The organism is Sphingomonas swuensis (assembly GCF_039538045.1).
In the GTDB taxonomy this organism is placed as follows: domain Bacteria; phylum Pseudomonadota; class Alphaproteobacteria; order Sphingomonadales; family Sphingomonadaceae; genus Sphingomicrobium; species Sphingomicrobium swuense.
In genome coordinates this window covers 2,221,082-2,333,115 of sequence record NZ_BAABBQ010000001.1, presented here as the reverse complement: position 1 = coordinate 2,333,115, position 112,034 = coordinate 2,221,082, and the positions used below count along the sequence as shown (strand labels likewise).

The window sequence follows — 112,034 nt, the reverse complement described above, 5'->3', positions numbered from 1 at the left end:
ATCGGGTGGGATCGCCCGACCAGGACATCTTCCTGCACATGGAGACGGTGCGCCGAGCGGGCATCCTCGATCTCAATCCGGGCGACCGGATCGAGGCGCGGGTGGCCGAGGGGCGCAAGGGCCTGACCGCGGTCGACTTGCGACAGGACTGAAGCGGCTCGCGCTGCTGCTGGCGATCGCTCCGCTGGCGGTGAGTGCCGCCGCCTGCCAAGCGAACCAGAGCGGCGGTCCGCAGCTCGAGCGCAGCGCCGCCGGGCTCGAGCAGGTGCCGCTGACCATCCGCAGCGCGGGCGGCAAGGAGCATCGCTTCACCGTCGAGGTCGCGCGCACTCAGGACGAGCAGGCGCAGGGACTGATGAACCGCGACACGCTCGCGCCGGACCGGGGCATGATCTTCCCCCACGTGCCGCCGCGCCCGGCGAGCTTCTGGATGAAGAACACGCTGATCCCGCTCGACATGATATTCATCCGTCCCGACGGGACGATCAGCAGCATCGCCGAGAACACCGTTCCGCTGAGCCTCGAGCCGGTGACTTCGCTGGAGTCGGTCGGCGCGGTGCTCGAGCTTGCGGGCGGGCGCAGCAGCCAGCTCGGGATCAAGGCGGGCGACACGGTCAAGTGGTAGGCGGCCCGCGCTGAGCGGGGCACCGGCACAAGCGGGGCAGGGGAGCGGCGATCAGGTGTTGCTCCCCACCGCTCCGCCGCGCTAGGGGCTCGCCATGGGTTTTCTGGCCAGCATCTTCACCTGGTGGAACGGCGCCGGGTTCAGCACGCGGCTGTTCACGCGGCGGCACGGGCGCGAGGTCGGGCGCGACGCGGCCGGCAACGTCTATTTCGTGCACCGCAAGGATCCGCGCCGCCGGTGGGTGATCTACGAGGGCTCGAACGATGCCAGCCGGGCCCCGCCGCAGTGGCAGAGCTGGCTTCGTGGGCAGATCGCCGACGTCCCCGACAAGGCGATGCCGGCAGCCCGCACGTTCGAGAAGCCGGGCCTCCCCAACCTGTCGGGAACGGGCGAGACCTATCGTCCGGCGGGATCGCTCAGCCGGGGCGGGAAGCGCCCCGCGGCGACCGGCGACTACCAGGCCTGGACTCCGGACTGAGGTGAGGCAGCTCGGGCTCGCCTGCCTCGCGCTCGGCCTGACGCTGGCCGGGTGCGACCGGCTGCCGACCGGCAAGGAACCGCGCGCCGGGCAGGCGGCGGCGCCCAAGGCCAATGTGACGGCGACCCTCAACGAGCCGCTGGCGCCGGGGACGACCCCGATGGGCGAGCGGGTCGCGGTGCTCGGACTGCTCAACAAGCGCAACTCGATCTCGCGCGATCTGACGATGAAGCCGGGGCAGGCGCTGCGCGTCGACGATGACGTGATCGTCCGCCTCAAGGCCTGCGAGCGGACCCCGCCGTGGGAGTTCGACCAGCTGACCGGCGCCTTCGTCCAGGTCGACGTCCAGCAGCCAGGCGGCGGGTGGAAGCGGGTCTTCTCGGGCTGGCTCTACAAGGAAAGCCCGAGCCTCAACGTGGTCGAGCACCCGGTCTACGATGTCTGGCCCAAGAGCTGCGCGATGAACTTCCCGGCCGCGGCCGAGGATGCCGGCTCGCCCGAGGACGACAGCAGTCCGTCGAACGACTCCCAGGCGGACGGGTCGGCGGACGACCGCTCCAGCGCGACCCCTAGCAACTGAAGGTAGCGCGTCCGGGGGATCTCGACCGCTCCCAGTGAGGCGAGGTGCGGGGTCATGAACTGGCAGTCGAGCAAGGTGAAATGGCCGGTGCGAAGGCGCGCGACCAAGGCGGCGAGCGCGACCTTGGAGGCATCAGTCGCGCGGCTGAACATGCTTTCACCGAAGAAGGCGCGGCCGAGCGCCACCCCGTAGAGCCCGCCGACCAGGGCCTCGTCCTCCCAGACCTCGACCGAGTGGCCGAAGCCCTTGTCGAACAGGTCGAGCATGGCGCGCTCGATCGGGCCGTTGATCCACGTCTCCTCGCGGTCGGCGCAGCCGGCGACGACATCGGCGAAGGCGGTGTCGACGCTGACCCGGAAGCGACCCGAGCGGAGGCGCTTGGCAAGGCTTCGGCTGAGCCGGAAGCCGTCGAGGGGAAGGATCGCGCGATGCCTCGGCTCGACCCAGAAGAGGTCGTCGGTGTCACGCGAGTCGCTCATCGGGAACACGCCCGAGGCATAGCCGTGAAGCATCATCGAAGGGTCGAGCGGGCCGCTCATGGTGGGGGTCTAACGCATGGATGCGGCATGCGGTAGCGACTGCCTGTGTCCCGGCTCAGCGCAGCGCGGCGGCGACCTCGGCGGGGTCGATCGGCTTGCGCACCACGGCGAGGTGCGAGAGGTGCGGCGGGATCAGCCGGTCGCAGTCATAGCCGGTGCAGAAGATCACCCGCGCGCCCTGCTCGAGCAGCCGCTCGGCAACCGGGAAGCTGAACTCGCCGGCAAGATTGACGTCGAGCAGGGCGGCATCGGGACGCCGCTCCTCGGCAAGCGCAAGCGCCTCCGCGACCGTTGTCGCAATTCCGACCAGCCGGAAGCCGCGACGGGTCAGGATCCGCTCCATCTCCATCCCGATCAGCGCCTCGTCCTCGACGATCAGAAGCCGCTTGGGAGCGGCGGTGACCACCGGCTTTGCGGGCAGCGCTGACGCTTCCGGGATGGCGATTTCCTCTCCGCCGTCGCTGCGCGCGCGGGCGAGCTGGCCTGCGGGGAGGCGGAGGTGGACCTCGAGCCCGTCGTCGGTCCACTTGCGCTCGACTTCGCCGCCGAGCTGCCGTTCGATGCTGGCGGCGATTACCCGGCTTCCGAAGCCCGAGCGGTCGGACGGGCGGAGCGGGCCGCAGCCAAGCTCGCGCCAGTGAAGGTCGAGCCCACCGCCCTCGCTTCGCCGCCAGCTGACCATGAGGCGGCCGCTCTCGATCTTCAGCGCGCCATATTTGACGGCGTTGGTGGCCAGCTCGTGGAGGGTCAGGGCAAGGCTCTGCGCGGCGGCGGGGCGAAGCTGGAGGTCGGGTCCTTCGATGGTGACGCGCTGCTGATGGTCGAGGGCGTAGGGGGCAAGTTCCTCGACCACGAGGTCGGACAGGCTGACGGCTTCCCAGCGCCCGGCGGAAAGCAGGCTGTGCGCCCGCCCGAGCGACTGGATCCGGCCGACGACGCTCTCGCGGAAGGCGTCGGCATCCTGGGCCCGGCTGAGCTGGACGACCGACTGGACCACCGCGAGGAGGTTCTTGGCGCGATGGTCGACCTCGCGGGCGAGCAGCCGTTCGCGCTCTTCCAGGGCCTTGCGCTCGGTGATGTCGGTCGAGACCCCGACCATCCCGATGATCGCGCCGTCGGAATCGCGAAGCGGCGCCTTCAGCCCGCGCCACACGCGCGGCTCGCCGTCGCGCCCGGGCAGGGTTTCTTCGACTTCCGTCGGGCTCTCCGCGACCATCGCCGCGCGGTCGTTCTCCATCAGCGTGGCGGCAAGGTCCGCCGAGGCCCAGAAGGCGTCGGTCCGGCCGAGCAGCTCGCCGCGCACAGTGCCGGTGGCCTCGGCAACGGGCGTGTTGAGGTAGAGGTAGCGGCCGTTGAGGTCCTTGGCGAAGATCGCCATCGGGGCGCTGTCGTTGACCAGCCCGAGGATGGCTTCGAACCGAGCGAGTTCGTCGCGGGCGGAGAGCTCTCGCTCGCCCGCGGCGCGCAATTCGGCCTCGGTGTCGCGTTCGTCCACGGTGGCGGCGAGCAGCAGGGTAGTCGCCCCCGTGACCGCGAGAAATTGCTGCAGGATCAGCAGGCTGACGGCGCCGTCCGGACCCGCGACGAAGGGCCCAAAGCCGCTGTCGGTCCCGGCGATGGCGAACACGATCACCAGCAGGAGCGAGAGAAGCGCGCCGCGCGCTCGGAGCGCGAGGCTGGCCCAGCCGAGCGCCGGATAGACGGCCCAGGCGCGGGCGAGCGGCGGCCCGAAGAAGATGACGTGGGAAAGGATCGCGACCAGCAGCAGGATTGGCGGCAACCAGCGCCAGTCGAGTGGCCGCTTGCCGGTGCGCGCGCCAGCCGGCGACCAGGCCAGCAGGAGGGCGCCGATGGCGATGATCCCGACGAGATCGCCGACCAGCCACGACTGGAACACCATTGCCGTGGAGCCTGCGGCAAGGCTCCCCGCGAACTCAAGCGCTCCGACTCCCACCACGGCGGAAAGCAGGGCGGCGGCGACCGCTCCGACGAGGTAGATGAGGACGCTGCGCAGCCTGTCGAAGCGGATCGCGCCAGGGCCGCCGAAGCGGCGGACGAGGCCGGCAGCGACGACAGCCGCTGCCCCGTTGCCGATCCCGATCATCAATTGCGACCACAAGGGGTGGGTCGCACCGGTAAGCTGCGACGCGGTGACGAGGCCGAGCGCAATCGGGACCGCCATGGCGCGTCCGCCGAGACAGACCGCAGCCACTCCGACCCCGGCGGCCGGCCAGATCGGCGACGCGGCGCCGCTGACCATCGCCCATTGCAGGCCGAGGGCCGCGGTCAGCGTATAGGCAAGATAGGTGAGCAGCCCTCGCAGCAACCGGGCTGCGAAGGGGCTTCTGGAGCTAACGCCAACAGCTTGTCCCCCTGCCACCCCCAACTGCTAGCAAATGGGGGTGGGGGCGCAACCAGTCTCATGGCGCAGGTCGGAATTCCGACGTTCAGCCGGCGCGCTGTTCCTCGAGCCAGCGCTCCAGCCACTTGATCGTATAGTCGCCGCTCTTGAACGCGTCCTCCTTGAGGATGCGCTGGTGAAGCGGGATGTTGGTCTTGGGCCCGTCGACGATGAATTCCTCGAGCGCCCGGCGGAGGCGGCAGATCGCCTCGTCGCGGTCCTTGCCCCAGACGATCAGCTTGCCGATCATGCTGTCGTAATAGGGCGGCACCTTATAGCCCGAATAGAGGCCGCTATCGACGCGGGTCTGGAGACCACCCGGGGCGACGTAGTTCTTCACCAGGCCGGGGGAGGGGGCGAAGGTCTCGGCGTCCTCGGCGTTGATCCGGCACTCGATCGAATGGCCCGAGAGTCGGACCTCGTCCTGCGTGACGCTGAGCCCGCGGCCCTCGGCGATGCGGAGCTGCTCGGCGACGAGGTCGAGGCCGGTGATCATCTCAGTCACCGGATGCTCGACCTGGAGCCGGGTGTTCATCTCGATGAAGTAGAATTCGCCATTCTCGTAGAGGAACTCGATGGTGCCGGCGCCGCGATAGCCCATGTCGGCCATCGCCTTGCGGACTCGCTCGCCCATCTCGGCGCGCTGGGCGGCGGAGATGACCGGCGAGGGCGCTTCCTCGATGACCTTCTGGTGGCGGCGCTGGATCGAGCAATCGCGCTCGCCGAGGTGAACGGCCTGGCCGTCGCCGTCGCCGAACACCTGGAACTCGATGTGCCTCGGGTCGCCGAGATACTTTTCCATGTAGACGGTCGGATCGCCGAAGGCGGCGTTCGCTTCCGACGAGGCCTGCGCCATCAGAGTCTCGAGCTGGTCGGGCTCGGGCACGACCTTCATGCCGCGACCGCCGCCGCCCGAGGCAGCCTTGATCAGCACCGGATAGCCAATCTCGTCGGCGATTGCCTTGGCTTCGTCGAGGTCCGAGATCGGGCCGGGCGAACCCGGGACCAGGGGCAGGCCGAGGGCAGCGGCGGTGCGCTTGGCCTCGACCTTGTCACCCATCACCCGGATGTGCTCGGGCTTGGGCCCGACCCAGATGATGTTGTGGAGCTCGACGATCTCGGCGAACTGGGCGTTCTCGGAGAGGAAGCCGTAGCCCGGGTGGATCGCGTCGGCGTGGACGATCTCGGCGGCCGAGATGATGTTCGGGATGTTGAGGTAGCTGTCGCGCGCCTGGGGCGGTCCGATGCAGACCGCTTCGTCGGCCAGACGGACGTGCATCGCATCGGCGTCGGCGGTGGAGTGGACCGCGACGGTGCGGATCCCGAGCTCCTTGGCGGCGCGAAGAATGCGCAGCGCGATCTCGCCGCGATTGGCGATCAGCAGCTTGTTGATCTTGGCCATCTACTCGATGACCACCAGCGGCTGGTCGAACTCGACCGGCTGGGCGTTCGAGACCATCAGCTGGGCGATCCGGCCGCCGCGCGGCGCGGTGATCGGGTTCATCACCTTCATCGCCTCGACGATCAGCAGCGTGTCGCCTTCCTTGACCGTGTCGCCAACGACCGAGAAGGGCTTGGCGCCCGGCTCGGCGGCGAGATAGCAGGTGCCGACCATGGGCGAGCGGACGATCTCCCCGCTCGGCTCGGGCGCCGCGGCAGGGGCTTCACCGCCCGAGGCCCCGGCCGAGGCCTGGACGACGTTCTGGGCTGCAGTCGGCGCCGCGACAATATGCTGCACGGGCGCGGCGGCGACGGTCAGCTCGCGGCGGACGCGGATCTTGCGATCGCCGTCCTCGACTTCGATCTCGGACAGCTCGTTGGCACTGAGCAGCTCGGCAAGTTCGCGGACCAAGGCGCCATCGATGCGCATCTGCTTTTGTTCGTCGGACATGGAAGAATCCCTGTAATCTGTCGCGGCGCGCTCTGTCAGAGCCGGGCGGCGGCGTCCAGTGCAAGCAGGTAGGAACGGGCGCCGAAGCCACTGATGGAGCCGACACAAACGCCCGAAATCAGGCTCTTGTGCCGGAAGGGCTCGCGCGAGGCCGGATTGCTGAGGTGGACCTCAATCACCGGCGTCGGAACGGCGGCGATCGCGTCGCGTAGCGCGACCGAGGTGTGGGTGAGACCGCCGGCATTGAGGATCACCGCCGCCGCGTCGGTGTCGGCCGCCTCGTGGAGCCAGTCGATGAGGTGGCCCTCGTGGTTGGACTGGCGGAGGTCGATGTCGAGCCCGAGCAGAGCGGCCGCCTCGTGGAGCATGGCGGCGATGTCGTCGAGGCTGTCGCGGCCATAGACCTCGGGCTCGCGGGTGCCGAGCCGGTTGAGGTTGGGGCCGTTGAGGATAAGGACCTTGCGCATTGCGGCAGCCTCTTCCGCCACCTAGATGCCCTAGTCAAATGAGCGAAACCGAAACCCACAGCATCACCGTCAATGGCGAGCACCGGCGGGTGGCCGCGGGGACGACCGTCGCCGGGCTGGTCGGCGAGCTCGGGCTCGATCCCGCGCGGGTCGCGGTCGAGCGCAACCTTGAGATCGTGCCGCGCTCGACGCTCGCCGAGGTGCAGGTCGAGGACGGCGACGATTATGAAGTCGTGCATTTTGTCGGCGGAGGCTGATCAGACCCTGGTGCGCGGCAGGGGAATGGTGGCGCCGCGAATGCGGGCAAGCCGCTCCACCTCGTCGAACGTGGCATTGATGCGGGTTCGCGCGTCACCGACAGCCCATTCGCTTCCGGACGGAGCAAGCTCGCCCGGCTGGCGCCTGGCCGCCGCGTCAAGCGCCGCGGCATAGTCGTTCCACGCTTTGACATGCGCTTGGTAAGCGACCCAGAAGTCGCGCGGCGCGGCGCCTTGCCGGATGTCCCGCATCGCCGCGGCGATCTCCTGCGGAGACAGCGTCTCGACGTCCAGATTGTCGGCCTTGAGGATGCGCTCGACCGCGGGAACCGCGGCGGAGCGGGTGACCACCACGTCAGGCTCGGCGGCATATAGGAAGAGCAACGTTGCAAGCATCGGCCAAGCGCTCATATCAGCGCGCATGGCAAGTCTTCCAGTCACAACCTCCGCCGCGCCCACCGATTCCGACAGCTGGACCGTTGCCGGCCGGACCTTCTCTTCACGGCTGATCGTCGGGACGGGCAAGTACAAGGACCTCGAGCAGAATGCGGCGGCGGTGGCGGCGAGCGGGGCGGAGATCGTCACGGTCGCGGTGCGGCGGGTGAACCTGACCGATCCCAAGGCGCCCAAGCTGACCGACTATATCGACCCCAAGGTCACGACCTTCCTGCCCAACACCGCCGGCTGCTTCACCGCCGAGGCGGCAATCCGCACCCTGCGCCTGGCGCGCGAAGCGGGGGACTGGAAGCTCGTCAAGCTGGAAGTGCTGGCCGAGGCGAAGACGCTCTATCCCGACATGATCGAGACGGTGCGGGCGACCGAGCTCCTGACAAAGGAGGGGTTCGAGGTGATGGTCTATTGCACCGACGATCCGATCATGGCGCGGCGCTGCGAGGATGCGGGCGCGGTGGCGATCATGCCGCTCGGCGCGCCGATCGGCTCGGGCCTCGGCGTGCAGAATCCGGTGACCATCCGGCTGATCGTCGAGGGCGCCAAGGTGCCGGTGCTGGTCGACGCGGGCGTCGGCACGGCGAGCGACGCGGCCTTTGCGATGGAACTCGGCTGCGACGGCGTGCTGATGAACACCGCGATCGCCGAGGCCAAGGACCCGATCCTGATGGCGCGCGCGATGAAGGCGGCGGTCGAGTCCGGCCGGCTCGCCTATCGCGCGGGGCGGATGCCGAAGCGCATGTATGCCGATCCGAGCAGCCCGCTGGCTGGGCTGATCTAGGCGGCGAGGATCCCGCTCAAGGCTTCGTCGAACATCGCGCCGCAGGCCGTGAAGGTATCGGCGACGCTCTCCAGCTCGCCGAGCGTCCACTGGTCGCCATCGCGGAACAGGGCTTCGCTCTGGTCAGGTGCGAGGCCCGGCTTGGCGTGAACGAGATTGTTGCGAGTGCCGACGAGGAACTCGAAATCGCGCGCGGCCTTGCGCAGCGCTGCCTGGGCAGGCGACGCGGGCATGGCTCCGACGAGGTGAAGCAGAGTGTCGGCGATGCGACCGGCGGTGCGGTCGGACAGTAAGTCGAGGCTGCCCGCTTCGAGGCGCTCGCAGCAGCGGACCGCCTTCCACTCGAGGTTTGCAAAGCAATAGATCGCAAGGCCGAGGGCTTCGGCATAGTCGGGGCGCAACCCGACCTTCAGGCGATCGTCCTCCATCGCGAGCCTACCCCCTGGACTTCGCCCGCAGCGCCGAGATGGTGGTCTGGTTGGTGATCACCTCGACGTCGGTCTTGCAGTGGAGGAGGCGGATGCCCTTTCGGGTGAGGGCCTCGTCGATCGCCGGACCGAACTCTTCGGTAATTTCGACCGTCGCGGCCCAGGCGCCATAGGCGCGGGCGAGGGCGGCGAAGTCGGGGTTGGCGAGGGTGGTGGCGGACAGGCGCTCGGGATAGTCGCGCTCCTGGTGCATGCGGATGGTGCCGTAGCTGCCATTGTCGACGACGATGACGAGGAGGTCGGCGCCATATTGGGCGGCGGTGGCGAGCTCCTGCCCGTTCATCAGGAAGTCGCCGTCGCCCGCGACGCACAGCACCTGCCGGTCCTTGAAGCGCAGGCTCGCGGCGACCGCGGCGGGGAGGCCGTAGCCCATGGTGCCGCTGGTCGGCGCGAGCTGGGTCGGCATGGCCGCGTAGCGCCAGTAGCGGTGGAACCAGCCCGAGAAATTGCCCGCGCCGTTGCAGATGATCGTGTCGGCGGGAAGCTTGTCGCGGAGAAGCGCGACGCAGGGGCCGAGATCGAGCGCGACTCCGTCACGTGGCTTCGGCGTGGTCCACTCGAGATAGTCGGCGTGGGCCTCGGCGCCGGCCCCGAAGGCGACGAGGTCGGGATCGTCCCAGAAGTCGAGCGCCTGGGTGAACTCGCTCATGTCCGCGCAGATCGGAAGATCGGCATGGTAGACCCGGCCGAGCTCATTGGGGTCGGGGTGGACGTGGACGATGGTCTGGCCCGGATGGTCGGGCGTGACGAGCGTGTAGCCCTCTGTCGTCGATTCGCCGAGGCGCGCGCCGACGACCAGCAGCAGGTCGGCCTCGCGGACGCGGTCGAGCAGCTTGGGGTTGGGTCCATAGCCAAGGTTGCCGGCGTAGACCGGGCAGTCGTTGGCGACCGCGTCCTGGCGGCGGAAGGCGGCGGCGACCGGAAGGCCGACCCGGCTTGCCCAGCTGGCGAAATGGTGCGCGGCGCAGGGGCTCCAGTCGGCCCCGCCGACGATGGCGAGCGGTGCGGCGGCATCCTTGAGCAGTTCGTAGAGGGTGGCGATGGCCGACGGGTCGGGATGCTCGACCAGCGGCGGCACCGCCGGGCGGTCGAGTGCCTCGACCTCGTCCCGGAGCATGTCCTCGGGGATCGAAAGGACCACCGGGCCGGGCCGGCCGACGCAGGCGACGCGCCAGGCGCGGGCGACATATTCGGGAATTCGGCGCGCGTCGTCGATCCGCGCGGCCCATTTGGCGATGGGTGCGAAGAAGGCCGGGAAGTCGATTTCCTGGAAGCCCTCGCGGTCCTTGTCCTTGCGATCGAGGTCGCCGACGAACAGGATCATCGGGGTCGAATCCTGGAAGGCGACATGGACGCCGGGCGAGGCATTGGTCGCGCCCGGCCCGCGGGTGACGAAGGCGACCCCGGGACGACCGGTCAGCTTGCCGTCGGCCTCGGCCATGTAGGCGACCCCGCCCTCCTGCCGGCAGACCACCGTCTCGATCGCCGGCTCGTCATGGAGCGCGTCGAGCACGGCGAGGAAGCTTTCGCCGGGAACGGTGAAGATCCGGTCGCAGCCCTGGATGCGGAGCTGGTCGACGAGGATCTGGCCGCCGGTGCGGGTCGGGGCAGTGGTCATGGTCAGAGGTCCTGGGACGGGAAGGTGGATTCCACCAGCCGGATGGCTTCGGCCAGCGCCTCGGCGGCGGTCATGGCGCTGGTGTCGAGAAGCATCGCGCCCTCGGCCTGGACGAGCGGCGCTGCCGACCGGTGCGAGTCGCGCTCGTCGCGGGCGCGGATGTCGATCAGCACGTCATCAAGGTGGACGGGGAGGCCGGAGGAAGTGAGCTCGGCGAAGCGGCGGCGGGCGCGTTCCTCGGGGCTGGCAGTGACGAACAGCTTGGCGCGCGCGCCCGGCGCGATGACGGTGCCGATGTCGCGCCCGTCGAGCACCGCGCCGCCGGGTTGCGCGGCAAAGTCGCGCTGGCGCTCAAGCAGCGCCGAGCGGACCGCCGGATAGGCGCTGATGCGGCTGGCGATCCCGCCCACCGTCTCGCTCTTGAGCTCGGGGTCGTCGAGCAGCCCGGAGACCTCGTCGCAGGCGCGCAACGCGGCGAACTCGCTCTCGGGATCGCCGCCCCAGCGCAGCAGCGAGAGGGCGACCGCCCGGTAAAGCTTGCCGGTGTCGAGGTGCGGAAGCCCGAAATGCTGCCCGAGGCCGCGGGCGATGGTGCCCTTTCCGCTCGCGGCTGGGCCGTCGACGGCGATGACGAGGGTGGAGGGTTCGGCCATGGGCGCGGGCTTTGACAGCCACCCCCCGCTATGGCAAGGCGCGCCGAACGGCCGGGGCATGACTGCCGCCGGCCTCCTTTCACGTTGGAGATTTCAGCTCATGGTGAAACCCGAATGGGGCACCAAGCGCACCTGCCCCAAGTGCGCCACCCGCTTCTACGATCTCGGCAAGGACGATCCCGTCACCTGCATCGAGTGCGGCAACACCTTCGTGCCCGAGCCGGTGCTGAAGTCGAAGCAGCCGATGCCGTTCGAGCAGGTCTCGGTCGCCGCGGCGCCGCAGCAGCAGGCCGATTCGGATCTTGGTGCCGAGGATCTCGCGCTTCCGGATGAGGATGAGGAGCCCAGCGCCGACGACGAGGTCGATCTTTCGACCGGCGACGACGATCTCGGGGTCGAGACCGGCGGCGACGAGGAAGAGAACAACTAGGTCGGGCGCATCGCCGGACCATCTGGAGAAGAGCCGCTTTCGAGCGGCTCTTTTTTTGCCTGGCGTCCGGGCGGCTCCGGCGCGGATCGCGCGGGCAACAAAAAAGCCCGCGTTACCGCGGGCTTTTAGGGGATGGTGGAGCCGTGGGGGATCGAACCCCAGACCTTCGCAATGCCATCGCGACGCTCTCCCAGCTGAGCTACGGCCCCTTGTCCCGGGGGGCCTTTAGGGCGCTCTCGCGGCCCTGCCAACCCCAAAGTTCATGCATCCTGCACAAAAGAAAACGGCGCCGGATGAACCGGCGCCGTCTCTTTAACCCAAGCGCTCCTGGAGAGCGCTCCCCATTACGGGGCCGCCGGGGTCGGGGTCGGCGAAGCAGCCGGAGCAGCCGGAGTAGCCGAACCGAGCGAGCCACCCACCTTGGTGAAGGTGCTGTTGAGGTTGGTGCCGATGCTGGTCAGCGCGGTGATCGCGGCGACGGCGATGAGGGCGGCGATCAGGCCGTACTCGATCGCGGTGGCGCCATCTTCGTTGTTCAGCATCTTGATGAAATTGGTCATGTCCGGTCTCCTAGTTCCACTTATTCCCCCGGGGCTTCCCGGCACCGCCAAGCTGGTCGAGCCCGTCGGTCAAGGGTGGTTCTAGGCAGAAGGGGTTAAGAAGGTCTTTCACCCACCGGTAAATGTCGCTTCATCATTTAAGGCACCTTCAAAGCATGTCTTCGAGCAGCCGTTCGGCAGTGCGGCCGAGGTCCTCGATCAGGCTGTCGAGGCTTTCGGAACCGGGCTGTGAAGGGGAGACCGGAGCGCGGCGCGGTGCCCGGTAGCCGCTCGGCAGGCTGGTCGAGCCGCGGCCGTCGATCGCCAGCGCCGAAGTCATGAAGCTTCGCCACAGCTGGGCCGGCGCGGTGCCACCCGAGACCGACTTGCCGAGGCTCTTGTTGTCGTCGCGCCCGATCCAAACCCCGACCACCAGATCGCCGGCGAAGCCGACGAACAAGGCATCGCGATTGTCCTGGCTGGTGCCGGTCTTGCCGAAGGTCGCGGTGGACAGGGCGGCGCGCTTGCCCGTGCCCTCGTTCGCGGCGGCCCACAGGAGGTCGAGCATCGGCCGCCAGTCGCGGCCTTCGTCGAGCGCGCCGCCGCGGCCGAACATCATGTCGGCGAAGCCCAACTCCTCCTTGACCTGCGGCGGGAGGCCGGTGGCCTTGACCGGATAGCGGCCACCGGCGACCGCCGCATAGGCCGAGGTCAGCTCGAGCAGGCTGACCCCGGCGGTGCCGAGCGCCACGCTCGGGCTGTCGGGAAGCGGCGAGGAGATGCCGAGTTCGCGCGCGGTGCGCAGGACATTGGCGCGGCCGACCTGCTCGGACAGGCGGACCGTCGCGGCGTTGCTCGAGCGGGCGAACGCCTGCCGCATCGGGATCGAGCCGCGATAGACGCCGTCCGAATTGGCCGGGGTCCAGCCATCGATGGTGATCGCGCGGTCCTCGACGATGGTGTCGGGCCGGTAGCCGGCGCGAAGCGCGGCGAGATAGACGAACAGCTTGAACGCCGAGCCCGGCTGGCGGCGCGCCTGGGTCGCACGATTGAAGGACGAATCCTTGTAGGACCGCCCGCCGACCATCGCGACGACCCGTCCGTCCGGACGCATCGCGACCAGCGCCGCCTGGACGCCTGGGGAGAGCGGGGCGTTGGCGACCGCCCGGCTGGCGATTCGCTGGAGATCGGCGTCGAGCGTCGTGCGTACCCGAACCTCGCCGAAGTCGCTTTCGAACGCCGCCCCGGCCTGGGGCGCGACCCAATCGGCGAAATAGGTGCCGGTCGGGACCTTGTTGGTGCGCGCGACCGGACGCGCGGGCACGGCGGCCCTGGCGCGGGCTGCGGGGATGACGCCGGTATCGGCCATGGCGGCGAGCACCAGCCTGGCCCTTTTCTGCGCACCTGGCAGGTTGCGGGTGGGGGCGAGACGGCTCGGGGCCTGCACCAGCCCGGCGAGCATCGCCGACTGCGACAGGGTCAACTGCTCGGGCGGACGGCCGAAATAATGGCGCGAGGCGGCGCGCAGGCCGTAGACTCCGTCGCCGAAATAGACCGATGACAGGTAGCGCGAGAGAATCTCGTCCTTGGTCAGCCAGCCTTCCAGCCAGAAAGCGATGATCACCTCCTGCGCCTTGCGCTTGAGGCTCCGGTCGGAGGAGAGGAAGCTGGTCTTGGCGAGCTGCTGGGTCAGGGTCGAGCCGCCCTGGCGGACCCCGCCGGCCTGGAAGTTGGTGACCATCGCCCGGCCGATCGCGCGCGGGTCGATCCCCCAGTGGCGATAGAAGCGGCGGTCCTCGATCGCGACGAAGGCGGCGGGCGTATAGGGTTTGAGCTTGCTCGCCTCGACCGGGGCTTCCTTGATGGCGCCGCGCCGCGCGATCGGCTTGCCCTCGCTCGACACGATCAGCATCGCCGGGTCGGGCAGGGGCTCGAGCGCCCGTCCGAGCGGGGCGGTGATGATCAGCCACAGGAGGGTGACCAGCAGAAGCGCGGCCACCGCGATCATGCCCCAGCGGAGCCACGGCCGGCGGCGGCGGACTGGGGGCGCCGTGGGTCGCTCGTCGGCGGGCGGCGGCGGGGCGCCGAAGAAGTCGCGCTCGACGGGCTGCGCGGAAGGCTGCTCGGACGCGGGCCGGGGGGTGCGACTCCACCAGTGCTTGCGCCGGGTCAGCGGGGGCGCCGACCAGGGCGGCGGCGCGAACGGGTCGGGCAGTTCCTCGACGTTGCGCCCGCCACGCTGCCAGGGTGAGTCGCGATCCGCCATTCCACCGATTGTCCTACTGGGTGACCTAACGCCCTAATACAGCAGAGGTGCCGTGACTAGGGGGCGCAAGCTGAACCCTTTCTGTCGGCGGTGGCGCAGGCTAGGGCAAGGCGGATGAAAGCAAGTCGAGCAGGACGGCGAAAGGCCGGCGGAGCGGCACTGCTGCTTGCGCTCGCCCTGCTCGGCGGCTGCCGCCAGAACCCGGGTGGCGAGGTCGACGCGCTGGTCATCGGCGAGCGCCTGCCGCGGATCGCCGATCCCTCGTCCGCAAGCCTCACGCCGGGCGACCTCGTGCTGGTCGAGAATGCCGCGCAGGGGCTGGTCGGATTCGACTCGGGGGGCAACATCGTTCCCGCGCTGGCCGAGCGCTGGGCGGTCAGCGACGACGGGCTGAGCTATGTCTTCCGGCTGCGCTCGGCCGAGTGGAGCGAGGGCCGCAAGGTCCGCGCCCGTGATGTCGTCCGGCTGCTCGAGCGCCACTTCGCAAAGGCGGGCCGCAATCCGCTGCGCGATTCGGTCGGCGCGATCGACCAGGTGGTGGCGATGACCGACCGGGTGGTGGCGATCGAGCTGAGCGCGCCCCGGCCGCACCTCCTCCAGTTGCTCGCCCAGCCCGAGTTCGGACTGGTGCGCGAGCGCCGGGGCACCGGCCCGTTCGCGGTCGAGGCGAAGAACTCGACGCTGCTGCTGACTCGAACCCTCCCGGGCTTCGACGGCGATGAAGGCAGCAGGGAACAGGTCCGGCTTGGCGCCGCCGCCGCCGATGCCGCGATCGCCAACTTCGTCGCCGGCAAGGCCGAGCTGGTGCTCGGCGGAACGATCGCCGACCTGGCGCTGGCGCAGCAGGCGCGACTACCGCGCGGATCGCTCCGGATCGACCCCGTCGCGGGGCTGTTCGGGCTCGTTCCGGCGCGCAAGGACGGGCCGCTCGCCGACCCTGCGGTGCGTGCGCTGCTCGACGAGACGATCGACCGGGCCGCGCTGGTCGCCGCGCTCGGAGTGCCCGACCTTCAGCCGCGCACCAGCCTGCTCCAGCTCGGCCTCGACGGAGTGACGGCGCCGGCCGAGCCCGCCTGGACCGGCGTCCCGCTCGCCAATCGCCGCGAGGACATCATCGCCCGGGCTCGGATGCTCTTCCCCCGTGCGAGCGGCGCGCAGGAACCCCCGACGCTCGAGCCCGCGCCCGAGCTGCGAGTCGCGCTTCCGCCCGGCCGGGGAGGCGAGATCATCCTCCGCCGACTTCAGGCCGACTGGGGGCCGCTCAACCTTTCGGTGGTCGCCGCCAAGCCAGGACAGCGCGCCGATCTGCGCTGGGTCGACGAGGTCGCGCCGTCGACCTCTCCGGCCTGGTTCCTGCGAAGCTTCCGCTGCGACTTCGTGCCGGTCTGCGACCCCGATGCCGACCGGCTGCTCGACGCCGCCCGGCTCACCGGCTTCGCGCCGCAGCGCGTTGCCTTCTTCGCCGAGGCCGAGCGACGGATGCGCGAGGCCGTGCTGTTCATGCCCGTCGCAGCGCCGGTCCGCTGGTCGCTCGCCGCGCGCGGGATCAGCGGCTTCCAGGAGAACCGCTTCGCCCGTCATCCGCTAACGGGCTTGCGCGAACGCCCCGCATCACGAGATTAGGGGGATGAGCGTTCGACCCCAGCCCCTTCGCCCCGAGCTTCCCCTCGGCCGCGACCCGCAGCAAGTCCGGCAACGGATGGAAGCGCTCGAGCATCTGCTCGAACGGGCCTTCCCGATCCCGGGCACGAGCAAGCGGGTCGGTCTCGACGTGCTGCTCGACTTCGTCCCCGGAGTGGGCCCGACGGTCGCCGCCGGACTCGGCGCCTATCTGGCCTGGGAGGCTCGCAACCTTGGCCTCAGCAAGTGGCAGGTCAGCCGGATGGGAGCCAACATCGGCGTCGACTGGCTGCTCGGCCTGATCCCGTTCGTCGGCGCGATTCCCGATTATTTCTTCCGTGCCAACACCCGCAACCTGCGGATCATCAAGCGCCACCTCGACAAGCATCATCCGGCGACCCGGACCATCGACGCGGAACCGCTTCGGTGATGCTGGCGGCGGCGCTGGCAGGACTGGCGCTGACGCCGTCCGCAGTGCCACCGGGTCTCTACGACGGGACCATCGGCAGCCTGCCGGTGCGGCTGTGTATGGCTGAACGGCACGGCGCTTATTACTACCGTTCGCGGCTGGTGCCGATCATGCTCAGCCCCGTCGAAGGATCGTCTGGCCTGTTCAGCGAGGGCAATGGCAGCGAGCCAAGCCTGAGCCTGCGCGGCGCGGTCGGCGAAGCTGTGATCGGTGAATGGCGAAGTGGGAGCAGGCGACTGCCTGTCCGGCTTCGCTCGATCTCGTTCGACAAGGGCGAATTCGAGGACGATCCATGCGCGAGCAAGACGTTCCAGGCGCCAAGGCTCGAAGGCGTGCGGATCGTCCGGAGCGAAGTGGTGCAGGCAGGGCAGAGGGTGACTCTGACGACCCTCGACACGCGCGGGCACTTCCCGGATTTCTCGATCGTGTCGCTGCAACTGCCGGGGGCCGGGTCCGCAGTGGCCCAAATCAATCGCCGGTTGTTCGAGCCCTTCCGCGACAGCGAAGAGGCCGACTGGAAGGGTTGTGATCGGGGAGGCTATTGGGGTGGCGGGACGGGCGCGAGCTACGATGTCGAACTGACGCTTACCCTCGCGACGCGGCGCTGGCTGGCCGTCATGGAGCGTGGTGGCGGTTTCTGCGAAGGCGCGCATCCCGACGAGTGGTCGAACCCCCTGCTGTTCGATCGCCGAAGCGGAGCGGAAGTCGAACTGCTCGACTGGCTGTCCACGCGCGCGGTGACGAAGGAGCGGTTGGGTGAGGGGGAGGATCGCTTCTATCGCACCCTGACCCCGGCCTTCCGCGCCGTCCTGATGAAGCGCTACCGCCATGACGATGAGTGCACCGAGGCAGTCGCCGACACCGAAGGCTGGTCGGCCGAGCTTCGCCGGACCGGCATCGTCTTCCTGCCCTCGATGCCCCACGTCATGCAGGCCTGCGAGGAGGAAGTGCTGCTACCCTGGGCGTCGCTCGGACCCTGGCTGTCGGGAGAGGGCAGGAGCGAGGTGGCGGCGCTCAAGGCCGAGTGGCGCTGACAAATCGGGCGAGCGTCCCTAGATCGTCCGCCATGTACGACTTCAAGATCGATGCGGCGGACAAGCCGACGCTCTACGCCGACCTCCTGCAGGCGCTCGACGGGCTCACCGAGGGCGAGCCGGACGGGATCGCCAACATGGCCAATGCCGCCGCGCTGATCTGGGAGACGCTCCCGGGCCTCAATTGGGCGGGCTTCTACCGCAATGTCGGGGGCGAGCTGGTGTTGGGGCCGTTCCAGGGCCGCGCCGCCTGCATCCGCATCCCGTTCGGGCGGGGCGTGTGCGGGACCGCCGCCGCGACCCTCGAACCGCAGCGGGTCGACGACGTCCACGCCTTCCCGGGCCACATCGCCTGCGACGCCGCGAGCCAGAGCGAGCTGGTGGTGCCGATCGTCGGAGCCGATGGCGCACTCATCGCCGTCCTCGACCTCGACAGCCCCGACAAGTCCCGCTTCGACGCCGAGGACGAAGCCGGCTGCGTCAAGCTGTGCGCATTGCTGGCGGAGCGGCTCGCTTCCTAGCTCAGCTGCTCCAGCCGTTCGTCGCTCAGGCCGCCTGGGATGATCATCAGCGGGCAGGGGAGCTTGCCGGCGTCGGTGCCGGCGAAGGCGGCGACGAGCAGGCCGGGATCGCCCGTGGGAGCGGCGCCGAGGACCAGCGCGGCGATGTCGTCGCGGCTACCCATCAGCTCGCGGACGACCGCCACCGGCTCGCCTTGGCGGACCATGATCGCGGCTTCGGCGAGCGGCACCGCGCCGGCGAGATCGCCGAGGCTGGCCGCGACATGACCCTCGATTCGCAGGCGCTGTTCTTCCTCGATCGCGGCCTGCACCCCGCCCCACTGGACGAAGTCCTGCGGCTCGACGATCGCCAGCACCTCGAAGGCGCCACCGGTCTTGGCCGCCCGGCGCGCGGCGAAGCGCAGCGCGATCCGTGCCTCTTCGCTGTCGTCGATCACGACCAGATAGGTGCGCTTGCCCGTTGCCATCGCCGGGAAGCGTGGACCAGCGCTGCTTGACGGGCAAGGGGGCATGGTCTTTGGGAGGCCAACAGTTTCCGTTCCAGCCCCACGAAGGTCCACGATGGCGATCGAACTCAAGATGCCCGCTTTGTCCCCCACCATGGAGGAGGGCACGCTCGCCAAGTGGCTGGTCAAGGAAGGCGACACCGTGTCGAGCGGCGACATCCTGGCCGAGATCGAGACCGACAAGGCGACGATGGAATTCGAGGCGGTCGACGAGGGCGTGGTCAGCAAGATCCTCGTTCCCGAAGGCACCGACGGGGTGAAGGTTGGGACCCCGATCGCGCTGATCGGCGGCGAGGGCGAGGAAGCGGCGCCGGCGGCGGCTGCGGCTCCCGCGGCCGAAGAGAAGCCCGCTGCTCCTGCACCCAAGGCCGAGGCTCCGGCTCCGGCTGCGCCGGCTCCGGCTCCGGTCGAGACGCCCGCCGCACCGGCAAAGCCGGCCGCCGCGCCCAAGGCGGACGGCGAACGGGTCAAGGCGAGCCCGCTCGCGCGCAAGCTAGCGCAGGCGCAGGGAATCGACCTCACGACGCTGACCGGTTCGGGGCCGGGCGGGCGGATCGTTCGCGCTGACCTCGGCACCGCCGGCGGTGCGCTGTCGCAGCCTCAGGCCCAGCCCGCCGCCGCTGCTGCACCCGTCGCTGCCGCGGCTCCCGCGCAGCCGTTTTCGACCGACATCCCGCACGAGGCGGTCAAGCTCAGCAACATGCGCAAGACCATCGCCCGCCGCCTGTCCGAGGCGAAGCGCGATATCCCGCACATCTACCTGACGGTCGACGTCCGCCTCGACGCGCTGCTCAAGCTGCGGTCCGAGCTCAACGCGGGGCTTGCGGGTCGCAAGATCAAGCTCAGCGTCAACGACCTGCTGATCAAGGCGCTTGCCGTCGCGCTCGAGGCGGTGCCCGAGTGCAACGTCAGCTTCACCCCCGACCAGCTGATCATGTACAAGCGCAGCGACATCGCGGTCGCGGTGAGCATCCCGGGCGGCCTCATCACCCCAATCGTCGCCGACGCCGCGACCAAGTCGGTCAGCAAGATCAGCCAGGAGATTACCGAGCTTGCGGGCCGCGCCAAGGAAGGCAAGCTCGCCCCCCACGAATATCAGGGCGGCACCGCGAGCCTCAGCAACATGGGCATGTTCGGGATCAAGCAGTTCGACGCGGTCATCAACCCGCCCCAGGCGATGATCCTCGCGGTCGGCGCGGGCGAGAAGCGTCCGTGGGTCGAGGGCGAGGAACTGACCGTCGCCACCGTGATGAGCATCACCGGCAGCTTCGATCACCGCGCCATCGACGGCGCGGACGGCGCTCGCCTGATGAAGACGCTCAAGGAACTGATCGAAAGCCCGCTCGGCCTCGTTGCCTGACATGGCGCGCGAGGCGCTTATCCGCACCACGGCGATGCCGACGGACACCAACCCTTACGGGGGTGTGTTCGGGGGCTGGCTAATGGGGCAGATGGGGCTCGCCTGCGGGAGCTTCGCGTCGCGACATACGGGCGGCAAGGCGATCCTCGTCGGGGCGGAGAAGCTCAGGTTTCCGGGGGCGATGGCCGTGGGCGACGAGCTGTCGGTCTATGTCGAGCTGTTGAAGCAGGGCCGGACCTCGCTCCTGCTGCGCGCCGAGGGCGTGGCGCGAGAACGGGACGGCGAGACCGAGACATTGGTGGCGGAGGGCGAGTTCACCTTCGTCGCGCTGGATGACGACAACAGGCCGCGGCCGATCGCGGCGAAGGAAGAGAAGAATGGCTGATACCTACGACCTCATCGTGCTCGGCTCGGGCCCGGGCGGCTATGTCGCGGCGATCCGCGCGGCGCAGCTCGGGCTGAAGGTCGCCATCGTCGAGCGCGAGAACCTCGGCGGAATCTGCCTCAACTGGGGCTGCATCCCGACCAAGGCGCTGCTCCGCTCGGCCGAGATCCTGCATTACGCGCAGCATGCGCAGGATTATGGGCTGAAGCTCGCGGGCAAGATCGAGGCCGATCTGGCGGCGGTGGTGACGCGCAGCCGCGGGGTGGCCAAGCAGCTCAATCAGGGCGTCACGCACCTGATGAAGAAGAACAAGATCACCGTGCACATGGGCGTCGGGACGATGACCGGTCCGACCAGCATGACCGTCAAGAGCGACAAGGGCGAGGAGCAGCTCAGCGCCAAGCACGTCATCCTGGCCTTGGGCGCCCGGGCGCGCGACCTCCCGTTCGCGCCCGCCGACGGCAAGCGCATCTGGACCTACCGCCACGCGATGACCCCGGCCGAGATGCCGACCAAGCTGCTGGTCATCGGCTCAGGCGCGATCGGGATCGAGTTTGCGAGCTTCTACAACGACATGGGTGCCGAGGTGACCGTGGTCGAGATGCTCGACCGGATCGTGCCCGTCGAGGATTCCGAGGTCTCCGCCTTCCTCGAGAAGAGCCTGACCAAGCAGGGGATCAAGATCATGACCGGCGCGGGGGTCGATTCGATCGCCGCCTCGGGCTCGGGGATCAAGGCGCAGATCAAGGGCAAAGACGGCAAGGTCGGGAGCCACGACTTCAGCCACTGCATCGTCGCGGTCGGGATCGTCCCCAACACCGAGAATGTCGGGATCGACACGCTGGTCGAGATGGACCGCGGCTTCATCCAGATCGATCCCTACGGCCGGACGAAGTCCAAGGGTTTGTGGGCGATCGGCGACTGCACGCCGGGACCGTGGCTGGCGCACAAGGCGAGCCATGAGGGCGTCACCGCCGCCGAGGCGATCGCGCAGGATCTCGGCAACAAGGAGGTGCACCCGCATGTCCTCGACCGGGCGAACATTCCGGGCTGCACCTATTGCCACCCGCAGGTGGCATCCGTGGGGATGACCGAGGCCAAGGCCAAGGAAGCCGGCCACGAGGTCAAGGTCGGCAAGTTCCCCTTCATCGGCAACGGCAAGGCGATCGCGCTCGGCGAGACCGAGGGCTTCATCAAGACGGTGGTCGATTCGAAGACGGGCGAGCTGCTCGGCGCGCACATGATCGGCGCGGAGGTGACCGAGCTGATCCAGGGCTATGTGGTCGGCAAGACCGCCGAGCTCATCGACGAGGATTATGCGCGGACGATCTTCCCGCACCCGACGCTCAGCGAGATGATGCACGAGAGCATCCTCGCCGCCGACGGGCGCGTCCTCCACATGTAGCTCAGGCCAGCGCGGGCTCTGTCATCACCGCTTCGGCAAGCAGCGCGTAGGAGCGGCGGCGGGCCTGGTGGTCGTGGATCTGCGCGGTGACGATCAGCTCGTCGGCCCCGGTCCGCTCGATGAAGTCGAGGGTCTTGCGACGGACCGTCTCCGGGCTGCCAATCGCCGAGCAGGACAGCAATTGGTCGAGCATCGCCTTGGCCTGCAGCGGCAGCGTGTCGGCGAAGCCGGGCAGGGGCGGCGGGAGCTTGCCCGGCGTGCCCGTGCGAAGCGCGACGAACGCCTGCTGGATCGAGGTGGCGAGCAGCTCGGCTTCCTCGTCGCTGTCGGCGGCGATGACGTTGAAGCCGAGCATGACATAGGGCTTAGCGAGCTGCGCCGAAGGCCGGAAGGTCTCGCGATACACGGCGATCGCGTCCATCATCTGCGCCGGGGCGAAGTGCGAGGCGAAGGCGTAGGGCAGGCCGAGCATCGCCGCCAATTGCGCGCCGAAGGTGCTCGATCCGAGGATCCACAGCGGAATGTCCATGCCTTCGCCGGGCACTGCCCGCACCCGCTGCTCGCCGCCGCGAAGGTAGGACTGCAGCTCGAGCACGTCCTGCGGGAACTGGTTGGCGTCCGATGCAAGGTTGCGGCGGAGCGCATGAGCGGCGGCCTGGTCGGTGCCGGGCGCCCGGCCGAGCCCGAGGTCGATCCGTCCGGGATAGAGCGCCTCAAGCGTTCCGAACTGCTCGGCGATGGTCAGCGGTGCGTGGTTGGGGAGCATGATCCCGCCCGAACCGATGCGGATGGTCGAGGTGTTGGCGCCGACGAAGGCGAGGGCGACCGCGGTCGCCGCGCTGGCGATCCCGGGCATGCTGTGATGCTCGGCCATCCAGTAGCGCTTGAAGCCGAGCTTCTCGGCGTGGGCGGCAAGGTCGGCGCTGTTGCGCAGCGCGTCTCCGGCCTCCGAGCCTTGAGGGATCGGGGCGAGGTCCAGGACTGACAGCGGGATCATGATCAAGAGATGGGGCCGCGCCTCGGCGTTGCAACCGCGGCGGTTGCGTCGGCGCCCGCTCCCCGCCAACATCGGTCAGGGTCCAGGGGGGAAGACAGATGAAGAAGCTGCTGCTCGCGTTGCTCGGTTCGGTGATGGCGACGGCGCCGGCCTCGGCCGAGAAGGTGGTGGTGACCGCCGACCGGATGGTCGACGTGCTGACCGGCAAGGTGGTCGACTATCCCGCGGTCTTCATCGGCGACGACGGGCGGATCACTTCGATCGCCGACGCGCGCACGGTCCGCTGGTCGAGCGAGGTCCGCCACATCGACCTTGCCGGGACGACGCTGCTGCCCGGCTTCATCGACATGCACGTCCACCTCGACAGCCCGGCCGACATCGGCGGCTATCGCGGGCTCGAGTTCACCGACAGCTTCTTCGGCATGACCGCGGTCGGCAATGCGAAGGCGATGCTCGATGCGGGTTTCACCACCGTCCGCAACGTCGGCTCGCAGAACCGCAACGACATCGGGCTGAAACAGGCGATCGACGAAGGCTATGCGGTGGGCCCGCGGATCGTCCCGGCAGGCTTCGCGCTCGGTGCGACCGGCGGCCACTGCGACTCGACCTTCCTTCCTCCGAGCCTCGAGAAGGCCAACAAGGAAGAAGGTGTCGCCGACGGAGTCGAGGAGCTCCGCTACCAGGTCCGGCGGCAGCGCAAATATGGCGCCGAGGTGATCAAGGTCTGCGCCACCGGCGGGGTCTTTTCGCGCAACACCGAGCCCGGCCAGCAGCAGCTGAGCGAGACCGAGCTTCGCGCCATCGCCGACGAGGCGCACCAGTGGGGACTTCGGGTCGCCGCCCACGCGCATGGCGCGGACGGGATCAAGGCGGCGGTGCGTGCGGGGATCGACACGATCGAGCATGCCAGCCTTGCCGATGCCGAGGGGTTAAGGCTGTGCGCGCAGCGCGCACGACCCTGCTGGTTCTCGATGGATATCTACAACACCGACTACACCCAGGCCGAGGGCCGCAAGAACGGCGTGCTTGAGGACAACCTCCGCAAGGACCGCGAGATCGGCGAACTGCAGCGGCAGAACTTCCGCCGCGCGCATCAGGCGGGCGTGCGGATGGTGTTCGGCTCGGACGCCGGCGTGATGCCGCACGGCCTCGTCGGCCGGCAATTCGGGACGATGGTGCGCTACGGAATGACGCCGTTGCAGGCGATCCAGGCGGCGACCCGCAACGGAGCCGAGGCGCTCGGCCGCGAGAAGGACGTCGGTGCGATCGCGGTCGGGCGCTTCGGCGACCTCGTCGCGGTTTCGGGCAATCCGCTCGCCGACGTCGCCCCGCTCGCCAGTCCGGTCGCGGTGGTCAAGGGCGGGGTGCTGGTCCGGGGACCCAAGCCCTAAGGAACGCAGCGCCCCCTCCCTTGTTGGCGTCCTCGAACAATCCATGAGGATCCGAGGACGATGAACAAGGTACTTCTGACTGCGGTGGCGACAGGCGTCCTCGCCCTCTCTGCCTGCAAGCAATCGGGGACGACCGTCTCCAACAACCAGACGCAGGGCATGGCCGACGAGGCGCCGGTCGAGAACAGCGGGCTCGGCAATGGCATGGCAGACGGCAACATGGGCGGTGCGGCGAACGCCTCGGCGAACCAGGCTTATGTCCAGGATGCCGCGACCAGCGACATGTTCGAGATCCAGAGCAGCCAGATCGCGCTCGACAAGGCGACCTTGCCGAGCGCCAAGACCTACGCCCAGATGATGATCGACGAGCATGGCAAGTCGACCAGCGAGCTCAAGGCCGCGGCGCAGTCTGCCGGGCTGACGGTCCCGACCGCTCTCCCCGCCGACAAGCAGGCGCAGGTCGAGGCACTTCGGGCGCTGTCGGGCGCAGGCTTCGACCAGCGCTACCTTGCCGACCAGCGCGCCGGGCACCAGGAGACTCTGGCCAAGGTCAACAGCTACCTCGCGTCGGCGCCGGCCGGTCCTCTCAAGGACCATGCCGCCAAGGTCACCGGGGTAGTCCAGAAGCACCTCAACGCACTGGAGAAGATCAAGTGAGCGACACCAAGACGACCAAGCAGGGCTATTGCGCGGACATCGAGGAAGCGACGATCGCCAACAACGACTTCCGCCGCGTGCTCTACACCGGCGAGCACCTCCAGCTGGTGCTGATGAGCCTCGCTCCGGGCGAGGAGATCGGCGAGGAGACGCACGAGGACCGCGACCAGTTCTTCCGCTTCGAGGAAGGCGAGGGCGTGGTCGTGATCGACGGCAAGGAGAACCGGGTCGAGGACGACACTGCGGTGATCGTGCCCGCCGGCGCCCGCCACAATGTGAAGAACACCGGCGAGGAGCCGCTCCAGTTCTACACCCTCTACGGTCCGCCCGAGCACAAGGACAAGGTCGTCCACAAGACCAAGGCGCAGGCCGAGGCCGACCACGACAATGACGAGTGGGACGGCAAGACCAGCGAGTGAGCGGCCCGTCACCCGAGAGTTGACCGCGCGGAGCCGCTTCGGTAAGGGGCGGCTCGTTCGCGGCGGCCAAGGTCCTGCGGACAGAGCAGAACATTGCGTTGTTACTTCGCGGGACGGCCGGCGGCCTTCGGGTCGGCCGGCCTTCGCGCTTGAACAGCCAAAGTAACCGCCGGGTCTTCCGGCAATTCAAAGGTGAAGGGCTTCATGCCAACGATCAACCAGCTGATCCGCAAGGGTCGCGAGCCGCAGAAGGCCAAGAGCAAGGTCCCTGCGATGGACCAGAACCCGCAGAAGCGCGGCGTTTGCACCCGTGTCTACACCACGACCCCGAAGAAGCCGAACTCGGCGCTGCGCAAGGTGGCCAAGGTCCGCCTGACCAACCAGCGCGAAGTCATCAGCTACATCCCGGGTGAGGGCCACAATCTTCAGGAGCACTCGGTGGTCCTGATCCGTGGCGGCCGTGTGCGCGACCTTCCGGGTGTCCGCTACCACGTGCTTCGCGGCGTGCTCGACACCCAGGGTGTCAAGGACCGTCGTCAGTCGCGCTCGAAGTACGGCGCCAAGCGCCCGAAGTAAGCTGGTGTTGGCCGCGCCGCGTGAGAGTCGCAGGCGCGCCGCTCGAAAAAGGAATAATCAATGTCCCGTCGTCGTCGCCCAGAAAAGCGCGAGATCCTGCCGGACCCGAAGTTCGGTGACATCACCCTGTCGAAGTTCATGAATTCGGTCATGCTCGATGGCAAGAAGTCGGTCGCCGAGAGCATCGTCTACGGTGCCCTCGACGTGGTCGAGACCCGTCTCAAGAAGGACCCGATCGGGGTCTTCCACGACGCGCTCAACAACGTGAAGCCGGGCATCGAGGTCCGCAGCCGCCGTGTCGGTGGCGCGACCTACCAGGTCCCCGTCGAGGTCCGTGACGTCCGCGCCCAGGCGCTTGCGATCCGCTGGCTGATCACCGCCGCCCGCGCCCGCAGCGAGAAGACCATGGCCGCCCGCCTGTCGGGTGAGCTGATGGACGCCTCGCAGAACCGCGGCAACGCGGTCAAGAAGCGCGAAGACACGCACCGCATGGCCGAAGCGAACCGCGCCTTCAGCCACTACCGCTGGTAAAACAAGCACCTATATCGTGGGGGTCCGGCCCGGCCGGGCCTCCGCACATCGAAGGAAGCACCGACCATGGCCCGCAGCCATCCGCTCGAGCGTTATCGTAATATCGGCATCATGGCGCACATCGACGCCGGCAAGACGACGACCACCGAGCGAATCCTCTACTACACCGGCAAGTCCTACAAGATCGGCGAGGTCCACGAGGGCACCGCGACCATGGACTGGATGGAGCAGGAGCAGGAGCGCGGGATCACGATCACGTCGGCCGCGACCACCTGTAAGTGGAAGGCCGAGGACGGTCAGGGCGAAGAGCATCTGATCAACATCATCGACACGCCCGGCCACGTCGACTTCACCATCGAAGTCGAGCGTTCGCTGCGCGTGCTCGACGGCGCTGTCGCCTGTTTCGACGGCGTTGCCGGCGTCGAGCCGCAGTCGGAAACCGTGTGGCGCCAGGCGGACAAGTACAAGGTCCCGCGGATGTGCTTCGTCAACAAGCTCGACCGCACCGGTGCCGATTTCTATTATTGCGTCGACACCATCGTCGAGCGCCTGGGTGCGCGCCCGGCCGTGCTGTACCTGCCGATCGGCATGGAGGGCGGCTTCAAGGGTCTCGTTGACCTGGTCAACAACCGCGCGATCATCTGGCTTGAGGAGTCGCTTGGCGCGAAGTTCGAATATCAGGACATCCCCGATGACCTGAAGGAGAAGGCCGCCAAGTATCGCAGCGACCTCATCGAAATCGCCGTCGAACAGGACGACGATGCGATGGAAGCGTATCTGGAGGGCAATGAGCCCGACACCGCCACGCTCAAGAAGCTGATCCGCAAGGGCACGCTGGCGATGGACTTCGTTCCGATCGTCTGCGGCTCGGCATTCAAGAACAAGGGCGTCCAGCCGCTGCTCGACGCCGTGGTCGACTATCTGCCGAGCCCGCTCGACATTCCGCCGGTCGATGGCGTCAAGCCGGGTACCGAGGAAGCCGACACCCGTGAGGCGTCGGACGAGGCGCCCTTCTCGGCGCTGGCGTTCAAGATCATGAACGATCCGTTCGTCGGCTCGCTGACCTTCACCCGCATCTATTCGGGCACGCTGTCCAAGGGCAGCTACCTGAACTCGGTGAAGGACAAGAAGGAAAAGATCGGCCGCATGCTCCTCATGCACGCCAACTCGCGTGAGGACATCGACGAGGCGCGTGCGGGCGACATCGTCGCGATCGCGGGTCTCAAGGAGACCACCACCGGCGACACGCTGTGCGATCCGGCCAAGCCGATCGTGCTCGAGCGGATGGAGTTCCCCGAGCCCGTCATCGAGGTCGCGGTGGAGCCGAAGACCAAGGCCGACCAGGAGAAGATGGGCGTCGCCCTCAACCGCCTGGCCGCCGAGGATCCCTCGTTCCGCGTCACCTCGGACCACGAGAGCGGCCAGACCATCATCAAGGGGATGGGCGAGCTCCACCTCGAGATCCTGGTCGATCGCATGAAGCGCGAGTTCAAGGTCGAGGCCAACGTCGGCGCGCCGCAGGTCGCCTACCGCGAGTATCTCGGCAAGCCGGTCGACATCGACTACACCCACAAGAAGCAGTCGGGCGGCACCGGCCAGTTCGGCCGCGTCAAGGTCAAGCTGACCCCGGGTGAGCGCGGTTCGGGCATCGTCTTCAAGGACGAGATCAAGGGCGGCAATATTCCCAAGGAATATATCCCGGCGATCGAAAAGGGCTTCCGCGAGACGGCTGCCACGGGCTCGCTGGTCGGCTTCCCGATCATCGACTTCGAGATCAACCTCTACGACGGCGCCTACCATGACGTCGACTCGTCGGCGCTGGCGTTCGAAATCACCGGTCGCGGTGCGATGCGCGAAGCGGCCCAGAAGGCCGGCATCAAGCTGCTCGAGCCGATGATGAAGGTCGAGGTGGTGACTCCCGAGGATTACCTCGGCGACGTCATCGGCGATCTGAACAGCCGTCGCGGCCAGATCCAGGGCACCGACAGCCGGGGCAATGCCCAGGTCGTCGAGGCGATGGTCCCGCTGGCGAACATGTTCGGCTACGTGAACCAGCTGCGTTCCTTCACCCAGGGACGCGCTCAGTACTCGATGCAGTTCTCGCACTATGACGAGGTTCCGCAGAACGTGGCGGAAGAGGTCAAGGCGAAGCTGGCGTAACTCAATTTTAGACGCTAAGGGCGCGCTCGCAATCGGGCGAGCGGTCCTGATAACCCAAGAAGAGGCGTAACATGGCGAAGGCGAAATTCGAGCGGAACAAGCCGCACGTGAACATTGGCACCATCGGTCACGTCGACCATGGCAAGACGTCGCTGACCGCAGCGATCACCAAGGTGCTGGCCAAGCATGGCGGCGGCACCGCCGTCGACTTCGCCAACATCGACAAGGCGCCGGAAGAGCGCGAGCGCGGCATCACCATCTCGACCGCCCACGTCGAGTATGAGACCGCCGCCCGCCACTACGCGCACGTCGATTGCCCGGGCCACGCCGACTATGTGAAGAACATGATCACCGGCGCCGCGCAGATGGACGGCGCGATCCTGGTCGTGTCGGCTGCCGACGGCCCGATGCCGCAGACCAAGGAGCACATCCTGCTCGCGGCGCAGGTCGGCGTTCCGACCATGGTCGTCTTCCTCAACAAGGTCGACCAGGTCGACGATCCCGAGCTGCTCGAGCTGGTCGAGCTGGAAATCCGCGAGGAGCTTTCCAAGCGCGGCTTCGACGGCGACAACATTCCGATCGTCGCCGGTTCGGCGCTGGCGGTCCTGGAAGATCGTGACGAGAACATCGGCGAGGAAGCGATCCTCAAGCTGATGCAGGCCGTCGACGACTGGATCCCGCAGCCGGAGCGTCCGCTCGACAAGCCGTTCCTGATGCCGATCGAGGACGTGTTCTCGATCTCGGGCCGCGGCACCGTCGTGACCGGCCGCGTCGAGACCGGCATCGTCAAGGTTGGCGAGGAAGTCGAGATCGTCGGCATCAAGGACACCAAGAAGACCGTCGTCACCGGCGTCGAGATGTTCCGCAAGCTGCTCGACCAGGGCCAGGCCGGCGACAACATCGGTGCGCTGATCCGCGGCGTCGGCCGTGACGAAGTCGAGCGTGGCCAGGTTCTCTGCAAGCCGGGCTCGATCACTCCGCACACCGACTTCTCGGCCGAAGTGTACGTGCTGTCGAAGGACGAGGGTGGCCGTCACACGCCGTTCTTCGCCAACTATCGTCCGCAGTTCTACTTCCGCACCACCGACGTGACCGGCGAAGTGACCCTCCCCGAGGGCACCGAGATGGTCATGCCGGGCGACAACGTGACCCTCGGCGTCAAGCTGATCGCCCCGATCGCGATGGATCAGGGCCTCCGCTTCGCCATCCGCGAAGGCGGCCGCACCGTCGGCGCCGGCGTGGTGGGCACCATCACCAAGTAAGCTCCTGCCGCGCCTCTCGGCGCAAGGAACTGACGGCAAGGGCCCGGCACTCGCGAGAGTGTCGGGCCTTTCGCTGTCTGAGGCAGGTGCGATCCGGCTACGGGAACATGACCGAGCAGAGTTGCGTTCTGCCGCCGTAATGAAGTCTGCGTTTCTCCCCTTCCTGCTCACCGCCGCTGTTGTCGGCTGCGGCGATCTCCCGAGAGACAGCGAGGGTTCGCTCGAGCAGATCCGCGAGCAGAAGAGCTTCCGGGTCGGCCTCATCGCCGGCTCCGAGGACCGCGAGGGTCGAGGTCGTCGGCTGATCGAGGCGCTTGGCGTCGAGGCTGGTGCCGAGCCGCGACTGCGCGTCGGGGCCGCCGAGCATCTCCTCACCCAGCTTGAGGAGGGCGAGCTCGACCTGGTGGTCGGCACGATGGCGCGGAAGAGCCCTTGGGCGATCAAGGTCCATGCCTCCAAGCCGCTGTCGCCGGCGGCCGAGAAGGCGCCGGTGCGGCTCGTCGCAATGGCCCGCAACGGCGAGAATGCCTGGATCAGCCTTCTTCACCGCAAGGTCGAGCAGGTGAGGGGCCGGCGGTGACCGGGATTCCCCGGCCGATCCTCGCCGACTTCGCTCGCGCGCGGCGGCTCGAATGGTGGACTTTGTTCTGGGTGAGTTCGGTGGTGGTGGTGATGTTCTTCGCCACCGGCTCGAGCCAGGCGATGCGGACCGCCTGGTTCGAGGACATCCTCAGCCTCGTGCCGTCGATCGTCTTCCTGGTCGCCGCGCGGCTGGAGGTGAGGGGGCCGACAAGGGCGTTCCCGTTCGGCTTCCACCGGGTCCAGAGCCTCGCCTTCTTGATTTCGGCGACGGCGCTGTCGGCGGTCGGCGTCTTCCTGCTGTTCGAATCGGCGATGACGCTGATCAAGCAGGAGCATGTCACCATCCCGCCGGTGACGATCCTCGGCCAGACCGTCTGGTTGGGCTGGCTGATGATCGCCGCGCTGGTCTATTCGATCATCCCGCCGGTGATCCTCGGCCGGATGAAGGAGCCGGTGGCGGAGCGGCTCCAGGACAAGGTGCTGCACACCGACGCGCTGATGCAGAAGGCCGACTGGATGACCGGGCTGGCAGGGATCGGCGGGATCCTCGGGCTGGGGCTCGGCTATTGGTGGGCCGACGCCGTGGCTAGCGCCGTCATCTCCGCGAGCATCATCAAGGATGGCGTGGGCGCCCTGCGGTCGTCGACCGCCGAGCTGATCGACGGAGCGCCGCGCAAGCTCGACAGCGACGAGATCGCCGAGGAGGTGGAGGTGCTCCGCGAAGCGCTGAAGGCGCGCTATCCGGGTGCCGAGGTCCGCACCCGTGAAACCGGGCGCTACATCCTGGCGCAGGTCGGCGGGGTCGATCCGGACGCCCAGGTCGATCTCGCCGACATCTGGCCCGGCAACCCCGAGCGGAGTTGGCGGCTGGCCCAGCTGAGCTTCGTTCCACGCGGCGCGTGCGAGGAACTTTAGCGCGAGTTCGAACGTGCGCGCCCGAACGCAGGGCTTGATCTCACCCCCACGCCTCTGTAGAGGCCCCTCCACCGACGGGGATTCGTCCCTGTCACCAAGTTTCAGCGTTGGGGTCAAACCGACCCGGGAGACCGGGGGTAATCGGCTGCGGCCTCAGCTTTTCTTGGGCGGGTAACCGTCCAGCGGCTCTTTGCAATCGGTAGTGGAAGATATGGAAACCCAGAACATCCGGATTCGTCTGAAAGCCTTCGACCACCGCGTGCTCGACCAGGCGACCGGCGACATTGCCGACACCGCTCGGCGCACCGGTGCTCTCATCCGTGGTCCCATTCCGCTCCCGACCCGCATCGAGAAGTTCACCGTCAACCGCTCGCCGCACGTCGACAAGAAGTCGCGCGAGCAGTTCGAGGTGCGCACCTACAAGCGGCTGCTCGACATCGTTCAGCCGACCCCCCAGACGGTCGACGCGCTGATGAAGCTTGATCTCGCTGCCGGGGTGGACGTGGAGATCAAACTGGCCTAAGGGCTGCGGCGCGGCGGTTGAATCGCTTTCGAGCGATCCTGCTGCGCCAAAACAAAGGGATACCGCGGGAGGCCTCTCACGAGGTTGCCCGGTCTGCGTCCCCCGTCTCCTGCCTCGGCAGGAATAGCCCAGGCGGGGCGACGCACTTATTCACGGGCTGCATGCCTCTTCCGGTAACGGATTAGGCCTCTGTGAGGAGTGTTGATCATGCGCACCGGCGTGATCGCCAAGAAGGTTGGAATGACCCGCCTGTTCCAGGCGGACGGACGTCACGTTCCCGTGACGGTTCTCCAGCTCGATGGCGTACAGGTCGTTGGCCGCCGCGACGGCGAGACGGACGGTTATACCGCCGTCCAGCTCGGCGCGGGTACCGCCAAGGCCAAGAATGTGAACAAGCCGCAGCGCGGCGCCTTCGGCAAGGCCGAAGTCGAGCCCAAGGCCAAGGTGGTCGAGTTCCGGGTGGCCGAGGACGCGCTCCTCGACCTCGGGACCGAGATCTCGGCCGATCACTTCGTCGAAGGCCAGATGGTCGACATCTCGGGTGTCACCCAGGGTAAGGGTTTCGCCGGCGCCATGAAGCGCTGGGGCTTCGGTGGTCTTCGTGCCACCCACGGCGTCTCGGTCTCGCACCGTTCGCACGGTTCGACCGGCAACCGCCAGGATCCGGGTCGCGTCTTCAAGAACAAGAAGATGGCCGGCCACATGGGCGCCCGCAACCGCACCCAGCAGAACCTCGAGATCGTCCGCACCGACGCCGAGCGCGGGCTGCTGTTCGTCAAGGGCTCGGTTCCGGGCCACAAGGGCAGCTGGCTGACCGTCAAGGACAGCGTCAAGGTCGCCCGCAACGAGAATGCTCCGTATCCGGCTGGTCTCAAGACCGCCGCCGCGGCTCCGCAGAACAACGAAGCTCAGGTGACGGACAATGCTCCGGCCACCGACGAGAGCACGGAAGGCTAAGCGATGAAGGTCGAAGTCAAGACCCTCGACGCGGGCGGGAATGGCGACGTCGAGCTCAATGATGCCGTGTTCGGCGTCGAGCCCCGCGCCGACATCCTGCACCGGGTCGTCACCTGGCAGCTCGCCAACCGCCGCGGGATGGCTCGCGCCGCCCGCGAGCGTTCGGATGTTGCCCGCACCGGCAAGAAGTTCGGTCGCCAGAAGGGCGGCGGTACCGCTCGTCACGGCGATCGCCGCGCCCCGATCTTCATCGGCGGCGGCAAGGCCCATGGCCCGCGTGCCCGTCTGTTCACGCTGTCGCTGAACAAGAAGGTTCGTGCGCTGGGCCTGAAGATGGCGCTGTCGAGCAAGGCGCAGGGCGGTCAGCTGATCGTCGTCGACAACCTCGACGTGCCGGAAGGCAAGACCAAGGCGCTGGTTGAGCGGCTCGGCAAGCTCGGCTTCGGCAAGAGCGCGCTGGTGATCGACGGTGACGCGCTGAACGTCAGCTTCGCCAACGCCTCGTCCAACCTTCATGGCATCAACCTGATGCCGGCGGTCGGTGCGAACGTCTACGACATCATGCGCCATGAAACGCTGGTCCTGACCCGCGCTGCGCTCGAGAAGCTGGAGGCCCGGTTCAATGGCTAAGAAGCCAGAAGCCACGGCGATCGACAATCGCCACTATGACGTGATCCGCGGTCCGCACATCACCGAGAAGTCGACCATGCTCTCCGAGCATAATGCGGTCGTGTTCAAGGTGGCGGGCGACGCCAGCAAGCCGCAGATCAAGGCGGCTGTCGAGGCGCTGTTCAACGTCACCGTGACCGGGGTCAACACCCTGGTGACCAAGGGCAAGACCAAGAAGTGGAAGGGCAAGCCCTACCAGCGGTCGGACGCCAAGAAGGCGATCGTCACCCTCGCCGAGGGCCAGTCGATCGACATCACGAGCGGGATCTAACGAGCCATGGCACTCAAAGCATATAAGCCGACGAGCCCGGCCCGCCGTGGCCTCATCCTCGTCGACAAGAGCGCGCTCTGGAAGGGCAAGCCCGTCAAGGCGCTGACCGAGGGCAAGCACAAGACCGGTGGCCGCAACAACAAGGGCCATGTGACCAGCCGCGGCATCGCGGGCGGCCACAAGCAGAAGTACCGGATCATCGACTTCAAGCGTCGTACCTGGGACGTCTCGGCCACCGTCGAGCGGCTCGAGTATGACCCGAACCGGTCGGCGTTCATCGCGCTTGTCACCTACGAGGGCGGCGAGCAGGCCTACATCCTCGCGCCGCAGCGTCTTGCTCCGGGCGACAAGGTCATCGCCGGCAAGAAGGTCGACGTGAAGCCGGGCAACGCGATGGAAGTCGGCCAGATGCCGGTCGGGACCATCGTCCACAATGTCGAGCTCAAGCCCGGCAAGGGTGGCCAGATCGCCCGCGCCGCCGGCACCTATGTGCAGGTCGTCGGTCGCGACAAGGGCATGGTCATCGTCCGCCTCAACTCGGGCGAGCAGCGCTATGTCCGCTCGGACTGCATGGCGACCGTCGGTGCGGTGTCCAACCCGGACAACGGCAACCAGACCCTCGCCAAGGCCGGCCGTACCCGCTGGCTCGGCAAGCGCCCGCTGACCCGCGGTGTCGCCAAGAACCCGGTCGACCACCCGCACGGCGGTGGTGAAGGCCGGACCTCGGGCGGCCGTCACCCGGTTACCCCGTGGGGCAAGCCGACCAAGGGTGCCCGCACCCGTCACAACAAGGCAACGGACAAGTTCATCATCCGTAGCCGTCACGCCAAGAAGAAGGGCTAAGAGATGGCTCGTTCCGTCTGGAAGGGTCCGTTCGTCGAACTGTCGCTCCTGAAGAAGGCTGAAGCCGCTCAGGACGCGGGTGCTCGCGCGCCGATCAAGACCTGGTCGCGCCGCTCGACCATCCTCCCGCAGTTCGTCGGCCTGACCTTCAATGTCTACAACGGCCGCAAGTTCGTGCCGGTGTCGGTCAACGAGGACATGGTCGGCATGAAGCTGGGCGAGTTCGCTCCGACCCGCTTCTTCCCCGGCCACGCCGCCGACAAGAAGGGCAAGCGCTAATGGGCAAGGCAGCAGCACCCCGTCGCGTGGGCGACAAGGAAGCGCTCGCGGTCGGCAACACCATCCGTGGCTCGGCGCGCAAGCTGAACCTGGTGGCGCAGCTGATCCGCGGCCGTCGGGTTGAGGAAGCGCTGAACATCCTGAAGTTCAGCCCCAAGGGCATGAGCGAGGACGTCTACAAGGTCCTGGCTTCGGCCGTGGCCAATGCCGAGAACAACCACAACCTCGACGTCGACGCTCTCGTCGTCGCCGAGGCCAGTGTCGGCAAGTCGATCTCGATGAAGCGTTTCGCCACCCGCGCCCGCGGCCGGTCGAGCCGCATCGTCAAGCCGTTCAGCCGAATCCGCGTCGTCGTGCGCGAGCAGGAAGAAGCCTAATGGGTCAGAAGAGCAATCCGATCGGCCTCCGGCTGCAGATCAACCGCACCTGGGACAGCCGCTGGTTCGCGGAAGGTCAGGACTACGGCCGGCTGCTGCTGGAGGATCTCAAGATCCGCCAGTACATCATGAAGACGCTGCCGCAGGCCGCGATCTCCAAGGTGGTCATCGAGCGTCCGGCCAAGCTGTGCCGCGTCTCCATCTATGCCGCGCGCCCTGGCGTGATCATCGGCAAGAAGGGCACCGACATCGAGAAGCTGAAGAAGATCCTGTCCAAGATGACGGGTTCGGAAGTCAGTCTCAACATCGTCGAGATCCGCAAGCCGGAAGTCGACGCCCGCCTCGTGGCTCAGGGCATCGCCGACCAGCTGGAGCGCCGTATCGCGTTCCGCCGGGCGATGAAGCGCGCGGTCCAGTCGGCTCTCCGCCTTGGCGCGGAAGGCATCCGGATCGAGTGCGGCGGCCGTCTCGGCGGCGCCGAGATCGCCCGCTCGGAGCGCTATCGCGAAGGCCGCGTGCCGCTTCACACGCTGCGCGGCAACGTCGACTATGCCGAGGCCCAGGCCCACACCGCTTACGGTGTGTGCGGCGTCAAGGTGTGGGTGTTCAAGGGTGAGATCCTGGGTCACGACCCGCTCGCCCAGGACCGGCTGATGATGGAAGCACAGACCTCCGGCGTCCGCCCTGCGCGCGACGACGATCGTCGCCGGTAAGGACGAAGAACCATGCTGCAACCAAAGCGCACCAAGTTCCGCAAGGCCTTCAAGGGCCGCATCCATGGCAATGCCAAGGGTGGAACCGAGCTCAACTTCGGCGCCTTCGGCCTGAAGGCGATGGAGCCGGAGCGAATCACCGCCCGCCAGATCGAAGCGGCTCGCCGCGCGATCACCCGTCACATCAAGCGCCAGGGTCGCTTGTGGATCCGGATCTTCCCGGACCTGCCGGTGTCGAGCAAGCCTGCCGAAGTCCGCATGGGCTCGGGCAAGGGCTCGCCCGAGTTCTGGGTCGCCCGGGTCAAGCCCGGCCGCATCCTGTTCGAGCTCGACGGCGTTCCCGGTCCGCTCGCCAAGACGGCGTTCGAGCGGGCGGCTGAGAAGCTCCCCATCAAGGTCAAGGTGGTCGCCCGCCTTGGCGAAACCCTGATCGAGGCCGACTGACGATGGCGAACCGTGACGACCTGTCGGTGAAGTCCGACGACCAGCTGTCGAGCCAGCTCTCCGAGCTGAAGCGCGAGCAGTTCAACCTGCGCTTCCAGGCGGCGACCAACCAGCTGGAGAAGCCGAGCCGGGTTCGCGAGGTCCGCCGGACCATCGCCCGCATCAAGACCCTGCAGGGCCAGCGCTCGAAGAGCGCCTCGGCGCCGCAGGGCTGAGGAGAGAATAGATGCCAAAGCGCGTCCTCACCGGCACCGTGGTGTCCGACAAGGGTGACAAGACCGTGGTGGTCCGTGTCGAGCGGCGGGTGAAGCACCCGCTGTACGGCAAGATCATCAAGCTGTCGAAGAAGTACCATGCCCACGACGAGGCGAATGCCTTTTCGGTGGGTCAGCAGGTTCGCATTGAAGAATGCGCTCCGATTTCGAAGCTCAAGACCTGGACCGTTGCCGGACTGGTTGGCGAGGCGAAAGCCTCCGACCTGGCCGAAGCGGCCAACGTCTGAGCGGCTCTGGACAAGGATAGGATAGACCCATGATCCAGATGCAGTCCAACCTCGATGTCGCGGACAACAGCGGCGCCAAGCGCGTCATGTGCATCAAGGTGCTTGGCGGATCCAAGCGCCGCACCGCGAGCGTCGGCGACATCATCGTCGTGTCGGTCAAGGAAGCTGCTCCGAAGGGCCGTGTGAAGAAGGGTGACGTGCATCGCGCAGTCATCGTTCGCACCGCTAAGGACATCCGCCGTCCCGACGGTTCGGTGATCCGCTTCGACAGCAATGCCGCCGTGCTGGTCAACAAGAACGAGGAGCCGATCGGCACTCGTATCTTCGGGCCGGTGGTGCGCGAACTGCGCGCCAAGAAGCACATGAAGATCATCAGCCTTGCGCCGGAGGTGCTGTAATGGCCGCCGCGAAGATCAAGAAGGGCGACAAGGTCGTCGTCCTCTCGGGCAAGGACAAGGGCAAGACCGGTGAGGTCGTCCAGTCCATGCCGAAGGAACAGAAGGTCGTGGTGAGCGGCGTCAATGTCGCCGTCCGTCACAAGAAGCCGACCCAGGCAGCCCCCCAGGGCGGTCTGGAGCGCAAGGAAGCGCCGCTGCACGTCTCGAAGGTCGCGATTGCCGATCCCAAGACGGGCAAGGCCACCCGCGTCCGCTTCGAGGAGCGCGACGGCAAGAAGGTGCGCGTTGCGGCCAAGTCCGGGGAGCTGATCAATGGCTGAGGCCACTTATACTCCGCGCCTGCGGAAGGATTATGACGAGCGCATCGCCAAGGCGATGACCGAGAAGTTCGGGTACAAGAACCGCATGGAGGTTCCGCGCCTGGAGAAGATCGTCATCAACATGGGCGTCGGCGAGGCGACCCAGGACAAGAAGAAGGTCGAGGCCGCCGCGGCCGAGATGCAGGCGATCTCCGGCCAGAAGCCGGTCATCACCAAGGCCAAGAAGTCGATCGCGCAGTTCAAGCTGCGCGAGGGCATGCCGATCGGTTGCAAGGTCACCCTTCGCCGCGAGCGCATGTACGAGTTCCTCGACCGGCTCGTGACCATCGCTCTTCCCCGGGTCCGCGACTTCCGCGGCCTCAACCCGAAGAGCTTCGATGGTCGTGGCAATTACGCGATGGGTCTCAAGGAGCAGATCGTGTTCCCCGAGATCAACTATGACCAGATCGACAAGGTCCGGGGCATGGACATCATCGTCACCACCACGGCGAAGACCGACGAGGAAGCGCGCGAGCTGCTCCGCCTCTTCAACTTCCCGTTCCCCGCAGACGCGGACCAGCAGAAGGCTGCCGCGTAAGCGGTTAGGAGAACTTAAGTCATGGCGAAACTGAGTTCCATCAACAAGAACGAGCGTCGCAAGAAGCTCGTCGAGAAGCAGGCGGCCAAGTACGCCAAGCTCAAGGCAATCGCGAACGACGAGAGCCTCGACGAGACCGAGCGTCTGATCGCACGTCTGAAGATGGCGGAGCTGCCGCGTAACGGCAATCCGACCCGCATCCGCAACCGGTGCGAGCTGACGGGCCGGTCCCGCGCTTATTACCGCAAGTTCCGTCTTTCGCGCGTGATGCTTCGGGAAATGGGCAACAAGGGCCTGATCCCGGGCCTCACGAAGTCGAGCTGGTAAGGGCCACAAGAATGGCGATGACCGATCCCCTGGGTGATATGCTCACCCGCATCCGCAACGGCCAGCAGGCGAAGAAGGACAGCGTCCTTACGCCGGCTTCCAAGCTGCGCGCCCACGTCCTCGACGTGCTTCAGCGCGAAGGCTACATCCGCGGATACTCCGAGGAAGAACTGTCGGGCCAGAAGGGCCTACGGATCGAACTCAAATATTTCGAAGGCCAGCCGGCGATCCAGCATCTGGCGCGCGTCTCGAAGCCCGGTCGCCGGGTCTATTCGGGTGCTCGTGAGCTGCCGCGGGTCCGCAACGGCCTTGGCATGACCATCGTCTCGACGCCTCGCGGCGTGCTTTCCGACGCGGAAGCACGTGAGCAGAACGTCGGCGGCGAGGTTCTGGCGGAGGTGTTCTAAGATGTCCCGTATCGGCAAGAAGCCGGTCCCGGTTCCGGCCGGGGTGACGGCGACCCTCGAGGGTTCCAACCTCACCGTGAAGGGTCCCAAGGGCACCCTCTCGATGTCCGTGCTCGACGAGCTGGTCCGTACCTCGGTCGAGGATGGCCAGATCAGCGTGCAGCCCGTCAACGACAGCCAGCGTTCGCGCGCGGCCTGGGGGATGCAGCGTACCAACGTGCTGAACCTGGTTACCGGCGTGACCGAGGGCTTCACCAAGGTGCTCGAGATCACCGGCGTCGGCTATCGCGCGGCGGCCCAGGGCAAGAACCTGCGCCTGCAGCTCGGCTACAGCCACGACGTCAACTACGCGATCCCCGAGGGCATCGACGTCAAGACTCCCGACCCCAACACGGTCGAGATCAGCGGCATCGACAAGCAGAAGGTCGGTCAGGTCGCGGCTGAGATCCGTCGCTGGCGTAAGCCCGAGCCGTACAAGGGCAAGGGCATCAAGTACCGCGGCGAGTTCATCTTCCGCAAGGAAGGGAAGAAGAAGTAATGGCCAAGCTCTCCCTCTTCGACCGGCGTCGTCGCCGGGTGCGCACCACGCTTCGTTCGCGCAGTGCCGGCAAGCCGCGGCTTTCCGTGCATCGCTCGGGCCGGCACATCTATGCGCAGGTGATCGACGACGCGGCGGGCCGGACCATCGTCTCGGCTTCGACGCTCGACAAGGACCTGCGCGGCAAGACCAACGCCACCACCGATGGTGCGGCGCTGGTCGGCAAGACCCTGGCCGAGCGCGCCAAGGCGGCTGGTGTCGACCGCGTCGTGTTCGACCGTGGCGGGTTCCTTTTCCATGGTCGGGTCAAGGCCCTGGCCGACGCCGCCCGTGAAGGCGGCCTGGAGTTCTAAGTGATGGCTGACGAGATCGAAACCCAGACCCAGGCGGGCACTCCCGACGCTCCGGCGGCTGCCGAAGCCGCCGACGCCGGCCAGGCCGCTCCGCAGCAAGACTCGCGCGGTCCTCGCGGTGGTGGCGGTCGCGGCGGTCGCGGCGGTGGCCGTGACAATCGCGGTGGCGGCAATCGTGGCGGCGGACGTCGTGACGATCGCCGTGGCGGTCGCGGCGGCGACGACGATGGCGGCGAGGAGCTGATCGAGAAGCTGGTCCACATCAACCGCGTCTCGAAGACGGTGAAGGGCGGCAAGCGCTTCGGCTTCGCGGCGCTGGTCGTGGTCGGCGACGGCAAGGGTCGTGCGGGCTTCGGCCACGGCAAGGCCCGCGAAGTCCCGGAAGCCATCAGCAAGGCGACCGCGGCGGCCAAGAAGGCCATGATCCGCGTTCCGCTGCGTGACGGACGTACGCTTCACCATGACGGCAAGGGCCACTTCGGCGCCGGCAAGGTCGCGCTTCGCTCGGCTCCGGCCGGAACCGGGATCATCGCGGGTGGCCCGATGCGCGCCATCTTCGAGAGCCTCGGCGTGGCCGACGTGGTGACCAAGTCGGTCGGCACCTCGAACCCGTACAACATGATCCGCGCGACCTTCGAGGCGCTCAAGGAACAGACCAGCCCCCGCTCGGTGGCGCAGCGTCGCGGCAAGAAGATCGCCGACCTGCTCGGCCGCGGCGGAGCGAGCCAGGCGGAGGCCGAGGCCACCGCAGAAAGCATCACGGAGTAACCCCAGTGGCGACCATCAAGATCACCCAGACGGGTTCGCCGATCCGCCGTGACAAGACCCAGCGCGCAACGCTGGTCGGTCTCGGGCTCAACAAGATGCACCGCACCGTGGAAGTGGAGGAGACCCCCGAGGTCCTCGGCCAGATCCGCAAGGTGCAGCATCTGGTGAAGGTCGAAAAGTAGTTGGATCTGGGCCCCTGCCGGTGCAGGGGCTCTTTTCCATTTCAATCCAAGTGACTGGCCTCTCGTCTCGGCGGGGGGCCAGATGCGCGACAAAAGCGAAAGCGAGTGCACGACATGACGATCAAGCTGAACGAACTCCGCGACAACGATGGCGCCCGCAAGTCCCGCATGCGGGTCGGCCGGGGCATCGGCTCGGGCAAGGGCAAGACCTCCGGCCGCGGCCAGAAGGGCCAGACCAGCCGCTCGGGCGTGTCGATCTTCGGCTTCGAGGGCGGCCAGATGCCGCTCCACATGCGGATCCCGAAGCGCGGCTTCAACAACATCTTCGCCCGCGACCACGCCGAGGTGAACCTGGGCGCGATCCAGAAGCTGATCGACGCCGGCACGCTCGACGCCAACGCCACCATCGATCATGACGCGCTCAAGGCCGCGGGTGTCGGTCGCGGCGGCAAGGACGGCGTCCGCATCCTCGGCAAGGGCGATTTCTCGTCCAAGCTCAACTTCCGCGTCGCCGGCGTCAGCAAGGGCGCGCGCGAGGCGATCGAGAAGGCCGGCGGCAGCGTCGAACTGATCGAGCGCAAGGACAAGGCCGAGCTGGCCAAGGCGAAGAAGGGCAAGGCGCGCGAAGCTCGCCTGGCCGACAAGAGCGCCAAGCAGCAGGCCAAGTAACCTGTTCCCCGGCGAAGGCCGGGGCCCAGTGTTCTTTCGCCCCAAGCTGAAGAAGGCACTGGGCTCCTGCTTTCGCGGGAGAACGGCTTTCATCGTCGGATGCCGCCCCTATATGGGGCGCTCCGGGGTAGGGACGAAAAGAACACATGGCATCCGCAGCCGAACAACTGGCTTCGAACATCAACCTTGCCAATTTCGGCAAGGCGACCGAGCTGAAGAAGCGCATCTGGTTTACGCTGGGCGCGCTGATCCTGTTCCGGCTGCTCAGCCACGTGCCGATGCCCGGCATCGACCCGCGCGCCATGGCCGAGCTGTTCAACACGCAGCGTGGCGGCGTGCTGGACTTCTTCAACACCTTCTCGGGCGGCAGCCTGGAGCGGATGAGCATCATCGCGCTCGGCGTCATGCCCTACATCACCGCGTCGATCGTCGTGCAGCTCGGCGCGACCATGTACGGCCCGATGATGGCTCTCAAGAAAGAGGGTGAGGGCGGGCGCAAGAAGCTCAACCAGTACACCCGCTACCTAACGGTCGTCCTGACTACCGTGCAGGGCTACTTCATCGCGGTCGGCCTCGAGGGCCTCGGCGCCAACCAGGGCATCCCCGCCGTGGTCGAGCCCGGGCTGCTGTTCCGCGCCGCCGCCACCATCAGCCTTGTCGGCGGAACGCTGTTCCTGATGTGGATCGGCGAGCAGATCACCAGCCGCGGAATCGGCAACGGCGTGTCGCTGATCATCATGGCCGGCATCGTCGCAAGCCTTCCGCGCGGCCTCGCGCAGATGCTCGAAGGCGGCCGTTCGGGAACGATGGATCCGCTGGTCATCATGCTGATCATCGGCATGGCGGTCGGGCTGATCCTGTTCATCTGCTTCATGGAACGTGCGCAGCGCCGCGTGCTGATCCAGTATCCCAAGCGCCAGACCGCGCGCGGGATGATGGCGCAGGAGCGCTCGCACCTTCCGATCAAGATCAACACCGCCGGCGTCATTCCGCCGATCTTCGCCTCGTCGCTGCTCCTGATGCCGCTGACCGTCATCCAGATGGCCGGCGCGACACCGGGTGCCGAGGGCGGGTCGGAGTGGCTGATCACGCTGTCGACCTACCTCCAGCACGGCAGCCCGATCTTCATGACCCTCTACGGTCTCGGGATCATCTTCTTCTGCTTCTTCTACACCTCGGTGCAGTTCAATTCGGAAGAGACCGCCGAGAACCTCAAGAAGCATGGCGGGTTCGTCCCGGGCGTCCGTCCGGGCAAGGCGACCGAAGGTTATTTCGATCACCTGCTGACCCGACTGACGGTCATCGGCGCGGCCTATCTGACGCTGATCTGCCTGGTGCCGGAGATCCTGTTCACCCAGGCCGGCATTCCCTTCTATCTCGGCGGCACCAGCCTGCTCATCGTCGTCAACGTGACGATGGACACGGTCAGCCAGATCCAGGGCCACCTGATCGCGCATCAATATGGCGACCTCATCAAGAAGTCGAAGCTCAAGGGCGGAAAGCCGGCGCGGCGCTGATGCTTGACGGGCCGTGACCGGCTCGTGACAGTGACCGCCAGAACGGGGAGCGTTGACGTCTTGGATATCATCCTGTTGGGACCGCCGGGCGCCGGCAAGGGCACGCAGGCTCAGCGGCTCGTCGAGACGCGTGGCATGGTCCAGCTCTCGACCGGCGACATGCTGCGCGCCGCGGTAAAGCTCGGCACACCCGTCGGCCTCAAGGCCAAGGCGGTGATGGAAGCCGGCGAGCTAGTCAGCGACGCCATCGTCTCGGCGCTGATCGGCGAGCATCTCGACCAGTCCTCGGGCAAGGGCGCGATCTTCGACGGCTTCCCGCGCACCCAGCATCAGGCCGAGGCGCTCGACATGCTGCTCAGCGAGCGAGGCCGGAACCTCGCGCACGTCATTGAGCTCGAGGTCGACGAGGAAGCGCTGGTCGAGCGGATCACGGGGCGCTTCACCTGCGCCACCTGCAGCGCGCCTTACCATGAGCGACTGAAGCGTCCGGCGATCGACGATACCTGCGACATCTGCGGCGGGCACGAGTTCAAGCGCCGGCCCGACGACAACGAACAGACCGTTCGCACGCGCATGGCCGAATATCGCGCCAAGACCGCGCCGATCCTTCCCTATTACGAAGCTCGGGGCCTGGTCAGCAGGGTCGAGGGCATGGCCTCGGTCGAGGCGGTCGCCAGCCAGATCGACGCGATACTGGACGGCACGCGCTGATTTGCGCCATCCTCCCCGCAACAGGGAGGGGAAATGAAGGCATGCATGGTGGCAGCGGCGGCGCTGCTGGTCGCGTCGGCTCCGGCCAGGGCGACCGTTCTCGCTTCGAGCGGCAACGGCTTCGAGGTGGAGAGCCGCGTCGACACGGCGCTTCCGCCAGCGGCGCTGTTCCGGGCGTTCGGTGACCTGCCATCCTGGTGGTCTGCCGAGCATAGTTATTCGGGCAAGTCGGCCAATCTCAGCCTCGATCTCAAGCCCGGGGGCTGTTGGTGCGAGCGGCTGCCGAGCGGGGGCGGGGTCGAGCACATGCGGGTCGCCTTCGTCGATCCGCCCTCGCGCATCGTTCTGACCGGCGCGCTCGGCCCGTTGCTTGCCGAGGCGACGACCGGAGTCATGCAGGTGGTGATCGAGCCTTCCGCCACGGGATCGTCGCTGGTCATCAACTATCGCGCGGCGGGCTTCGCCAAGGGTGGCGCGGCGCGGCTCGCCCCGGCCGTCGATCAGGTCCTCGCGATCCAGGCGAAGCGGCTGGCTGCGCGCGCCGAGGAGCTCGCCAGGAAACGCTAGGCGCGTTCGAGCGTGACGAAAGCAAAGGGCGGCCGGCTATCCTCTGCCGGATGCTCTTCGCGGAAGGTCTCGCGCCAGGCGCCGCTGTCGCGAGGATCAGGCATGGTCGTGTCGCCCTCGACGTCGGCAAGCACCTCCGTGAGCTCGATCCGGTCGGCGAAATGCACCGCGAGCACGAAGATCTCGGCGCCGCCGATGATGCTGACCGGATCGGGCGCCGCCGCGGCAAGTGCGTCTGGCAGCGAGTGGACGACCTCCGCTCCCTCGGCGCGCCATTCGGGGGAGCGAGTGATGACGATGTGCCGGCGCCGCGGGAGCAGCCCCGGCAGGCTGTCGAAGGTCTTGCGGCCCATCACCATCGCGCTGCCGAGCGTCAGCGCCTTGAACCGCTTGAGGTCGGCAGGAAGATGCCACGGCAGCTTGCCGTCGCGGCCGATGACGCCGTTCCTCGCGCGGGCGACCACCAGCTGGATCATGCCGGCACCGCCGCGGTCATGTAGTAGCGCCGCTCGCCCGCGGCGAAGCGCTGGAACTTGAGGCTGCCCTCGACCGCCGCATAGTTGGCGAGCTCGTTCTTGAGGAACAGGCGGGCGGCCAACGGGGCGCGGCTCCGGATCACCTCGCGCCGGCGCGGGCTGTCCTGGCGGCAGGCGTCGACCACGTTGGCGGTGATCTCCCTGAGCTCGAAGCGGAAGCCGGCCTGGGTCAGCTCGTTTGCCATCCGGCCGGCATGCTTCGCCTTCTCGGTGTCGGCGTAGAGGAACACGCCGCCGGGCTTGAGGACCCGGCGCACCTCGGCGAAAAAGCGGCGACGGTCGGGGTAGTCGTTCGAGGCCTCGACGTTGAGCAGCACGTCGACGCTGGCGTCGGCGAAGGGCAGGTCCATCGCGCTGCCCTCGACAAAGGTCAGCCCTTCGCGGTCCGCATATGAGCGCTGGCAATAAGAAATCGCGCTCGCGGCGACGTCGAGCCCGGTTGCGTCGAAGGCGTCGGGTCCGGCCGCGTCGAGGAAGGCGTTGAGGCCGCCGCCGCGGCCGCAGCTGACTTCGAGCAGGCGGGCACCGGGCGGGAAGGGGCGGTCGCCGAGCAGCTTGAAAATCTCGCGGTACATCTGGCGCTGGAAACGATCGGGCGCAGGGTCACTCCCGTCGACCGGCGCGAAGCCGTAATTGTTGGTCGCCGTGCTGCCCCAGTCGAGCGCGTAGAAGCGGTTCCAGAGGGTCGGGCGAAGCGCGTGATCGTCGCGCAGCCGGCGCAGTCGCCGCTGCACCAGCCGGCCAGCGGCGACGATCGCACCGGTCGCGACCATCAGCAGCAACAGGGCCCACAGCAATCCGCTCACCTTCGCACCACTCCCCCCGTTGAAGCCGGTCTTCTGGACCGCATGGGCTCGCCTGCCAAGCGCGTCTTGCGCTACGAGGTAGCGATGCCGGTCGATGCCTTCCTCGCCGATCTTTCCGCCGTCCTGCCCGAGCGCGCCCTGGTGCGCGAACAGGAGCGGGTCGCGCCCTGGCTGACCGACTGGCGCGGGCGCTGGACCGGCGCCAGCAAGGCGCTGCTCGAGCCGGGCACGACCGAAGAGGTGGCGATCATCGTCCGCCTCAGCGGCGAGCATCGCGTCGGGCTGGTGCCGCAGGGTGGCAACACGTCGATGGTCGGCGGCGCGACCCCGCCGGCGGACGGCGACGCCGTGCTCCTTTCGTTGCGCCGGATGACGAGGGTCAGGGCCCTTGAAGCTGGATCCGCAATCGTCGAGGCGGGCGTGATCCTTGCAGACCTCCATGCCGCCGCAGCGGCGAGCGGGCAGCGCTTCCCGCTCACCCTGGGTGCCCGCGGCAGCGCCACGGTCGGCGGGCTGATCGCGACCAATGCCGGGGGAACGCAGGTCCTTCGTTTCGGAACGATGCGCGCGCAGGTGCTCGGGCTCGAGGCGGTGATCGCGGGCGGGCTGGTCCACGACGGCCTCGGCGGCCTCAAGAAGGACAATCGCGGGACGAGCCTCGATCAATTGCTGATCGGAAGCGAAGGGACGCTGGGTATCGTCACCGCGGCTCGCCTTCGGCTAATTCCGGCGATCGCCGAGCGCGGCGTCGCATGGGTCGGGCTCGACAGCGCCGAGGCAGCCTGGTCGCTGCTTGGCCAACTTGAGGAGGCGAGCGAGCGGGTCGAGGGGTTCGAACTCGTTCCGGCCGAGTGCCTCGCGTCGGTGCTCGACCATGTGCCGGGCACGCGCTCACCGCTCGAACAAACCCACCGCTGGAACGCGCTGATCGAAGTGACGGCAGGGAGGGGCGAGCCCGAGCCGCCAACGGCCACGCTCGAGCGGCTGCTTGCCCCCGCCCTCGAAAGCGGGCGGGTCGCGGACGCGGTGATCGCCGGAAGCGAGGCGCAGGCTGAAGCGCTGTGGAAGCTTCGCGACAGCATATCCGAGGCCGAGCGGAAGCGCGGACCGGCGGCGCAACACGACATCTCCGTCCCGCCCGCCGTCATGGCGCGCTTCATGACCGATGCCGCAACCCGAGTGGAGCACGCTTTTCCGGGTACTCGCGCCTTCGGCTATGGTCACCTTGGCGACGGCAACGTCCATTTCCACGTCCGCGCGCCCGCGGCTTCGTCGCGGGACTGGGCCGAGAGCGGCGAGGGCAAGGCGGTCAGCCGGCTGGTCCACGATCTCGTCACCGACAGCGGCGGCTCGATCTCGGCGGAGCATGGCATCGGGCAGATGAAGAAGGACGAGCTTGCACGGCTGGCCTCGCCGGCGCGGCTCCAGGCACTGCGGGCGATCAAGCAGGCGATGGACCCGCGGGGCATCTTTAATCCCGGCAAGCTGGTCGACTGAGCGGAACGCCCGTGGTGGCGGTCCGTTCGGGGGGGCATGGCGAGGGGCGACGACAAGCAGCAGGACGTGAAACTGGAAACCGGCGAGGTGGCGGCGGCGCTTCTCGCGAGCGAGGGCGGCTCGGTGCTGTTCCTCGCCCGTGACGAGGTCCGGGCGGCCGCGATCGCCCGCATGGCCTGCGAAGGCGCGGGCCCCGCCGACGACGGACTGCTGGTGCTCCATCTGCCTGCCAGCGACTCGCTCCCCGGCGACTCGGCGCCGGCGTCGCCCGGCGTCGCGGGACAGCGGACGAGCTGCCTGAGGCAGTTGCGCGAGGGTGTCGACCGGGGACGCAGGATCCTCCTCGTGACCTCGGGTGAGGCGGCCGGACGGCTGCTGCCATCGATCGAGGCCTTCAGGGGCAAGCCCCCTTTGCTCGAAGTCGGCAGCGACATCGATCTCGAGCAGTTCCGCGAAGCCGCGGTCGGGCTCGGCTACATCGAGGATGACCGGGTCGACGAACCCGGCGAGGTGGCCATTCGCGGCGGGGTGATCGACATCTTTCCCGGCGACGTCGTCGAGCCGTTCCGGATCGAGGTGGTCGACGGGCGCATCGCCGGCATCCGCAGCTACGACCCGCTGACCCAGCGCACCCATGGCGACATCGACTGTCTCGAGGTCGGGACCGTATCCGAGCCTTCGGCCGCCGGAGGCGTTCCGCTGGCCGACCATCTTCCCGACTCGGCGCTGGCCTATGACGCGGGCGCCGACCAGCGGCGGCATCGCTTCCTCGCCCTTGCCGCCGACGCCGCGCGGCGGTTGCCCAAGCGGGCGCTCGCCGATATCTGCAGCGACGAGCGCTGGGAAGACGCGATCGCCGGGCATGCTCGGCTCGACCTTGCCGTCGGTCGCGAGGAAGCGCCGCCGCGCTTCATCGAGCATCGCAATCCGGAGCGCGACTTCAAGCGCTTCGCCAAGGGATTGCTGGCGGAGGAGCGGACGCTGGTCCTGCTCGGCTCGCCGCGCGACCTGCGCTTCCTCGTGCCGCGGATGGCCAAAGGGCTGAAGCAGTCGGTCGAGAGCGTCGAGAGCTGGTCCGACCTTGCCGCAGCCAAGCCGGGCAGCCTGCTTGCCTTGCCGATGGCAGTGCCGCGTGGCCTCGCCCGCAAGGGCCTGGTCGCGGTCGCCGCCGCCGACCTCATCGGCAGCCGCGCAGAGCAGGAAGGCAGCGCCACAGGAAACGCCGTGCAGGCCTTTGCGGCGAGCGAGATCCGGCCCGGAGACGTCGTCGTCCATGAGGATCACGGCCTCGCGGTGGTGGCCGGCATCACCGCGCTTCCCGAAGATGGCGGCGACGCCATCGTCCTGCGCTTCGCCGCCGAGGCCCGGCGGCTGGTTCCCGTCGCCGAGGCGGGCAAGCTGTGGCGCTACGGGTCCGAGGAGGAAGCGGTCACGCTCGACAAGCTCGATGGCTCGTCGTGGGAGAAGCGCCGGGGCGAAGTCCTCGCCGCGGTTGCCGAGACCGCCCGCGGCCTCGTCGTGCTCGCCGATGAGCGGATGCAGGCGACGGCTCCCGCGCTGGAGCCGGACGCCGCGCGCTACGAGCAACTGTCCGCAAGCTTCCCGCACAGCGAGACCGCCGACCAGCTGAAGGCCATTCAGGCGATCCGGGACGATCTCGCCTCGGGGCGGCCGATGAACCGGCTGGTGATCGGGGACGTCGGCTTCGGCAAGACCGAAGTCGCGCTGCGCGCGGCGGCGATGGCCGTGTTCGCCGGCAGGCAGGTCGCGCTCACCGCGCCGACCACCGTGCTGGCGCGCCAGCATCTCGAGACCTTCCGCGAGCGATTTGCCGAGCTCGGCATCGAGGTCGCCATGCTGTCGCGGCTGGTGACGGGCGCGGAGAAGAAGAAGGTGCTCGCCGGGATTGCCGACGGCAGCATCGCGATGGTCGTCGGTACCGGCGCGGTGGCGGGCAAGGGCGTGGTCTACAAGGACCTGGGACTCGTCATCATCGACGAGGAGCAGCGCTTCGGCACCAAGGACAAGGACAAGCTTCGCGACCTCGGCGCGCCGCACAGCCTGAGCCTGACGGCAACTCCGATCCCGCGCACCCTCCAGTCGGCGCTGATCGGCCTCCAGCCGATGAGCGTGCTCGCCACGCCCCCGGCCCGGCGCCAGCCGATCCGGACCGAAGTCGGCTCGTTCGATCCACAGCAGATGCGGACGGCACTGCTTCGTGAGCGGTCGCGAGGCGGGCAGAGCTTCGTCGTCGTGCCGCGGATCGAGGACATGGCACCGCTCCGCAAGGAGCTCGAGAAGCTCGTTCCCGAACTGTCGGTGGCCGAGGCGCACGGCAAGATGGCCGCTGCCGACATCGACGAATCGATGGTCGGCTTCGCCGCCGGAGACGGCGACATCCTGCTTGCGACCAACATCATCGAGGCCGGGCTCGACGTGCCGCGCGCCAACACGATGATCGTGGTCCATGCCGACCGCTTCGGCTTGGCCCAGCTCCACCAATTGCGCGGACGGGTCGGACGCGGCGCGCGCCGCGGACACATCCTGCTGATGACCGGCAAGGAAGGCGAGATCGCGCCGCGCACGCTCGCCAGGCTGAACACGCTGGCCGCGTTCGACCGCCTGGGTGCGGGCTTCGCGATCAGTGCCCGCGATCTCGACCTGCGCGGGGCGGGCGACCTCCTCGGCGAGGAGCAGTCCGGTCATCTCAAGCTGATCGGGATCGACCTCTACCAGCATCTCCTCGGAGCGGCGCTGCGCCGCGCGCGGGGCGAGGATGCCGACCCCGTCATTCCCGAGCTTCACCTTGGGGCCACCGGGCACCTGCCGGAGGAGTGGATCCCCGAGGAGGAAGTCCGCCTGTCGATCTACATGCGGCTTGCCCGGCTGGAGGAGAATGGCGCGCTCGACAGCTTCGAGGCCGAACTTGCCGATCGCTTCGGCAAGCTTCCGCCCGAGGTCGAGGCGCTGCTGTCGCAGGCCCGGATCCGGATGCTGGCGCAGGCCGCGGGGATCGCGAGGATCGATGCGGGTCCGGCGGCGGTCGCGCTGACCCCGACCGACAGGAAGGCCGAGGCACCCGCGTCGCTTGAGGAGAAGAACGGCCGCTGGCTGCTCCGCACCTCCGACGAGGAGCCGATGGACGCGCTGTCGGATGTCCTCGCCGAGCTTGCCGCCTAGTCCTCGATGACCGGATGCTGGTCGGGCGCGGCGGCGTCGCCCTCGCGCTTGGCCCATTCCTTGTTGATGGCCAGCGCGCCGAGCGTGCACAAGACGCCGGACAGGAGATAGAGGCCGACCGACCACAGCCCGAGGTTGGCGGCCAGCCACAGTGCCACCAGCGGGGCGAAGCCCGCCCCGATGAACCAGGCCGAGTTGGAGACGATCGCCGCCCCTGTGTAGCGATACTGTTGCGCGAAGCTGCTGTTCACCGCTCCCGCCGACTGGCCGAAGCTGAGGCCTAGCAGGACGAACCCGCCGAGCAGATAGAGCGCCTCGCCGATCTGGCCGGCGCCGAGCAGCTGGGGCGCGAAGCCGCTGTAGGCCCCGATCAGCGCCGCCGACACGCCGAGCACCGCGCGGCGTCCGACCCTGTCGGCAAGCAGTCCCGCGGCGAGGATCGCGCCGACGCAGATCAGCGCGCCGACACCCTCGATGACGAGGAAGCGTACCGGCTCGGTCTGGGTGAACAGCTGGTTGTAGGACAGCGGGAACACCGTCACCAAGTGGAAGAGCGCGAAGCTGGCGAGCGGCGCAAAGGCGCCCAGCAGGATCGTCCGCCACTCGGCGAACAGGGTCTCGAAGGGCGGCGAGGGCTGCAGCTCGCGGCTGTCGAACAGGCGCTTGAACTCGGGCGTCGCGACGATCCGGAGGCGGGCGAACAGCGCGACGATGTTGAGCGCCAACGCGACGAAGAAGGGATAGCGCCAGCCCCAGCGGAGGAAGTCCGCCTGCTCGAGCAAAGCGAGGAAGTAGGCGAACAGCGCACAGGCGAGCGCGAGGCCGAGCGGAGCCCCGAGCTGCGGGATCATCGAATACCAGCCGCGCTTCTCCTTGGGCGAGTTGAGCGCGAGGAGCGAGGGCAGGCCGTCCCAGGCGCCGCCGAGGGCCACGCCCTGAAGCAGCCGGAACAGGCCGAGCAGCCAGGCACTGGTCGCCCCGACCTGTGCGTGGCTCGGAAGCAGGGCGATCGCCATGGTCGATCCGCCGAGCAGGAAGAGGGCGATGGTGAGCTTCACCCCGCGCCCGTGATGCTGGTCGATGTAGGTGAAGAGGAAAGTGCCGAGCGGCCGGCCGAAGAAGGCAAGGCTGAAGAGCGCGAAGCTGTAGAGCGTGCCCGTTAGCGGATCGACGTAGGGGAAGACGTAGCTGGGGAACACCAGCACCGAGGCAATCGCGTAGACGAAGAAGTCAAAGAATTCGGTGGTGCGGCCAATGATCACCCCGACCGCGATCTCGCCCGGGCGAACCTCGGCGTGGCGCGAGTTGACCAGCCGGGCGTCGCGCTCGAGCGCGTCGGAACTGGCAGCGTTGGACGGGGCGGTCATCAGGCTCGTCTACTCCAATCGGCGATGGCGCGCTGTGCGCACGCGGAACCATCGTCATCGCTTCCTTGCCCCAGCGACCGCGACTTGGGGATTGGACATTTTGTCCAATGTCGCGCCCGCCGCTTCGACCGTAGGGAGGCATCATGCCGCAGCAGTCTACCGGTCGATTCCCCAAGGGTCTTGCGCTCGCCGCCTTGTCGCTGATCCTGGCGGGCTGCAGCCATGCGGTGCTCGATCCCGCGGGGTCGATCGCCCGGCAGCAGCGCGACCTCATCTACATTTCGACCGGGCTGATGCTGCTGATCATCGTGCCCGTCATGGTGCTGATCGTGATCTTCGCGTGGCGCTACCGCAAGGGCAAGGGCGGCACCTACGATCCGAATTTCGACCATTCGACCAGCCTCGAGCTAGTGATCTGGTCGGCCCCGCTGCTGATCATCATCGCGCTTGGCGCGCTGACCTGGTCGAGCACCCACCTGCTCGATCCCTTCAGGCCGCTCGACCGCAAGGCGACCGCGCTCGAGGGGCGGGCGGAGAACAGTCAGGCGCTCCGGGTGCAGGTCGTCAGCCTCGATTGGAAGTGGCTGTTCATTTATCCCGACCTCGGCATCGCGACGGTCAACGACCTGGTGCTTCCGGTCGACCGGGAGGTGCGGTTCGACATCACCTCGTCCAACATGATGAACACCTTCTACGCGCCGACCATGGCGGGAATGATTTACGCCATGCCGGGGATGCAGAGCACGCTCCACGCGGTGCTCGACCGGCCGGTCGACAGCAAGGGCTATTCGGGCAACTACAGCGGAGCCGGTTTCTCCGACATGCGCTTCCGGATCCGCGGGGTCAGCGAGCAGCAGTTCGCCGGCTGGGTCGCGGGAGCCAAGGCGAGCGGACGGACGCTCGACATGCCGACCTACCGCGAGCTCGCCAAGCCGAGCGAGAAGGTCCCGGCGATGCTGTTCGCCGCGGCGCCGGCCGACCTCTACCGCCGGATCCTCGAGCGCTGCGTCGAACCGGGGCAGCCCTGCATGAGCGAAGTCATGGCCAGGGACATGGGCCATGGCGGCGGTCACCCGCAGGCGGTTCGGCCCGGTGCCGGAATGCCGCCGGGCCGCGGGTCGATGCCGGCCGGCGGCAAGCCCGAGGGGGCGCTGTTCAAGTCGCCCGACGAGAAGGGCTCCGGCCCCAATGTGACCAAGCCGGCGGATCCCAGCGCCGCTCCGGGCGCGACCAAGCCCGGCGACACCGCCAACCGCAACATGACCTGAGCCCAAGCGCCCAAGAAAGCACCCGCACCCGTGTTCGATCCCAAGATCATCTTCGGCCGCCTCACCCTCGAGAGCTTCCCGATCCACGAGCCGATCCTGCTCGTCACCTTTGCGGTGGTCGTGCTCGGCGGCCTCGGCGTGGTCGGCGCGATCACCAGGTACAAGCTGTGGGGCTACCTCTGGAAGGAGTGGTTCACCACCGTCGACCACAAGAAGATCGGGATCATGTACATGATCCTCGGCGTGGTCATGCTGCTCCGCGGCTTCGCCGACGCGATCATGATGCGCCTCCAGCAGGCGATGGCGTTCGGCGGAAGCGAGGGATACCTCAACGCCCACCATTATGATCAGGTGTTCACCGCCCACGGGACCATCATGATCTTCTTCGTGGCGATCCCATTGGTTTCGGGCGTCATCAACTTCGTCATGCCGCTGCAGATCGGTGCGCGCGACGTTGCCTTTCCTTATCTCAATTCGCTGAGCTTCTGGCTGACGGCGGCGGGCGCTGGGCTGGTCATGGTCTCGCTGTTCGTCGGCGAGTTCTCGACCGCGGGCTGGCTCAACTACGTGCCCGTTTCCAACCTCCAGAACTCGCCCGGGACCGGGCCCGACTATTATCTTTGGGCATTGCAGATTGCCGGGGTGGGCACGACGCTATCCGCGATCAACATGGTCACGACCATCATCAAGATGCGTGCGCCCGGCATGACCATGATGAAGATGCCGGTGTTCTGCTGGACCGCGCTGTGCAGCCAGGTGCTGGCGGTGGCGATCTTCCCGATCCTCACCGGCGCCTTCGCGATGCTGATGCTCGACCGCTACCTCGGGATGAACTTCTTCACCAACGACCTTGGTGGAAACCCGATGATGTACTGGAACCTGGTGTGGATCTGGGGTCACCCCGAGGTCTACGTCCTGATCCTGCCATTGTTCGGGGTCTATTCGGAGATCACCTCGACCTTCACCGGCAAGCGGCTCTTCGGATATTCGTCGATGGTCTATGCGACGGTGGTCATCACGATCCTCAGCTACCTCGTCTGGCTCCACCACTTCTTCACCATGGGCTCGGGCGCGAGCGTCAACAGCTTCTTCGGCATTGCGACGATGGTCATCGCCATCCCGACGGGCGCGAAGATATTCAACTGGCTGTTCACCATGTATCGGGGCGAGATCCGCTTCGAGCTGCCGATGATGTGGGTCGTCGCCTTCATGCTTACCTTCGTGGTCGGCGGGATGACGGGCGTGCTCCTCGCGGTGCCTCCGGCCGACTTCGTGCTCCACAACAGCCTGTTCCTGGTCGCCCACTTCCACAACGTCATCATCGGCGGGGTCGTGTTCGGCCTGTTCGCCGGGATCGACTACTGGTTCCCCAAGGCGTTCGGCTTCACCCTCAACAAGTTCTGGGGGAAGGTACACTTCTGGGGCTGGGTGATCGGTTACTGGGTGGCCTGGACGCCGATCTACATCGTCGGCCTGATGGGCACGACGCGCCGCGTCCGCCTGTTCGAGGACCCGACGCTGCAGCCTTACTTCATCGTCGCGCTGATTGGCGTGTGCATCATCGCGATCGGCATCCTCGGCTTCCTCATGTGCCTCTATGTCAGCGTTCGCGACCGGGCGCAGAACCGGGTCGGGTCGGATCCGTGGGACGGACGGACGCTCGAGTGGGCGACCGCCTCGCCGCCGCCCGCCTACAACTTCGCCTTCACCCCGGTCGTCCACGACCTCGATGCCTGGTACGACATGAAGTGCCGCGGCTATGCGCATCCGAGTGACGGCTACCGGCCGATCCACATGCCCCGGAACACCGGCGTCAGCGTGATCCAGGCCGGCCTGTGCGCCGCGCTCGGCTTCGGAATGGTCTGGTACATGTGGTGGCTGGCCGCGCTCGCCTTCGTCGGCCTGATCGTGGTCACGGTCGTGCACAGCTTCGATGAGGACCGCGACTACTACATCCCCGCCGAAGAGGTTGCGCGCGCCGAGCGGGAGGGCATCTCCTTCCTCGAGGTCGGGCATGTGCCCGCGCCCGCCCGCAAGGCATTGAACGCGCTCGACCCGGCAACGGCGGGAGCCTGAGGACCATGGCCGACATCGCTCCCACCGCGGGCTTCGACCGCGACACCTTCCACCTGATCGAGAAGGACGGCCACGACGGCGGTCATTCGAGCCCCGTGCTGCTCGGCTTCTGGATCTACCTGATGAGCGACGCGCTCATCTTCGCCTCGCTGTTCGCGACCTATGGCGTGCTATCGACCAGCTTCGCCGGCGGTCCGACCCCGCGCGAGCTGTTCCACCTCGAGCTGGTCGCGCTCAACACCGCGATCCTGCTCTTCTCCTCGATCACCTACGGCTTCGGCATGCTGGCGATGGAGGAGGGGCGGCAGCGCTCGGTGCAGCTGTGGCTCGCGGTCACCGCACTGCTCGGCATCGCCTTCGTGGGAATCGAGCTCTACGAGTTCGGCGTGCTCGCGAGCGAAGGCGCGACCCCGCAGCGGTCCGGCTACTGGAGCGGCTTCTACACGCTGGTCGCCACCCATGGTCTCCACGTCACGACCGGCATCCTGTGGATCGGGCTGATGATGGTGCAGGTCGCCAAGCGCGGCCTGACCCTCGTCAACAAGCGCCGGCTGCTGTGCCTCAGCATGTTCTGGCACTTCCTCGACGTCGTCTGGATCGGCGTATTCACCTTTGTCTACCTGCTGGGAATGCTGCGATGAGCGCCTCCACCGACCACGCCGACGGCGAGCTCCACGCGCATAGCGGTGGTGAGCTCCACGCTCACGGCGAGGAGCACGGCCATGGCAGCAAGAAGAGCTACCTCGTCGGCTTCGCGCTGTCGGCCGTGCTCACCGCCATTCCCTTCTGGCTGGTGATGGCCGCGCCGCTTGCCAATCCCGGGCTGACCGCGGTGCTGGTGATCCTGCTCGCGATCGCCCAGATCCTCGTCCACACCATCTGCTTCCTGCACGTGAACACCAGCGGGGAGGGCGGCTGGACGCTGCTCGCCTATGTCTTCACCGGGGTGCTGCTGCTGATCACCATCTGCGGCTCGCTGTGGATCATGTACCATCTCAACACCAACATGATGCCGGGGATGATGTCGGCGCAGGTCGGCGCCGCCCCGTGAGCCGGCGGGCGCCCAAGCGCCTGCTTCTGCTGGCCCTGTGCGCCTTCTTCGCGCTGCTCTTCGCCGGGCTCGGGATCTGGCAGGTCGAGCGGCTGCGCTGGAAGCTCGACCTCATCGCCCGGGTCGAGCAGCGCGTCTCCGCCGCCGCGGTCGCGCCCCCCGGCTCAGCATCATGGTCGTCGCTCGAACCCGAAGCGATCGAATATCGTCGCGTCTCGCTTCGCGGCACTTTCGACCATCCGCGCGAGACGCTGGTCGAGGCGCTGACGGAGCAGGGACCAGGCTATTGGGTCGTCACCCCATTCCGGACAGATGCCGGCACCTACCTCGTCAATCGCGGATTCGTCCCGCCGGACCGGCGCTGGCCAGGGAGCCGTGCGGCGGGGCAGGTCGCGGGCCCCGTGACCATCGTAGGACTGGTCCGCCTGAGCGAACCCGAAGGCCGGTTCCTGCGCACCAACCAGCCCGAGGCCGACCGCTGGTTCTCCCGCGACGTCGCGGCGATCGCCACCCGGCGCGGCCTGGGTCCGGTCGCACCCTTTTTCATCGATGCCGACCGGACCGCCAATCCCGGCGGCTTCCCGATCGGCGGACTTACCGTGGTGTCCTTCCGCAACGCCCATCTCATCTATGCCCTGACCTGGTTCGCGCTCGCCCTGCTCAGCCTGTTCGGGCTGGCGCTGACCGCCAGATCGACGCACAACCGGGGCTGATGGACGTGCCACTGCTCGCCCTGACGCGCCAACCCGCGCGCTTGCCCGGCCGCTCCCCCCAGGAGGCCGTGGTCGAGAACATGCGGCTGCTCATCCAGCTGCGCTGGATCGCGGTCGGCGGACAGGTGCTGGCGATCCTCGTCGCGCAGTTCCTCCTGGGCGTGGCGCTGCCGTTCGAGCCAATGCTCAGCGTTGCCGGGCTGCTCGCGCTCGGCAACCTCCTCTTCATGCTGACGCTCCGCCAGGCGTGGGTCGTCCCTGGCGAGCTGTTCCTCGCGCTTCTCCTCGACATGTCCGCGCTGACCGCGCAGCTCTATCTGAGCGGCGGGGTCGAGAACCCGTTCGTGTCGCTCTACCTGCTTCAGATCGTGCTCGGCGCGATTCTGCTCCCCTCGGGCCGCGCTTGGCTGCTGGTCGCTGGATCCATCATCGCCTTCGTCCTGCTCACCATCGACCATCGTCCGCTCAACATTCCGCCATTCTCCGCAGGCGAGATCGACCTGCGGCTGGTCGGCGCGGAAATCGCCTTCGTCATGGTGGCGATCCTGCTTGTGCTGTTCATGACGAGGATCAGCCGCAACCTGCGTGCCCGCGACGCCTATGTCGCCGAACTCCGCCAGCGCGCCGCAGAGGAGGACTCGATCGTACGGATGGGCCTTTTCGCGAGCGGCGCGGCGCATGAGCTCGGCACGCCGCTGTCATCGCTCTCGGTGCTGGTCGGCGACTGGCAGCGCCATCCCAAACTGGCCGCCGACCCGCAACTGCAGGAAGAGCTGGCCGATGCCCGCCTGGCAGTCGAACGCTGCCGCGAGATCGTCAGCGACATCCTCGACACCAGCGGCCTTCCGCGCGGCGAGGCGATGGGGTCGGAGACCGCCAACAGCCTGCTCGCCGGGCTGGTGGCGGACTGGTCGTCGATGCATTTCGACATTCCCCTCGACGCGTCGTTCGAGACCATCGGCAATGCCCGCATCCCTGCCGAGCCGGCGCTTCGGCAAGCCCTCTGGAGCCTGCTCGAGAATGCCGGGGAGGCGTCGCCCGCGGGAGTTCTGCTGCGAGGAACGGTCGAGAAGGACCAGTTGGTCGTCGAGGTGGAAGACCAAGGGGCCGGCTTCTCGCCCGAACAGATCGAGCATCTCGGCCAGGTCGGCCGATCGCGGAAGGGCGCCGGCCATGGCGTCGGCCTGTTCCTCGCCGCCAACGTCGCCCGCAGGCTCGGCGGCAGCCTGACCGCCGCCAACCGTCCGGACGGCGGTGCGGTCGTTCGGGTCGCCCTTCCGCTGGTCGGGACCCGGGAGAGCAGCTTGTGAGCGAACCGGGTCGGCTGGTGATCGTGGAAGACGACGAGCAGTTCGCCCGGACGCTGGCGCGCTCGTTCGAGCGCCGCGGTTATGCCGTCGCGACCGCCGCATCGCCGATGGAGCTCGACCGGCTGCTCGGCGGCCAAGGGTTCGACTATGCCGTCGTCGACCTCAAGCTCGGGCCGCACAGCGGGCTGCCCTGCGTCGACGCGCTGCACCGAGCCGATCCGAAGACGCGGATCGTTGTTCTGACCGGCTTCGCAAGCATCGCCACGGCGGTCGAGGCGATAAAGCTCGGCGCCGCTCATTATCTTCCCAAGCCGAGCAACAGTGACGACATCGAGGCTGCCTTCGGCCGCGTCGCGGGGGACTCGCAGGTGCCGCTCGAAGGCCGCGCGACCTCGATCAAGACGCTCGAATGGGAAAAGATCAATGAGACCCTGATCGCGACCGGTTTCAACATTTCCGAGACGGCGCGGCGCCTCGGCATGCATCGCCGGACGCTTGCCCGAAAGCTCGAGAAGCGGCCGGTGCGCTAGGGCAGATCAGAAAGGCAGGGGCTCGCCCGAAGCGCCGATCAGGAAGTGGCCGGCGGTAAGGGCCTGGAGGAAGCCGTTGCGATAGGTCTGCATGACGTTGCTCCGGTCCCAGCCGCCCGTCGGCCACGCCTCCCACAATTTGCGCAGCCGGACAGTGTCGATGACCTCGCCCGCGACCGGGCTTGCGACGATCGCCTCGACCAGCGCCTGGAGCCGGTCGCGGTCGGCGCTGAGCGTGAGGTGCCAGTCGGAACCCTGGTAGCCCTTCCTCGGTGCCCGCAGCACGTCCTGCGGCAGGCGATCGCCGAGCGCTGCAAGGGCGAGCGGGCGACGCCCGCTTGGTCCCATGACCATCTCGACCGGAAGAGACAGAGCGAAGGCGATGAGGCGGGGGTCCGCGGTCGGATCGCGCTCCTCGACCTCGGAGGAGGCCTTTGTCCCCGCGCGATACTCGCCAAAGTCCATGGCGGCGAAGGCATGGCGCGCATCGTCCCGCCAGCTGCGCGCGGTGGCGTCATGCTCGGGAGCGAAGGCGGGGGTAAGCAGGGGCGATGGCGAGGGCTGCAACCGCTCGCGAACCCAGGGCGAGAGGAAGGTCGAGGCGAGGATACCCTGCCAGCGCGCGCCGTGAACGGTGCGGAGCGAATGCGCGGCTGCGAGCCATCCGCCCATGCCGCGTTCCTGCCACAGGCTGCGCATGGCGGCGATCGGCCCGGCGCTGATCGTCCAATTGCCGATCTCGCCGGTGAGGATCACCTTGGCCCCGTTCGCCACGGCTTCGCGCCGGATGTGCGAAAGCCACCCATGGTTGCAGAGATTGAACTTCGGCCGCTCATGAAGGCGAAGACCGTCGGCAAGCTGGTCGAGCGGCGAGGACCCATCCGGCTCAACCAGTCGGTGACGGATGGAGGAGTGGAGGCTTGCCGTCCGTGCCGCGAGGGGGCCCTCGTCGGCGAGCAAGGCGCCCGCCTGCACACGTGCGAGTGCGCTGGGCACGGCTGTGAAGGCGAACAGCGGACCGTCATGCAGGCGCGCGGCGGTCGCGCTCACCGCGCCACTGTCGAGGCCGCCGCTGAGATGGGTGGCTAGCGGCGCACTCCGGGGCGGCAAGCGGGTGGCGACCGCATCGTCGAGCTTGCGGCGATAGGCCTCGACATATTCTTCGAAAGATCGGCAACCGTCGTCCCGCTCCTCGGGCTTCCAAAAGGCGCGCTCCTCCACGCCGTTGGGGGTCACGATGACGTAGTGACCGGGCGAGACGCGCTGGACCTGATCGAAGAAGCTGTGGGCGCGGGGGTGCTGGCCATTGGCCATGAAGCCGGCAACCGAGGCGAGGTCCGGTGCTCGCGCTACCTCGCCCGACGCGTGGAGGCCGCGCGGCATCGAGGCGAAGGTGAGACGCTGGCCCCGGCGGCTCCAGAACAGCGGCCTCTGACCGAGCGGGTCTCGAGCCAGCACCAAGGTGCGCGATCGCGGGCGGTACCAGGCGAGGGCAAAGTCGCCCTCGATCCGGGCGAGCGCGTCGGTTCCCCACCGCTCGAGGGCGAGGTGCACGAGTGCGGCATCGGTGAGCTCCGTCGGCGGCGAGCCGAGTGCGCGCGTCAGGTCCGGGCGGTAGTCGAGCCGCAGGTCGGCCACGACCAAGGAGGGCTCGGGCGAGGACGACACATGGCCGTCGCCGACGGCTCCGCAGGCGAAGTCCAGCTCTTCAAACAGGAGCGGGGATGAGAGTTGGCGCGGCGAAAGCGCGTCTAGCGCGGCACGGCAGGCATCGGCAGGGCGCCCACGTCCGGGTCCGGAGATGCCGGCAATCATCGGAAAAGGTCAGCTCCCGGCATCACTGCCGGGAGCTTGTAGTGCATCGATATCGAAAGCGGCAGGGCTGACTTAGCTGCCCTGGAACCCGCCGCCGCCGTCGGCGACGTTGCCGCGCTGGCTCTCAGCCGAACCGGCGACCATGCGGGTCAGGACCGGCTTCGACCACGGCTTCTTGGCGGTCGGGACACCCTTGGCGTCGCTCTTCTCTCGGTTGTTGATCATGGACATCTTCCTTCGTTGAATTCTTAAATCAGTCTTTGACTGACCCGGCTAACCGGTGGAGGTTCCGGTCAGCGCCCGGAGGCTCTGACCAACGGTGCAACAAACAGGCCAAGCACCTTCCATCCGCCATTGTTCTGCTCGAACAGCAGGTCGAACCCGATCGCGACCGGTCGCAGCGGATACACGCCCTTCGCGCGCAACACGCCGCCGGTCACCGTCGGGGCACCCTCGTAGATCGGTGAGATGATCAGGGTGTTCGACAAATCGACCTGATTTGCCCGTAGGTTACGGAAGGTTGCGGCAAGCTGTACCTCGGAGTTGGTCCGCTGAAAGCTTTCCGATCCGAGCGCCCGAAGAACGCTGTAATTGCCAGTGCGATTGGCCTGATCGATGGCGATCAGGGTCGACCAGACGAGCTTGTCGGCAACCAGACGATCCATCAGCTCGCCCGGGCGTTGCGCGGGCTGTTGCTGGGCCGTCGCTTGTTGTGTCGCCGCCTGCGCCCCGTGCACCGGTGCGAGCAGGACCAGAAGTCCTGCCCACACCGATGAGGATCGGCCGACGTTGGTCAGACGAGCACGGGTGATCGTAGCGACCCCTTGCTTACCAGGCGTGCTGGAAGCCGGCACGAGCACCGATCTTGCCGGAGTCGAAGCCGATGCCGATGCCGCCGGTCAGCGCCGAACGCTGGCCGACACGCGCCGCGAAGGAGGCGGTGCCGCCGACGCGGTTGCCGAAGTAGCCGAGGCCACCGGCAACGCCGAAGCGGGCATCGCTCGGGAGAACCGGGCTTTCCATCGCGAGCGCCATGGCGACACCCTCGTTGGCGCGGCGGATGTCGCGGCGATTGACGTTGGCAAGGTCGAACAGGGTGGTCTGGTTGGTCTGCAGCGTTCCGACCTGGCCCTGAAGGGTGGTGACATTGTTGACCAGCGTGGTGTTGGTCGAGACGATGCCGTTGGCATCGGTCTGCAGGATGCCCGCGCCGTAGCCGCCGAGGCGGACGGTCGAACCGGCGGCGCCGATCGAAACCTGATTGGCGGCGGTGGTGGCAGCGCCGGCACCGATCGCGGTCGAGCCCGCGAAGGCAGCGGTCGCACCGGAGCCGACGGCGGTGGCGTTGGCGGCGCTGACCACCGTGCCCTGGCCGAGCGCGGTGCCGTTGGTGCCGGCCGCGGTCACGTTGGCGTTACGGCCGATCGCGGTGGAGTTGGCCGCGAGCGCGCTCGCGACGTCGCCGACGGCGGTCGACTGGAGGCCGGTCGCGGCGGCGAAGTCGCCGAGCGCGGTCGAGAAGTTGCCCGAGGCAACGGCGCGATCGCCGAGCGCGGTGGCCGAGGTGCCGGTCGCCTGAGCGAGATTGCCGACGGCGGTGCCGTTGACTCCGGTGACGGCCGTGTTGGCGCCGAGAGCGGTACCGTTGGTCGCAGCCGCGCTGACGTTGGCATTGCGGCCGAACGAGCTGGCGTTGGTCGACAGGGCGCTGGCAGCGTCACCCACGGCAGTGGCCTGAAGGCCCTGCGCCGCGGAGAAGTCGCCGATCGCGGTCGAGAAGTTGCCCGACGCGAACGCGCGGTCGCCATAGGCCGACGACGACGTGCCGGTCGCAGTGGCGAGATTGCCGGTCGCGGTGGCGTTGGCGCCGGTCGCGTTCGAGTTGGCGTTGCAGTTCACCTGCCCGGCCACACCCGTTACGCATTGGGCAGCGGCTGGAGTCGCTGTGGTGAAAGCCAGCGCCGCAACACTGACGCTGAGAGAAACTGCGAAACGCTTCATATTTGATCCCCTTCTGCTCGGCTCATGCGAGCCCGACCGCCACAAGCCGTGGCGTCCGCGTGGGGTTGAATGGATTTTGAACGCCTTTGTTTCCTCCGATGTGGTGCTTATCGGAAGGTGTTGCTTAAAGGCATCAGTGCTTGATGGTAGCTCGCAAGGGAGAGCCTCGCCGGAAAGGCGTCCGGCAAACGAGATCGCTACCGCAATGGGCAGATTATCTCGCGGTTCAGAGATGCCCTTGCGCGAGGCGCATCAGGACGACTGCTCCGAAGCTTCCACCTTCGACGAGCCGATAAGCTCCCCGATGGTCCTGGCCAATTTCTCGAGCGTAAAGGGCTTGGTGATGAGCGACATGCCCGGCCCGAGGAAGTCGGCCAGGGTGGTCTCATGTCCGGCATAGCCAGTGATGAACAGGATCGGCAGGTCGGGGCGGGTACGACGCGCTTCGTCCGCAAGCTCGCGACCGTTTATCCCCGGCATTCCAATGTCCGAGATCATCAGGTCGATGTGCTCGCCAGAGGCAAGGCAGGGGAGGGCCTTGGCCGGATCGGCGATCTCGATCGCCTCGTAGTCGAGCTCCTCGAGCACTTCGCGCACAAGCATCCGCACGGCGTCCTCGTCCTCGACCACCAGCACCCGCTCGCCCGCTCCCTTGCGGGCCGCGGGCTGCACTCCACTTTGCGGCACCGGCGCCGACCGAGTGGTCGGAAGGGTGAGCGCGATCGTGGTGCCCGCGCCCGGCTGACTGTCGATCCGGACGGTTCCGCCGCTCTGCTGGGCAAAGCCGTAGACCATCGAGAGGCCAAGGCCGGTGCCTTGTCCGATCGGCTTGGTCGTGAAGAAGGGCTCGAACACCTTCTCGAGCACCTCGGGCGGCATCCCCTGTCCGGTATCGGCGACCGAAATCAGCAGAAACTCACCGGCGATCACGCCCTCCAGGGGGACGGCGCGGGCCGCCGATATCACCAGATCTCCCCCGTCGGGCATTGCGTCGCGCGCATTCACCGCGAGGTTGAGGATGGCGTTCTCGAGCTGGTTGGAATCCGCCAGCACCAGCGGAAGTCCGTCGGGAATGTCGAGCCGCAGCCGGACATTTTCTGGCAGCGCGTGGCTGACGAGCTGCGCCACCGATTGGAGGATGGCGGCGACATCGAGCGGCTGCGGGTCGAGCGGCTGGCGGCGCGCGAAGGCGAGCAGGCGGTGGGTCAGCGCCGCCGCCCGCTCGGCCGAGCCAAGCGCCGTGTCGAGGTAGCGGTCGATCCCGTCCATCCGGCCATCGGCGATGCGCCGGCGCATCATGTCGAGCGAACCGATGATCCCCGTCAGCATATTGTTGAAGTCGTGGGCGATCCCGCCGGTGAGTTGGCCGACCGCCTCCATCTTCTGGCTTTGCCGGAGCGAGGCTTCGGCCCGCTCGCGCTCGGCGACTTCTTCCTTGAGCCGGCGCATCGCTAGTTCGAGTTCGGCGGTCCGCTGGCGCACTTGCACCTCGAGCTGGTCGGCGGCATCGGCCAGCGCCAACCGCTGCTGGTGCAGGTCGACGAAGACGCCGACCTTGCTGCGCAGGACGTCGGGCTCGATCGGCTTCTGGATGAAGTCGACGGCACCCGCCTCATAGCCGCGGAAGCGCCGGTGCGTGTCTCCGCTCCCGGCGGTCACGAAGATAATCGGAACCCGCCGCGAGCGTTCGTTGCCGCGCATGAACTCGGCCAGTTCGAACCCGTCCATGCCCGGCATCTGAACGTCGAGCAGCGCCAACGCGACGTCGTGCTTGAGCAGCAGCTCGAGCGCCTCCTCGCCCGAGCGCGCACGAAGGAAGGTGAGGTGATCGGTCCTCAGCAGCGCCTCGAGCGCAAGCAGGTTCTCCGGGAGATCGTCGACGATCAGAAGCGGGACGGGCCTCGCGGCAGTCATCGGCTGCCCACGCTCAGCAGGTGCTCGGCAATGGCGTCGAGCGATAGGGCCCTCGCGGCGGAGCAACGGGCAAGGGCGGCGGACGGCATCGCGGCGGCATAGGCGGTCGAAGGCTCCTCGACCAGCACCCGTCCTCCGGCCTGCTCGATCGCGCGTGCGCCGCGCGACCCATCCTCATTGGCTCCGGTGAGGACGATCGCGAGCACGCCCGCCCCAAGGCTGTCCGCTGCACTTTCGAACAAGACGTCGATCGACGGCCTCGAGAAGAGGACCGGCTCGTCGGCGGAGAGCGCGACGGTAAGGCCATGCTCCACCAGCAGATGGTAGCCGGGCGGCGCGAAGTAGACCGTCCCGGGCGCGATCGCCTCCTTGTCGTCCGGCTCGACCACGGCCACCGCGCACTTGGCCGAGAAGAGGGTGGTCAGCCCCGACGGGGCGGCCGGGACGTGCACGACGATCAGGATCGGAAGCGGATAGTCGGCGGGCAGTCGCGGGAGAAGGTCCGACAGCGCCTGCACGGCCCCCGCCGAGGCACCGATCACGATCGCGGTCGGCGGCGCGGCGCTCACCTCTCGCTCCGCTGGTAGATCTTCTCTTCGCGGACGAAGTCGGTGAACGCCTCGACATGGCTCGAGAAGCGCAGCGTCTCCTTGGAGCCGAGCCCGAGGAAACCGCGTCTGGTGAGAGAGTCCCGGAACAGTCCGACAGCGCGGTCCTGCAGCGGACGGTCGAAGTAGATCATCACGTTGCGGCAGGACACCAGCTGGCACTCGGTGAAGACTTCGTCGCTGACCAGGCTGTGGTCGGAGAAGACGACCTGCGCGCGCAGCTTCTTGTCGAAAACCGCGCGCCCGTAGGCGGTGGTATAATAGTCGGCGAGCGAGGTCTTGCCGCCGGCCTGCTGGTGATTGCGGGTGAAGAGCGCGATGCGGTCGAGCGGATAGACCCCGCTTCGGGCGATCTCGAGCGCCTCGGGGTTGATGTCGGTGGCATAGATGAGGGTGCGGTCGAGCAGCCCCTCCTCAAGCAGCATGATGGCGAAGGAATAGACTTCCTCGCCATGGCTGCAGCCGGCGATCCAGATCTTGAGGCTGGGGTAGGTGCGAAGGTGCGGCAGCACCTTCTCGCGCAGGGCCCGAAAGTAGCTTGGGTCGCGGAACATCTCGCTGACTTGGACGGTCAGATAATCGAGCAGGCGCCCGACCATCTCGTCGCTGTGGAGCAGTTGTTCCTGCATCGCCGAGAAGGTGTCGAAACCCAGCTGGTCACGGGCCTGGCGGAGCCGGCGCTTGATCGAGGCCCGAGCATAATGGCGGAAGTCGTAATGGTAGCGAAGGTAGAGGGCTTCCAGCAGAAGCTGGATCTCGATGTCCTCGACCGGCTCGGCGGGCGCTTCGTTCACCGCGGCATCCACACCCGGACCAGCGACAGCAGTTTGTCGACGTCGAGCGGCTTGGCCATGTAATCGCTTGCTCCCGCCGCCAGGCACTTCTCCTGGTCGTCGGGCATCGCCTTGGCGGTCAGCATGATGATCGGAAGCTTGCCCCAGCGATGGTCGTCGCGGATCCGCCGGGTTGCCTCGAGACCGTCCATCACCGGCATCATCACGTCCATCAGGACGAGGTCGATCGGCGCCTCGCCGTTCTTGTTCCCGAGCGCGTCGAGCGCTTCCTGCCCGTTGCGGGCGATCCTGACCTTGGCTCCGCGCGGTTCGAGGATGTTGGTCAGGGAGTAGACGTTGCGGACGTCGTCCTCGACCACAAGGATCGTTCGGCCCTCTAGCAAGGCGTCCCGGTGACGAGCCTGCTGGATCATCTTCTGCTGCTCGGGCGGAAGCTCCGAGACGACCTGGTGGAGGAAGAGGGTGACCTCGTCGAGCAGCCGCTCGGGCGACTTGGCGCCCTTGATGATGATCGAGTTCGAATAACGGCGGAGGCGCTGCTCGTCGGCCTGGCTGAGATCGTGCCCGGTATAGACGATCACCGGCGGGAAGCTGTGGTCGCCGTCCTTGCTCAGCGTCTCGAGCAGCGAGAAGCCCGAGGTGTCTGGCAGCGACAGGTCGAGAACCATGCAGTCGAAGGTCTCTTCGCTCAACAGCTTGAGGCATTCGGCCGCGGTGCCGGCGCCGACGGTCTCGATCTCCGGTCCGGCGAGCAGCTTGGCGACCGCGTCGCGCTGCCGTTCGTCATCCTCGACGATCAGAACGCGCCGCATCGTGCGGGTCAGCTGGGCTTCGAGCGTCTCCAGCGCATGGGCGAGCTCCTCGCGCTTCACCGGCTTGACCAGATAGCCCATCGCGCCGAGCGAGAAAGCCGTCTGGGTCTGGTCGCTGGCCGAGATGACGTGGATCGGAATGTGACGCGTCGCGTCCTCGCGCTTCAGCCGGTCGAGGACGGCGAGACCCGACTGGTCCGGAAGCCCGAGATCGAGGACGATCCCGCTCGGCTTGTGCTCGCGCGCCAGTTCGAGCGCCTCTTCGGCGGTCCCGGCGACGAGGGTCTGGAACGCGGCCTCGCGGGCGATGTCGCGGACGATTCCGGCGAAGGTGCGGTCATCCTCGACGATCAGCAGCACTCGGCGGCCGCCGCCGAGATGGTCGCGGTCGTCTTCGAGCGGAGCCGAACGGACCGCCTGCTTGCGCTTGGGCATGGCCGGCTGCGGCGAGGCGGCGAGCGGCGCGGACTTCGCGGGGGCAGCGGCGGGCTCGGGCCGGGCCGCGACCAGCGCCGGATCATAGTCGACCGGGATGGTGACGGTGAAGCGGCTTCCGCGGCCCGGCTCGCTCTCGAGCGCGATGCTTCCGCCGAGCAGTCGGGCAAGCTCGCGCGAGATGGACAGCCCGAGGCCGGTCCCGCCGAACTTGCGGTTGATCGATCCGTCGGCCTGGCGGAACGCCTCGAAGATGGCTTGCTGCTGTTCGGGCGCGATGCCGATCCCGGTATCGGACACGGTCAGGGCGAGGCGGTCGCCTTCCGCCTTCGCGATGCCCAGCGTGACCGTACCCTTTTCGGTGAACTTGAACGCGTTGGCGAGGAGGTTCTTCAGGATCTGCTCGAGGCGCTGGCGATCCGAAACGATGTCGGCGGGCGCGCCATCGCCGATGTCGATCGCGAAGGTCAGGCCGCGCTCGGAAGCGATCGGATCGAAGGTCCGCTGCAGGTCCCTGACCATCCGCGAGATCGCCATTTCTTCCGGCCGGACCTCGACGTGGCCGGCCTCGATCTTGGACAGGTCGAGAATGTCGTTGATGAGGTTGAGGAGGTCATTGCCCGACGCCTGGATGGTGCGGGCATATTGCGCCTGCTCGTCGGTCAGATTGCCGTTCGGATTGTCGCCGAGCAGCTTGGAAAGGATGAGCAGCGAGTTGAGCGGGGTGCGCAGCTCATGGCTCATGTTGGCGAGGAAGTCCGACTTGTACTGGCTGGCCTGCTCAAGCTCGCGAGCCTTCAGTTCGACCGCCGCGCTCGACCGAGCGATGTCGTCGCGCTGGTGCTCGAGCAGCTGCGCCTGCTCCTCGAGCTGCGAGTTTGTCTGTTCGAGCTCGACCTGCTGCTGCTCGAGCCGCACCGCCGATTCCTTGAGCGCGCGGCCCTGCTCTTCCAGTTCCTCGTTGGAGACCTTGAGCTCCTCGCTCTGGACCTGCAGCTCCTCGGTCTGGCGCTGCGTCTCCTCGAGGAGCATCTGGAGCTCGGTCCGGTACTTGGCCGAGCGAAGCGCGGTGCCGGCGGGCTGGGCGACATGCTCCAGCAGCTCGAGCACTCGGTCATCGACCGCCTTGAGGAAGCCCAGCTCGACCACTGCGTTGACCAGCCCATCGGCGCGGAGCGGCGCGATCACCAGGTGACGCGGCACATCGCTTCCAAGCGCCGAGCCGATGGTGAGATAGCCCTCGGGCACGTCGTCGATGATCATCGGCGCGCCCTCGGCCGCGACCCGCCCGAGCAGGCCTTCGCGAAGGGCGAAGCGCTGCGGCACCTTGGCTTCCGACGGGACCCCGAGCGTCGCCATCTGCTGGAAGACGCCATGCTCGCCCTTGAACAGGACGGCAGCCTGGGCGCCGGTGTAGCTCGTCAGGTAATCGACGATGTCGCCGCTGAGCCCGCGAACGTCCTTGTCGCCGAGCATGGCCTGGCTCAGCCCGACCTCTCCCGAGCGCAGCCACAGCTGGCGGCGCCGGAGCTGCATGGCGCGGTGGTTGAGGAAGCCGATGGCAAGCGTCAGCCCCATGCCGAGCAGGGCTGCGAGGATGGTGCTGAGGATCGCTGACTGGAAGGCCGCGTCGCGCTGATCCAGCCGCGAAAGGCGGGTTCGCCGCTCCTCGGCGCGCAGCTGGGCGATCCGCGCCCTGACCGCGTCCATTTCGGCCTTGTCGCGATCGGCATCGATCGTCGTCAGCGTGCCTTGCAGCCCCTGCGTGCGCCTGACCTCGATCGAGCGGGCAAGGCCGGCGAACTTGGCATCCACCTGCGGCCGAAGCGCGCGCAGATTGGCCTGCTGCGCCGGATCGTCATGGGTCAGCCGGTCGAGGCTCTGGAGGCTTGCCACGCTTCGCGACTGCGCATCGCGATAAGGCTGGAGAAAGGCAGGGTCGCCGGTCAGCAGATAGCCGCGCTGTCCGGTCTCGGCGTCCTGCATCGCGGACAGGAGGTCGCCGAGCCCGGTGATGACCTCATGGGTGGTCGCGACCCGGTCGGTCTCGGTGCGGACCGACTGAATGTTGAGGTAGGTGACGATCCCCGTGGCGAGGAAGAAGAGGAGGGCGGCGGCGATACCGGCCAGCGTGCCCAGGTTCGAGCGCATGCCAAGGGCATCCTCTTGGTTCTTCTTCATGGGCGCGGCAAATCCGGAATGAACATCGATTGCAGCGCGTTTCCATGACCCACGCGATTGCGCAACCGTCAATCGCCTTCAGGCGCGGATCGAGCCGGCCTCGAACATGGCCTCAATCTGCCGGCGAGCGCTCGTTGAGCCGGTAGCCCACGGCGGGTTCATTGATGATCATCCTCGGCGAAGCGGGGTCCTGCTCCAGCTTGAGGCGCAGCCCGCGCGCGGCGACGCGAAGGTATTCGAGGTCGCGCTCGTGCGCCGGACCCCAGATCGTTCGCAGCAGATGGGCATGGGTGAGGACCTTGCCAGGCTGGCGGGCAAGTTCGGACAGCAAGGCATATTCCTTGGGGCGCAGGTGCACGTCCTCGCCAGCCCGTGTCACCCGCCGCTTGTCGAGGTCGATCGCGACGTCGCCGATGGTAAGCAGTGGATCGCCGCTGGCCGAGACCGTCCGGCGGAGCGCGGTCCGCACCCGCGCCAGCACTTCTTCGGTGTCGAACGGCTTGGTGACATAGTCGTCGGCCCCGAGGTCGAGCGCGGCGACCTTCTCGGCGGTGGCCTCGCGCGCGCTGACCACCAGCACCGCGACCGCGCGCGCCTTGAACAGCGGGATTAGCTCGAGTCCGTCGCGGTCGGGCAGGCCGAGATCGAGCAGAACGAGCGCCGGTTTGTCGATCTCGAGGGCACCGAGCGCCTCGCGTCCCGACTCCGCCTCGACTACCGCATGCCCCGACCGCTCCAGCGCCCCGCGCAGGAGGCGCCTGATGGCGGGCTCGTCGTCGACGATGAGGATCGGGGCCGCGCTCAGCATTGCTGGGTTTCCCGGAGCAGGCTGGCTTCGGGGAAGGTGATGGTGAAGACCGCTCCCGTGCGATCGGTGCGATTGGCCGCGGTCGCGGTAAGGTTCATGCCACCGGCGAAGCCACGCACGATGGCAAGTCCGAGCCCGGTGCCGCCGACCCGGTCCGATCCCTCGAGGCGGGCAAAGGTCTCGAAGATGCGATCCTCGCTGCCGGGCGGAAGGCCCGGTCCTTCGTCGATGATCTGGAGCTCGATCGCGCTCGCCGTGCGCCGCCCGGCGACGATGATCGGACTTCCGCCCGGGCTGAATTTGGCGGCGTTCTCGATCAGGTTGACGAGGCACTGGTGGAGCAGCCGCTCGTCGGCGCGGACGAGGGGCAGGTTGGGTGGCACCTGAAGCTCGAGCGGATGGTCGGCGAGCGCGGAGCGGAGATCGTGGACCGCGCTCGCCACCGCTTCGGTGAGGTCGACCGCGGTCAGCCTGAGGTCGAGCGCACCGCTTTCCACCCGTACCATCTCGAGCAGGTTGGCGACGAAGCGGTTGAGCCGCTGGGCTTCGCGCTCGATGATCGCGGTCTCGGACGAGGCCTGTCGGCGGCGGAGTTCCTCAACGGCGGCGAGGATCGACGTCAACGGGGTCCTGAGGTCGTGGCTGACCGAGGAGAGCAGCGCCGCCTTGAGCCGGTCGCGCTCCTGGAGCTTGGCGACGTCCGCCATCTCCTCCTCGAGCGCGACCCTGCGGAGCGCCAGCGAGGCCTGATCGAGGACACTGACCAGCAACTGATGCTGGTCCGAGCGGAGGACATCGCCCTGGCTCGTCCCGCCGAGGCCGAGGACCGCGAGCACCCGCCGGTCGGTCGCGATCGGGTGGAACTGCCAGTCGGACGAGGTCAGGGTTCCCGATCCACGGCCGGTCGCCTCATTCTTCTCGAACGCCCATTCGGCCGCTGCGAGGTCGAGGGTGTCGAGGCGCGGAAGGGCGGGCGCGCCGGCCGTGAGCCGGACCGAGCCGTCCACGTCCCGTGAAAGGAAGATGGCGTCCAGCTGAAGCAATTGGGCGGCCTCGCGGGCAAGCACCTCGCCCAGGGAAATGCGGTCGGTGACCCCGGTCAGATTGCGTGCGATCCCGGCCAGCGCGCTGTTCTGCGCGGCGCTCTTGCGGGCGATGGTCGCCTGCGCCTGCACCCGCGCCGCAAGCTGGCTGACGACGATCGCGACCCCGAGAAGGACGAGGAAGGCGACGACATTCTCGGGATCACCGATGGTGAAGGTGTAGAGCGGCGGGATGAAGAAGAAGTTGTAGCACAGGCTCGAAATGACACCCGTTGCAATGCCCGTCCGGAGGCCGAAGCGCATCGCCGCGATCAGGACCGGCACGAGGAACAGCATGCCAATGTTGCTGACGATCCCGATGCTTCCGGCCAGGTGTCCGATCCCGGTCACCGCCGCGACCGCGAGCGCGGACCAGAAGTAGCCGGCGGGAGAGCCCCAGCGGCCCGGCCGGCGCTCCTGCGGCACGGGAGCGGCCCCTTTCACCAGCGGCAGCACATGCACGGCGATGTCGGGCGTCTCGCGCACCAGCCGGTCGACCACCGAGCCGTGCCGAAGCTCGAACCAGCGCGAGCGGGCCGACTTGCCGACCACGATCTGGGTGGTGCGGGCGTCGGCGGCGTAGCGCTTGATGCCCTCGAGCACCGTCTCCGCCGGTGCCGAGACGACCTCGCCCCCGAGCCGCGAGGCGAGCTGCATCGTCGCCGCGAGCCGCTGTCGCTCGACATCGCCGAAGGTCGCCGTCCGCGCGGTCTCGACGTGGAGGGCGACCCACGGCGCACGCAGGGCATCGGCCAGCCGCTTGGTCGCGCGGACAAGGCTGTCGGCACCGGGAAGCTCGCTGACGGCGACGAGGACGCGCTCGCCGGCAGCCCATTTGCCGGCCAATCCGCCCGCCGCCGTGTCGACGAGGATGTCGCGGTCCACTCGCTGCGCGGCCTGGCGCAGGGCGAGCTCGCGCAGCGCCGACAGGTTGGAGCGGGAGAAGAAGTGGCCGAGCGCGCGCGAGGCCTCGTCCGGCACATAGACCTTGCCGTCCTTCAGGCGCTGGATGAGTTCGTCGGGCGGAAGGTCCACGACCTCGAGCTCGGCCTGCTCGATGATGCTGTCGGGCACGGTCTCGCGAACCCGTACCCTGGTGAAGGAGGCGACGAGGTCGTTGAGGCTCTCGACATGCTGGATGTTGACCGTCGTGTGGACGTCGATCCCCGCCGCGAGCAGCTCCTCGACATCCTGATAGCGCTTGGGATGGCGGCTTCCGGGCGCATTGGTGTGCGCGAGCTCGTCGACCAGCGCCAAGGCCGGACGCCGGGCAAGCAGCGCGTCGAGGTCCATCTCCTCGAGCTGGCGGCCCTGATAGGCCAGTGTCTGGCGGGGGAGGATCTCGAAACCGGCGGTCAGCGCCGTCGTCTCGGCCCGGCCGTGGGTCTCGACCACGCCGATCACCACGTCGACCCCGGCGCGACTCAGACCGGCCGCGTCCGCCAGCATCTCGTAGGTCTTGCCGACCCCCGGCGAGGCACCGAGGTAGACCTTGAGGCGCCCGCGCTCGTCCCGCCGCACCTGCCGCAGCAGCGCGTCGGGGGAGGGTCGAGGGGCATCGCCGGCGTTCACCGCCCGGCTTGTGCCGCCGCCCGGTCGAGTTGTCGATTGAGGAGCAGGACATTGACCCGCGGCTCGCCGAGCAGCGGCCGCTCGACCGAGCCCGCTACCATGGCGCTGAGCGCCTCGACGCCCATGCCGCGCGCCGCCGCGACCCGCGCGACCTGCGCCATCGCATTGGCCGGGGAAATGTCGGGATCGAGCCCGGAGCCGCTTGCCGTCACCATATCCGCGGGCACCGGTCCGGACACGCCCTCGGTCCGGGCGGCCGCGATCCGCTCGGCGATGGCATTCTTGAGGTCGGCGCTGGTCGGGCCGAGGTTCGAACCCGAGGATGCCGCGGCATCATAGCCGTCGCCGGCGGCCGACGGGCGACCGTGGAAATAGCGGGGGCTGGCGAAGGTCTGGCCGATCAGGCTCGAGCCGATGATCCGGTCGCCCTCGCGCAGAAGGCTGCCGTTCGCCTGGGTCGGCAGGGCGACCTGCGCCACGCCGGTCACGGCGATCGGGTAGACGAGGCCCAGCAGCAGCGTGAATGCCAGAAGCAGGACGAGGGCGGGGCGGATGGCGGACGAAAGGTCGCGAAGCATATGTAAGCCTCCTCAGGCGAGGTGCAGGCCGACGACGGCCATATCGATGAGCTTGATTCCGACGAATGGGGCGACGAGGCCGCCGAGCCCGTAGACGGCGAGGTTGCGGCGAAGGATGTCGCCGGCCGGCGCGGGCCGGTAGCGCACTCCCTTGAGCGCCAATGGCACCAGCAGGGGGATGATCAGCGCGTTGAAGATGATCGCGCTGAGGATCGCGCTTTCGCTGCTCCCGAGCCGCATCACGTTGAGCATGCCGAGCGTCGGATAGAGCGCGACGAAGATCGCCGGGATGATCGCGAAATATTTGGCGACGTCGTTGGCGACCGAGAAGGTGGTGAGCGCGCCGCGGGTCATCAGCAACTGCTTGCCGAGCCCGACCACCTCGATGAGCTTGGTTGGGTCGCTGTCGAGGTCGACCATGTTGCCCGCCTCGCGCGCGGCCTGGGTGCCGGTGTTCATCGCGATCCCGACGTCGGACTGGGCGAGTGCGGGCGCGTCGTTGGTCCCATCGCCGCACATCGCCACCAGCCGCCCGCCGGTCTGCTCCTTTCGGATGAGCTCAAGCTTGTCCTCTGGAGTGGCCTCGGCGAGGAAGTCGTCAACCCCGGCCTCGGCCGCGATCGAGGCGGCGGTGAGGGGATTGTCGCCGGTGATCATCACCGTCCGGATCCCCATCGCACGAAGCTGGGTGAAGCGTTCGCGCATCCCGGCCTTGATGATGTCCTTGAGGTGCAGCGCGCCGAGCAGGCGGCCGTTCTCCGCCACGGCCAGCGGGGTGCCACCGCTGCGGGCGATCTCGTCGGTGATCCGCTTGAGTTCGGTCGCGGCCGGGCTGTCCGCGCCGCCGGCGGCCTTGAGGATCGAGTCGACCGCGCCCTTTTCGAGCCGCCGGCCATCGATGCGAAGCCCGCTTAGGCGGGTCTGCGAGGTGAAGGGGATGACTTCGGCGCCGGCCGGCATCGCGCGCGGAGCCACTCCGTAGCGCTCCTGCGCCAGCGCGACGACCGAGCGGCCCTCGGGCGTCTCGTCGGCGAGGCTGGCGAGATAGGCCGCTTCGGCAAGCTGGGCATCGCTGACCCCGGCAAGCGGGCGGAACTCGGTGGCGTGGCGGTCGCCGAGCGTGATCGTTCCGGTCTTGTCGAGGAGCAGGACATCGATGTCGCCAGCGGCCTCGACCGCGCGACCCGACTTGGCGAGCACGTTGAATCGCACCAGCCGGTCCATCCCGGCGATCCCGATGGCCGAGAGAAGGGCTGCGATCGTGGTCGGGATGAGCGTGATCAGAAGCGCCGCCAGCAGCGGCACGCCGATTGTCCCGCCCGAATAGGCCGCGAGGCCGGGAATGGTCGCGACCGCGATGAGGAAGATGATGGTCAGCCCGACGAGCAGGATGGTGAGCGCGACCTCGTTCGGGGTCTTCTGTCGCGACGCCCCTTCGACCAGCGCGATCATCCGGTCGAGGAAGCCTTCGCCCGGCTCCTGCGTCACCCGCACCTTGATCCAGTCGGAGATGACCCTTGTCCCGGCGGTCACCGCCGACCGGTCGCCGCCGGCCTCGCGGATGACGGGGGCAGATTCGCCGGTGATTGCCGCCTCGTTGACCGACGCGACGCCCGCCACGACCTCGCCGTCGGCCGGGATGAGGTCGCCGGTCTCGACCAGCACGATCTCGTCCACCATCAGCTGGGTGGCGGGGATCTTGCCGTAGGTGTCGCCGACGCCGAGCAGGCGCTTGGCCCACAGTTGCGACTTGGTGTCGCGGAGCGAAGCGGCCTGCGCCTTGCCACGGCCCTCGGCCAGCGCCTCGGCGAAATTGCCGAACAGGACGGTCAGCCACAGCCAGGCGACGAGCTGAACCTGGAAGGCGATGCTCCCGGTGCCGTGGCCAGTGACGAGCAGAGCGGTGAGGAGCAGCGCGACCACGCCCGTGGTGAACATCACGGGGTTGCGGACGAGCTGGCGAGGATCGAGCTTGCGGATGCTCTCGACGAGCGCCGGCAGGACGAGCGCGGCGCTGAACATCGAGGTCGGTTCCGAGACGGTGCGGGACATGGGGAGTGCGTCCTTCAGAAGGTTTGGCCGCTGATCATCGCGAGATGATCGGCGACGGGGCCAAGCGCGAGGCTCGGGAGGAAGGTCAGGCCGCCGAACACCAGCACCAGCCCGGCGAGGAGCCCGATCCACAGCGGACCGGTGGTCGGGAAGGAGCCGGCGCCCTCGGGCACGTGGCGCTTGGCGGCGAGACTTCCGGCGATCGCCAGCACCGGCACGATGATGGCGAAGCGCCCGACGAACATTCCAAGCGCCAGCGTGTAGGCCCACCAGCCGTTGCTCGCGGTCAAGCCTCCGAAGGCCGACCCGTTGTTCGCGACCGCAGAAGTGTAGGCATAGAGTGCCTCGCTGAGCCCGTGCGGGCCGCTTTCCTGGAGCCCCTCGAGCCCGGCTGGAAGGACGAGCGCGAGCGCCGTCAGTCCGAGGATGAACAGCGGCAAGACCGCAATGGCGAGCACCGCCAGCTTGACCTCGCGCGCCTCGATCTTCTTGCCGGCATATTCGGGGCTTCGGCCGACCATGAGCCCGGCAATGAAGATGCCAAGGATGACATAGAGGAGCATCCCGTAGAGGCCCGCGCCGACGCCTCCGACGATCACTTCGCCGAGTTGCATGTTGAACATCGGCACCAGCCCGCCGAGCGCGGTGAAGCTGTCGTGCATCGCGTTGACCGCGCCGCACGAGGCCGCCGTGGTGACGGTCGCGAAGAGCGCCGAGGCGGCGATCCCGAAGCGGGTCTCCTTGCCTTCCATGTTGCCTGCAGCCGGATCGATCCCGGCAGCCTGGTGGATCGGATTGCCCGACGCTTCGGCGATGTAGGTCACGCTGGCGCCGGCGGTGAACAGCAGCATCATCGCGGTGAGGATGGCCCAGCCCTGGCGGGTGTTGCCGATCGCCTTGCCGAAGCACCAGGTGAGGCCGGCGCCGAGTGCGAAGATCGACAGCATCTGCAGCAGGTTGCTGAGCGCGCCGGGGTTCTCGAAAGGATGGGCGCTGTTGGCGTTGAAGAAGCCGCCCCCGTTGGTGCCGAGCATCTTGATCGCTTCCTGGCTTGCGACGGGGCCGAGCGCGATTGTCTGGCGGGCGCCCTCCAGCGTGTCGGCGACGGCGGAGCCGGCGAACGTCTGCGGCACGCCGAGCGCGACCAGCACCAGCGCGTAGGCGAGCGCCATGGGAAGCAGGAGGTAGAGGGTCGAGCGGACGAGGTCGGCCCAGAAATTGCCGAGCGAGCCGCTCTCCCGCCGGGCGAAGCCGCGGATGAGCGCGAAGGCGACCGCCATGCCGGTCGCGGCCGAAAGGAAGTTCTGGACCGTCAGACCGACCATCTGCGTCAGGTGCGACATGGTCGTCTCGCCGCCGTAGCTCTGCCAGTTGGTATTGGTGACGAAGCTCACCGCCGTGTTGAAGGCGACCGGGAAGGGCACCGCCGCCATGCCGGTCGGGTTGAGCGGCAGGCTGCCCTGCACAAGCTGGAGCAGCAGCAGGAAGGCGATGCCCAGCAGATTGAAGACGAGCAGGTGCGCGGCATAGGCGCGCCAGCTCTGCTCGGCGCGGGTCACCGGGCCGCCGAGCGCAAGCAGTCCGCGTTCGACCGGCGCCAGCCAGCCGAGCAGGCGCGGCGCATGCCCCTCGTAGATGCGGTGAAGCCAGGGTCCGAACAGACGCGCCATGGCAAAGGTCAGCGCGATGAAACCGGCGATGAGCGTCCAGCCGGCAAGGGTCGTGTGGTGCATGGGAAAGGGCCTCAGAAGCGCTCGGGCCGCGCGAGCACGGCGAGCAGGTAGAGGAGGAGGGCTGCGGCCGTCAGCGCGCCGAGCCAAAGGTCGAGGGTCATGTCCGCACCGCCCCTTAGAAACTGGCGCCGAGCGACAGCACGACCGCGCCGTCGACGATGGTCTTCGTGGCGCCGGCGCGGCGAGCGTCTGCAGCGCCGATGTCCGTATCGACATAGGCAATGCCTGCGGTGAGATTCCGCCAGCTCGCGGCCGCGCCGAGCGACCAGTCGAGGTAGCTTCCGCCCGGAGTCAGCGTGGTGTCGCCCTTCGACCAACCGACGTGGCCGGTCAGGCTGACCGGGGTGCCCGCGATCGGCAGGCTGGTGTCGTTGAAGAGGTAGAGGTTGCTGTTGCCACCAATCGCCTTCTGCGCAGGCGCGAAGGCCGCGCCGACCTTGGTGGTCGCGGGTCCGACCGGAAAGCTGACGTTGGCGTAGGGCTCGAAGAACTCGAACGTGCCGCCCTTGCTGCCGGGGTAAGCGTAATAGAGCAGGCCCGCGTCGAGCGTCGCCTTGCCGACCGGAAGCTTGTAGCCGCCGTAGAGGTCGAGCTCGAGATTGGACCCGCCAAGCTCGCCGAAGCCGTCGAGCGACGACGCCCAAGCACCGGCATAGGCGCCGCTCCGATGGGTGAGGTTGATCGTGCCCTGGACGGCGGCTTTCTCGTCCGAAAGCGAAATGCCGCGGAACCGATATTGCGACACGAGGCTGGTGCCGCCGGTCACGCTCAGCGGAGGCTTTGTGGGCTCCCCGGGGGTTTGGGCCGCGGCCCGCAGGGGAAAGGCTGCGGCAAGGATCGCAGCCGTGGTCAGGTGATCGAAAACACGCATCGTGGACTCCGGGGGCCGGGTGGCCGACGGAAGGTCAGATGGCGAATGGTGCCGTTACAATGCCATGTGGCGAAACGCCGGAACCGTAAAACTTTCGTGCAAGAGCCAGGCGGGCATGCCGCCCAGCGTGAGTGGCCTCTCTTACGCGGCTGCCGGGCAATATTGCGCCAGATACTCGCCGTGGCCGGGCATGCGCTCGACGACGTAGCGCACCGACTTCTCGATCTCGTCGAACTCACCCCGAAGCTTGCCCTGGGGGATGCGCGCGGCCATCGGGTTATGCCCTTCCATCCCGATTCCCTGGCCCATCATCACCGCTGCCCAGCTGGTCTCGGTGAACAATTCGTCCTCCTCGCGGAAGATCTGGCCGTTCATCCGGAACAGCTCGACCTTCTCGGTCAGCGTGTCGGGCACGTCCATCGTCCGAACGTGATTCCAGAAGTCGGAATCGGTGCGCGCGGTCGCATTGTAATGGAGCACCAGGAAGTCGCGGATACGCAGATATTCCTTGGTCGTGAGGCGGTTGAACGCTTCTTCCTGGACCGGCGTGATGCCCTTCAGCGAAAGCAGGGAGATGAGCTTGTTCACGCCGGTGTTGATGAGGTGGATCGAGGTCGATTCGAGCGGCTCCATGAAGCCGGCGGCAAGGCCCAAAGCGACGACGTTGCCGTTCCAGAATTTCTTACGCCGGCCGGTGGTGAAGCGAAGGAAGTTGGGGTCGGCCTGAGGCTTGCCCGCGAGGTTTCCGGTGAGCGTCTCGAGCGCCGCGTCGTCGGACAGATACTCGCTGCAATAGACATGGCCGTTGCCGTTGCGCTGCTGGAGCGGGACGCACCATTGCCATCCCGCCGAATGGGCGGTCGCGCGGGTGAACGGAGCGGGCGGCGAGCCGTCCTCGCGAAGGCAGGGCAGGGCGACCGCGCGGTCGCAGGGTAGATAGTGGCGCCAGTCCTCGTATCCGGTCTTGAGCGCCTGCTCGATCAGCAGTCCGCGAAAGCCCGAGCAATCGACGAACAGGTCGCCGGAGACCACCGTCCCGTCCTGCATCGTCACCGAATCGACGAACCCGCTCTCGCCGTCGAGCGCAGTGTCCGAGACCCGTCCTTCGCGGCGGACAACTCCGCGCTTCTCGGCGAATCCGCGAAGGAAGCGGGCGTAGCGCGACGCGTCGATGTGGTAGGCATAATTGACCGGCGGCAGATCGTCGCGACGATAGTCCTCGGTGCGCGCGAACCTTCCGAAATAGGCCGCCATCGTCTCGAGGTTGAAGACCTGGATCGGACGCGGGTCGCCGAGTGTGCGGGCGCGATGCCAATGCTGCTGGAAGCCGACTCCGTCGATCGGATAGCCGTAGGCGCCGAATGGGTGGATGTAGCTGTCGCCCTGCTTGCCCCAGTTGACGAACTGGATGCCCAGCTTGAAGGTCGCCTGGGTCGCCGCCATCATCTCGCGCTCGTCGATCCCGAGCAGCTGGTTGAACTCGACGAACGGCGGGATGGTCGCCTCGCCGACCCCGACCGTGCCGATCTCCTCGGATTCAATTAGGGTGATCGAAAGGTCGTTGCCCTCGAGCAGGCGCGACAGGGCGGCGGCTGCCATCCACCCGGCGGTGCCGCCGCCAACGATGACGATCTGTCGAATAGGCTTCACGACCACTCCTCCCACCCAATCCGCTAGGCTTCGCCGAAGGGTAGGCGGGAGGCAAGATGTGAACGTTCATTATTTAGTTGAGAACGTTCACGCGTCGAGTTATCCAGTAAGTTGCTACGGGGGTGTGTGCTCCCCGTAACGTGCCTTATGGCAAGGGGGAGGTTCACTTGGTTCGTCGTCATCGGATCGGCTTTGGTGCAAGCCGTCTTTGCGCTCTCACCAGTGCTTCGGCTCTGGCGTTGATGGCGGCGCAGCCCGCCTTCGCCCAGCAGAAGGCGCCGGCCAAGACTCCTCCGACCGAGGAAGAGAAGGAAGCAACGACTCCGCCTCCGGAAAAAGACGCGAACGGCGAAGAAATCGTCGTCACCGGCTTCCGCGCCGCGCTCGGCAGCGCGCAGTCGCGCAAGCAGCGCGCCGACACCGTGGTCGACGTCATCACCGCCGAGGACATCGGCGCACTTCCGGACCGCTCGGTCGCCGAAGCGCTGCAGCGCGTTCCCGGAATCAACATCGGCCGTTTCGAAAAGACGAGCGATCCCGACCGCTTCTCGGTCGAGGGCACGGGCGTCATCCTGCGCGGCCTTCCGTTCGTCCGCTCCGAACTCAACGGCCGCGACATCTTCTCCGCCACCGGCGGGCGAGAGCTGAGCTTCAACGACGTCTCGCCCGAGCTGCTTGGCCGGGTCGAAGTCTTCAAGAACGTCACTGCCGACATGATCGACGGCGGCATCTCGGGGACGGTGAACCTCGTCACCCGCAAGCCGCTCGACAAGGGTGGCTTCCATATCGCCGGCACGGTCGAGGCCAATTACGGCGACATGGCGCGGAAGTGGACGCCGGGTGTTTCCTTCCTCGCCTCCAACACCTTCGACACCAAGATCGGCACCTTCGGGCTGCAGATCGGCTTTGCCGACTCCGAGCTCATTTCGCGCACCGATGCGTCGCAGCTGACCGATCCCTGCTATCGTGCGCAGACGCTCGACGGGCCGTGCTTGCGCGTTCAGTCGGCCACGTCGGGTGGGCTCGGCGACACCCCCAACTTTACCGAGGCGAATTTCCCGCCGCCCGGCACCGTGGTCGCCCCCAAGGGCGCCGGTGTCCGCACCACCGAACTCGACCGCAAGCGCCGCGCCTACAATGCGACGGTGCAGTGGGAATCGCCGGACGGCAGGTTCATCGCGACCGGCGAGTGGCTGCGTTCCAAGACCAGCTTCTTCACCGATGAATATGCGCTGCTCGCGCTGGTCAACGACGATGCCCTGTTCCCGGTCCCGCGCGCCGGAAGCACCTGGCAGTTCGACAGCAACGGGGTCTTCCAGAGCGGGATCCTGACCCAGCGCCCGGGCGATGCCTACGCCAACCCGTTCGGGCGGGGCGGAATCCCTCTTGAGAGCCTGCGCTTCCAGCGCGACGCCAAGGGCACGACCGAGGACTTCTCGTTCGACGCCAAGTGGAACGTCACCGATCGGCTTCGGCTCAACTTCGAGGCGCAGCGGGTCAAGTCGGATCTTAGCCGCAACTCGGTGATCGGTGCGATGAGCACTTGGGCCGACGTCGCGATCGATGCGACCGGCAAGACCCCGGAGATCAGCTTCCTCGCGCCGCAGGGTTCGCCCGCAGACTATTTCTCGAGCGGTTTCTACACCTATTACTGGTTCCTTCTCGACAGCATCGAGAAGAACGACGCCAAGATGAACACCCTGCGTGTCGATGGCGACTATGAGCTCAGCGAGACGGGCTTCCTCAAGAACGTCCGCTTCGGCGCGCGCTGGGCCGACCGCGATCGCACCACCCGCAACACCAACTTCAGCACCTGGGGCAACCTGTCCGCGCCGTGGGCCGGCCGCGCCGGCTGCGCTCCGTGGAATGCCGGGCCCAACTGCCCGTTCGTCCCGGGCCGCTTCTACACCGGCCTTCCGGGGCAGGAGTTCGCGATCGCCGGCGGCGCATTCGTGGACGATTTCCCGACCTATTCGCAGACCCGCAGCCCGTTCGGCGACCGCTTTCAGCGCGGCAACGTGCCGATCCCGATCCCGGGCGGCTCGGCCTTCTTCTTCGGCGGCGACGATTTCCTCGGCGAGTATCTCGCCGGCATCTCGAAGCAGCAGGCGGGGGCGATCAACACCTTCTCGCAGACCCCCAACCCGTTCTTCGGCGTGCAGGGGCGTTCCTACACCCAGATCGACGGCACCACGGTCGCCTGCACGCCCTTCTGCCCGCCGGAAATCTCCGAGGTGGGCGAAGTCACCAAGGCGGCTTACGGCCGGGTCGACTATGGCGGGGACCTCGGCGGCGGCATCAAGGTCGATGGCAACTTCGGCGTCCGCTACGTCCAGACCCGGGTCAAGACGACCGGCCTGATCGGCTTCCCCAACGGCTTCTCGTTCGACAACGGGCCGGGCGGCAACCAGAACGGCAAGGTCGAGGTCGCCGAGATCCTCGCTTCCTGCAACCAGACGCCCCCGGGGCAGTCGCTGCCGGGCTACTGCAGCCTGACGCCGGCGCGGCAGCAGGAATTCGCCAACGCCTTTACCGGCGAGTTCCTCAACGATGACCGGGCGATCACCTTCGATCACTGGCTTCCGAGCTTCAATGCCAAGTTCGACTTCGGTCGCGGCAGGCTGATCCGGGTGGCGGTGTCGAAGGGCATCTCCCGCCCCGAGCTGAACCTCTTTTCCTCGGGCGGCGGGATCAGCGACAACACCAACGACCTGCGCTCGTCGGGTACGCTTGCCAACGGTCCGCTGTTCCAGCTGTTCACCGGCAACCGCAACGTCCGTCCGGTGACCTCGTGGAACTACGACCTCTCGCTCGAATGGTACTTCGCGCGGGTAGGCTCGCTGACCGGCGCCCTGTTCTACAAGGACATCAAGGGCATCGTGAACGGCGGCGTCGACCTGCAGACCTTCACCAGCCCGAACGGGACGACCATCCCGGTCGAGGTCAACGGCCCGATCAACAGCAGCGGCGGCAAGCTCAAGGGCTTCGAACTCGCCTACCAGCAGGTCTATGACAAGCTGCCCGGCCTGCTCAGCGGCCTCGGTACCCAGCTGACCTACACCTATGTCGACGGCGGCGACTTCAAGAACACGCAGGTCGGCGGCGCCACCCGCAGCTCGTTCGCCTCGCAGCAGCCGCTGGCGGGAATCTCGAAGCACACGGTCAACGCCGTGCTGTTCTACGAGAAGGGCAAGTTCGCCGCCCGTACCGCCTACAACTGGCGGTCGGACTTCCTGATCACGCCGCGCGACGACATCTTCCCCTTCTCGCCGATCTGGCAGGAAGCGAGTGGTCAGCTCGACGCGTCGCTCTTCTATTCGCTCAACAAGCGGATCAAGCTCGGCGTGCAGGGCGTGAATCTCCTCGACGAGGTGACCCAGACGACCCAGGTCATCGACTTCGATGGCAACCGGGTGACTCGCTCGGCCTTCCGCAACGATCGGCGCTATACCTTCCTCGCGCGGTTCGATTTCTGATCGTCCTGCAAGGAGCGCGGGGGGAACGTTCCTCCCGCGCTCCCAGCCTTAGCGCCTGAAGGGAATGGCTATATGATGTTGCGCCCAGCCATGATGCTTGCCGCGCTGGCGGTGACGGGATGTGCCGCCGCCAACGGGCAGACGATCCCGGTTGCCCCGACCACGGCCCCGCTCGGTCCCACGAGTCCGCCCAAGACAATCGCCAAGGTCGCAATGCCGGCGCCGGGGACGACCCGCGAGCCGGGTCGCGAGCGTGGCTGGCAACTGGTCTGGTCGGACGAGTTCGACGGCTCTTCGGTCGATCGCGCCAAGTGGGACTTCGACAGGGATTGCTGGGGCGGGGGCAACAACGAGCGGCAATGCTATACGGACCGCAAGGCGAATGCCGCGGTCGGCGGCGGCTTCCTCACCATTACCGCGCGCAAGGAGCGCTTCACCGGTCCCGCGGTCCCGGCGCACATGCGTCCGGCGAGCGGCGAGGCGGCCGAGGCGACCAAGGACTATACGTCGGCGCGGATGGTGACCCGCGGCAAGGCGTCGTGGACCTTCGGCCGGATCGAGGTGCGGGCCAAGCTTCCGGCCGGGCAGGGCACCTGGCCGGCGGTCTGGATGCTGCCTGAGGACCACACCTACGGCCCCTGGGCTTCGTCGGGCGAGATCGACATCCTCGAGGCGGTCAATCTCGGGGTGACCTGCGCCGACTGCCCCGGCGGGCGAGAGAATACGATCCTCGGAACACTCCACTTCGGTGGCAAGTGGCCGGCCAATGCCCTCAACAGCACCGAGACCAATGCGCCTGACGTGCTCGACGGCTTCCACACCTACGGGATCGTCTGGGCGCCGGGCCGGATCGACTGGACCTATGACGGGCGGGTGTTCGCGACCAAGCGCCGGGGCGACTGGTGGAGCGCGGCCTCGAAGAGGCCCGACGCGCCATTCGATCGCCCCTTCCACCTGATCCTCAACCTCGCCGTAGGTGGCGGCCTTGCTGAGGAGCGCGGGCTCAAGGGGGTCGACTCGACCATCTGGCCGCAGACGATGAAGGTCGACTGGGTCCGGGTCTGGCAATGCCGGCCCGACGGGACTAGCGGACGGTCCTGCCAGGGAGACCGCTGACCCGATGCCGAGAAGGCGCCAAGCCGTCACGATCAAGCATGTCGCCGCAGACGCCGGAGTCTCGCTTCAAACGGTAAGCCGGGTCATCAACGCCGAGCCCAACGTGCGCGAGGAGATGCGCGGGCGGGTGCAGGCGTCGATCGACCGCTTGGGTTACAGCCCGTCCATCGCTGCGCAGCGGATGAGCGGGTCGCGCTCCTACCTCATCCTGACCCTCAACGACCGCGACCGGACGATCGAGGCATGGCGCGCGCGACAGGGCTCGGACTGGGTCGACCAGATGCTTCTGGGCGGCATGCTGAAGTGCGCCGAGCACGGCTACCGGATGCTGTTCGAGCTGGTCGACACGCACGACGACCATGTCGAGCGCGAGCTTACCGCGACGCTCGCCGCACTCCAGCCCGACGGGGTGATCCTCACTCCGCCGCACTCGGACAATCCGAAGATCACCGCCTTCCTCCAGAGCCGTCGCGTCCCCTTCGCGAGGATCGGGTCCAAGGGGAAGGCAGGGGGCATTCCGCTCGTCATGGGCGACGAGGATGCAGCGCGCGACGCCACGCGCCGGCTCGTTGAGCTCGGTCACGAGCGCATCGGCTTCATCGCCGGGTCGAAGGAATATTCGCTGAGCGAGTGGCGAAAGGCCGGCTGGCGCTCGGCCATGGCCGACGCCTCGCTGCCGCTCGACGGGCTCTGCGTCCGCGGCGACTTCAGCTACGAGTCCGGGCTTGCCGCGGCGCGTTCGCTGCTCGCGCTCGAGCGCCGTCCGACCGCGATCATCGCCAGCAACGACCAGATGGCGCTCGCCACCCGCGACGTCGCCGAGGAGATGGGCATCGCCATTCCCGAGACCCTCTCGCTGATCAGCTTCGACAACACTCCGGTGACGACCTTCGCCAATCCCCCGCTGACGGCGATCGACCAGCCGATCGCGGAAACCGTGTCGCGCGCGGTCGAGCTGCTGATTGCCGCCTCGCGGGGCGAGGAGCTGCCGCACCTGCCGGTCATCGTCCCCGCGAAGCTGATCGAACGAGGCTCGACCGGACCCGCGCCGCTTGCCGGCTGAGGACGAAGCCGGCGCGCTCCAATCGCGGCGCTTCCTGTGGCTCTATGCGCTGGCCTCCGCAGGCGGCTCGATCGCCTACGTCCCCTTCCTGACCATCCTCCTGCCGATGCGCGTGACTGCGATGGCGGGGAACGACGACGTCGCCTGGCTCGCCTATGCGACCTTCTTCGGGGCGATCGCGGCCAGTCTCTCCAACATCGCCTTCGGCTGGGCGAGCGACCGGACGAGGCGCCGGGCGCCGTGGATCGCGGCGGGGCTGTTGGCCTCCTCGCTCCTGCTCGGCGCCTTCGGTTTCGCCCGAAGTCCGGCTGCGATCATCGTCCTTCTGGTCGGCTGGCAGCTTGCGCTGAACATGATGCTGGCGCCGCTCGCGGCCTGGGCCGGCGACCATGTCCCCGATGCGCAGAAGGGTCGGCTCGGCGGGCTGCTGGCGTTCGCCCCGGCGGCGGGAGCGGCAGCGGGGGTGCTGGTCACGCTTCCGGGACTCGCCTCGGCTGACGCGCGGCTGTGGCTGGTCGCGGGACTGGTGGTGCTTTGTGTGATGCCGGTCCTGCTGCTTGGTCGGCCCCGGACCATCGCCGGGCTCGCCCGCGAGCAGGAGATCGAGCAGTCGGATGCGCAACCCCATGGCGAGGTCGTCCGCATGTGGCTTGCGCGGCTGCTGGTGCAGGTCTCGGAAGCCGCATTGTTCGCCTTCCTCTTCTTCTGGTTTCGGGCGATCGACCCGGAGATGACCGATGCCCGGGTCGCGCAGACCTTCGGGCTCATCCTCCTCGGTGCGGTGCCACTGGCATTGCTGGCCGGGCGCTGGGCGGACCGCCACGACCGTCCATTCGCGCCGCTCACCCTCTGTGCCGCCGGCGCGGCGCTGGGTCTCTCCGTGATGGCCGCGGCGCCCGGGCTTGAGGCGGCCCTGGCCGGCTATGTCCTGTTCGGCCTCTCGGCGTCGATCTTCCTCTCGCTGCACAGCGCGCAGACGCTCCGTGTCCTTCCCCGCGCCAGGCATCGCGGACGCGACCTCGGCCTGTTCAACCTGACCAACACCGGGCCTTCGCTGGTCATGCCCTGGCTGACCCTTGCCTTGGTCCCGGCCTTCGGCTTCACCGGCCTGTTCCTGGCGCTCGCCGTTTTCGCCCTCGCGGCGACCCTGCTGCTGCTGCGCATGCCCAACCTTTCTTCACCGCTTGCAAAGGCCCGGGACGCATGCGAGACCGTTAATTGAGAACGTTCTCACAGGGTGGGTGGTAGCGTGACGACGCAAATGACGAAGCTCCTTGCCGCAGCGGCGTGGACCGGTGTTCTGGCCGGCTGCGCGACCATTGGCGCTGTCGAACCCATGGGTGCCGGGCCGGCACCGACGCCGATCGCGACGGAGAGCGACGAAGCACGGATCGCTGCTCTGCTGTCGCGCATGTCGCTCGAGCGCAAGGTCGCCCAACTGATCCAGCCGCAGATCAACTCGGTCACTCCCGAGGAGATGCGGACGTACCGCTACGGAAGCTACCTCAACGGCGGCAACGGCGGTCCGTACGGCAACGAATATGCACCGGCGTCCGACTGGCTGAAGCTTGCCGACGAGATGTGGGACGCATCGACCGCGCCGCTTGCCAATGGCGAGCCCGCGATCCCCGCGATCTGGGGCACCGACGCGGTCCATGGTCATACCAATGTCGTCGGCGCGACGATCTTCCCGCACAACATCGGGCTCGGCGCGGCGCGCGATCCCGACCTCGTCCGCCGCATCGGCGAAGCGACGGCGGCCGAGATCGCCGCCACCGGCATCGACTGGAACTTCTCGCCGACCGTCGCGGTCGCGCAGGATGACCGCTGGGGACGGACCTACGAGAGCTATTCGGAGGATCCCGCCATCGCCGCCGAGATGGGCGCGGCATTGGTCCACGGTCTGCAGGGCAAGGCCGAACCCGGAGGCCGTATCGGCCAGGGTCATGTCCTTGCCACCGCGAAGCATTTCTTCGGCGACGGCGGGACGACGCAGGGTGTCGACCAGGGCAATGTCGACGGCGACATCGCCCGGCTCGAGGCGATCCACGCTCGGCCCTATCCGGCGGCGATCGGCGCCGGGGTCGAGGCGGTGATGGCGAGTTTCAACTCGATCAACGGCACCAAGATGCACGGCAACAAGCCGCTCCTGACCGGCCTGCTGCGCGGTCGGATGGGCTTCACCGGGGTCGTCGTCGGCGACTGGAACGGGCATGCGCAGATTCCGGGCTGCACCAACAGCAACTGCCCGCAGGCGCTGCTTGCCGGGCTCGACATCTACATGGTGCCCGACGACGCCAAAGCGCTGCACGCCAGCCTGCTGGCACAGGTCAAGGACGGCACCATCCCGATGGCGCGGCTCGACGAGGCGGTGGGTCGCGTCCTCCGAATGAAAATTCGTGCCGGCCTGCTCGATGCCGGCGCCAAGCGGCCGTCGCAGCGGGTGCATGGCGGTGACCTCGCCCTTCTCGGGTCGCCGGCCCACCGCGCGATCGCGCGCGAAGCGGTGGCGAAGAGCCAGGTGCTGCTCAAGAACGACGGGGTGCTCCCGCTCAAGCCCGGTGCCTCGATCCTCGTCGCGGGCCGTGCCGCGGACGACATCGCGCAGGCCGCGGGCGGGTGGACGCTGACCTGGCAGGGCGGCGAGGACCTGACCAACGCGTGCTTCCCCGGCGCGACCTCGATCTGGGCGGGTCTCAAGGCCGCTGCGACCGAAGCCGGAGGCTCGGCCACCCTGTCGCCCGACGGCCGCTTCGATGCCAAGCCCGACGTCGCGATCGTGGTGTTTGGCGAGAAGCCCTATGCCGAGTTCGCCGGCGACCGGAAGGACATGGTCTTCGCCGACAGCGAGGGTCTCGACCTTCTGCGCAAGTATCGCGCCGCCGGGATCCGCACCGTCGCCGTCTTCCTATCGGGCCGGCCCTTGTGGATGAACCGCGAGATGAACGCCGCCGACGCCTTCGTCGCAAGCTGGCTTCCGGGCAGCGAAGGGGCAGGGATCGCCGACGTCCTCTACGGCCGTCGTCCCGCGACCGGGCGCCTTTCGTTCAGCTGGCCCGCCTCCTGCACCGGGCAGCCAGTGAACGGCCCCGACGGCGCACTCTTCCAGCGTGGCTACGGGCTCTCGCTGAACCAGTCGGCGCCCGTCGCCAGACTGTCCGAAAGCTGCGCCATCCTCGACGCCCGCTCCGCCGACTGGTTCGATCTCGGCCGGCTTGGGGCCGGAATCACCGCGCGCGGCGGCGATGTCGCGCTGCCAGGCCTGCGTGGCACGGGTGGCGGGATCACCGCTCGCGGCATTGATCGCAATCGTCAGGAAGACGCGCGCGAGATCGTTTTCGCGCCGGGATCGACCCTGACGCTCACCGACCAGGGCCGCGCCACCGGCGGCTTCCGCCTTGTCTACGAACTGGCCAACGCTCCGACCGCGCCTGTCACGCTGACCACCGGCGGAAAGGCGCTCGACATCACCGCCGGACTGACCACCTCGGCGGGCAAGGGCTGGCGCGAGATGATCGTCACCGGGGCCTGCGCGCCCGGCAACGGCCGCACGCTGTCGATCACCAGCGCCGGACCGCTGACCCTGCGCATCGCCAAAATCGCGCGGCAGGACATTCCGGCGGGCGTGGACTGCTCCTTCTAGCCGGCGGTTCGATCCGTCACTGGCGGTGAATGGCGCACCCGACATGACAGAGTTGGGCACTCTGATCATTGGACTATTTCCGTTCAGTTGACCCGCTAGCGTCTGCTTAGCGCCCATTGCGGTCGTTCAAATCGACCGATCAGGTATCAGGAAGCGGTCGTTCGTTCAGCGAGACGCTTTTCCGCTTCCGACCCATTGCAGACATTGGCTGCTCACACAGGAAGGCCTATGCTTGGTTCGTGCTTAATCCGTGCATCAGAAGAATAGCCGACGGCATTTGGACAACGGATTCTTACTTCAGGGCTTTGGGCTGCAAAGGCAGCCTCCGGATGACGATCATCCGCACGAAGAGCGGGTTGATGCTCTATTCGCCAGTGAGGCTCACCGAGGAACTTGCGGGGGAGCTCACGACACTTGGCTCGGTCAGCGCGATCATTGCGCCGAACCTGTATCATCACATGTTCTTGCGAGATTGTGCGGAATTGTTCTCCGACGCCCGCATCCATGTTCCGCTAGGTCTCGAAGATAAGATCGGCAAAATCCACGGCGCTGAAGTGATTGCGGAGACGACCCGCTTCGCTTCAGATGTCGAGCAATTCACGGTCACTGGTCACGGGTTGCGCGAGACTATTCTCTATCACGCGCCTTCCGCGACCTTGATAACCGCTGACCTCCTCTACAACTACGCAGGAAGGCAGTTTCCGGCTGAGAACATGTGGTTCAAACTCGTTGGCTGCTACGGCAAGCCGGACGTTGCCTTCTACCACCGCTTCTCAATCAAGAACCTAGCATCCCTCATTAGCCTCTTGGATTGGGTGACTGCACGAGACGTCAAGCGCGTGGTCATGAGTCACGGCGACATACTCTACGATCCGGCGGCCGGATCGATCTTTGTCCAAGCTTGGAAGCGTCTCTTACGACTTGAAGATTAAGGCGATCCCGAACGTCCGCTTTCCACCCAAAGCAGACATTAGATGCCCAGCCACTCTAGCCCATGAGGCAGCCGAGCGGCGGCATAGTCGACCTGTAACACGCGTCGGCTTCTTGGAGACGCGGCGGCGTCGGAAGCGTGCAGGATGGGCGTGGAGTAGAGCCACACGTCGCCCGCATCTGCAACGCATATGGACGTTCCACACTCGTCGACCACGGCGCTGATCTGGTTCTCAGGTATCCGCCCAAGCCGATGCGATCCCGGCGCGATTATCAAAGGCGCGTTCGTCGCGGGAACATCATCCAGATGTGCTCGCAGCGTCACCATCCCAGCAAGAAGCTCGATTGGCGGTGCCACGTGAACCATTCCAGCCTTGATGGTCCAGGGACCAAAGCCCGGCGCCTCCCGTCGCTCTTTCACGCAGATGGTTCGGTCCTGGTGCCAGCCTAGAGCCCAGTTCGTTTCGGGAGACTTGTTGAACAGAATGGCCCTGACCGGTCGCGCCTCCTGACCAAGGATCGCGCTCGCAAGCGCTCCAATGCACCCGGTGGTCTCCAAAAACGCACTGAGGCCCTCAACTTGGTGGAGGCGTATTCCTGCTGCGGTGGCTCCAATCGGCTCTAGTACCTGCAGCAGATCCGAGAGGCATGGATGCAGCGCACCCGGAAAACGCTGAGCCCCCGCACGGGAGAAATCATCAAGGTCGAGGGCGCTCACGGCCGCTAGCTATGCTGCCAGGCGAGGATGACGCAATGTCCGATATGGGTGGAAAGCGGACATCATCGACTTGCCGATAAGCTGGGTCAAACGTGCTCCTTCAGCACGTCAACGTGACCTGAACCGCAGCAATAGAGGTCCAGAGCAATCGCGGCTTCGACCGCTGCCCGCACCCTCTCAGGGGCAAGCACCTGAAAGGACTTTAAAGCGTGCTCAGCGCCAAGTGCATAGTCGCTGCCTGAGCCGCGTGCCCAGAGTGTGTCTTCGGGAATGCGCGAGTAAGCCAACGCATCGTCTAAGTCCCAGACCTCACCTCTTGGATGAAGGAGAAGGCACCAGACACCAAAGCGAAACTCTACCTCGTCATCGTCTTTCTGCCCGATGCCGCTCTCGGAAAGCACAAGCCGTATCCTGAGAACCAGAGCTTCGATGCTCTCGCATCCGTCTGCGAAACGCTCACGGTGCTGACAGAGGATGGCGAACGCTGCCGAAGAGCCAGATACCCCCAAGAGCCAAGGACCGAGCCACACCCAAGGATAGCCTTCTCCCGGCATCGGCGTGTCGCCCACGGTGTGACCGTCGTTGTAGCCGAAATGCACGGTGTTCTTCACGGCCAGAGCGGCAAGAATGGTCACGTTTTTGGTCCCAGAGAGCAAGGCGGCGGCTCACGCCTACACGATGCGGAACCGGATTGCTTGAATGTCTGCAATGGGTCGAAAGCAGACGCTAGGCAGGAATGTCCGCTCTGGGTCGTAAGCGGACGTTCGCTCTCTAGCTTAACGAGCGGCCGCGTCGGCCTGCCTAGCGCCTGACAGCCGCTTCCGGCCACTTGCCGACGGTCAGGCCGGCTTTCACCAACCGTCTGCTGATGGTGGCAAGCGGACTGGCAGCTTCTGGGTGAGCAATGCCGATAAGCTGCCGTTCGTGCAGGTGGACCAACACGTCGGCTCAGCGCCCATTGCGGACGATCAGGGCCACAGTTCGGACGCCAAGAAGGGGCCGTTCATTCAGAAAACGGTGAATGACCAATTCCGACCAAATGTTTACATTCACGAGATCGCGCCAAGTTGGCTGGCCGAACCTTCGTTATGGGTGGAAGGCTGACGCTAGCATTTGAGCTGACTTGGACTCGGCCCAACGAAGTGCCCGTTGCGCAATTCGTAATGGTCTCGGATGTCGGTGCCGTCGACGACGATATCAAATGAATGGTCGCGCTCGACGTTTGCATACCACCCAGGTCTGGCACGGACATAGATCGTGCCACGATCCATCGGCCCTTCGGGTCGCAACTCTATGTATGTCACCCACGGACATTTTGCGTTCCCACTGGAGCGACTGCTACGCACGCCGATGAGGGGATAGGTGGTTAGCTGATCGTTTAATGACGAACCGTTCGAAATAAGCTCCCCTCGTTTCGCGTTCGCGCCAGTTGGCCAAACCAACGGCCAGCGGCGCCTGGCTGTGATCCAACTTCCCTTCTCCCTGAGGTAGGCGACGCCGACGCCTTTTAGGCAGTCGTTGCAATAGGGAAGTGAGTCGGGAGGATAGCTTCTCGTCACGAGGACGGGGCCGAAGCGGGTATCAACGACAAAGTAAGATTCCGTTCGATATGCGACGCCGTTGATGGTTTCGCGCTTGTCTCTGGCGGTGCCGAGGACGGCCACAGCGGCACTTCCCAAGCGTGGAGAGTCCGCTAGCCTCAGGTCCCGGCAGAATTTGCCAACAGCTACGGGTGCGAGATCAATCATCCTTTGATTGTAGATCTCGACATATTTGTCAGCTTCGTGCCGGCATAAGTGGTGGCTGGGCGGGCGGCTCAGCAACATTGAACTTTCTTCACTGGTGTAAGTGAACCACTTTCCGGTCTGCCGATACTCGGCGCCGAAATGCTCACATGCGAGGGGATAGCTGGTGTCCGGGCCCGGCGGCTCATCTGGCCAGTAGGTGACGCCGATTGGTGTTGCGTCACCTCTGGCGAAATCTTGTTCGGCATCTGCCCGGGGGTCGCGTTGAGCGAGTTCGACAAGACAATGCTTTGCACTGGCCTCAGCTGACTCAAGCCGGACCTTTTCATGCGCGTCGTAAGCGCGCCATCTCACGTATTTTCTGAGAATGTCGGGGTATGCCAAGGCCGTGAAGGCAACCGACGCAAGGCCAAGAGCCGATGCCCATGCTAATAGCCTCATCCCCCTTGTCTGGACGTGATGACCTTTGGTCCAACCGAAGATGCAGCAAGCGATCAGGAAAATGCCCGCCAGCACGGCGACCACTTCATGGCGCTCCGGTCGGAGCCACGCTACTGCTACAATATTGCAAGCAATGATCAGGCTGAGCGATAGCGCCGCCGCGCCTCTGAGAAGCTTTCTCGCCAAGAAGTAGGACAGCAAGCATTCCACGATGCCGATGCCTAGAACAAGCGCCAGGTCGAATGGCAGAGTCGGATCGAACAAGCTTGGCGCAGGGCTCGCGCTGACAATACTCAAAAGCTCGGCCTATATTCGGTCATTCGCCCGTTCTTCCCCCAATTTCGCGGCACCATCATGTTTCAGGCTGGAAGCGTCCGCAATGTGTCGAGTGCAGACATCCGCATGACCGATGAGCAAGCGACCGCTTTCGCGAAATGGCCGCGAAGGTTGGACGGTCTGCTGACGGCCAGTTCCAGCTAGTCGGCTCAGCACCCATTTCTGACGCTCCGACAATTGCCGCCGACACCCCTAAGCGGACACTCTTCGCGCTAAGAAGCGATTTTCCCAAGAAAGGCTTTCGGGGCCCCTTTGCTTTCCTTGCCCGAAGCAATCGGACAAACACAGGCCCGTTAATATTTGAATGCCACAGATGCGTAGAGGCGAGGAGTTCTGACCGTGTGGCGTTGGATGGCAATATCGGAGGCGCTGCTCTTGTCCGCCTGCGGACTGCTTTACCCATCTGACAAGTTGCGGCACCGGATCACGGTGAACGTGGATACGCCTGCTGGCATTCGCGAGGGCAGCTCGGTGATCGAGACACGAGTAGAAGAGGGCAAAAGCTGGGGCGATGCTTCGGGCACGCGGTTCCGGCTGAAGGGCGAGGCCGTGGCCGTGGATCTTCCCGGAGGGCGCACCTTGTATGCACTGCTACGTCCAGCGGATAGCGGCCTGGGCGATGCCAGCGGCTATCAAACGCGGCTCCTGTGGGAAGCGCTACGCGGCAGAGGGTCGTCGAGCGCGGGGGGTAATACTTCGGCAATGGATGTCATGGAAGCGCGAGCGGCGGCGAAGGAAGCCAAGGTAAAGCTGGAGTTGCCAGCCCATCTCTATCCTCTCCTGGTAACCTTTCGCGATCCGGCGGACCCCGCCTCAATCACCCGTGTGGAGCCTAGCCAACTAGCCGCTCACTTTGGGGCGGGAGTGCGGCTCCGAGGCATGGCGGTGGAGGTGACGGATGCGGCGGTAACCGAAGGACTTGAAAGCCGACTACCGGATCGGTTTTGGCGGCGATGGGCTGCGACTCATAAAGCACAGATGTCGCTAAATGGAGGCATCATGCGCAACCCGTTCTTCCAATCGCTTGCGGGCAATCTCTCCCGCAACGACTTCAGAGAAGGCGAGAAAGGTCCGTAAGCTTTTCTAAGAACGGCTTTCTCGCCGAATGAGCACTTTAAAGCACCAGCACCACCGAGCGTAACTCGCTTGGCGGACTTAGCTAGCCACGCTTCGCTCGTAGGCCTTGAAAGCCTCACGCGTCCGCCGCGAACGCATGATGACGCGGCAGTAGGTCCGGCGCTCGGCGTTAGTCAGCGGCCGCATTGGCATTTCTACGTACACCGACGAGATGGCTACGCCGTCGGCCGGGTCGGTGTCCGACGCGGGCGTTGGCCGCGTTTGAGCCGTGACACCGAGGCGGTAGTCGACCAACTCATTGAACCCTTCCACGAGGGCGGCGTCGAGGCGCGAAGGTCCCATGTAACCGACAGCGCCGACATCCTTGTCGCGTAACTGGCCGATCGCTTCCGTAAGGTCGACGACCGTAGGATCGAAGCGTTCGCAATCCTTTTCGCGAAGGTGAGGCAGCCAGCGAGAGTCAGTCGGGTCGGGATCGCGCTCATTGACTATGGTGATCGGTTCGAACGTCCCAGGTTCTCGCGCCGCCCGTTGCGATAAGGGCTGTTGGGGCTCGGACGCGCGACATCCGGTCAGGAAAAGGACGACAAGGATTGCGCCGCCGATCGAGCGGGGGGACCTATCGTTCATTCTTGATCGCTTGGATCGCCGCCCTCATGTCCGCCTTCTCGCGTTTGGTCAGGTGCCGCGCCGGAAGCCGGATGTCGGGCATGGGCGTATCCATCCCCGTCTGGTCGCGGATCTCATGCCACCGTTCAGCGAAGATCGTTCGCGTCTCGGCGAGCAAGGTCCGCTCTTCTTCGGTCGGTCCTGCATAGGGCGCGGTGACCAGGGTTGGCGCATAGCCCGACTTCACAGCCGGCATCGAGAGTGCCTGCGAGGCGTCCGCGAGATCGTCGATGTCGGCGCCTTCGACTTTCGCCGAGCGCTCGCCCAAGCTTCCCTTGACACCAAGCTGCAAAGGGCCACCCGGTCCGCGCTTGGTGCTCATCTCGGCATTGAAGCTGCCGGACAAGGTAAGCCCCGCCATCGCGATCATCACGAATAGGAGGATCACAAAGCCGATGAAGAGAAGGCGTCGCCGCTGAGTTACCATGACGAAGGGATAGCCCTCACCCCTTGCGATTTGCTTGACGAGCTCCAATCAGTCGATCGGTCAAAGCCGGAAAGTCGTTACATACACGGCCCCTTGCTGGGGACACGGTTGCCCTGTCGTCGTCGCCTCAGCGTTCATAGGCGACACATTCACGATGTCTCAATCATCGTCCCGCTTGGATCACCGGCGTTTGACGGATTTGAAGAAACACCGGAGATCAAATCTTTGTCCCTAGAAGACACCAAGTTCGGAGCAGACATCCCGCCGTTCATAACCCGCGCCGCTCGTGAGCTGCGTCACGAATTCGAGCAAGGAGTGAGCGCGGTGTTTCTCGCCCGCGCCAAGCTTAGGGTTTCAATAAACGGGGCATATAGCGACTCCTACACGGACTACCACATCGGCTTCTGGCACGACGAAGCAATCACGCCAGGCAAGACGACAATGCCGTTCCCCGATTATCTGATCAAACGATGGCAGATGTACGGACGATTTCACGGGCAGGTTCAGGATTTCTGGTCCGAAAACGAAAAAAAATTAGTACGTCTTTCGGCTAAAGTGATGTCCGAAGACGATGTTGCCGTCTGCACGGTCTGTGCGAGCACCTCTACCATACAGACAAGTATTCAGAAACTCGATATTCTGGCTTCGAGAAGCGATATTCCACCAGCTGATCTTTTCTGGGGGGGCATTCTGGCGCTCTCCAAGCTGGACTCCTGGAAGCAGCTGCCCGCAGATCGAGGTGCGGGACATGCGACCTTCCGCCTTCAGGTCGCGATCGATGATGCGTCTCACGTCGAGGTGCATTCCATCCTGACGCGGGATCTTCGCCAATGAGCTTCGCTACTTGCATCGAGCGGGACGATTGCCTGCGGTGCGGCCTGTTCGCTCTCTTACCTTGCGGAACGCTCAGCTAGCTAAGCAGGCGTAATATCGCGGTCGCTTGCTATGGGGCGACCGGGCAATTCTTAATGCGTCAGGTAGGCATCGGACTTTTCTTTCGAAGTCGGTGAGAGCCTTCAGGTCAGGGATTGAGCCCTCGCGTGAAATCATAGGAACGCAGCTGCTGCGCAAGGGTCGGTGTGGGTGTAGGTTCGAAATGGGAATCGAGCTCTCGGCCCCTTTGAATGCCGAGCCTGTGCAGTCTGTCGCCGATGGTGATAGTGACTCTATCGAATACAGCTTCAACGCTGACGCTCTTCAATTGATACCCCGAGCCCAGGACGGCGGCAAAGTCATTCGGCATGAGCTGCTGGACGGTTTTGGCGTTTGAGTTATCATGGAAGGTCACGAACATCGGCAGGTAAAGCGGTGCATCCCCCGAGCCCTCCGGCACCCTCGGCCACAACTCCACTTTGTCGTGGCTCGGACCCGATCTCTTCAGCACATCCCAAATAGTCGAAGCGGCATAATCCAAGTCCCCTTGTTGGCTCCTCAACAAGGCGAAGACGGTCTTGCCCGGCGCGACGTCGATCTGGACCGCTTCTCCCCGAAGCTTCCAGGTGTACCCTCCTTCGCCGAAAAAGGTGCCGCTCTTCGGGATGAAGCGGACCTCTCGGACTGCGTACCCCGTCTTTGGACCCGACGGTGTCTCGACCGTCACGGTCATCTTGTAGCGCGTGCGCTTGTCCGCATCGCATCCCGATACAGCGAAGAAGAGCCCGGCCATGATCAGGATGGATAGCCGCCGCATCATGCCTCGAGAGCTTGCACCGATTCATCATGCACAAAAATAGGAAATTCCGGCGGTAGCTTAGTAGGCAGGCCTTACCATTTCCAAGATGGAGCGGTCGCCGGCACGCGATATTTCAGAGAGCAGCTCTGAGCATTTGAGCGCGAGCCACCTGCGCTAGGCCTGCATTTGGTCGAAAGCGGACATTCGCTGAGGCTCACTAGATGGCAGCTCTAGCCAACAGGATAATGACGTTTGCTCTCGGGCGCCCGACGATATCTCGTTGAATTGAGAGGATTCACGAATCGTAAGGTCAGGTTTGTCAGGATCAGAGACTTTGGGGGGGGGACTAAGCGCTTGCCGGAATTAAGACAGATCCTCGGTCGCGGATGGCTATTCACGACATTCGCCGTCTTGCTTTGCACGTCACTTGCTGGATGCAGGCTGCCACCGTCCACTTACCCGCCGATCCGCTATCGCTTAGTTGCCGAGGTCCAGACACCTCAAGGCTTGAAGACGTTTTCTCGGATTCAGGAAGTCACGTACCGGCGTCCCCCGCGCGGCTACACGATGCGGGGTGAAGCGGTCCCAATCGCACTTCTGCCGGGCAAGACGGTATTTATGACTTTGAGGTCGGAAACGCACGTGGATTGGCTGGCGGACGCGATCCTGGCCTTCGACTGGTCCGGTAAAGCAGATGAGGACAAACCCGTCATGCCGGCAGATCGTGACGCGTATGATGAGAGACGTTTCAGCGAAATTCGCATCAGCAGAAGGCCCAATGTCATCTGGCAGCGTGACGGAAATGGCGGCAAGATCCCGCCCTCGTCGCTCGGGCCGCCGATGCTCGTCTACTTCGATGACATTGCTGACCCGCACACGGTGCGGCAGGTCAAGCCGGGCGAGTTCGATAGATATTTCGGAAAGGGCTTTGATCTCGTATCAATCAAGGTGGTCGGTACCGATGAGGACGTGAATCTCACAATCCTCAATGTGCTGCCTTGGATTGCCACGCTGCAAGGTGACTTGGAAAGGGAACGAACCTTTGGAAAGCCACTGAGCGAAATCCCACCCGAGCAGCTGCTGACTGCCTCGGCATTCATCCTCGACCAGAAGCCATGACCGACATAGCGCACCGACAGGGCACTGCAGGACCGCTGGCGGAACCTTGAGCTTGGTCATCTGATCGGTTGTCCGTTCCCCTCAGCGCGAGACTTCGAACATCGGTCTCGGGTTGAAAGTGGACGTTAGGATTGTTCCGCTAGTCGACTGTGATGCGAGCAGAGCCCTTCAAGCGCGGACGGGTCGCGGCGGCTGCCGCCACCATTGTGCTTGCATCTTGCAGTCAGTCCGCAGGCCACGACCCTTGGGCGGGAGACCGGCGGACGGCCAACCCTCCGCCGCAGCCGCCAGATTGCCCCCAGACGAGGGAGATCAGGAATCTCACGCTCAAAGACGGCCGGATCGACGATGTGCGGATCCTGCAAGTCGATGATGTGAAACTATACGTTCCGCGGGCCTGGTTCGGTCAGATGAACGTCGACACCGAGACCAACGGATCGAGCTCATCGAGCATCGGTATGTACGATCCGGACCTCGGCAAGTCCGAGTGCCCCGGGGTGGTCCACAGGTTCGTCAGCAAGCGGGCGATCTTCGACCTATGGTTCAATGTGGTCGTTCGAAGGTCGAATGCTCCGCTTTGGGTTGGTCCAAATTTAGCGTCGACATCCGCGATCGCGAATATTCGGATTGCACGGCCGAGAGGCGTGACCGATCCTCAGGCCAGTACAGGTCGCGAGTTCAGCGAACAAATCATCGATTGGCCGACCCCCAGTTCGCCATCGGCTTACATCGTCGTGAAACAAGACCATTTGGTTGCCATCTATCCCTGGTCGAGAGCCAATCCGCCTGGGTCTATGGCATGGAAAACTGCAAGTGCCTCGGTTCGCGAACTCGTCGATTGGCTTCGCACTCCGCCAAACAGGCGCGACAACGCTCGGGTCTTCGAACTGGGCGGAGATCGAAAGGAATAATGCGTGGTGCCAGCGTGGCTGGCTGGAAAGCTTATCTTCGATGTCCGCTTGAGGTCGAAAGCGACATTAGCCCCACCGATGAACCAGCGGCCGCTTTCGCGACCTACCAGCGAAGACCGGTCGTTCCGGTTTCGGCCAAAGCCAGCCGTCATGATGCGACAAACTCTCCTCGCTGCTTACGCGAAATAAATGGTGTCGCGTCTAACGCGGACCGATGAACGCGATTTCCTCGATCGAGACAGCCCTGCCGCGAATCCCATTCGAGGCGGCTCGAGACGCTGCCGCGGCGTGGCGGGGCCGGTGCCTCGACGTGTTCGCTCGAAGTGAGGCGGCGGTCACAGAGACCCTGCTTGTCTTGGCGGCGGTCAAGGGGCGCGGCGCTTCGCTCAAATTGCCTCACCTGGTCGGCCAGCGCTACGATGCCCTTTCGCACGCAATAGGTGCCGGCGGCGCGTTTGCGGACGAGGGCACGGCCGTTGCTCAGGCTGTGGCCGAGTTCCGGAAACACGACGGGTTCCGGACCCAGATCTCGCATGGCGTGTTCACCGTGACGCTCGATCATCGAGGCCAGTGGCACCTCGTCTCTCGCGTCCTCGCGCTTCGGACAGGCCGGGCGTCTCGGGACTTGTTCGTGACGGAGCAGACCGAGGCCGCCGCGATTTTGGCATCGTTAGAGAAGGACGGCAGTCGCCTGCGATCGGTTCTTGGCCAGCTTCGGCACCGCGTTCGCGAAACCTGAGGAACGGCGCAGCGGTGAAGGTCGGCTTGTGCTCGATCAACGCAGAAAGCGGACGATCCGCATTCGGCCAATTGCCGCCACTTCTTGCAACTCCTAGCCGAAACTAATCTGACCTGCAGGGAGCGCTGAACTACTAATACCCAAAACCATCGTCTGGAAGCTGGGTCTGAGTTGGCGAGGCAATCTGTGGTGGCAGTATCGGTGTCTGAGACAGACTGATTGCAGCGAAGCCAGGAATGGCCAAAGCCAGTACCGCAACGAACAGACGCATCACTCATCACCTTTGCTGTGGATGATGGAGGTCAGCGTGCGATGTGGCGCTTAGTTGCAAGAGTTACACACCCGCACCTATGAGCGCCAGCCGGTAAGACCCAAAACTCGTATATGTTTAAGCTATTTCCCCGAGAGCCGGACCAGCCGCAATCGGCCCAATGGCGGTCACAATGGTCGGCGAGCTAAACTTCAAGTTTCTGTATCGAGCTTCCTTGCTACGATGCTTACAAGGCGCTCAGTTGGGTACGGCTTCGGCAGGAAGCTCCCGTGGTCAGGTAAGTCTTCATCGGCAATGGTCACCGCGCCAGACGTAACAATTAGTGACACGTCCGGGCGTCGGAGGCTTACCTCATAAGCCAGCCCAAGTTCGTCCATTTTGCCCGGCATGCTTACGTCGGTAAACACCAGGCCAATGCTGGGATGCTCACCCAAAACGTGCAGCGCTTCTTCTGCATCTGCCGCCTCCCAGGCCATGATGCCCTTATCGACGAGGGCATCTGCAGCGACCATCCTGACGAGGGGCTCGTCTTCAACGACGAGAACTTCCTTGGGGTTAGAAATTGTCATCGTACCCGAACTGCGCGGCGCAAAAGCCGTTCCGAGCGTTGCGCCTGCGACACGGGAAATCTGCCTGAAGTGGCCCACCGTTTAGCGCCGGCTTCTTTGGGTCGCCAACTAGATCCCGTCCTTCCGCTTGCCGCCACCTTTTACGATCAGTTGCGCATCATGGGCGTGACCCGTCAAGCAGCGGCGATCACGTCGAAACTCCGAAAGTAAACCGCAGGCGACTGGGGCAAGACCTGGCGCGCGGCGCTTGGCCCCGCGCCTCGCCCGCGTGCTTTTCGTGTCGGTTTTGACGCAAGAGCGTAGGCAGAGGAAAAAGGGCAGGGGTCAGTGACGCATTTAGACGCACCTAGGGCCCCATCTTTTTGCCGCACCCAATCGCTCATGCCGGAGGCCGCAGATCCCTGAGCCGACCTTCTGTGATCCGCCTCAGGTCCGCTTGTGGTGGAAAGCAGACCGGCAGCTTGCGAGTGGATTGAGGGCAAAGCGGACACCTGTTCATTCGGCGTCGACGTCACTGTCAGCGGCTTAAACGGCCAGCCGATCACACCTCCGGCGCCATAAAGCGGCTGCTTATGCAGCTATGCCCGTTCGAGCTTCTTCTAGTTCGAGTAGTCACAGTTAGTTCGTTCGGGACGGAAGGAAGATGTGAGAAGAGGCGTATGCCGGCTGGTTGCGAAGGCATCATCTATTGTGCAGAATGTTCGATGTGAAAGATGACTTCGCTGTGCAGGTCGCTGTTGAAGGCCGTGATGCGGAAATCGAGGCGATCTTGCTCGAGGTCTGCCACACCACGCGCATGGGCTTTATTGCCGTTGCGCGGGTAACGGAGTCGCGCTGGGTTGCTGCGCAAGTCCTCGATCGCATCGCGTTCGGGTTGAATCCGGGTGACGAACTCGACGTAAAGAAGACGATCTGCGACGATATTCGGCAGTGCGGCAAGGCGATCATCATTGACCGGGTGGCCGATGATCCGGAATGGCGCACCCATCCGGTTCCAATGATGTTCGGCTTCGAAAGCTATGCCTCCGTACCCATCGTGTTGAGCGATGGAAGCTTCTACGGCACGCTTTGCGCGATCGATCCCGAAGAACGCGTGCTGAGCGCAACGGAAACAGTTGATCTGCTGAATCGCTGTGCCGCCCGGCTCGGCGCCATCCTGTCGAAAAGGAAGAGCTAGTCGCGGCCACGGGTCGGAGCCGATGGTCAGGCAGGCCCGCAGGAGCGGCACCGGCTATCGCTTGCATCCGATCCTCAATCGCATTCTAAGTGTCTGATCTTCAACCGAGGTGTTTCACCTCCCACCGGTCAGCCTTTCGGCGGAGCTGGTGCTGTCGGGTGCGCAGCTCTTCCTTTAAGCCAGTCTGGATGATGGTTCGCTTCATTCAACAAATCGCCCGTCGGCGGCTCAGGGACGGCACTGCCGATTGCCATGAGCGCGTGGACGCGCTCTTCTCGGGCGCCGATCTTGGAAGCCGAATTGGGTACGAGCGATTTCTGGTGGCCCAGGCGACCGCCTTTCTGCCGGCAGAGCGGAGCCTCGAGGAAGGCGGCATCGCCGCGGTGCTTGGCGACTGGCCGAGCCGGCGACGGTCGCACCTCATCGCACAAGATCTGAGAAAACTCGGCCAGCAGCTCCCGAGCGGCGAAGACGCACCGACGCTGAACGGCACGCCTGCCCTCCTGGGTGGTGCCTATGTGCTCGAAGGACCGCGGCTGGGTGCGGCATTGCTGCGCCGGCAAGTGCCGAGCCACCTTCCGGTCGCCTTTCTCTCGAGCAACTATCCGGGCGCCTGGCGCACCATAGTCGAAACGCTTGACGAGGATCTCCGCGATTCACACGCCATCGATCAGGCCATAGAAGCTGCACGATCGGTGTTTGCTCTTTTTGAACGCAGTGGGCAGCAGATGAGTGTCAGAAGGATTACTGATGTTGCCTAATCCAGAACCTGTTGACCTGACCAATTGCGACCGCGAGCCGATCCACATTCTCGGCGCAATCCAACCGATCGGGTTCTTGCTGGCGCTGACGGCCGACTGGATCGTGGCGCGCGCATCGGCAAATGTCGGTGAGTATCTGGGCCGCTCGCCCGAGCAACTGATTGGCGAGCCTTTATCCACGTTCCTGTCGCCCAAGGTCATGCACGACCTGCGCAACCGGACGGCCATGCTTCGTGGACCCGACGCCACCGAACGAATGTTCGGCTGCGTTCTTCTGGAAGACGGCAAGCCCTTCGACATTTCGATCCATATCACCAATGGGCAGGTTGTGATCGAATGCGAGCCGGCTTCGGGAGAGCCGAGCGATGCCAGCGGTACGGTGCGCTCTATGATCTCCCGGCTCGATCAGTGCGCCGATCTCCAGACCTTTTTCCGCGAGGGGGCACGGCAAGTTCGCGCCCTTGTCGGCTTCGACCGGGTCATGGTCTACAGGTTCGCGCCCGATGGTTCCGGGGAAGTCGTGGCCGAGGCCGTCCGCGGCGGCCTCGGGCGATTTCTTGGCCTTCGCTATCCGGCCAGCGACATTCCCGTGCAGGCCCGCAAGCTGTACGAGCGCAATCTCCTCCGGGTGATTGCGGATGTGAACGCCGAGCCGGTGCCGATCGTCCCCACGCTGGACGAGCATGGCGCGCCGCTCGATCTTTCCTTGTCGACGCTTCGATCCGTGTCGCCGATCCATATCGAATATCTCAAGAACATGGGGGTCGATGCCTCCATGTCGATCTCGATCTTGGTGGACGGCAAGTTGTGGGGCCTGTTTGCCTGCCACCACTATTCGCCGCGCTGCCCATCCTTCGAGCGGCGTTCGATCACCGAGCTTTTTGCGCAGATGTTCTCGATGCGCCTTGAAAGCTTCGAACGACAGGCGACCGTTATCTATGAACGGCGCGCCCGCGATATTTCCGATCAGTTGCTTGGTGCCGTCGCATCGGACGAAACGCTCCTCAAGGACCCGGACTGGCTTGCCGATATCCTTACCAATGCCATTCCGGCCGATGGTGTCGGGGTGTGGATCAACGGAAGTTTCGCCTTTTCGGGCCTGACGCCGGAAGCCGACGATTTCCGGAAGATCGTCCGCGCGCTCAATGGGACCGCCTCGGGCAAAGTCTATGCGACCGATCAGATCTCCTCGCTTATCGATGGAGCCGAGGCCTTTACCTCCCTTGCAGCAGGCCTTCTCGCGATCCCGATTTCGCGAGCGCCGCGCGACTATGTCGTCCTGTTCCGCTCCGAGCTCGTCCGCTCCGTGCGCTGGGCCGGCGATCCGCATAAACCGGTTGAATTCGGTCCCAACGGTCCAAGGCTGACTCCCCGCGAGAGCTTTGCCGAGTGGAAGGAGCTTGTTCGCGGGCGCTCGCAGCCATTTTCACCCTCGGAGGTGCGCGTCGCCGAGACCCTTCGCGCGACGCTGATCGAGGTCGTGCTGAGGCTTGCCGACGATGCCTCGGCCGAACGCCAAAGGGCAAGCGCACGGCAGGAGCTCCTAATCGCCGAACTCAATCATCGGGTTCGCAATATCCTTGGCGTGATCCGCGGGCTTATTCGCCAGTCGCAGCCCTCCGATCCGGCGGTGAAGGACTTCGTGGCGCTGGTGGATGGCCGCATCCACGCCCTTGCGAGAGCGCACAATCAGATCACCGACGATCATTGGGGGCCGGCACCGCTGCGCGCCCTGATCGATGCGGAGGCGCGCGCCTATATCGAGCCCAAGGAGCGAATCATCGTGTCCGGTGAGCCGGTCATGCTCAACCCGCAAGCCTTCTCGACCATGGCGCTGGTGCTCCATGAGCTGATCACCAATTCGACCAAATATGGCAGCTTGTCCGGAGATGGGCAGGTGTCGATCGCATGGGACCGCAATGATGCCGGCGATCTCGTGCTGACCTGGGAGGAACGAGGGGGCCCGCCCGTCGCGCCGCCAACGCGCAAGGGCTTCGGGACGACGATCATCGGCAAGTCCGTCCCTTACGATCTCGGCGGATCGGCCACCGTCGACTATGCGCCGGAAGGCGTCACTGCCTCGTTTCGCATTCCGGCGCGCCACGTGTCGGAACAGCCAAAGTCGATCGCCGGATCACCTATTCGCTACCCACGGCCAGCCTACGGTCATCCGACCGAGCCTCCGGAGCGCATGCTGGAAGGATTGGACGTGCTGCTCGTCGAGGACAGCCTGATCATCGCGCTCGATGCGGAGGATGTGCTGCAGCGCCTCGGTGCGGAGAACATCACCACGGCCGCCACGGCCGAAGTCGCTCTGGACGCGATCGACGCCCATCGCCCGGCCATTGCGATGCTCGACATCAATCTCGGCGACCGCAACAGTTTCCCTGTGGCGGACCGCTTGCTGGAGCTCGGCATCCCGTTCCTGTTCGCTACAGGCTATGGTGAGCAGGCGCAGTTGCCGATGGAGCACCGCAACCAGCTCATCGTTCAAAAGCCTTACACGCTTGAGAACGTAGCTCGCGCGGTAAGTGCAATGATCGGAATAGTCCCTCGCCAGTAATCTTTGGCCCACTGTTTCTTCAAGCCTTGTTGAAAGTCATACTGGCCAGGGCTTCCGCGAAAATTGTTTGCTTGGATGCCAAGCGGCAACGTCGATTATCATGCTCGTGCTTCGCCCATGCGCGATCTGGCACGGCTACCGCCTGTTTCAGAACCTACACTAGAGTTCAATCTCAACACGGACGTCGATCATTCGCCTCAAGATAACGCAACTAATTGGTGGGAAGCAGACCGACGGCTTTAGGTTGAGAAGGCCGATTGACTGCCGTTCGTTCAGGCGGAGCAAGATGACGGCGATGCGCCCGAAGCTATCACTGCGACTGGAACCCGCTGCCCACAAGACTTCCATTCATGAGCGGATTGCAATGAAACCGACTTTGCTGTGTCCATCAAACTTCGTCTCACCTACCGCTGACCGGCAGGATTTTTGCCAAGTGCGCCGCAAGATCAGCATTGCGGAAAGGTTTCGTCAGGCGGGGGAGGTCAGGCGAGATGCCATCGACTTCCGCGTATCCTGATACGATCAGCACTGGCAGTCCGGGGATCCGCGCGCGCGCCAAGCTCGCAAGGTCGGCGCCGCTGAGTCCGGGCATGAGGTGATCGGTAACGAGAAGGTCGGGGACCTGCCCGGTGTCGAGCAGCGTCAGCGCTTCATTGCCTGAAGTCGTTTCGACGACATCGAACCCGAGATCGATGAGCATGTCGGCGGTGCTCATCCGCACCAGATCTTCGTCGTCGACCAGAAGCACGGTACCCCGCACCAGCGGTGTCTGTGCCGGTCTCGACGACGGCGCCTGACCCTTCGCGGGCTCTGCGCTGAGGGGAAGCCAGAGGGTGACGTCGGTCCCCTCGTTCGGAGTGCTGTCGATGGTCAGCCCGCCGCCGAGCTGCGCGGCAAGGCCATGCACCATGGAAAGGCCAAGGCCCGTCCCTTTCCCAATGCCCTTAGTCGAGAAGAAGGGCTCCACCGCCCGTCTCAGCGTCGCTTTATCCATCCCAGCGCCCGTGTCGCCGACGCTCAGCCGGACATAGTCGCCGCGCGCGAGGCCGAATGGATGCCCGGCCGAGATAACCTCGCTGCGGGCTGCGATCGTGAGCCGACCGCCCTTTGGCATGGCATCACGCGCATTCACCGCCAGGTTGAGTAGCGCCATCTCGAGCTGGTTGGCATCGGCGATGGCGGGAGGAAGCGCGGGGTCCACGTCGACGCTGAGATCAATGGTCGGCCCGACGGTCGAGGCGATCAGATCCGTCATGCCGCCGACGAGCGTGTCGATATCCACCGCGGTCATTTGCAGCGGCTGCCGCCGAGCGAAGGCGAGCAGGCGCTGCACTAAGGTCTTGGCGCGCTCTGCCGACTGGAGGGCGCCATCGATCAGCCGCCGCTCGCGTTCGCTGCCGATGCCCTTACGCACCAGCATGTCGAGCGAGCCGATGATCGGGGTCAGGAGATTGTTGAAATCGTGCGCGACGCCGCCGGTAAGGCTACCCATCGCCTCCATCTTCTGGCTCTGACGCAAGGCTTCCTGCGCAGCGGCAAGCTCGGATTCCTGCTTCTTTGCATCGCTGAGGTCGCGGCCGACGGCGATGAAATTCTGACCATCGGCCTCTGGCGCGACCGTCCATTCAATCGGCTTCCATCCGCCGTCGGCTGTGGCAATCCGGTTCTGGAAGCGCGCCGGCTCGCGGGTCGCGCTCATCTGCTCGATCGCCGCCAGCGTTGGCGGCATGTCGTCGGGGTGCATGAAAGTCGCATAGCCGCGGGTGAGCAATTCGGCCTCAGTCCACCCGAGCACTTGGGTCCAGGCCGGGCTGACGGCCGACATCATACCGGTGAAGTCCGCTCGCGCGAGCATGTCCTGCGAGAGATTCCATAGTCGGTCGCGCTCGGCCGAACGGGCTTCTACCTGTGCTTCCAGGGTCTCGTTCAACTCGTGCAACGCCTGCTCGGCCCGTGCGCGTTCGACGGCCGCCCAGGTGCGCTCGGCCGCATCCTGCATCAGCGCAATCTCGGTCGCTTTCCAATGCCTCAACTTGCTTTCGTGCGCGTAAAGGAAGGCGACCAGCCGGCCTTCCTTGATCAAAGGCACCGCGATGATCGCCCGCAGGTCGATACTGGCCCACGCGTCGGCTACGCCGGCCCCCGCCACGCGCATGTCCGAGGTGCTGTCGTCCACCACTAGGGTTCGGCCGGCGCGGAGTTCCTCTGCGATTGCTTCTCCAAACCCATCGAGGAGACGGGCTTCGCCAGCTAGGCTGGGCGTGGACCTGGTCCAGTCGCGCGACACACGGATGATCTCGCCATCGGCGTCGATCTCGCCATAGCCGGCCCGGCCAACGTCGAGGGCCGCCCCGAGCCGCTCTGCCGCCACGCGCATCACGCTGATGGGATCGTCGAGGTTCCTGAGGGCCTGCTCTAAGTCGAGACGGAACGACTGGGTTCGTTCGCCCACCACACGTGCTGTCGTTTCGTTTCCCTGATTGAGAATACCGACGATTTCACCGTTCTCGTCGCGGATCGGCGTAAAGCTGTAATTCCAGTAAGTTTCTTGCACCTCCCCGCCGCGGCGCATGGGGAGCATCTGGTCGAAGGCTGCGAAGCCGTCCCCTGTGCGCCAGACCTCATCAAATTGCGGTCCAACGACGGACCAGATGTCGGACCAGACCTCGGCGCCGGGACGTCCGAACGCCCAAGGATGACGTTCGCCAGCAATCGGAGCCCAGGCATCGTTGTAAAAGAGGCGGAGCTCACGCGTGCAGTAGATCGCCGTGGGAAAGCTGGAGTCGACGCAGAGCGATAAGGCTACTTTTAAAGCGCTCGGCCAGTGGTCCGGCGAGCCCAACGGGAAGTCCGACCAATCAAACGAAGTCAGCATCGATTCACTTGGTCTTTGACCAAGCTGGCTTGCGTTAGGCGACGAGGCCTCAGACATTTCACCGGACGAGATCACAATTTCGACTATAACCTATCGAGGGTTGGCGGAAGGCCTGCGCCAAACGCAATATGATTCCCCGGTCCTGCTAAGGGTCAGCTGGTGGTGGGAAGCGGAAGGTCCGCTTTCAGGCTGCAATCGGCAGAAGCCGACATTTGTTCAGGCGCGCCGTTGCGGCAGCAATGCGGCCTTTGTGAATGTTCGAGGTCGTTCGACAGCGTCGCGAAAGCTGACACTCGTTCAGCAGACACGCTTATGTCTCATCACGTTCAAAATCGGACTGTCCGCTTCCGGTCATCTGTGGATCTGATGGGTCGAAGGAGGTCGGCAGACCCCGGGTGTCGAGTCTTGGGTGACGGTGGTGGCCGAGATCGGTCTCGCATGGGTGTCGGCGCCGGGCGTCGCCTCCCTACCGTTGGTCGAGCATCTCCGCCGTCTGGTCGAAGTCGCTTGCGTCCATCTCGCCGGACTTTCACAAAGTTCGTCAGTGAAACCAACCACCTTGACGGGGGAATCGACGGCGATGCGGATGATGGGCGGACGAGTGTTGCTAGCAGCCTCATTGCTGGCGGGGACTGCGGTTCCAGCGCTGGCGGCGCAGCCGGCGGCGGCGGGGTGGCCAAGTGCGTCCGGGCTCGCCGTCGATCCAGCGTGGCGAACGGGCGTACTTCCGAACGGCATGCGTTTCGCCATCCGCCGCAATGCGACTCCGCCGGGCAGCGCGGTGATCAGGATGCATATCGAGACCGGCTCGCTCAATGAGGCCGAAGCGGACCGCGGGATCGCGCATTTCATCGAGCATATGGTGTTTAACGGAACGAAGAACGTTCCCGAGGGCGAGATGGTCAAACGGCTCGAGCGGGCAGGGCTCGCCTTCGGGGCGGACACTAATGCCCAGACCGGGTTCGAGGAGACGATCTACAAGCTCGACCTGCCGCAAGCCAAGCCGGAAATTGTCGACGAAGCCTTGTACCTGATGCGCGAGGTAGCCGACCGGGCGACCTTCAACCCGGCGGCTATCGACCGTGAGCGCGGAATCGTTCTGAGCGAGGAACGCAGTCGCGACACGCCGCAGATCCGTGCCCTTATCGGGCGGATCAACTTCCTGTTCCCGGGCCAGCGGCTCGGCCAGCGACTGCCGATCGGGCTGACCGACGTCATCAGGACCGTCACCCGCGAGCGGATGGTGGCCTATTACAACGCTTATTACCGACCCGAAAATACGACCATCGTCGCGGTCGGCGACGTCGATCCGGCCGAGCTCGAGCGCAAGATCCGGGCCGGCTTCGGCGACTGGAAGGGCGAAGGTGCGGCGGGTGTGCAGGCCAATCAGGGCAAGCCGCAGGCGCGTACCGCGTCGGCCGCCGACGTGCTGGTCGACCCGGGATTTCCGAACGTGTCGAGCCTGCTGTGGGTTCGCCCGGCCGACCTTTCGCCCGACACACGTGCGAAGCGGATAGCCGATCTTCGTGAGCTGATGGGGCTCGGGGTTTTAAACCAGCGGTTGCAGCGGCTCGCGACGAGCCCCAATCCGCCCTTCCTCGGCGCGCAGGCGATGGCCTCGCAAGAGGCGGACAGCGGTGACTATACGCAGATCTTCGCAATCACGGCGCCCGGCGGCTGGCAGGGGGGGCTGACCGCAATCGAACAGGAGCAGCGCCGGCTGGTGCAATATGGTCCGACCAAGCCCGAGCTCGACCAGGTGATTGCGGCGGTGCGAGGTGGGCTGACCAACGCGGTCGGCGGGGCGGCAACGCGCACGAACGTGGCGCTGGCGGAGGGGAAGATCGCCTCGCTCGCCGACGATACGATCGTCACCACGCCGGCCGACGACCTCGCCATGTTCGAGGAAGCGGTGAAAGGGCTGACCCCAGCGATAGTGCAGGAAGCTGTGCGTGGCGCGTTCGCCGGAACGGGGCCGCTGGCTCAGGTCACGGCGCCGAGCGCGGTAGCGGGCGGCAAGGAAGCGGTGCTGGCGGCTCTGCAATCCTCCACCAAAGTGGCGGTCGCCGCGCCGGTCGAGCGGGCGGCAGCGACCTGGCCGTATCAGAGCTTCGGGACGCCCGGGAAGGTCGCGTCGCGGCGCGTGTTTCCGGCGCTCGGCGCGACGGCGGTCACCTTTGCCAATGGCGTAAGGCTCACGGTGCGGCCGAATGCGGCGAGCAAGGATCAGATCCTGGTCCGGGCGCTGGTCGGCGACGGGCGGCTCGATCTGCCAACCGATCGCGCGGTGCCGGGCGTGATGCTCACTTTGGGTGCGCTGGCAGGAGCCGGGCTCGGCAAGATCACCGCCGAGGACACGGCGCAGGCGCTGGCCGGCCGCCAGGCGGCGGTGGCGTTCGGGATCGAGGACAATGGCTTCCGCTTCGACGGGACGACGCGCGCCGCCGACTTCGCTACGCAGATGCAGCTATTGACGGCGAGCATCACCGATCCGGGCTGGCGCGCGGCGGGGTGGGACCCGGTCCGACCGCTTGGCGGGACGATTCTCGACCGCTATGCGGCGAGCCCGGGCGGGGTGCTGGAGCGCGACCTCCAGAGCTTGCTGCGGGCCGGCGACAAGCGCTGGGCGACCCCGACGCGCGAGCAATTCGCGGCCTTCACGGTCGAGGATCTGAAGGCGCTGCTGGGGTCGGCGCTGGCGAACGATCCAATCGAGGTGATCATCGTCGGCGATGTCACCGTCGACGAGGCAATCCGCCAGACCGCGGCGACCTTCGGGGCGCTGCCAGCGCGGCGGGCGGCGAAGAATGCCGCGTTGGCGCCGCGTCTCCCCGCGCCGACCGCGCAGCCGATGGTTCTGACCCATGGCGGGCGGGCCGACCAAGCGGCGGGGCTGATCGCGTGGAGCACGCAGGGGCTCGACGTCGACCTCAAGACCGCGCGGACGATGAGCGTGCTAGCGGAAATCTATCAGCTGCGCCTGACCGCCAAGCTGCGCGAGGAGCAGGGCGCGACCTACAGCCCGGGCGCGGTTAGCCAGATGTCGGACGTGTGGGACAATTACGGCCTGATATTCGCGGTGATGGAAGCGCCGCCGGCGGCGCTGCCGAAATTCTTTAGCGACGCGCAGGCGATCGCGGGAGAACTGGCGGCGCGACCGGTGACCGCCGACGAACTGCTGCGCGCGCGGCGCCCGCTTGTCGAGCGACTCACGCAGAGCCGGACGACCAACGCTTACTGGCTGGGCGTGCTCGACGGGCTGGCGACCAACCCGCGAGTCGCGCCGCGAATCGAGAGCCAGATCCGGCTGGTCGAGGCGGTCACTCCGGCCGACCTGCAGGCGGCGGCGCGGCGATTTCTGGCGCCGAACAAGTCGTGGAAGCTGTCGGTGGTGCCGGCGGCTGCAGCGGCCAGGTAGCCGACGGTCAGAAGATCGGCCGGCAGCGCTGATCGAGGCGGGCGAGGAAGTCACCGAGCAGGAGGCACTCCTGAGCGGCGAGGGCGGCGAGGAGATAGGTCTCGATCGTCGCCGGGATATAGGCTTCGCCCGAGGTATTTGTCTTTTGAACTACCTCGTCCGCCTTGATCCAGTCCTCGGCGTGCAGAAGTTCTCGCCAATCGGCGTTGCTGACCAGTCCATCGTGATCTTCGGTAAGTCCAAGCATGATGATGCATTTTTGGGAGGTGCGCGACATTGGTTTTGTGATCGAGCTTCCATCTGCCAGCCATAGCGCCGGTCATAGCCACTCGCAGCCTGTCTTCGCTGAGCTTCAGCGCGTTGAAGGCAATTGAATGCTGCCGGGCCAAGGCGACTTGGTCGGCGATGGCCTTGAACAGGCTAGCTCAAAGGCGCCGAAGTCGTTACGTTTGCGACTGCAAAAGGACAATGTGCGCCGACCAGCGCCCCTGAGGCAAAGAGAAGTTCACGGACAAACATCCGCACGTCGCGCCGCCCACGGCGCCAAGTTCATCATCGACGGCGGTACCGTGCGGACGGTGTGAGCTTGCCCGGAGGCGCATGTCGGGGCCAGAGACGTAATCTTGTTCGCTGGGCTTGAGCCCTCAGCTCAGCGCTGCATGTCGACCGATGCCGTGAAGGGCGAAAGGTGGTGGAAAGCGGAACGGCCGCTCTTGGTGGATGCGGGCGAAGAGCCGACGTTCGTTCATGCGGAGGGTAGGAGCGGCTTAGCGCCCATGCCAGTCGTTCCGGAGCGGCGCTGCCGGATCCCTAAGCGGACCCTCGTTCAGCTATGTTGCTAATGTCCGGAATCGACCCATTGCAGACATTGCGCTAAGCCGTTGCGGCTGCAAGAATGTCCGTTCAATCATCG

The 112,034-nt window shown here is 66.3% G+C and carries 112 protein-coding genes, 1 tRNA gene and 2 pseudogenes (1 of these 115 cut by a window edge); 73 read left to right on the top strand and 42 right to left on the bottom strand.

Annotated features, from left to right (window positions below):
• The 4 genes and pseudogenes from ABD727_RS11630 to ABD727_RS11615 all read left to right on the top strand — a co-directional run.
• Nucleotides 1–152, top strand: partial view of a cold-shock protein gene (locus ABD727_RS11630; RefSeq protein WP_344707545.1) — the 3' portion only. Its footprint begins 448 nt before the window's first position; 152 of the gene's 600 nt are visible here — the last part of the coding sequence; the start codon falls outside the window, past its left edge; its stop codon occupies nt 150–152.
• A 38-nt stretch (nt 153–190) separates the two neighbouring features.
• Nucleotides 191–625 (top strand): DUF192 domain-containing protein, encoded by a 435-nt coding sequence (locus tag ABD727_RS11625; RefSeq protein ID WP_344707544.1) that lies wholly within the window; start codon nt 191–193, stop codon nt 623–625.
• Nucleotides 626–719: 94 nt separating this feature from the next.
• On the top strand, nt 720–1,103 hold the full coding sequence (locus ABD727_RS11620) for an NADH:ubiquinone oxidoreductase subunit NDUFA12 (RefSeq protein WP_344707543.1): 384 nt from the start codon (nt 720–722) through the stop codon (nt 1,101–1,103).
• 160 nt (nt 1,104–1,263) lie between these two features.
• Nucleotides 1,264–1,500 (top strand): annotated as a pseudogene (locus ABD727_RS11615) (DUF2155 domain-containing protein); the annotation flags it as partial.
• Nucleotides 1,501–1,535: 35 nt separating this feature from the next.
• On the opposite strand, the gene aat reads toward ABD727_RS11615, so the two are convergent.
• From aat to aroQ, 5 genes are all read right to left on the bottom strand, one after another.
• Nucleotides 1,536–2,222 (bottom strand): leucyl/phenylalanyl-tRNA--protein transferase, encoded by a 687-nt coding sequence (gene aat / locus ABD727_RS11610; RefSeq protein WP_344707542.1) that lies wholly within the window; start codon nt 2,220–2,222, stop codon nt 1,536–1,538.
• A gap of 55 nt (nt 2,223–2,277) precedes the next feature.
• Entirely contained in the window at nt 2,278–4,548 is a 2,271-nt protein-coding gene (locus tag ABD727_RS11605; RefSeq protein ID WP_344707541.1) for an HWE histidine kinase domain-containing protein, read from the bottom strand.
• Nucleotides 4,549–4,669: 121 nt separating this feature from the next.
• Nucleotides 4,670–6,025, bottom strand: a complete 1,356-nt coding sequence (accC, locus tag ABD727_RS11600) for an acetyl-CoA carboxylase biotin carboxylase subunit (protein ID WP_344707540.1) — start codon at nt 6,023–6,025, stop codon at nt 4,670–4,672.
• Nucleotides 6,026–6,514, bottom strand: coding sequence for an acetyl-CoA carboxylase biotin carboxyl carrier protein (accB, locus tag ABD727_RS11595; protein WP_344707539.1), 489 nt, complete (start codon nt 6,512–6,514; stop codon nt 6,026–6,028). It lies immediately after the preceding gene.
• Nucleotides 6,515–6,549: 35 nt separating this feature from the next.
• Nucleotides 6,550–6,981, bottom strand: coding sequence for a type II 3-dehydroquinate dehydratase (gene aroQ / locus ABD727_RS11590; RefSeq protein WP_344707538.1), 432 nt, complete (start codon nt 6,979–6,981; stop codon nt 6,550–6,552).
• A 38-nt stretch (nt 6,982–7,019) separates the two neighbouring features.
• Here aroQ and thiS point away from each other — a divergent pair.
• Nucleotides 7,020–7,235 (top strand): annotated as a pseudogene (gene thiS, locus ABD727_RS11585) (sulfur carrier protein ThiS); the annotation flags it as partial.
• A 3-nt stretch (nt 7,236–7,238) separates the two neighbouring features.
• Here the strand turns inward: thiS and ABD727_RS11580 are convergent.
• Nucleotides 7,239–7,649, bottom strand: a complete 411-nt coding sequence (locus ABD727_RS11580; RefSeq protein ID WP_344707537.1) for a hypothetical protein — start codon at nt 7,647–7,649, stop codon at nt 7,239–7,241.
• Between the two features lie 10 nt (nt 7,650–7,659).
• On the opposite strand from ABD727_RS11580, the gene ABD727_RS11575 reads away from it, so the two are divergent.
• Nucleotides 7,660–8,469, top strand: coding sequence for a thiazole synthase (locus tag ABD727_RS11575; RefSeq protein ID WP_344707536.1), 810 nt, complete (start codon nt 7,660–7,662; stop codon nt 8,467–8,469).
• Here the strand turns inward: ABD727_RS11575 and ABD727_RS11570 are convergent.
• Genes ABD727_RS11570 through cmk form a run of 3 tightly spaced genes read right to left on the bottom strand, consistent with a single transcriptional unit; the run spans nt 8,466 to nt 11,228 of the window.
• On the bottom strand, nt 8,466–8,897 hold the full coding sequence (locus ABD727_RS11570; protein ID WP_344707535.1) for a hypothetical protein: 432 nt from the start codon (nt 8,895–8,897) through the stop codon (nt 8,466–8,468). The two genes, ABD727_RS11575 and ABD727_RS11570, sit on opposite strands and share 4 nt — an antisense overlap.
• A gap of 7 nt (nt 8,898–8,904) precedes the next feature.
• A complete protein-coding gene (locus ABD727_RS11565; RefSeq protein ID WP_344707534.1) occupies nt 8,905–10,575 on the bottom strand; it encodes a thiamine pyrophosphate-binding protein in 1,671 nt (556 codons plus the stop codon).
• Between the two features lie 2 nt (nt 10,576–10,577).
• On the bottom strand, nt 10,578–11,228 hold the full coding sequence (cmk, locus tag ABD727_RS11560) for a (d)CMP kinase (protein WP_344707533.1): 651 nt from the start codon (nt 11,226–11,228) through the stop codon (nt 10,578–10,580).
• Nucleotides 11,229–11,328: 100 nt separating this feature from the next.
• On the opposite strand from cmk, the gene ABD727_RS11555 reads away from it, so the two are divergent.
• The gene (locus ABD727_RS11555) at nt 11,329–11,658 is read left to right on the top strand and encodes a TIGR02300 family protein (RefSeq protein ID WP_344707532.1); all 330 of its coding nucleotides are present in this window, start codon (nt 11,329–11,331) and stop codon (nt 11,656–11,658) included.
• A 133-nt stretch (nt 11,659–11,791) separates the two neighbouring features.
• Here ABD727_RS11555 and ABD727_RS11550 read toward each other — a convergent pair.
• The 3 genes from ABD727_RS11550 to ABD727_RS11540 form a co-directional block, all read right to left on the bottom strand.
• Nucleotides 11,792–11,867 (bottom strand) — tRNA-Ala (locus ABD727_RS11550).
• 135 nt (nt 11,868–12,002) lie between these two features.
• Nucleotides 12,003–12,218, bottom strand: a complete 216-nt coding sequence (locus ABD727_RS11545) for a Flp family type IVb pilin (RefSeq protein WP_344707531.1) — start codon at nt 12,216–12,218, stop codon at nt 12,003–12,005.
• Between the two features lie 148 nt (nt 12,219–12,366).
• The gene (locus ABD727_RS11540) at nt 12,367–14,463 is read right to left on the bottom strand and encodes a transglycosylase domain-containing protein (RefSeq protein ID WP_344707530.1); all 2,097 of its coding nucleotides are present in this window, start codon (nt 14,461–14,463) and stop codon (nt 12,367–12,369) included.
• A gap of 114 nt (nt 14,464–14,577) precedes the next feature.
• Here ABD727_RS11540 and ABD727_RS11535 point away from each other — a divergent pair, with 114 nt between their 5' ends.
• From ABD727_RS11535 to ABD727_RS11520, 4 genes are read left to right on the top strand one after another with little or no spacing between them, the layout of a single operon-like run.
• Nucleotides 14,578–16,086: an ABC transporter substrate-binding protein gene (locus ABD727_RS11535; protein WP_344707529.1), complete on the top strand. Its 1,509-nt coding sequence runs from the start codon at nt 14,578–14,580 to the stop codon at nt 16,084–16,086.
• Between the two features lie 4 nt (nt 16,087–16,090).
• A complete protein-coding gene (locus ABD727_RS11530; protein ID WP_344707528.1) occupies nt 16,091–16,513 on the top strand; it encodes a DUF4112 domain-containing protein in 423 nt (140 codons plus the stop codon).
• A complete protein-coding gene (locus ABD727_RS11525) occupies nt 16,510–17,586 on the top strand; it encodes a hypothetical protein (RefSeq protein WP_344707527.1) in 1,077 nt (358 codons plus the stop codon). Before ABD727_RS11530 ends, ABD727_RS11525 begins: the two co-directional genes overlap by 4 nt.
• Before the next feature lie 32 nt (nt 17,587–17,618).
• Nucleotides 17,619–18,107, top strand: coding sequence for a GAF domain-containing protein (locus tag ABD727_RS11520; RefSeq protein WP_344707526.1), 489 nt, complete (start codon nt 17,619–17,621; stop codon nt 18,105–18,107).
• Here the strand turns inward: ABD727_RS11520 and ABD727_RS11515 are convergent.
• Nucleotides 18,104–18,574 (bottom strand): universal stress protein, encoded by a 471-nt coding sequence (locus ABD727_RS11515; protein ID WP_344707525.1) that lies wholly within the window; start codon nt 18,572–18,574, stop codon nt 18,104–18,106. The two genes, ABD727_RS11520 and ABD727_RS11515, sit on opposite strands and share 4 nt — an antisense overlap.
• A gap of 94 nt (nt 18,575–18,668) precedes the next feature.
• Here ABD727_RS11515 and ABD727_RS11510 point away from each other — a divergent pair, with 94 nt between their 5' ends.
• The 3 genes from ABD727_RS11510 to lpdA are packed head-to-tail and all read left to right on the top strand — an operon-like array spanning nt 18,669 to nt 21,763.
• Nucleotides 18,669–19,973, top strand: a complete 1,305-nt coding sequence (locus tag ABD727_RS11510; RefSeq protein WP_344707524.1) for a pyruvate dehydrogenase complex dihydrolipoamide acetyltransferase — start codon at nt 18,669–18,671, stop codon at nt 19,971–19,973.
• 1 nt (nt 19,974) lies between these two features.
• Nucleotides 19,975–20,358, top strand: coding sequence for an acyl-CoA thioesterase (locus ABD727_RS11505; RefSeq protein WP_344707523.1), 384 nt, complete (start codon nt 19,975–19,977; stop codon nt 20,356–20,358).
• Nucleotides 20,351–21,763 carry a dihydrolipoyl dehydrogenase gene (gene lpdA, locus ABD727_RS11500; protein ID WP_344707522.1) on the top strand — a complete coding sequence of 471 codons (1,413 nt, stop codon included), beginning with the start codon at nt 20,351–20,353 and terminating at the stop codon, nt 21,761–21,763. The genes ABD727_RS11505 and lpdA overlap by 8 nt, the downstream gene beginning before the upstream one ends.
• A 1-nt stretch (nt 21,764) precedes the next feature.
• Here the strand turns inward: lpdA and ABD727_RS11495 are convergent, their stop codons facing one another.
• Complete coding sequence (locus ABD727_RS11495; protein WP_344707521.1) at nt 21,765–22,760, bottom strand: LLM class flavin-dependent oxidoreductase; 996 nt, start codon at nt 22,758–22,760, stop codon at nt 21,765–21,767.
• A gap of 98 nt (nt 22,761–22,858) precedes the next feature.
• On the opposite strand from ABD727_RS11495, the gene ABD727_RS11490 reads away from it, so the two are divergent.
• From ABD727_RS11490 to ABD727_RS11330, 33 genes are all read left to right on the top strand, one after another.
• Nucleotides 22,859–24,151: a Xaa-Pro dipeptidase gene (locus tag ABD727_RS11490; RefSeq protein ID WP_344707520.1), complete on the top strand. Its 1,293-nt coding sequence runs from the start codon at nt 22,859–22,861 to the stop codon at nt 24,149–24,151.
• A gap of 60 nt (nt 24,152–24,211) precedes the next feature.
• A complete protein-coding gene (locus tag ABD727_RS11485) occupies nt 24,212–24,808 on the top strand; it encodes a DUF4142 domain-containing protein (RefSeq protein ID WP_344707519.1) in 597 nt (198 codons plus the stop codon).
• Nucleotides 24,805–25,227, top strand: coding sequence for a cupin domain-containing protein (locus tag ABD727_RS11480; RefSeq protein ID WP_344707518.1), 423 nt, complete (start codon nt 24,805–24,807; stop codon nt 25,225–25,227). The genes ABD727_RS11485 and ABD727_RS11480 overlap by 4 nt, the downstream gene beginning before the upstream one ends.
• Before the next feature lie 204 nt (nt 25,228–25,431).
• Entirely contained in the window at nt 25,432–25,803 is a 372-nt protein-coding gene (gene rpsL, locus ABD727_RS11475; protein WP_168068175.1) for a 30S ribosomal protein S12, read from the top strand.
• Between the two features lie 60 nt (nt 25,804–25,863).
• Nucleotides 25,864–26,334 (top strand): 30S ribosomal protein S7, encoded by a 471-nt coding sequence (rpsG, locus tag ABD727_RS11470; RefSeq protein WP_344707517.1) that lies wholly within the window; start codon nt 25,864–25,866, stop codon nt 26,332–26,334.
• 66 nt (nt 26,335–26,400) lie between these two features.
• Nucleotides 26,401–28,494, top strand: coding sequence for an elongation factor G (gene fusA / locus ABD727_RS11465; protein ID WP_344707516.1), 2,094 nt, complete (start codon nt 26,401–26,403; stop codon nt 28,492–28,494).
• 71 nt (nt 28,495–28,565) lie between these two features.
• Nucleotides 28,566–29,756, top strand: coding sequence for an elongation factor Tu (tuf, locus tag ABD727_RS11460; RefSeq protein WP_344707515.1), 1,191 nt, complete (start codon nt 28,566–28,568; stop codon nt 29,754–29,756).
• 139 nt (nt 29,757–29,895) lie between these two features.
• The gene (locus ABD727_RS11455) at nt 29,896–30,336 is read left to right on the top strand and encodes a hypothetical protein (protein WP_344707514.1); all 441 of its coding nucleotides are present in this window, start codon (nt 29,896–29,898) and stop codon (nt 30,334–30,336) included.
• Entirely contained in the window at nt 30,333–31,253 is a 921-nt protein-coding gene (locus ABD727_RS11450) for a cation diffusion facilitator family transporter (protein ID WP_344707513.1), read from the top strand. The genes ABD727_RS11455 and ABD727_RS11450 overlap by 4 nt, the downstream gene beginning before the upstream one ends.
• 211 nt (nt 31,254–31,464) lie before the next feature.
• Nucleotides 31,465–31,776 (top strand): 30S ribosomal protein S10, encoded by a 312-nt coding sequence (rpsJ, locus tag ABD727_RS11445; protein WP_028969184.1) that lies wholly within the window; start codon nt 31,465–31,467, stop codon nt 31,774–31,776.
• Between the two features lie 207 nt (nt 31,777–31,983).
• The gene (gene rplC, locus ABD727_RS11440) at nt 31,984–32,733 is read left to right on the top strand and encodes a 50S ribosomal protein L3 (RefSeq protein WP_344707512.1); all 750 of its coding nucleotides are present in this window, start codon (nt 31,984–31,986) and stop codon (nt 32,731–32,733) included.
• Between the two features lie 3 nt (nt 32,734–32,736).
• On the top strand, nt 32,737–33,363 hold the full coding sequence (gene rplD / locus ABD727_RS11435; protein WP_344707511.1) for a 50S ribosomal protein L4: 627 nt from the start codon (nt 32,737–32,739) through the stop codon (nt 33,361–33,363).
• Nucleotides 33,356–33,673: a 50S ribosomal protein L23 gene (locus ABD727_RS11430; protein ID WP_344707510.1), complete on the top strand. Its 318-nt coding sequence runs from the start codon at nt 33,356–33,358 to the stop codon at nt 33,671–33,673. Before rplD ends, ABD727_RS11430 begins: the two co-directional genes overlap by 8 nt.
• A 6-nt stretch (nt 33,674–33,679) precedes the next feature.
• The gene (gene rplB / locus ABD727_RS11425) at nt 33,680–34,516 is read left to right on the top strand and encodes a 50S ribosomal protein L2 (protein WP_344707509.1); all 837 of its coding nucleotides are present in this window, start codon (nt 33,680–33,682) and stop codon (nt 34,514–34,516) included.
• A 3-nt stretch (nt 34,517–34,519) separates the two neighbouring features.
• On the top strand, nt 34,520–34,795 hold the full coding sequence (gene rpsS, locus ABD727_RS11420) for a 30S ribosomal protein S19 (protein WP_344707508.1): 276 nt from the start codon (nt 34,520–34,522) through the stop codon (nt 34,793–34,795).
• Entirely contained in the window at nt 34,795–35,172 is a 378-nt protein-coding gene (rplV, locus tag ABD727_RS11415; RefSeq protein ID WP_344707507.1) for a 50S ribosomal protein L22, read from the top strand. Before rpsS ends, rplV begins: the two co-directional genes overlap by 1 nt.
• Complete coding sequence (gene rpsC / locus ABD727_RS11410; RefSeq protein WP_344707506.1) at nt 35,172–35,885, top strand: 30S ribosomal protein S3; 714 nt, start codon at nt 35,172–35,174, stop codon at nt 35,883–35,885. Before rplV ends, rpsC begins: the two co-directional genes overlap by 1 nt.
• A gap of 12 nt (nt 35,886–35,897) precedes the next feature.
• Nucleotides 35,898–36,329 (top strand): 50S ribosomal protein L16, encoded by a 432-nt coding sequence (gene rplP / locus ABD727_RS11405; RefSeq protein ID WP_344707505.1) that lies wholly within the window; start codon nt 35,898–35,900, stop codon nt 36,327–36,329.
• A 2-nt stretch (nt 36,330–36,331) separates the two neighbouring features.
• Nucleotides 36,332–36,544, top strand: coding sequence for a 50S ribosomal protein L29 (gene rpmC / locus ABD727_RS11400; protein WP_344707504.1), 213 nt, complete (start codon nt 36,332–36,334; stop codon nt 36,542–36,544).
• A gap of 11 nt (nt 36,545–36,555) precedes the next feature.
• Nucleotides 36,556–36,831 (top strand): 30S ribosomal protein S17, encoded by a 276-nt coding sequence (gene rpsQ, locus ABD727_RS11395; RefSeq protein ID WP_344707503.1) that lies wholly within the window; start codon nt 36,556–36,558, stop codon nt 36,829–36,831.
• Nucleotides 36,832–36,860: 29 nt separating this feature from the next.
• On the top strand, nt 36,861–37,229 hold the full coding sequence (gene rplN, locus ABD727_RS11390) for a 50S ribosomal protein L14 (RefSeq protein WP_168068190.1): 369 nt from the start codon (nt 36,861–36,863) through the stop codon (nt 37,227–37,229).
• Nucleotides 37,229–37,549, top strand: coding sequence for a 50S ribosomal protein L24 (rplX, locus tag ABD727_RS11385; protein WP_344707502.1), 321 nt, complete (start codon nt 37,229–37,231; stop codon nt 37,547–37,549). Before rplN ends, rplX begins: the two co-directional genes overlap by 1 nt.
• Nucleotides 37,542–38,126 carry a 50S ribosomal protein L5 gene (gene rplE, locus ABD727_RS11380; protein WP_344707501.1) on the top strand — a complete coding sequence of 195 codons (585 nt, stop codon included), beginning with the start codon at nt 37,542–37,544 and terminating at the stop codon, nt 38,124–38,126. Before rplX ends, rplE begins: the two co-directional genes overlap by 8 nt.
• A 21-nt stretch (nt 38,127–38,147) precedes the next feature.
• Nucleotides 38,148–38,453: a 30S ribosomal protein S14 gene (gene rpsN / locus ABD727_RS11375; RefSeq protein ID WP_344707500.1), complete on the top strand. Its 306-nt coding sequence runs from the start codon at nt 38,148–38,150 to the stop codon at nt 38,451–38,453.
• Between the two features lie 11 nt (nt 38,454–38,464).
• Nucleotides 38,465–38,860, top strand: coding sequence for a 30S ribosomal protein S8 (rpsH, locus tag ABD727_RS11370; RefSeq protein WP_344707499.1), 396 nt, complete (start codon nt 38,465–38,467; stop codon nt 38,858–38,860).
• Nucleotide 38,861: 1 nt separating this feature from the next.
• The gene (gene rplF, locus ABD727_RS11365) at nt 38,862–39,398 is read left to right on the top strand and encodes a 50S ribosomal protein L6 (RefSeq protein ID WP_344707498.1); all 537 of its coding nucleotides are present in this window, start codon (nt 38,862–38,864) and stop codon (nt 39,396–39,398) included.
• Nucleotides 39,398–39,751 carry a 50S ribosomal protein L18 gene (rplR, locus tag ABD727_RS11360; RefSeq protein ID WP_344707497.1) on the top strand — a complete coding sequence of 118 codons (354 nt, stop codon included), beginning with the start codon at nt 39,398–39,400 and terminating at the stop codon, nt 39,749–39,751. Before rplF ends, rplR begins: the two co-directional genes overlap by 1 nt.
• 3 nt (nt 39,752–39,754) lie before the next feature.
• A complete protein-coding gene (gene rpsE, locus ABD727_RS11355; RefSeq protein WP_344707496.1) occupies nt 39,755–40,519 on the top strand; it encodes a 30S ribosomal protein S5 in 765 nt (254 codons plus the stop codon).
• A gap of 5 nt (nt 40,520–40,524) precedes the next feature.
• A complete protein-coding gene (gene rpmD / locus ABD727_RS11350; protein ID WP_344707495.1) occupies nt 40,525–40,701 on the top strand; it encodes a 50S ribosomal protein L30 in 177 nt (58 codons plus the stop codon).
• A 120-nt stretch (nt 40,702–40,821) separates the two neighbouring features.
• The gene (gene rplO / locus ABD727_RS11345) at nt 40,822–41,370 is read left to right on the top strand and encodes a 50S ribosomal protein L15 (RefSeq protein ID WP_344708076.1); all 549 of its coding nucleotides are present in this window, start codon (nt 40,822–40,824) and stop codon (nt 41,368–41,370) included.
• Between the two features lie 146 nt (nt 41,371–41,516).
• Complete coding sequence (gene secY, locus ABD727_RS11340; RefSeq protein ID WP_344707494.1) at nt 41,517–42,887, top strand: preprotein translocase subunit SecY; 1,371 nt, start codon at nt 41,517–41,519, stop codon at nt 42,885–42,887.
• A 60-nt stretch (nt 42,888–42,947) separates the two neighbouring features.
• Nucleotides 42,948–43,598: an adenylate kinase gene (locus ABD727_RS11335; RefSeq protein ID WP_344707493.1), complete on the top strand. Its 651-nt coding sequence runs from the start codon at nt 42,948–42,950 to the stop codon at nt 43,596–43,598.
• Between the two features lie 33 nt (nt 43,599–43,631).
• Nucleotides 43,632–44,165: an SRPBCC family protein gene (locus tag ABD727_RS11330; RefSeq protein WP_344707492.1), complete on the top strand. Its 534-nt coding sequence runs from the start codon at nt 43,632–43,634 to the stop codon at nt 44,163–44,165.
• On the opposite strand, the gene ABD727_RS11325 is transcribed toward ABD727_RS11330, so the two are convergent.
• Both ABD727_RS11325 and ABD727_RS11320 read right to left on the bottom strand, forming a co-directional pair.
• A complete protein-coding gene (locus ABD727_RS11325; RefSeq protein ID WP_344707491.1) occupies nt 44,162–44,641 on the bottom strand; it encodes a dihydrofolate reductase in 480 nt (159 codons plus the stop codon). The two genes, ABD727_RS11330 and ABD727_RS11325, sit on opposite strands and share 4 nt — an antisense overlap.
• Entirely contained in the window at nt 44,638–45,507 is an 870-nt protein-coding gene (locus ABD727_RS11320) for a class I SAM-dependent methyltransferase (protein WP_344707490.1), read from the bottom strand. Before ABD727_RS11320 ends, ABD727_RS11325 begins: the two co-directional genes overlap by 4 nt.
• 84 nt (nt 45,508–45,591) lie before the next feature.
• Here ABD727_RS11320 and ABD727_RS11315 point away from each other — a divergent pair, with 84 nt between their 5' ends.
• Both ABD727_RS11315 and ABD727_RS11310 read left to right on the top strand, forming a co-directional pair.
• Nucleotides 45,592–47,004 (top strand): FAD-binding oxidoreductase, encoded by a 1,413-nt coding sequence (locus ABD727_RS11315; protein ID WP_344708075.1) that lies wholly within the window; start codon nt 45,592–45,594, stop codon nt 47,002–47,004.
• 36 nt (nt 47,005–47,040) lie between these two features.
• A complete protein-coding gene (locus ABD727_RS11310) occupies nt 47,041–50,184 on the top strand; it encodes a TRCF domain-containing protein (RefSeq protein WP_344707489.1) in 3,144 nt (1,047 codons plus the stop codon).
• On the opposite strand, the gene ABD727_RS11305 is transcribed toward ABD727_RS11310, so the two are convergent.
• A complete protein-coding gene (locus ABD727_RS11305) occupies nt 50,181–51,551 on the bottom strand; it encodes an MFS transporter (protein WP_344707488.1) in 1,371 nt (456 codons plus the stop codon). The genes ABD727_RS11310 and ABD727_RS11305 overlap by 4 nt on opposite strands.
• A 143-nt stretch (nt 51,552–51,694) precedes the next feature.
• Here ABD727_RS11305 and cyoA point away from each other — a divergent pair, with 143 nt between their 5' ends.
• From cyoA to ABD727_RS11270, 7 genes are read left to right on the top strand one after another with little or no spacing between them, the layout of a single operon-like run.
• Nucleotides 51,695–52,819, top strand: coding sequence for a ubiquinol oxidase subunit II (gene cyoA, locus ABD727_RS11300; RefSeq protein ID WP_344707487.1), 1,125 nt, complete (start codon nt 51,695–51,697; stop codon nt 52,817–52,819).
• Between the two features lie 30 nt (nt 52,820–52,849).
• A complete protein-coding gene (cyoB, locus tag ABD727_RS11295; protein ID WP_344707486.1) occupies nt 52,850–54,895 on the top strand; it encodes a cytochrome o ubiquinol oxidase subunit I in 2,046 nt (681 codons plus the stop codon).
• A 5-nt stretch (nt 54,896–54,900) separates the two neighbouring features.
• Nucleotides 54,901–55,536: a cytochrome o ubiquinol oxidase subunit III gene (gene cyoC / locus ABD727_RS11290; RefSeq protein WP_344707485.1), complete on the top strand. Its 636-nt coding sequence runs from the start codon at nt 54,901–54,903 to the stop codon at nt 55,534–55,536.
• The gene (gene cyoD, locus ABD727_RS11285; protein ID WP_344707484.1) at nt 55,533–55,946 is read left to right on the top strand and encodes a cytochrome o ubiquinol oxidase subunit IV; all 414 of its coding nucleotides are present in this window, start codon (nt 55,533–55,535) and stop codon (nt 55,944–55,946) included. Before cyoC ends, cyoD begins: the two co-directional genes overlap by 4 nt.
• On the top strand, nt 55,943–56,659 hold the full coding sequence (locus ABD727_RS11280) for an SURF1 family protein (RefSeq protein WP_344707483.1): 717 nt from the start codon (nt 55,943–55,945) through the stop codon (nt 56,657–56,659). Before cyoD ends, ABD727_RS11280 begins: the two co-directional genes overlap by 4 nt.
• Nucleotides 56,659–57,969, top strand: coding sequence for an ATP-binding protein (locus ABD727_RS11275; protein ID WP_344707482.1), 1,311 nt, complete (start codon nt 56,659–56,661; stop codon nt 57,967–57,969). The genes ABD727_RS11280 and ABD727_RS11275 overlap by 1 nt, the downstream gene beginning before the upstream one ends.
• Nucleotides 57,966–58,499, top strand: a complete 534-nt coding sequence (locus ABD727_RS11270) for a response regulator transcription factor (protein WP_344707481.1) — start codon at nt 57,966–57,968, stop codon at nt 58,497–58,499. The genes ABD727_RS11275 and ABD727_RS11270 overlap by 4 nt, the downstream gene beginning before the upstream one ends.
• A gap of 6 nt (nt 58,500–58,505) precedes the next feature.
• On the opposite strand, the gene ABD727_RS11265 is transcribed toward ABD727_RS11270, so the two are convergent.
• From ABD727_RS11265 to ABD727_RS11190, 16 genes are all read right to left on the bottom strand, one after another.
• Nucleotides 58,506–60,167, bottom strand: a complete 1,662-nt coding sequence (locus ABD727_RS11265) for an asparagine synthetase B family protein (protein ID WP_344707480.1) — start codon at nt 60,165–60,167, stop codon at nt 58,506–58,508.
• 219 nt (nt 60,168–60,386) lie between these two features.
• A complete protein-coding gene (locus tag ABD727_RS11260) occupies nt 60,387–60,539 on the bottom strand; it encodes a hypothetical protein (protein WP_344707479.1) in 153 nt (50 codons plus the stop codon).
• A gap of 68 nt (nt 60,540–60,607) precedes the next feature.
• Nucleotides 60,608–61,084, bottom strand: a complete 477-nt coding sequence (locus ABD727_RS11255; RefSeq protein ID WP_344707477.1) for a hypothetical protein — start codon at nt 61,082–61,084, stop codon at nt 60,608–60,610.
• A gap of 58 nt (nt 61,085–61,142) precedes the next feature.
• Nucleotides 61,143–62,315, bottom strand: coding sequence for a hypothetical protein (locus tag ABD727_RS11250; RefSeq protein WP_344707476.1), 1,173 nt, complete (start codon nt 62,313–62,315; stop codon nt 61,143–61,145).
• A 252-nt stretch (nt 62,316–62,567) separates the two neighbouring features.
• Nucleotides 62,568–64,229 carry a response regulator gene (locus tag ABD727_RS11245; RefSeq protein WP_344707475.1) on the bottom strand — a complete coding sequence of 554 codons (1,662 nt, stop codon included), beginning with the start codon at nt 64,227–64,229 and terminating at the stop codon, nt 62,568–62,570.
• A complete protein-coding gene (locus ABD727_RS11240; RefSeq protein ID WP_344707474.1) occupies nt 64,226–64,798 on the bottom strand; it encodes a chemotaxis protein CheB in 573 nt (190 codons plus the stop codon). The genes ABD727_RS11245 and ABD727_RS11240 overlap by 4 nt, the downstream gene beginning before the upstream one ends.
• Nucleotides 64,795–65,643 carry a CheR family methyltransferase gene (locus tag ABD727_RS11235; protein WP_425566790.1) on the bottom strand — a complete coding sequence of 283 codons (849 nt, stop codon included), beginning with the start codon at nt 65,641–65,643 and terminating at the stop codon, nt 64,795–64,797. The genes ABD727_RS11240 and ABD727_RS11235 overlap by 4 nt, the downstream gene beginning before the upstream one ends.
• On the bottom strand, nt 65,628–69,059 hold the full coding sequence (locus ABD727_RS11230) for a response regulator (RefSeq protein ID WP_344707472.1): 3,432 nt from the start codon (nt 69,057–69,059) through the stop codon (nt 65,628–65,630). The genes ABD727_RS11235 and ABD727_RS11230 overlap by 16 nt, the downstream gene beginning before the upstream one ends.
• 112 nt (nt 69,060–69,171) lie before the next feature.
• Nucleotides 69,172–69,867, bottom strand: coding sequence for a response regulator (locus ABD727_RS11225; RefSeq protein WP_344707471.1), 696 nt, complete (start codon nt 69,865–69,867; stop codon nt 69,172–69,174).
• The gene (locus tag ABD727_RS11220) at nt 69,861–72,521 is read right to left on the bottom strand and encodes a DUF4118 domain-containing protein (protein WP_344707470.1); all 2,661 of its coding nucleotides are present in this window, start codon (nt 72,519–72,521) and stop codon (nt 69,861–69,863) included. Before ABD727_RS11220 ends, ABD727_RS11225 begins: the two co-directional genes overlap by 7 nt.
• Nucleotides 72,518–73,099: a potassium-transporting ATPase subunit KdpC gene (gene kdpC / locus ABD727_RS11215; RefSeq protein WP_344707469.1), complete on the bottom strand. Its 582-nt coding sequence runs from the start codon at nt 73,097–73,099 to the stop codon at nt 72,518–72,520. The genes ABD727_RS11220 and kdpC overlap by 4 nt, the downstream gene beginning before the upstream one ends.
• 12 nt (nt 73,100–73,111) lie before the next feature.
• A complete protein-coding gene (gene kdpB, locus ABD727_RS11210; protein WP_344707468.1) occupies nt 73,112–75,151 on the bottom strand; it encodes a potassium-transporting ATPase subunit KdpB in 2,040 nt (679 codons plus the stop codon).
• 14 nt (nt 75,152–75,165) lie between these two features.
• On the bottom strand, nt 75,166–76,884 hold the full coding sequence (gene kdpA, locus ABD727_RS11205; protein ID WP_344707467.1) for a potassium-transporting ATPase subunit KdpA: 1,719 nt from the start codon (nt 76,882–76,884) through the stop codon (nt 75,166–75,168).
• A gap of 11 nt (nt 76,885–76,895) precedes the next feature.
• Nucleotides 76,896–76,985, bottom strand: a complete 90-nt coding sequence (locus ABD727_RS11200) for a potassium-transporting ATPase subunit F (RefSeq protein ID WP_344707466.1) — start codon at nt 76,983–76,985, stop codon at nt 76,896–76,898.
• A gap of 14 nt (nt 76,986–76,999) precedes the next feature.
• Nucleotides 77,000–77,755 (bottom strand): TorF family putative porin, encoded by a 756-nt coding sequence (locus ABD727_RS11195; RefSeq protein WP_344707465.1) that lies wholly within the window; start codon nt 77,753–77,755, stop codon nt 77,000–77,002.
• A gap of 141 nt (nt 77,756–77,896) precedes the next feature.
• Nucleotides 77,897–79,405: a tryptophan halogenase family protein gene (locus ABD727_RS11190; protein ID WP_344707464.1), complete on the bottom strand. Its 1,509-nt coding sequence runs from the start codon at nt 79,403–79,405 to the stop codon at nt 77,897–77,899.
• A 242-nt stretch (nt 79,406–79,647) separates the two neighbouring features.
• Here ABD727_RS11190 and ABD727_RS11185 point away from each other — a divergent pair, with 242 nt between their 5' ends.
• From ABD727_RS11185 to ABD727_RS11160, 6 genes are all read left to right on the top strand, one after another.
• Nucleotides 79,648–82,881, top strand: coding sequence for a TonB-dependent receptor (locus tag ABD727_RS11185; protein WP_344707463.1), 3,234 nt, complete (start codon nt 79,648–79,650; stop codon nt 82,879–82,881).
• Between the two features lie 72 nt (nt 82,882–82,953).
• Nucleotides 82,954–83,997, top strand: a complete 1,044-nt coding sequence (locus ABD727_RS11180) for a glycoside hydrolase family 16 protein (RefSeq protein WP_344707462.1) — start codon at nt 82,954–82,956, stop codon at nt 83,995–83,997.
• A gap of 4 nt (nt 83,998–84,001) precedes the next feature.
• On the top strand, nt 84,002–85,060 hold the full coding sequence (locus ABD727_RS11175) for a LacI family DNA-binding transcriptional regulator (protein ID WP_344707461.1): 1,059 nt from the start codon (nt 84,002–84,004) through the stop codon (nt 85,058–85,060).
• A complete protein-coding gene (locus ABD727_RS11170) occupies nt 85,050–86,282 on the top strand; it encodes an MFS transporter (RefSeq protein WP_344707460.1) in 1,233 nt (410 codons plus the stop codon). Before ABD727_RS11175 ends, ABD727_RS11170 begins: the two co-directional genes overlap by 11 nt.
• A gap of 39 nt (nt 86,283–86,321) precedes the next feature.
• Nucleotides 86,322–88,703: a glycoside hydrolase family 3 protein gene (locus ABD727_RS11165; protein WP_344707459.1), complete on the top strand. Its 2,382-nt coding sequence runs from the start codon at nt 86,322–86,324 to the stop codon at nt 88,701–88,703.
• 239 nt (nt 88,704–88,942) lie between these two features.
• Entirely contained in the window at nt 88,943–89,635 is a 693-nt protein-coding gene (locus ABD727_RS11160) for a DUF4336 domain-containing protein (RefSeq protein WP_344708074.1), read from the top strand.
• 38 nt (nt 89,636–89,673) lie between these two features.
• Here ABD727_RS11160 and ABD727_RS11155 read toward each other — a convergent pair whose 3' ends face one another.
• Nucleotides 89,674–90,351: a phytanoyl-CoA dioxygenase family protein gene (locus ABD727_RS11155; RefSeq protein ID WP_344707458.1), complete on the bottom strand. Its 678-nt coding sequence runs from the start codon at nt 90,349–90,351 to the stop codon at nt 89,674–89,676.
• 86 nt (nt 90,352–90,437) lie between these two features.
• Nucleotides 90,438–90,986: a hypothetical protein gene (locus ABD727_RS11150; protein WP_344707457.1), complete on the bottom strand. Its 549-nt coding sequence runs from the start codon at nt 90,984–90,986 to the stop codon at nt 90,438–90,440.
• A gap of 262 nt (nt 90,987–91,248) precedes the next feature.
• Between ABD727_RS11150 and ABD727_RS11145 the strand changes: the two genes are divergently transcribed.
• The gene (locus ABD727_RS11145; RefSeq protein ID WP_344707456.1) at nt 91,249–91,455 is read left to right on the top strand and encodes a hypothetical protein; all 207 of its coding nucleotides are present in this window, start codon (nt 91,249–91,251) and stop codon (nt 91,453–91,455) included.
• 2 nt (nt 91,456–91,457) lie between these two features.
• Here ABD727_RS11145 and ABD727_RS11140 read toward each other — a convergent pair whose 3' ends face one another.
• Nucleotides 91,458–92,801 (bottom strand): glycosyltransferase family protein, encoded by a 1,344-nt coding sequence (locus ABD727_RS11140; RefSeq protein ID WP_344707454.1) that lies wholly within the window; start codon nt 92,799–92,801, stop codon nt 91,458–91,460.
• Nucleotides 92,802–93,212: 411 nt separating this feature from the next.
• Between ABD727_RS11140 and ABD727_RS11135 the strand changes: the two genes are divergently transcribed.
• Complete coding sequence (locus tag ABD727_RS11135) at nt 93,213–93,950, top strand: hypothetical protein (protein WP_344707453.1); 738 nt, start codon at nt 93,213–93,215, stop codon at nt 93,948–93,950.
• Between the two features lie 78 nt (nt 93,951–94,028).
• Here the strand turns inward: ABD727_RS11135 and ABD727_RS11130 are convergent, their stop codons facing one another.
• The gene (locus ABD727_RS11130; RefSeq protein WP_344707452.1) at nt 94,029–94,580 is read right to left on the bottom strand and encodes a hypothetical protein; all 552 of its coding nucleotides are present in this window, start codon (nt 94,578–94,580) and stop codon (nt 94,029–94,031) included.
• Complete coding sequence (locus ABD727_RS11125) at nt 94,570–95,094, bottom strand: hypothetical protein (protein WP_344707451.1); 525 nt, start codon at nt 95,092–95,094, stop codon at nt 94,570–94,572. The genes ABD727_RS11130 and ABD727_RS11125 overlap by 11 nt, the downstream gene beginning before the upstream one ends.
• Between ABD727_RS11125 and ABD727_RS11120 the strand changes: the two genes are divergently transcribed.
• On the top strand, nt 95,077–95,880 hold the full coding sequence (locus ABD727_RS11120) for a hypothetical protein (RefSeq protein ID WP_344707450.1): 804 nt from the start codon (nt 95,077–95,079) through the stop codon (nt 95,878–95,880). The two genes, ABD727_RS11125 and ABD727_RS11120, sit on opposite strands and share 18 nt — an antisense overlap.
• A gap of 187 nt (nt 95,881–96,067) precedes the next feature.
• On the opposite strand, the gene ABD727_RS11115 is transcribed toward ABD727_RS11120, so the two are convergent.
• The gene (locus tag ABD727_RS11115; RefSeq protein WP_344707449.1) at nt 96,068–96,736 is read right to left on the bottom strand and encodes a hypothetical protein; all 669 of its coding nucleotides are present in this window, start codon (nt 96,734–96,736) and stop codon (nt 96,068–96,070) included.
• 489 nt (nt 96,737–97,225) lie between these two features.
• On the opposite strand from ABD727_RS11115, the gene ABD727_RS11110 reads away from it, so the two are divergent.
• The 3 genes from ABD727_RS11110 to ABD727_RS11100 all read left to right on the top strand — a co-directional run bounded on the left by ABD727_RS11110 (nt 97,226) and on the right by ABD727_RS11100 (nt 99,487).
• Nucleotides 97,226–97,837 (top strand): hypothetical protein, encoded by a 612-nt coding sequence (locus ABD727_RS11110; protein ID WP_344707448.1) that lies wholly within the window; start codon nt 97,226–97,228, stop codon nt 97,835–97,837.
• A 410-nt stretch (nt 97,838–98,247) separates the two neighbouring features.
• On the top strand, nt 98,248–98,748 hold the full coding sequence (locus tag ABD727_RS11105; protein WP_344707447.1) for a hypothetical protein: 501 nt from the start codon (nt 98,248–98,250) through the stop codon (nt 98,746–98,748).
• A 214-nt stretch (nt 98,749–98,962) separates the two neighbouring features.
• Entirely contained in the window at nt 98,963–99,487 is a 525-nt protein-coding gene (locus tag ABD727_RS11100; protein ID WP_344707446.1) for a hypothetical protein, read from the top strand.
• 462 nt (nt 99,488–99,949) lie between these two features.
• Here the strand turns inward: ABD727_RS11100 and ABD727_RS11095 are convergent, their stop codons facing one another.
• Nucleotides 99,950–100,405 carry a response regulator gene (locus tag ABD727_RS11095; protein ID WP_344707444.1) on the bottom strand — a complete coding sequence of 152 codons (456 nt, stop codon included), beginning with the start codon at nt 100,403–100,405 and terminating at the stop codon, nt 99,950–99,952.
• Nucleotides 100,406–101,024: 619 nt separating this feature from the next.
• Here ABD727_RS11095 and ABD727_RS11090 point away from each other — a divergent pair.
• The 3 genes from ABD727_RS11090 to ABD727_RS11080 all read left to right on the top strand — a co-directional run bounded on the left by ABD727_RS11090 (nt 101,025) and on the right by ABD727_RS11080 (nt 104,828).
• Nucleotides 101,025–101,504: a GAF domain-containing protein gene (locus tag ABD727_RS11090; protein WP_344707442.1), complete on the top strand. Its 480-nt coding sequence runs from the start codon at nt 101,025–101,027 to the stop codon at nt 101,502–101,504.
• Nucleotides 101,505–101,692: 188 nt separating this feature from the next.
• Nucleotides 101,693–102,265 carry a biliverdin-producing heme oxygenase gene (locus ABD727_RS11085; protein ID WP_344707441.1) on the top strand — a complete coding sequence of 191 codons (573 nt, stop codon included), beginning with the start codon at nt 101,693–101,695 and terminating at the stop codon, nt 102,263–102,265.
• Nucleotides 102,255–104,828 carry an HWE histidine kinase domain-containing protein gene (locus tag ABD727_RS11080; protein ID WP_344707440.1) on the top strand — a complete coding sequence of 858 codons (2,574 nt, stop codon included), beginning with the start codon at nt 102,255–102,257 and terminating at the stop codon, nt 104,826–104,828. The genes ABD727_RS11085 and ABD727_RS11080 overlap by 11 nt, the downstream gene beginning before the upstream one ends.
• 400 nt (nt 104,829–105,228) lie before the next feature.
• Here ABD727_RS11080 and ABD727_RS11075 read toward each other — a convergent pair whose 3' ends face one another.
• A complete protein-coding gene (locus tag ABD727_RS11075; RefSeq protein WP_344707439.1) occupies nt 105,229–107,703 on the bottom strand; it encodes an ATP-binding protein in 2,475 nt (824 codons plus the stop codon).
• Between the two features lie 736 nt (nt 107,704–108,439).
• Between ABD727_RS11075 and ABD727_RS11070 the strand changes: the two genes are divergently transcribed.
• A complete protein-coding gene (locus ABD727_RS11070; RefSeq protein WP_344707438.1) occupies nt 108,440–111,121 on the top strand; it encodes a M16 family metallopeptidase in 2,682 nt (893 codons plus the stop codon).
• Between the two features lie 7 nt (nt 111,122–111,128).
• Here ABD727_RS11070 and ABD727_RS11065 read toward each other — a convergent pair whose 3' ends face one another.
• The gene (locus ABD727_RS11065; RefSeq protein ID WP_344707437.1) at nt 111,129–111,368 is read right to left on the bottom strand and encodes a hypothetical protein; all 240 of its coding nucleotides are present in this window, start codon (nt 111,366–111,368) and stop codon (nt 111,129–111,131) included.
• On the opposite strand from ABD727_RS11065, the gene ABD727_RS11060 reads away from it, so the two are divergent.
• On the top strand, nt 111,367–111,495 hold the full coding sequence (locus ABD727_RS11060; RefSeq protein WP_344707436.1) for a hypothetical protein: 129 nt from the start codon (nt 111,367–111,369) through the stop codon (nt 111,493–111,495). The two genes, ABD727_RS11065 and ABD727_RS11060, sit on opposite strands and share 2 nt — an antisense overlap.
• The last annotated feature ends 539 nt before the right edge of the window (nt 111,496–112,034 follow it).

Bases quoted from the DNA above. Each gene is read 5' to 3' on its own strand.
- ABD727_RS11620 (WP_344707543.1), top strand. From the start codon at position 720: ATGGGTTTTCTGGCCAGCATCTTCACCTGGTGGAACGGCGCCGGGTTC.
- aat (WP_344707542.1), bottom strand. From the start codon at position 2,222: ATGAGCGGCCCGCTCGACCCTTCGATGATGCTTCACGGCTATGCCTCG.
- accC (WP_344707540.1), bottom strand. From the start codon at position 6,025: ATGGCCAAGATCAACAAGCTGCTGATCGCCAATCGCGGCGAGATCGCG.
- accB (WP_344707539.1), bottom strand. From the start codon at position 6,514: ATGTCCGACGAACAAAAGCAGATGCGCATCGATGGCGCCTTGGTCCGC.
- aroQ (WP_344707538.1), bottom strand. From the start codon at position 6,981: ATGCGCAAGGTCCTTATCCTCAACGGCCCCAACCTCAACCGGCTCGGC.
- ABD727_RS11580 (WP_344707537.1), bottom strand. From the start codon at position 7,649: ATGAGCGCTTGGCCGATGCTTGCAACGTTGCTCTTCCTATATGCCGCC.
- ABD727_RS11575 (WP_344707536.1), top strand. From the start codon at position 7,660: ATGGCAAGTCTTCCAGTCACAACCTCCGCCGCGCCCACCGATTCCGAC.
- ABD727_RS11570 (WP_344707535.1), bottom strand. From the start codon at position 8,897: ATGGAGGACGATCGCCTGAAGGTCGGGTTGCGCCCCGACTATGCCGAA.
- ABD727_RS11565 (WP_344707534.1), bottom strand. From the start codon at position 10,575: ATGACCACTGCCCCGACCCGCACCGGCGGCCAGATCCTCGTCGACCAG.
- cmk (WP_344707533.1), bottom strand. From the start codon at position 11,228: ATGGCCGAACCCTCCACCCTCGTCATCGCCGTCGACGGCCCAGCCGCG.
- ABD727_RS11555 (WP_344707532.1), top strand. From the start codon at position 11,329: ATGGTGAAACCCGAATGGGGCACCAAGCGCACCTGCCCCAAGTGCGCC.
- ABD727_RS11545 (WP_344707531.1), bottom strand. From the start codon at position 12,218: ATGACCAATTTCATCAAGATGCTGAACAACGAAGATGGCGCCACCGCG.
- ABD727_RS11540 (WP_344707530.1), bottom strand. From the start codon at position 14,463: ATGGCGGATCGCGACTCACCCTGGCAGCGTGGCGGGCGCAACGTCGAG.
- ABD727_RS11535 (WP_344707529.1), top strand. From the start codon at position 14,578: ATGAAAGCAAGTCGAGCAGGACGGCGAAAGGCCGGCGGAGCGGCACTG.
- ABD727_RS11530 (WP_344707528.1), top strand. From the start codon at position 16,091: ATGAGCGTTCGACCCCAGCCCCTTCGCCCCGAGCTTCCCCTCGGCCGC.
- ABD727_RS11520 (WP_344707526.1), top strand. From the start codon at position 17,619: ATGTACGACTTCAAGATCGATGCGGCGGACAAGCCGACGCTCTACGCC.
- ABD727_RS11515 (WP_344707525.1), bottom strand. From the start codon at position 18,574: ATGGCAACGGGCAAGCGCACCTATCTGGTCGTGATCGACGACAGCGAA.
- ABD727_RS11510 (WP_344707524.1), top strand. From the start codon at position 18,669: ATGGCGATCGAACTCAAGATGCCCGCTTTGTCCCCCACCATGGAGGAG.
- ABD727_RS11505 (WP_344707523.1), top strand. From the start codon at position 19,975: ATGGCGCGCGAGGCGCTTATCCGCACCACGGCGATGCCGACGGACACC.
- lpdA (WP_344707522.1), top strand. From the start codon at position 20,351: ATGGCTGATACCTACGACCTCATCGTGCTCGGCTCGGGCCCGGGCGGC.
- ABD727_RS11495 (WP_344707521.1), bottom strand. From the start codon at position 22,760: ATGATCCCGCTGTCAGTCCTGGACCTCGCCCCGATCCCTCAAGGCTCG.
- ABD727_RS11490 (WP_344707520.1), top strand. From the start codon at position 22,859: ATGAAGAAGCTGCTGCTCGCGTTGCTCGGTTCGGTGATGGCGACGGCG.
- ABD727_RS11485 (WP_344707519.1), top strand. From the start codon at position 24,212: ATGAACAAGGTACTTCTGACTGCGGTGGCGACAGGCGTCCTCGCCCTC.
- rpsL (WP_168068175.1), top strand. From the start codon at position 25,432: ATGCCAACGATCAACCAGCTGATCCGCAAGGGTCGCGAGCCGCAGAAG.
- rpsG (WP_344707517.1), top strand. From the start codon at position 25,864: ATGTCCCGTCGTCGTCGCCCAGAAAAGCGCGAGATCCTGCCGGACCCG.
- fusA (WP_344707516.1), top strand. From the start codon at position 26,401: ATGGCCCGCAGCCATCCGCTCGAGCGTTATCGTAATATCGGCATCATG.
- tuf (WP_344707515.1), top strand. From the start codon at position 28,566: ATGGCGAAGGCGAAATTCGAGCGGAACAAGCCGCACGTGAACATTGGC.
- ABD727_RS11455 (WP_344707514.1), top strand. From the start codon at position 29,896: ATGAAGTCTGCGTTTCTCCCCTTCCTGCTCACCGCCGCTGTTGTCGGC.
- rpsJ (WP_028969184.1), top strand. From the start codon at position 31,465: ATGGAAACCCAGAACATCCGGATTCGTCTGAAAGCCTTCGACCACCGC.
- rplC (WP_344707512.1), top strand. From the start codon at position 31,984: ATGCGCACCGGCGTGATCGCCAAGAAGGTTGGAATGACCCGCCTGTTC.
- rplD (WP_344707511.1), top strand. From the start codon at position 32,737: ATGAAGGTCGAAGTCAAGACCCTCGACGCGGGCGGGAATGGCGACGTC.
- ABD727_RS11430 (WP_344707510.1), top strand. From the start codon at position 33,356: ATGGCTAAGAAGCCAGAAGCCACGGCGATCGACAATCGCCACTATGAC.
- rplB (WP_344707509.1), top strand. From the start codon at position 33,680: ATGGCACTCAAAGCATATAAGCCGACGAGCCCGGCCCGCCGTGGCCTC.
- rpsS (WP_344707508.1), top strand. From the start codon at position 34,520: ATGGCTCGTTCCGTCTGGAAGGGTCCGTTCGTCGAACTGTCGCTCCTG.
- rplV (WP_344707507.1), top strand. From the start codon at position 34,795: ATGGGCAAGGCAGCAGCACCCCGTCGCGTGGGCGACAAGGAAGCGCTC.
- rpsC (WP_344707506.1), top strand. From the start codon at position 35,172: ATGGGTCAGAAGAGCAATCCGATCGGCCTCCGGCTGCAGATCAACCGC.
- rplP (WP_344707505.1), top strand. From the start codon at position 35,898: ATGCTGCAACCAAAGCGCACCAAGTTCCGCAAGGCCTTCAAGGGCCGC.
- rpmC (WP_344707504.1), top strand. From the start codon at position 36,332: ATGGCGAACCGTGACGACCTGTCGGTGAAGTCCGACGACCAGCTGTCG.
- rpsQ (WP_344707503.1), top strand. From the start codon at position 36,556: ATGCCAAAGCGCGTCCTCACCGGCACCGTGGTGTCCGACAAGGGTGAC.
- rplN (WP_168068190.1), top strand. From the start codon at position 36,861: ATGATCCAGATGCAGTCCAACCTCGATGTCGCGGACAACAGCGGCGCC.
- rplX (WP_344707502.1), top strand. From the start codon at position 37,229: ATGGCCGCCGCGAAGATCAAGAAGGGCGACAAGGTCGTCGTCCTCTCG.
- rplE (WP_344707501.1), top strand. From the start codon at position 37,542: ATGGCTGAGGCCACTTATACTCCGCGCCTGCGGAAGGATTATGACGAG.
- rpsN (WP_344707500.1), top strand. From the start codon at position 38,148: ATGGCGAAACTGAGTTCCATCAACAAGAACGAGCGTCGCAAGAAGCTC.
- rpsH (WP_344707499.1), top strand. From the start codon at position 38,465: ATGGCGATGACCGATCCCCTGGGTGATATGCTCACCCGCATCCGCAAC.
- rplF (WP_344707498.1), top strand. From the start codon at position 38,862: ATGTCCCGTATCGGCAAGAAGCCGGTCCCGGTTCCGGCCGGGGTGACG.
- rplR (WP_344707497.1), top strand. From the start codon at position 39,398: ATGGCCAAGCTCTCCCTCTTCGACCGGCGTCGTCGCCGGGTGCGCACC.
- rpsE (WP_344707496.1), top strand. From the start codon at position 39,755: ATGGCTGACGAGATCGAAACCCAGACCCAGGCGGGCACTCCCGACGCT.
- secY (WP_344707494.1), top strand. From the start codon at position 41,517: ATGGCATCCGCAGCCGAACAACTGGCTTCGAACATCAACCTTGCCAAT.
- ABD727_RS11330 (WP_344707492.1), top strand. From the start codon at position 43,632: ATGAAGGCATGCATGGTGGCAGCGGCGGCGCTGCTGGTCGCGTCGGCT.
- ABD727_RS11325 (WP_344707491.1), bottom strand. From the start codon at position 44,641: ATGATCCAGCTGGTGGTCGCCCGCGCGAGGAACGGCGTCATCGGCCGC.
- ABD727_RS11315 (WP_344708075.1), top strand. From the start codon at position 45,592: ATGCCGGTCGATGCCTTCCTCGCCGATCTTTCCGCCGTCCTGCCCGAG.
- ABD727_RS11310 (WP_344707489.1), top strand. From the start codon at position 47,041: ATGGCGAGGGGCGACGACAAGCAGCAGGACGTGAAACTGGAAACCGGC.
- ABD727_RS11305 (WP_344707488.1), bottom strand. From the start codon at position 51,551: ATGACCGCCCCGTCCAACGCTGCCAGTTCCGACGCGCTCGAGCGCGAC.
- cyoA (WP_344707487.1), top strand. From the start codon at position 51,695: ATGCCGCAGCAGTCTACCGGTCGATTCCCCAAGGGTCTTGCGCTCGCC.
- cyoC (WP_344707485.1), top strand. From the start codon at position 54,901: ATGGCCGACATCGCTCCCACCGCGGGCTTCGACCGCGACACCTTCCAC.
- cyoD (WP_344707484.1), top strand. From the start codon at position 55,533: ATGAGCGCCTCCACCGACCACGCCGACGGCGAGCTCCACGCGCATAGC.
- ABD727_RS11275 (WP_344707482.1), top strand. From the start codon at position 56,659: ATGGACGTGCCACTGCTCGCCCTGACGCGCCAACCCGCGCGCTTGCCC.
- ABD727_RS11260 (WP_344707479.1), bottom strand. From the start codon at position 60,539: ATGATCAACAACCGAGAGAAGAGCGACGCCAAGGGTGTCCCGACCGCC.
- ABD727_RS11250 (WP_344707476.1), bottom strand. From the start codon at position 62,315: ATGAAGCGTTTCGCAGTTTCTCTCAGCGTCAGTGTTGCGGCGCTGGCT.
- ABD727_RS11245 (WP_344707475.1), bottom strand. From the start codon at position 64,229: ATGACTGCCGCGAGGCCCGTCCCGCTTCTGATCGTCGACGATCTCCCG.
- ABD727_RS11230 (WP_344707472.1), bottom strand. From the start codon at position 69,059: ATGAAGAAGAACCAAGAGGATGCCCTTGGCATGCGCTCGAACCTGGGC.
- ABD727_RS11225 (WP_344707471.1), bottom strand. From the start codon at position 69,867: ATGCTGAGCGCGGCCCCGATCCTCATCGTCGACGACGAGCCCGCCATC.
- kdpC (WP_344707469.1), bottom strand. From the start codon at position 73,099: ATGCTTCGCGACCTTTCGTCCGCCATCCGCCCCGCCCTCGTCCTGCTT.
- kdpB (WP_344707468.1), bottom strand. From the start codon at position 75,151: ATGTCCCGCACCGTCTCGGAACCGACCTCGATGTTCAGCGCCGCGCTC.
- kdpA (WP_344707467.1), bottom strand. From the start codon at position 76,884: ATGCACCACACGACCCTTGCCGGCTGGACGCTCATCGCCGGTTTCATC.
- ABD727_RS11200 (WP_344707466.1), bottom strand. From the start codon at position 76,985: ATGACCCTCGACCTTTGGCTCGGCGCGCTGACGGCCGCAGCCCTCCTC.
- ABD727_RS11195 (WP_344707465.1), bottom strand. From the start codon at position 77,755: ATGCGTGTTTTCGATCACCTGACCACGGCTGCGATCCTTGCCGCAGCC.
- ABD727_RS11185 (WP_344707463.1), top strand. From the start codon at position 79,648: ATGGCGGCGCAGCCCGCCTTCGCCCAGCAGAAGGCGCCGGCCAAGACT.
- ABD727_RS11180 (WP_344707462.1), top strand. From the start codon at position 82,954: ATGATGTTGCGCCCAGCCATGATGCTTGCCGCGCTGGCGGTGACGGGA.
- ABD727_RS11175 (WP_344707461.1), top strand. From the start codon at position 84,002: ATGCCGAGAAGGCGCCAAGCCGTCACGATCAAGCATGTCGCCGCAGAC.
- ABD727_RS11165 (WP_344707459.1), top strand. From the start codon at position 86,322: ATGACGAAGCTCCTTGCCGCAGCGGCGTGGACCGGTGTTCTGGCCGGC.
- ABD727_RS11130 (WP_344707452.1), bottom strand. From the start codon at position 94,580: ATGAACGATAGGTCCCCCCGCTCGATCGGCGGCGCAATCCTTGTCGTC.
- ABD727_RS11115 (WP_344707449.1), bottom strand. From the start codon at position 96,736: ATGCGGCGGCTATCCATCCTGATCATGGCCGGGCTCTTCTTCGCTGTA.
- ABD727_RS11105 (WP_344707447.1), top strand. From the start codon at position 98,248: ATGAACGTCGACACCGAGACCAACGGATCGAGCTCATCGAGCATCGGT.
- ABD727_RS11100 (WP_344707446.1), top strand. From the start codon at position 98,963: ATGAACGCGATTTCCTCGATCGAGACAGCCCTGCCGCGAATCCCATTC.
- ABD727_RS11090 (WP_344707442.1), top strand. From the start codon at position 101,025: ATGTTCGATGTGAAAGATGACTTCGCTGTGCAGGTCGCTGTTGAAGGC.
- ABD727_RS11085 (WP_344707441.1), top strand. From the start codon at position 101,693: ATGATGGTTCGCTTCATTCAACAAATCGCCCGTCGGCGGCTCAGGGAC.
- ABD727_RS11080 (WP_344707440.1), top strand. From the start codon at position 102,255: ATGTTGCCTAATCCAGAACCTGTTGACCTGACCAATTGCGACCGCGAG.
- ABD727_RS11075 (WP_344707439.1), bottom strand. From the start codon at position 107,703: ATGCTGACTTCGTTTGATTGGTCGGACTTCCCGTTGGGCTCGCCGGAC.
- ABD727_RS11070 (WP_344707438.1), top strand. From the start codon at position 108,440: ATGCGTTTCGCCATCCGCCGCAATGCGACTCCGCCGGGCAGCGCGGTG.
- ABD727_RS11060 (WP_344707436.1), top strand. From the start codon at position 111,367: ATGATGATGCATTTTTGGGAGGTGCGCGACATTGGTTTTGTGATCGAG.
- ABD727_RS11065 (WP_344707437.1), bottom strand. From the start codon at position 111,368: ATGCTTGGACTTACCGAAGATCACGATGGACTGGTCAGCAACGCCGAT.